The sequence below is a fragment of the Pseudomonas sp. P65(2024) genome, assembly GCF_057480955.1.
Genome location: NZ_JBLIYX010000010.1, coordinates 57,672 through 170,276 on the forward strand (window position 1 = coordinate 57,672; position 112,605 = coordinate 170,276).

Below are 112,605 nucleotides of genomic sequence, written 5' to 3' on the forward strand. Positions count from 1 at the left end.
GGCGCAGGTAGTCGTCACCGATGTTCCAGTAATCGATGGCGGTTTCCATATAGCTGATATGACGGAAGTTGCGGTAGAACCAGATGATCCGGGCAACGTCCTCAGGGTGGTTGCCGCCCTGTAGCACGCCCTGGCGCGCCGCCTCCAGGTCCGGCTCGGGTCGATCCAGGGCCAGGCGCAGGTTATGGTCGCCCTGGGGCACCAGGATGGCCCGGCGGTAGCGAGCATAGGTCAACGGATCGCGGTCGTCGGCGTAGAGGTTGAGGTAATAGATGGCGTCCTTCTGCGCCTTGGACCACAAACTCTCGCCTGCCACGTAGGCGCGCACGGCGGACAATGCATAAAGGCTCAGACTGCCCAGCAGTACCTGGAAAACCACAACGGCGACGAAAGGCCAGATGATACCCAGCAGCCTTGGCGCTTCGAGAGTCCGATTTACCTTCATGTAGTCCCTGTCATGGCGGCAGATAAGGCACGAATCGACCTAGACAAGCACAGCGTAGGCCATTTGCCATGAAGGAGCGACAAGCTACCAGCGCCAAGCAGCAAGAAAAAGTGTGCTGACTGCGACTTGCCGCTTGCAGCTCGAACCTTGAGGCTGTTTTCAGGTCTGCTGCAGATGGCCGTAGAGCTTGGCGTACAGGCCGCCCTCGGCGATCAGTTGCTGATGGCCGCCGTCCTCGGCGACATGGCCGCCGTCGAACACCAACACGCGGTCGGCCTGCTTCACCGCCGACAGGCGGTGGGCGATGATCAGCGTGGTGCGACCGCTGAGGAACCGCGCCAGGGCCTGGTGCAGGTTGTACTCGGTGGCGGCGTCCAGCGCCGAGGTGGCTTCGTCGAGAATGACCACCTTGGGCTCGGCCAGCACCATGCGAGCGATCGCCAGACGCTGGCGCTGGCCGCCGGACAGGCGCACGCCGGAACGCCCGACGATGCTGTCCAGGCCCTGGGGCAGCGCGGCGATGGTGGCGTCCAGCTGGGCGATGCGCAGCGCCTGCCAGCAGGCATCGTCACTGCAATCGCGGCCCATGGTCAGGTTGGCGCGCACACTGTCGTTGAACAGCGACGGGTGCTGCAGCACCACCGCGACGTGCTCGCGCAGGGTCTCCAGGCCGATCTCCTGCAGGCTGGCGCCGCCGAAACGGATGGTCCCGGCCTGGGCGCTGTACAGCCCCAGCAGCAGCTGCACCAGGGTGCTCTTGCCGCCGCCGCTGGCGCCAACGATAGCGACCTTCTCACCCGGGGCGATGGACAGGTTCAGCTGGTCCAGCACCGGCTCGTCGGCGTAGGCGAAGCGCAGGTCGCGCACCTCGATGCCGACCGTCTCGCGCCCGGCGAACGGGTCGCTGGCCGCCGGGTACTGCGGCTCATCGGCCCGCGCCAGCAGCTCATTGAGGCGACTGAGCGCGCCCCCAGCGGCGTAGTAGGCATATTGCAGGTTCAGCAACTGCTCCACCGGGCCGATCATGAACCACAGGTAGCTGAACACCGCCAGCATCTGACCGATCGACAGGTCGGAGAACAGCACGGTGAGCATCGCTGCGGCGCGGAAGATGTCGATGCCGAACTGGAACAACAGGCCGCTGGCCCGGCCACTGGCATCGCTCTTCCACTGCGAGGCCACGGCATAGTCGCGCACCTCGCGGGCGCGCAGGCCCAGGCGACCGAGGAAATACCCCTGACGGTTGCCGGCGCGGATCTCCTGGATCGCATCGAGGGTCTCGGTCAGCGCCTGGGTGAAGCGTGCGGTGCTGTCGTTCTCGAGCTTCTTCAAGTGCTTGACGCGCTTGCCCAACTGCACGGTGAAGTAAATCACCAGCGGGTTGAACAAAAGGATCAACAGCGCCAGCTGCCAGTGCATCCAGATCAGGATGGCGGCGGTGCCGGTCAGGGTGAGCACGGCCACCAGGAAGCGGCTGAGGGTTTCGCCGACGAACTTGTCGAGGGTGTCCAGGTCGGTGACCAGATGGGTGGTGACCGTACCGCTGCCCAGGCTTTCGTATTCCTTGAGCGAAATACGCTTGAGCCGCTCGATCAGGCGGATGCGCAGGCGGTAGACGATGTCCTTGGCCAGGCCAGCGAACAGTTTGGCCTGGACCACGTTGAACGCCAGCGCCGCCAGGCGCAGGCCCAAGGTGGCGCACAGCATCAGGCCGATATAGCCCGCGGCCACCTGCCAGCCTGCGGGCAGGAAGTTGTTCATCCACTTCAGTGCGGCGTCGCCATGCCCCAGCAGCACTTCATCCACCAGCAACGGCAGCAGCAAGGGGATGGGCACGCTGCACAGGGCAGCGAGCACGGCCACCAGGTTGGCGGTCCACAGGGCTCGCTTGTGGTGCAGGGCCAGGCGGCGGATCTCCGCCCAGCTCAGGTGATCGGGCACAGCGGGAGACTTCCCTGGCACAGGGTCTGGCGACCCTGGCAGGTCAAGCACAGGCGGCCTGCTGCAGCCAGCGGCCGAGCAGCGGCTGCAGGCTGTCCAGCGACTGGTAGCCGTTGGTCAGCAGGGCCAGCTGGCCATTGCGCTCGGCCAGCAGCGTCGGAAAGCCGGCGATGCCCAGGTCCTGCACCCAGCCGAAGTCGGCACTGGTGGCGGCACGGGTATCGGCGCTGGTGAAGCGCTGCGAGAACGCCTCGCGGTCGAAACCGGCCTGTTCGGCCAGCTCCACCAGTTGCGGGGCGCGGGTGACATCCAGCCCCTGCTCGTAGAACGACCGCTGGATCAGCTTGAGCAGCGCCCAGGCCCGCTCATCGTCCAGCTCGCGCGCCGCGACCAGCGCGCGGCACGCAGGCTCGGTGTCGTAGACGAAACCGTCAGGCATCGCGCCATCGAAACGAAACGGCTGCCCGGTGGCGTCATGCACCGCCTGCCAGTGCTCGAGGATGTACTTGCGGGTCGAGGCATCCAGGGCGCTGCCGCCGCTGCGCAGGCCACCGGGCATCAGGCGGGTGACGACGCCCGCCTCACGCGCCTGGGCGATCAGCGCCTCGGCCACCGGGGCAAAACCCCAGCACCAGGAGCACATCGGGTCCATCACATAGAGCAGGCGTGCGGACATGCATCAGGCCTCGGCTTTGTAGTTGAAGCCGATCGGGTGTGGCTGGTTGCGCGCCTTGGCCAGTTCAATCTGCTTCTGGCGGTCGATGGCGCTGCGCCGGGTCTTCTCGCTCAGGCTGTCCCAGCAATGCGGGCAGCTCACGCCTGGCGAATAGTGCTCCGACTCCCGGTCCTTCACGTCGATCGGATGGCGGCAGGCATGGCACTGGTCGTACTCGCCCTCGCTCAGGTCGTGACGCACGGTGACCCGGTTGTCGAAGACGAAACAGTCGCCGTCCCAGAGGCTTTCTTCCTGGGCTACTTCCTCGAAGTATTTCAGGATGCCGCCCTTAAGATGATAGACGGCTTCGAAGCCCTCACCGAGCATGTAGCTGGAGGCCTTTTCGCAACGGATGCCACCGGTGCAGAACATGGCGACCTTCTTGTGCTTGCTCGGGTCGAAGTTGGCCTTGATGTAGTCGGGGAACTCGCGGAAGGTCTCGGTCTTCGGGTCGATCGCGCCCTTGAAGGTGCCGATGGCCACTTCGTAGTCGTTGCGGGTGTCGATCAGCAGCACTTCAGGGTCGCTGATCAGCGCGTTCCAGTCTTTCGGATCGACGTAGGTGCCGACCGCCTTGTTCGGGTCCACGCCCGGCACGCCGAGGGTGACGATCTCTTTCTTGAGCTTGACCTTGGTGCGATAGAACGGCTGCTCGTCGCAGTACGACTCTTTATGGTCGACATCCACCAGGCGTGGGTCGCTGCGCAGCCAGGCCAGCAGCGCGTCGATGCCTTCACGGGTGGCCGAGACGGTGCCGTTGATGCCTTCGTTGGCCAGCAGCAGGGTGCCTTTGACGCCGTTGTCGACCATGGCCTTGAGCAGCGGCTCACGCAGTTCGACGTAGTCTTCCAGGGTGACGAACTTGTACAGCGCCGCCACGACGATCGGTTGGGTCATGAATCTGAAACTCCTGGTGGTTGCCCTCGTAAGGGGCGGACCGGGTTTGGCATGAAAAAGCATAGGGGCGCCTTACGCCCCTTTCGCGACACAAGGCCGCTTCCACAGGGGGATGCGTATTCCTGTGTGAGCGGCCTTGTATCGCGAAAGGGCCGCAAAGCGGCCCCCGGATTTTGCGAGATTGTACCAGAACGACGGAAAGGATTCAGTGCCCACCGCCGGCGCACACCGGCGAGGCAGGCGCCACGCCGACCGCCGCCCACTCCTCGGGCGTATAGGTGTGGATCGCCAGGGCGTGGATCTCGCCCATCAGATCACCCATGGTGGCGTAGACCTTCTGGTGGCGCTTGACGCTGTTCAGCCCGGCGAACTGATCGCTGACCAGCACCGCCTTATAGTGCGTTTCCTGGCCACGGCTGTGCATGTGGCTTTCGTTGCGCACTTCGAGGTGGTCTGTGCCCAGCGGCGCCAGCTGCTGCTCGATGCGTTGCTGCATGTTCATCGCGTCAGGCTCACTTCTTAGCCGGAGCGGCTGCCTTGCCAGCGCTCGGGTCGAGTTCCTTGGTCATGTCGTCGAGCAGCTTGTTGACCACCGGCACCGCCGGCTCCAGGCTCTGCTGGGTCAACTGGGCCGACTGTTGGGTGACCTTGGGCATCTCGCGCAGGACTTTCTTGCCCAGCGGCGACTCGTAGAACTTGACCAGGTCGTTCAGCTCGGCCTCGGTGAAGGTCGCGGTGTACAGGTCGACCATCTTCGGCTTGAGCTTCTTCCAGCCGATGGCGTTGTCCAGGGCGGCGTTGGCCTTGGCCTGGTAGCTGTCGAGCACCGTTTTCTTGGCAGCCGGCGCCTTGGTCTGTTCGAAACGCTGGGCGAACATCTGCTGGACCTGCATGTACACCGGGGTGCCCAGCTTGTCGGCATTGGCCAGGGTCAGGAATTTCTCGGCAGCGGCATTGTGGCTCGCGGTGGCGGCGAGTACCTGGCCGCTGGCGCAGGCCAGGGCAACGGCAGCACAGAGGACACGAAGACGGGTCATTGCATTTCCTTCAAGAAAGGGAGGCGGGTACCTCAGAGTAGAGCATTCTGCGCCGTGGTGGCGAAGTGCTCAAGTGGCACGACGAGCGACTGAACCGCTGCGACGAATCAGGGCCTAAACTGCGATTTCTGACTACAAAGGAGTGAGCGCAGCATGAGCCGTATCGAGACAGACAGCCTGGGCCCGGTCGAAGTTCCAGAGGACGCCTACTGGGGTGCGCAGACCCAGCGTTCGCTGATCAACTTCGCCATCGGCAAGGAGCGCATGCCGCTGGCGGTGCTGCACGCCCTGGCGCTGGTCAAGAAAGCCGCTGCCCGGGTCAATGACCGCAACGGCGACCTGCCCGCCGACATCGCCCGGCTGATCGAGCAGGCCGCCGACGAAGTGCTCGACGGCGATCACGACGACCAGTTCCCACTGGTGGTGTGGCAGACCGGCAGCGGCACCCAGAGCAACATGAACGTCAACGAGGTGATCGCCGGGCGCGCCAACGAACTGGCCGGCAAGGGCCGTGGCGGCAAGGTACCGGTGCACCCGAACGATCACGTCAACCGCTCGCAAAGCTCCAACGACTGCTTCCCCACCGCCATGCACATCGCCGCCGCCCAGGCCGTGCACGACAAGCTGCTGCCGGCGATCGCCGAACTGTCGGCGGGCCTGGCCGAGCTGTCGGCGCGCCACATGAACCTGGTCAAGACCGGGCGCACCCACATGATGGACGCCACGCCGATCACCTTCGGCCAGGAGGTGTCGGCCTTTATCGCCCAGCTCGACTACGCCCAGCGCGCTATCCGCGCAACGCTGCCGGCGGTCTGCGAACTGGCCCAGGGCGGCACCGCGGTGGGCACCGGCCTCAATGCCCCGCACGGTTTCGCCGAAGCCATCGCCGCGGAGTTGGCGGCCCTGTCAGGGCTGCCGTTTGTCACCGCGCCAAACAAGTTCGCCGCCCTCGCCGGTCACGAGCCGCTGACCAGCCTGGCGGGCGCGCTGAAAACCTTGGCCGTGGCGTTGATGAAGATTGCCAACGACTTGCGCCTGCTGGGTTCGGGCCCGCGCGCCGGGCTTGCCGAAGTACGCCTGCCGGCCAACGAACCCGGTAGTTCGATCATGCCCGGCAAGGTCAACCCGACCCAGTGCGAGGCCTTGTCGATGCTGGCCTGCCAGGTGCTTGGCAACGACGCGGCGATCGGCTTTGCCGCCAGCCAAGGCCACCTGCAGTTGAACGTGTTCAAACCCGTGATCATCCACAACCTGCTGCAGTCGATCGAGCTGCTGGCCGATGGCTGTCGCAACTTCCAGCAGCACTGTGTGGCCGGTATCGAGCCGGACGCCGGGCAGATGGCCGCGCACCTTGAGCGCGGCCTGATGCTGGTGACGGCGTTGAACCCGCATATCGGTTACGACAAGGCGGCGGAAATCGCCAAGAAGGCCTACAGCGAGGGCAAGACCCTGCGCGAGGCGGCGCTGGAACTGAAGTACCTGACCAACGAGCAGTTCGACCAGTGGGTAAGGCCGGAAAACATGCTGGCGCCTGGCGGCAAGGGCTGATCCGGTGGCCTCATCGCGGGGCAAGCCCGCTCCCACGCCAGCCACAAAACGCAGCGTGGGAGCGGGCTTGCCCCGCGATGAAATTATCAATCAACCCGCACCCGACGTACCTTCCACCCCGCGATCAGCGACGGCCCCAAGGCCACCAACGCCGACCCCAGCACCACCGTCACCGCCCCTACATAGCCCAGGCCATTGATCTGCTCGGCATGCACGTAATCTGGCCACAGCCAGGCCGCCAGCGCCACCGCAACAAAGGTCACCAGCGGTGTCAGGGCCAGGGTCGCGCTGACCCGCGAGGCCTCCCAATGCGCCAGCGCCTCGGCGAACGCGCCATAGGCCACCAGCGTGTTCAGGCAGCAGGCCAGCAGCAACCAGCCCTGCGACGGACTGAGCTGCAACGCCTCCAGCGGATGCACCCAGGGCGTGAGCAGCAGCGCGCAGCACAGGTAGATCACCATCATCACCTGCTGCGAATTCCACACCGTCAGCAGCTGCTTCTGGCTCAGGGCATAGAACACCCAGATGCTGGTCGCCAGGATGATGGTCAGCACACCGGTGGTGTAGGTGCCAAGCGAAGTGAGCAGCTCTTCCAGGCGCTGGTTGAAGAACAACCCGAACCCCACCAGCAACACCAGCAGCCCCAGGCCCTGCCCCAGGCTGAAGCGCTCCTTGAACACAAACACGCTGGCCACCAGCAACAGCACCGGCCCCAGCTGGACCACCAGTTGCGCGGTGCCGGGGCTAAGCAGGTTCAGGCCGACCAGGTACAGCACATAGTTGCCGACCAGTCCGGCCACCGCGACGGCCACCAGGCCCTTACCCTTGATTCCGAGGCGGCTGAACGATGGCAACCTCCGATTAGCCGCCAGCCAGGCGAACAACAGGCCGCCGGAAACACTCAGGCGGTACCAGGTGACGGTTACCGGGTCCATCACCTGCAGCACCTGCTTGAGCTTGATCGGCAGGATGCCCCAGAGAAACGCCGTCAACAGCGCCAACAGAAGGCCCTGGACCCAGCGTCCGGAAGAAATGTGCATGGTGTCCTCGAGTCGGACCTTGGTGGGGGAAGGTGCAGTCTAAAGGCTTGCCGGGGAGGATGTGGCGGGAAAAGATTTCATCAGGTCATTCCCTGGACGCATGCTCAATGCCCGGGCAGGCTATCGTGGAGCAGGCTTGCCCCGCTAAAAGCCAAGCCCCCCTGCACGATCCGCCTACTTCTTGTCCTTGGCGAACGCCGCCTCCAACGCCTGATTGATCGTGCGCAGCACCTTCACTCGCGCCCAGCGCTTGTCATTGGCCTCCACCAGGGACCACGGCGCGATCTCGGTGCTGGTGCGGTCGACCATGTCGCCCACCGCCTCGGAATAGACGTCCCACTTGTCGCGGTTGCGCCAGTCTTCCTCGGTGATCTTGTAGCGCTTGAACGGGATCTGCTCGCGCTCCTCGAAACGCTCCAGCTGGGTCTGCTGGTCGATGGCCAGCCAGAACTTGACCACCACCACCCCGGCGTTGCTCAGTTGCTCCTCGAAGTCGTTGATCTCGCCATAGGCACGCATCCAGTCCGCCGGGCTGCAGAAACCCTCGACCCGCTCCACCAGCACCCGGCCATACCAGGAGCGGTCGAAGATGGTGAACTTGCCCCGTGCCGGGATGTGCCGCCAGAACCGCCACAGGTAAGGCTGGGCACGCTCTTCCTCGGTGGGCGCGGCAATCGGCACGATGCGGTACTGGCGCGGATCCAGCGCCGCCGCCACGCGGCGGATCGCCCCGCCCTTGCCGGCCGCGTCATTGCCTTCGAACACCGCCACCAGGGCGTGGCGGCGCATGCGCTTGTCGCGCAGCAGGCCGGCCAGGCGTGCCTGTTCGGTGACCAGCTGTTCCTGGTAGTCGTGCTTGTCCAGGCGCAGGGTCATGTCCAAGGCGCCGAGCAGGCTCTTCTGGTCGATGCTGCGCCCCAGCGGCGCGACGTTGCCCTGATGCTTGCCTTTGGGGTTGTTGGCCAGGGCCGCCTGCAGGCTCTCCAGCAGGATGCGCCCCACTGCCAGGCTGCGGTAATGCGGGTCGACGCCCTCGACCACATGCCAGGGCGCGTAATCGCGGCTGGTGCGGCGCAGCACCCGCTCGCCGAAACGCACGAAGCGGTCGTAGGTTTCCGACTGCTGCCAGTCCAGCGGACTGATGCGCCAGTTGTGCAACGGGTCATCCTTGAGCGCCTTGAGCCGGGCTTTCATCTGTTTCTTGGACAGATGGAACCAGAACTTGATGATCAGCGCGCCTTCGTCGCAGAGCATCTGCTCCAGGCGCTCGGCCCCGGCGATGGCCTGGTCGAGCACGGCATCCTTGAACTGGCCATGCACGCGGCCCTCGAGCATCTGGCTGTACCAGTTGCCGAAGAACACGCCCATCCGCCCCTTCGGTGGCAGCGCCCGCCAATAGCGCCAGGCCGGTGGCCGGGCCAGTTCCTCGTCGGTCTGCTGGTCGAAGGTGCGCACTTCGATCAACCGCGGGTCCATCCACTCGTTGAGCAGCTTGACCGTCTCGCCCTTGCCGGCGCCCTCGATGCCGTTGATCAGCACGATCACCGGGAAGCGTGCCTGCTGCTTGAGATCATACTGGGCTTCGAGCAGCGCCTCGCGCAGGGCGGGGACTTCCGCTTCGTAGGTGTCCTTGTCGATGCTGTGACCGATTTCGGCGGATTCGAACATGGAGCGCTCCTTCAATGGATAAGCAAGATTAGCGGATTTGCGCCATGCATATCGATTCTGTCGCGCCTTGCGATAGGGCCGACACTCGCCACGCGAATCGCTTAAAATCCGTCATCCGCTGCAACCGAGCCAACCATGTCCGATACCACCCTCCCCCAGCACGCCCAGATCGACTGGGACGACCAGGGCCGCCCCCACTCTCGGCAATACGACGATGTCTATTTCGCCATCAACGAAGGCATCGACGAGACCCTGCACGTGTTCATCGAGCAGAACCACCTGCGCCAGCGCTTTGCCGAGCTGGCGCCGCGGGACTGCCTGGTGATCGGGGAAACGGGCTTCGGCACCGGCATGAACTTCTTCTGCGCCTGGCAGTTGTTCGACGAGCTGGCCCACGCCGAGGCGCGCCTGCACTTCGTCAGCGTGGAAAAATACCCCCTGAGCCGCGCCGACCTGGAGCGCGCCATGCAGTTGTGGCCGACGCTGGCGGCCTTCACCCGGCCCCTGCTCGATCAGTACGTGGCAATCCATCCGGGTTTCCAGCAACTGAGCCTCGATGACGGCCGCGTCACCCTGACGCTGATGATCGGCGATGCGCTGGAGCAACTGCCGCAACTGGACGCGCGCATCGACGCCTGGTTCCTGGACGGCTTTGCCCCGGCGAAGAACCCCGACATGTGGACGCCCGAGCTGTTCGCCCAGCTGGCGCGCCTGTCATACCCCGGCACCACCCTCGGCACCTTCACCACCACCGGCTGGGTGCGCCGCTCGCTGATCGAGGCCGGGTTCACCATGAAGAAGGTGCCCGGTATCGGCAAGAAGTGGGAGGTAATGCATGGCGTCTACAGCGGCGCGCCCGCCGCCCCTGCGGCGCCCTGGTACGCACGCCCAGCACCCTTGCCGGGGCCACGCAAGGCGCTGGTGATCGGTGCCGGCCTGGCGGGCAGTGCCACCGCGCGCAGCCTGGCGGCCCGGGGTTGGCAAGTCTGCGTGTTGGAGCGCCACGACGGGCCGGCCCAGGAGGCCTCGGGCAACCCCCAAGGCGTGCTGTACCTCAAACTGTCCGCCCACGGCACCGCCCTGTCGCAGATGATCCTTTCCGGCTTCGGCTACACCCGTCGCTGGCTCGAGCACCTGCAACGCGGCCAGGACTGGGACGCCTGCGGCGTGCTGCAACTGGCCTTTGACGACAAGGAAGGCGAACGTCAGGCCAAGCTGGCAAGTGCCTTCGACAACAGCCTGCTGCGCCAGCTCGACCGGGCACAAGCCGAAGCCGCGGCGGGCGTGGCGCTGGCCAGCGGCGGCCTGTTCTACCCCGAAGGTGGTTGGGTACACCCACCGGCGCTGTGCCAGGCCCAACTGGAGCATCCGCGCATCCGCCTGCTTGGCCATGCCAACGTCATCGCGCTGCGCAAGACCGACGGCCTGTGGCAGGCCTGGGACAGCGAGCGCCTGCTGGCCAGCGCGCCGCTGGTGGTGTTGGCCGGGGCTGCCGATGTCCGTCAGTTCCCGGCCTGCGCCGGGCTGCCGCTCAAGCGCATACGCGGGCAGATCACCCGCCTGCCGGCCACCGTGGCAAGCCGGGAGCTGCGCACGGTGGTTTGCGCCGACGGCTACGTGGCGCCATCTCGTGGCGATGAACATACCTTGGGCGCCAGCTTCGACTTTCACAGCGAGGACTTGGCGCCGACCGTGGCCGAGCACCGGGACAACCTGGCGCTGCTGGATGATATTTCCGCAGACGTGGCCACCCGCCTGCGCACCGCCGAACTGGACCCGGCACAACTGCAGGGCCGGGCGGCGTTCCGCTGCACCAGCCCGGACTATCTGCCCATCGTCGGGCCGCTGGCCGATGTCGAGGCGTTCAACCAGGCCTACGCCATGTTGGCCAAGGATGCACGACAGGTGCCGGATGTGGCCTGCCCGTGGCTGGAGGGGCTGTATGTGAACAGTGGGCATGGCTCGCGGGGATTGATCACCGCACCGTTGTCGGGTGAGCTGATCGCCGCCTGGGTCAGCGGCGAGCCCTTGCCGCTACCCAGGGCGGTGGCCGAGGCCTGTCATCCCAACCGTTTCTCGCTGCGCCGGCTGATTCGCGGCAAGTAGCACTATCGCAGGGGGGCGCCTTGCGCTCCCGGGACCACTCACCCCATATAACAGATCGATCTAAAACTCTCACAACCTACCTCGGTCCCTACCTAAGTGTCCCTTATTTCGGGCACCTTCCCCAACGGCAAAACCGGTAAGGACTTATGTGCGGATTAGCAGGAGAGTTACGTTTCACCCCCATCGACCAAGCCCCACGCCCGGCGGACCTCGCCGCGGTGGAGCGCATCACCCACCACCTGGCGCCCCGCGGCCCCGACGCCTGGGGCTTCCATAGCCAGGGCCCGATCGCCCTCGGCCACCGGCGCCTGAAGATCATGGACCTGTCCGACGGCTCGGCCCAGCCCATGGTCGACAACACCCTGGGCCTGGCACTGGCTTTCAACGGCGCCATCTACAACTTCCCGGAACTGCGCCAGGAGCTGCAGGCCCTGGGCTACAGCTTCTGGTCCGACGGTGACACCGAGGTGCTGCTCAAGGGCTATCACGCCTGGGGCGCGGCGTTGCTGCCCAAGCTCAACGGCATGTTCGCCCTGGCCATTTGGGAGCGCGACAGTCAGCGCCTGTTCCTGGCCCGCGACCGCCTGGGCGTCAAGCCTCTGTACCTGTCGCGCAACGGCGAGCGCCTGCGCTTCGCCTCAACCTTGCCGGCACTGCTCAAGGGCGGCGATATCGACCCGATGATCGACCCGGTGGCACTGAACCACTACCTGAACTTCCACGCCGTGGTGCCGGCGCCGCGCACGCTGCTGGCCAATGTGCAAAAGCTCGAGCCCGGCACCTGGATGCGTATCGACCGCCATGGCGAGGTCGAGCGCCAGACCTGGTGGCAACTGCACTACGGCCCGAACCCGGACGAGCGCGAGCTCGACTTGGAGGGCTGGACCAGCCGCGTGCTCGATGCCACCCGTGACGCCGTGGCGATCCGCCAGCGCGCCGCAGTGGACGTCGGCGTGCTGCTCTCCGGCGGCGTCGACTCCAGCCTGCTGGTCGGCCTGCTGCGCGAGGCCGGCGTGGACGACCTGTCGACCTTCTCCATCGGTTTCGAGGACGCCGGCGGCGAGCGCGGCGACGAGTTCCAGTATTCCGACCTGATCGCCAGCCATTACCACACCCGCCACCACAAGCTGCGCATCGCCGAGCACGAGATCATCGAGCAGTTGCCAGCGGCCTTCCGCGCCATGAGCGAACCGATGGTCAGCCATGACTGCATCGCCTTCTACCTGCTCTCGCGGGAGGTGGCCAAGCATTGCAAGGGCGTGCAGAGCGGACAGGGCGCCGACGAGCTGTTCGCCGGCTACCACTGGTACCCGCAGGTGAACGGTGCCGAGGACGCCTTCGGTGCCTATCGCGACGCGTTCTTCGACCGCAGCCACGCCGAATACCGCGACACCGTGCAGGCGCCGTGGCGCCTGGACAACGACGCGGCCGGCGACTTCGTTCGCGAGCACTTCGCCCGCCCCGGCGCGCCGGACGCGGTGGACAAGGCCTTGCGCCTGGACAGCACGGTGATGCTGGTGGACGACCCGGTCAAGCGGGTGGACAACATGACGATGGCCTGGGGCCTGGAAGCGCGCACGCCGTTCCTCGACTACCGCCTGGTGGAGCTGTCGGCGCGCATACCGGCGCGCTTCAAGCTGCCCGACGGTGGCAAACAGGTGCTCAAGCAGGCGGCGCGCCGAGTCATTCCACACGAAGTGATCGACCGCAAGAAGGGCTACTTCCCGGTGCCCGGCCTCAAGCATCTGCAAGGCGCCACCTTGGACTGGGTGCGCGAGCTGCTGACCGACCCCAGTCAGGATCGCGGGCTGTTCGATCCGGCCATGCTCGACCGCCTGCTGAGCAACCCCCACGGCCAGCTTACCCCGCTGCGCGGCTCCAAGCTGTGGCAGCTGGCGGCCTTGAACCTGTGGCTCAGCGAACAAGGAATCTGACCAATGAAAGCCCACGAGATCGCCTACGGCCAACGCCTGCTGCGCGGTCAGGCGCCGTCTTACGAGCGCCTGCAGGCACGCCTGGCCGGCGACGGCAGCGAGCCCCATGACCAGCCACGGGCCGTGCATTGTGGCTGGGGGCGGCTGCTGATCGGGCACACCTACCCCGATCCGCTCAGCCTGGCCGAAGCGCTGCTGCAAGAACAGGCCGGCGAGCGCGATATCGCCCTGTACGTCGCCGCGCCGCAGCAGGTGCTGGCCCAGGCGCCGCAACAGCTGTTCCTCGATCCTTCGGACACCTTGCGCCTGTGGTTCAGCGACTACCGGCCAGCGCAACGCGTGTTTCGCGGCTTTCGCATTCGGCGGGCGCAAGGTGCGGCGGACTGGCAGGCAATCAATGCGCTGTACCAGGCCCGCGGCATGCTGCCGGTCGATCCCGAGCTGCTGACCCCGCGCCACCTCGGCGGCCCGGTGTACTGGCTGGCCGAGGACGAAGACCGCCACACGGTAATCGGCAGCGTCATGGGCCTGGACCACGGCAAGGCCTTCGACGACCCCGAACACGGCTGTAGCCTGTGGTGCCTGGCGGTGGACCCACACTGCACCCGCCCGGGCGTCGGCGAAGTGCTGGTACGCCACCTGATCGAACACTTCATGAGCCGCGGCCTGGCCTGTCTCGACCTATCGGTGCTGCACGACAACCGCCAGGCCAAGCGGCTGTACAAGAAGCTTGGGTTCCGCACCCTGCCGACCTTCGCCATCAAGCGCAAGAACGGCATCAACCAGCCGTTGTTCCTCGGCCCAGGGCCCGAGGCCGGCCTCAACCCCTATGCACGGATCATCGTCGACGAGGCATTGCGCCGAGGCATCGAAGTTCAGGTCGATGATGCCGATGCCGGGCTGTTCACCCTGAGCCTGGGCGGACGGCGCATCCGCTGTCGCGAATCGTTGAGTGACCTGACCAGCGCCGTCACCATGACCCTCTGCCAGGACAAGCGCCTGACCCGCCAGGCCTTGCACAACGCTGGCCTGCAGGTACCGGCGCAGCAACTGGCGGGGAGCGTCGATGACAACCATGCGTTCCTCGACGAGCATGGCGCGGTAGTGGTCAAGCCGGTGGATGGCGAACAGGGTCAGGGAGTGGCGGTCAATATCACCACCCTCGAAGCGCTGAGCCATGCCGTGGAGCAAGCCCGCGCCTTCGACAGCCGCGTGCTGCTGGAGAGCTTCCATGCAGGCGTCGACCTGCGCATCGTGGTGATCGGCTACGAGGTGGTGGCGGCAGCAATCCGCCATCCGGCCCAGGTGATCGGCGACGGCAGGCACAGCCTGCGTGCCCTGATCGAGGCCCAGAGCAGACGCCGCCAGGTGGCCACCGGTGGCGAAAGCCGCATTCCACTGGACGAAGAGACCGCGCGCACGCTCAAGGACGCGGGGCTGGGCTACGACGACATCCTGCCCGCCGGGCAACGGCTGGCCGTGCGCCGTACCGCCAATCTGCACACCGGCGGCACCCTGGAGGATGTCACCGCGCGCCTGCACCCGGTGCTAGCCGATGCCGCCGTACGTGCCGCCCGCGCCCTGGAAATCCCGGTGGTGGGCCTGGATTTGATGGTCCGCGATGCCGAGCACCCGGACTACGTGATCATCGAGGCCAACGAGCGTGCGGGATTGGCCAATCATGAACCGCAGCCTACGGCCGAGCGCTTTGTCGACTTGTTGTTTCCCCACAGCCGCCCCTTGGCCTGACAGCTCCTCGGATCTTTGTGGGAGCGGCCTTGTGTCGCGAAAGGCCCGCAAAGCGGGCCCGGCAATAGATGCAGCGAAGCTGACATCCCGGGGGCGCTTCGCCCCCCCCTTTCGCGACCCAAGGCCGCTCCCACAAGACCTTGCCCACAGTTTGAAAATTTCACCCCGACCGGAGACCTGGACATGTCCGAACGACTTCCCGAACCCGATCTCGACTACCTCAAACGTGTACTGCTGGAGATGCTCGCCATCCCCAGCCCCACCGGCTTCACCGATACCATCGTGCGCTATGTCGCCGAGCGCCTGGACGAACTGGGCATCCCCTTCGAGCTGACCCGTCGCGGCACCATCCGCGCCACCCTCAAGGGCCGCCAGAGCTCGCCCGACCGCGCCGTCTCGGCGCACCTGGACACCATCGGCGCCAGCGTGCGCCAGTTGCAGGACAACGGTCGCCTGGCGCTGGCGCCGGTGGGGTGCTGGTCGAGCCGCTTTGCCGAGGGCAGCCGGGTCAGCGTGTTCACCGACACCGGCGTCTACCGCGGCAGCGTGCTGCCGCTGATGGCCAGCGGGCACGCGTTCAACACAGCCATCGACCAGATGCCGATCAGCTGGGAACATGTGGAGGTGCGCCTGGACGCCTACTGCGCTACCCGCGCCGACTGCGAGGCGCTGGGGATCGCCATCGGTGACTGCGTGGCCTTCGACCCGTTGCCGGAGTTCACCGAAAGCGGCCATATCAGCGCCCGCCACCTGGACGACAAGGCCGGCGTGGCGGCCTTGCTGGCGGCGCTCAAGGCCGTGGTGGAAAGCGGCCGCCAGCCCCTGATCGACTGCCATCCCTTGTTTACCATCACCGAGGAGACCGGCTCCGGCGCCGCCGCTGCCCTGCCCTGGGACGTCAGCGAGTTCGTCGGCATCGACATCGCCCCGGTGGCGCCGGGGCAGGCGTCCAGCGAACACGCGGTGAGCGTGGCCATGCAGGATTCCTCCGGGCCCTACGACTATCACCTGTCGCGTCACCTGCTCAAGCTGGCCGGCGATCAGGACCTGCCGGTACGCCGTGACCTGTTCCGCTACTACTTCAGCGACGCCCACTCGGCGGTGACCGCCGGGCACGATATCCGCACCGCCCTGGTGGCCTTCGGCTGCGATGCCACCCATGGCTACGAGCGCACCCATATCGACAGCCTGGCGGCGCTGAGCCGTCTGCTCGGTGCCTACCTGCTCAGTCCGCCGGTATTCGCCAGCGACTCGCAACCGGCCAATGCCTCACTGGAGCGCTTCAGCCACCAACTGGAACACGACACGCAGATGGAAAGCGACACCCGGGTGCCGGCGGTGGACAGTCTGGTGGGCAACAAAGGGTGATCGAGCGGGAATGGGGCGCACCAGGCCCCCAAATTCACGTAGCATGCCTCCATTCCCACAACCACCGCCCAGACCATGCTGATCCCCTACGAGCAACTTGAAGCCGAAACACTGACCCGCCTGATCGAGGACTTCGTCACCCGCGACGGTACCGACAACGGCGACGACACGCCGCTGGAAACCCGCGTGTTGCGGGTACGCCAGGCCTTGGCCAAAGGTCAGGCCTTCATCCTGTTCGACATGGACAGCCAGCAGTGCCAGTTGCTGGCCAAGCATGAAGTTGCGCGTGAGCTGTTCGAGTAGCGGGCCCTCAAGCCTGCTGCTTCTCGAGCTCAAGTGCCTTGATGCGCTTGTACACCTCGGTCCTGTGCACCTCCACGTCCCGCGGCGCGCAGATACCGAAGCGGACCTGGCCGTTCTCGACGGACATCACCTGGATCTTGATGTTTTCGGAAATGACGATGACTTCGCCCACTTCTCGTCCAATTACCAGCATGTTCCGATCCTCCAGCTCAAGGGAAAATCGGAGACTGCCCCGCCAGCTTTGGCCTACTCAATCCTTCTCAGGACAAATAGACGCAACCTACTGGCAAAGGTAAAAAAACCTACAGAAATCTCTCTCAATGCGCGGTTTTGCGCGCCTTCGCCCGCATTTTTACCGCCATGTCCGCCATTTCGTCGTAAAGCCGCTGAGGCGCCTGGCACTTGAGTTGCCAGGCGTGGCGCCCGGCCTCATGGGGCAGGATCAGGAACTCGCCAGCGGCGACCCGCTGGTGGATATGTTCGGCGATATCCGCAGCATTGATCGACGAACCTTCCAGCAGTTTGCCCACCTGCGCCTTCATCGCCGGATCTGGTCCGCGGAACGAGTCGAGCAGGTTGGTCTGGAAGAACGACGGGCACACCACATGCACCGCCACCTCGACCTGGCGCAACTCCACCAGCAGGCTCTCGGACAAGGCCAGCACCCCAGCCTTGGCCACGTTGTAGTTGCTCATGCCCGGCCCCTGCATCAGGGCGGCCATGGAGGCAATGTTGATGATCCGCCCACGGCTGCGCTCGAGCAGCGGCAGGAACGCCTTGCAGCCCTTGACCACGCCCATCAGGTTGACCGCGATCTGCCAGTCCCAGTCCTCCAGGGACAAATCGGCGAAGAATCCACCCGACGCAACCCCGGCATTGTTGACGATCACGTCGATGCCGCCGAGCTTTTCCTCGCAGGCCTGGGCCAGGGCGGTGAGCTGGCTGTAATCGCGCACGTCGCAGCGCTGGGAGAAGCCGTCACCACCGGCTTGGCGCACCAAGGCCAGGGTTTCGCGCAAGCCCGCCTCATTGACGTCTGCCAGAGCCAGCTGCCAGCCCTCGCGAGCCCAGCGCAGGGCAATCTCGCGGCCAAGGCCGGAGCCGGCGCCAGTGATCATCATTCGGTTGTGCATGGTGGAGCGCCTTGAACAGTGGGAATGGCTGGAGTCTAGCCACAACACCACGGCTGCCGGTACGGCATCAAACTGCTGAATACGGCGCCATTGGGCGGCAGGCCATTCAATCGTCAGGCAGGTGGATTGAATTTTTATACAAGGGCACCAGTCGGAAACATTAAGCGGCTACCGCTATGCCCCAGCCCTTCCATAACGCAAGGACTTCGCCATGACCACCATCCTCATTATCATCCTGATCTTACTGCTGATCGGCGGCTTACCGGTCTTCCCTCACTCCCGCGCATGGGGTTACGGCCCGTCCGGCATAATCGGGGTGGTACTGGTGGTCTTGTTGATCCTCTTGTTGCTGGGCAGGATATGAACCTGGCCTGGCATGACGCTCAGCCTTGAGTCCGGCTGCCCAGATAGTGCTCCAGGTCTTGCATCACCGCATGCAAGGCCTGAGCATCACGGCGAAGTCGTTCAAGATCCAAGGGGGCGCTGGCGCAACTGCCCTCCAGGCGCTCGCAGGCATTGATCAGATCGCCAGCGCGCAAGATGCGTGCGCCGCCCTTGACCCGGTGCGCCAAGGCAGCCAGAGCCTTTGGATCGTCGCCTGAATCTGCCAGGCGGGTGAGATCATCACGATTGCTGCGACGCAGATCGGCAAGCAACGCTTCCAGTGCGCCCTGATCGTTGTCCGCCAACTGTCGTAGATGATCGAAATCGAATATCGACGTGCGCGCGCCCTCATCCCCCAGACATTTGCCCTGCTGCGCAACACTGCCGCCCAGGGCACCGATCAGCGCCTGCAAACCGAGGGGTTTGAATAGGCAATCATCCATGCCTGCCGCTAGGCAGCGTCGGCGTTCGTCCGCCAGCGCGCTGGCGGTGAGACCGACTAGTCGACACGCCGTCCCTCCATTGCGACGCTCATGCAGACGAATCGCCCTGGCCAGACCATAGCCGTCGAGGCGCGGCATGCTGCAATCGCTGATGACGACATCGAAGTGCTCGTTCAACCACAGCCGTAGGGCCTGCGCTCCATCCTCGGCAACCCGGGCGTGATGCCCCAGGTAATCAAGTTGCTGAGCCAACAGCAATCGATTGGCCGGATAGTCGTCCGCCACCAGCACGCGCAGCGGTACTGCGTCCGACGGGACATCACTGCGTGGTGCCACCACGGGCTCTGACGGATCCAGCGGATGAATTGGCAGCTCCAGGTAGATTTGCGCCTGGGTGCCCTTGCCCAGCTCGCTGCTCAACTGCAAGTTGCCGCCCATCATCTGGCACAAGCTGCGGCAGATGCCCAATCCAAGCCCCGTGCTGCTGCGCGGCGACTGGAACTGATTGCTGGCTTGGCGAAAGGGCTGGCCCAGCTCGGCCAATTCGGCCTTGGCAATGCCGATACCGGTGTCCTCGACGATCAGGCGTACCACCAGGCAATCGCTGCGGGACTGAGCACAGACGCTCACCTGTACCCGCCCCTGCTGGGTGAACTTGATCGCATTGCTCAACAGATTTGCCAATACCTGCCGCAAGCGCACCGGGTCAAGCAATACCGGGCGGTCAACTTCGCCCTCAACGGTGAGATCGAGCCGCAATCCCTTGACACGAGCCTGATGGTCGAACAACTGGATAACCTGCGACACCTGTTCGCGCAGGCATGACACCGCTGGCGTCAACTGTAACTCGCCCGCCTCGATACGGGTGACATCGAGGATATCGCCGATCAGTTCCTGCAGTCCCCGGGCAGCGTCAGCGGCCACCTCGATGGCCAAGTGATCGAGCACGCCCCGTCCGGCCTTGCGTTGGGCGAGCTCCAGCATGCCCAAAAGGGCATGCAACGGCGTGCGGATCTCATGGCTCATGGCTGCCAGGAAATGAGTCTTGGCATGGCTTGCTGCCTCGGCCCCTTGCTTGGCCCGCCGCAGCTGCACCTGCAGACGGCGTAGGTAGCGGATCCACAGCAGCGCTACCAGCAGTGCGGCAAAAGCAGCGAGAAATCCCAGCAGCAGGGGAGTCCGGTACCGCTGCCAGGCACTGGCGGCAACGATCAGCGGACTGCGCCAGCGCCGGACCAGCACATCGATTTCGCGTGGTGCCAGATCGAGCAATGCCTTGTCGAGGATGCTCTGGAGATGAACCGCACCCGGACTGCTGGCGAACGCGAAATGCTCCGCTGGCAAGGCCAGGCTGCTGATCCGCAGCCGCCCCGGGTACCAGCGCGCAACCAGTAACCGGGCCTGGACGAGTGGCAGCACGGCTGCCGCGACTCTCCCGGCGGCCACCGCGTGCACCGCCTCCAACGCACCATTGACCGGTGACTGCACGACCCTCGGATATGCCTGGGCCAGCAACGCCTGTGCCACGCTGCCTTCCTCCAGTGCCAGCCGCCGCCCGTTCAGCTGGGCGAGATCACCTGGCCGCTCGGCGTGCCCCTGCATCACCAGCACATACGCAGAACTCAGAAAGCCACGAGTGAATCGCAGGCGCTCTCCACGCGCCGGGCTGTAGGGCAGGCCCGCGATCAATTGTGCCTTTCCCATGCGTACCTGCTCGACCATCTGTGCCGTAGTGCCACCTGCCTCGACGTCAAACTCCAAGCCCGTTCGCCGGCCAAGCAATTGCAACAGATCGAAGCTCAACCCTTGCAGTTGGCCTTTACCATCGCGATAGCTCAGCGGCATTGCCTGTTCATTCACCAGCACCTTGATGCGTGGGTTTTCAGCCAGCCAGTGCCGCTCGACATCGCTCAGCGGGATGCCTGGCGACCTGTGCACGGCAGCAGGTCGGGCATGCCAACGCTCGTGAATATCCGCATGTTGATCGCCAAGGCCGTCCAATACTCGATCAACCAGGCCGATCAACGCCTTGTTGTCGCGGGCCATGGCAAAACCGACAGCTTGGCTGGTCAGGGCCGCATGGCCAATTTCCTCGGCACCGTTCCATTGGTTGCGGCCCAGGAGATAACGGCTTCCGAGCGTGCTGCCCAGATAAAGGTCGGCGTCACCCAGCGCGAGTGCCGCCAAGGCGCTGAACGGCGAGGGATGAAGCTGGATCTCGGCCAAGGGGTATAACGCCTGTACCTGTTGGCGCGGACGATATCCGTCGACCAGCGCCAACCTGAAGCTGGCGCCGCTGCGGCCCCGTTCCCGCGCATGCTCCTGCGGGGCGATCAGCAAGGGGCGATCCTGGGCATAGGGCGCAGACAGATGCAGACCTGCCTCGAGCGCCTGCTGCGGGCTGACGGACCCGAGCAGGTCGATACGGCCTTGGCGCAGGGCAGCTGCCGTCTCGGCGAACGATGCAAACACCTGCAACTGCACTTCGAGGCGCAGTTGACTCGCCAGCAGCCCGACGTAATCGGCGGTGATGCCCTCGTAGGCCTGCCCCGTGGTAAGCATGTCGAACGGTGGGTTGTCACGGGCGATCACGCCCAGGCGTAACACGCGGTGCTCCCACAGCCAACGCAGTTCCTCGTGATCCAGAACCGGCGGTGGTGTCTGCGGGGCGGGGCGTGCATGCAATTGCACGGCCGCGCAAGTTGGCAGGTAGCCAAGCCCCCCCAGTATCCCTATCAGCAAGGCACGCAGGAACACGGGACTACAGCGCTCAGATGAGCGCGTTGCGACGGGCGAAATCCGCCAGGTCGATCAACGAGCTGAGTCGCAGCTTTTCCAGTAGGCGAATCTTGTAGGTACTGATGGTCTTGTTGCTCAACAACATGGCCTCGCCGATGGCTTTGTTACTATAGCCACGCGCCAAGTGCTGGAGGACCATCAACTCGCGATCAGTCAAACTGGCGATGCACTGTGCCTCGGTTGCCTGCAGGTCACGGCGGTTGACCGAGCTGAGCGCCACTTCGGGAAAGTAGCTATAGCCAGACAGCACAGCGCGCACCGCTTTGCCGAGTTCATCGAGATCATCGGTTTTAGACACATACCCAACGGCCCCAGCCTGCATGCAGCGCAATGAGTAGGACTCGGCCAGTTGCGAGGTCAGCACCACTATACGCGTGGGCGTCCCCAGGGCCTTGATCCGGGCGATCACTTCCAGCCCATCCAGGCCCGGCATGGCGATATCGAGAATTACCAGGTCCGGCGCATGCTCACGGGCCAGGCGCACCGCGTCGATGCCATTGTCGGCCTGGCCGATTATCTCCAGGCGTTGCTGGCGCAGCAGCATACAGACGGTGCTGCGGATGAAAGGGTGGTCGTCAACCACAAGTGCTCTGTGCATAGCGTTTACCTCGTGCGCTACCTCAGCCGGTTAAAGCTCGGCGTCGAAGACCACGGTGACCTGGCCGTCATAAGTACTGCCAGGGTGCTTGAGCATCGCTTGTACATCACTGCGTCCCACCTCGAAATGCAACTGGCCTGGTCGATTCAACGTTGGCATAGCCGCCTCGAACTGAAGCGCCGCGAAGCGGCCAGTAGGCAACTGCAGGCGTTCCACCGCCTGGCCCCGGTGCTGGATACCCGCAGGCAGACTCATGGCGACCTTCACAGCCACCTGTTCCCCTTCGTCACTGCGGATCGCGCAGTGCGCGCCCATGTCGTGCTGGCAAAGCTTATAGACCTTGAACGGGCCGGTGGACCACACCCTGAACGGCAGGTCGCGATAGATGCGCTGCGGCGCCTTGCCACCGGCCAACCAGGCCTGCCAGCCGTTCCTGGGCTCCAGCACAGCCCGGTCGGAACCAGGCGGAAACTCGAACATGAAGGCGTGCTGCACATCGAGTTCAAAATTGATGGTGAGGCTGTCACCACTCAGGTTGCTGACATCGTTGCCAAAGTCGAAATCACCACCCGGGCCGATGCGAAAGGTGGTCGAGCCCCGGTACTTGCCGGCCTTGAGCCGGTAAGGTGGCGGTATGTTCAGGTTGAAACCCACACTGAGTTCTTCAACGTCAGCCTGCATCACGGTGCCTGCGGGAGCATAGATGCTACGCGACCAGCAAGCGCCAGGCGTGAGCGAATCACTTAGACGCCAAAGCACCCGCGCCCTGCCATCTCCCCAACTGCCGGACGATCCACCACCGAAAACACATCCTCCGAGTATCCGGTTATAAGTTGGATTGCGATCGAGCCTTGCGCTCTTCGCAATCACGCTGAACAACGTCCACTCGAAGGCCATTCGTCGCGGCTCACCGGTTTCATCGTGGTAGACGTCCACCTCACGCCGCCCGGGAAGCTGCAGGAAGAACTCGTCGCGCGGATCCGCCGCCTCCTGTACCGCTTTTTTCGTGAAGGTAATCGGCAAGTCGACCGTCGTGGCCCCTCGGCACGTGGTGGGCCAGTACCTGCACCCCCCACCCGGAGGCGTTGTGTTTTCGAAGCGACCTGATCCGCCACCCCGGTACTCTGCGCTGATAGTCACGTCCAATGCGCTGGCCACTGGCATGACCCCGCACAGTACTATCGCGCAGCCCCAGCGTGCCCACCCTCGCTGTCTGATGGATGAAAAAAACACGATCATCCCTCCACCACCATTGCCTTGGTATTACCGCCCTCAATTAACTCGAGCTGATGCACCTTGCCGGTCTCCCCGTCGAACTGCCGGGTGCGACCCGGCAGGACGTGGTGTTTGGTGGCGGGCGCACATCCCTGCCCTGCGGCTTGGCACAGGCGAAAATGATCGAGCACAACCGTGGCGTTACCCTGGTTCACGACAGTCAGTTGCCCGCCTGCGCGCCGTACGTGGGTCTGGTAGCGTGTCTCGGCAGGCCGGACGAACAACAGCGAGCCATATCCGGCCAGCAGATTGACCCCGGCCTTGAGGCTGTCACGGTACTTTTCCGCCTCCTGGTCATCCACCATGAAACCATCGCCCGACTCCGGAAGCACCGGTACGAAGCGCAGACGGAAATAGCGCTCCTGCTCCCGTGAGCCACGATAAAGCAGGCGTACCGCCTGCATGCCTTGGGCGGGGATGATCAGCCGCGCCGGGCTGGCGATCAAGCCGCGCTGTTCCAGTGGCAGCCCATCGGTGGCAATTTCACGGGCAACACCAGTTGCGTCATACACCAGTTCAGCGACGCTGACCTTGACGAACGCAGTGGTGTCGCCGCTGTTGCGTACCCGCTTGAGCAAGGTGCTCTTGTCACCGTCGACGTAGTCATAAAGCGCGCCGACATTGAGCTCGGGAGCGGCACTGGCAACCAGAGGCAGCGCCAGCAGTGTCGAGGCCAGCAGGCGGAAAATATTCATGATGCGAACTCCGTGCGTCATTGACGGGAAAGTATTGATGGGGAGTGGCTGCGTGGCCATGGCCGAACCTGCGGGAACCTTCCCGCATGGCAATCTGAAACGCCCTAAACGGCAGTAGGCCTTTACCCTGAGCAGGGATCCTCCGAGCTGCACCTTACTGAACGGCTTAACCCTGCCCGTTGCGTACAACCGCCTCGACCTGCGCCACCCCAGGCACACAGCGTTGGTCGCCAGCCAGCAGCACATCGTCCTCCCGCGCCAACGTGCTCACGTCCAGACTCAGCAGGCATACCGCCTGCCCCTGCTGGCGAATCTCCAAGGTAGGGTTCAACTCGCTCATCTCGACCGCAAAGAAGCCATCGGTTTCGGTGACACTGCGGCTGGCGTGGTTGATCAACTGGGCGCCGCGCATCGGCTTGCCATGCTCGTCAAACAGGCGCCCAAGCACGGTAACAGTGCGCAACACCCGCAGTTCACGGTATTCGATGCCGCCACGGTTGAGGTGATAGTCCAGGCTCGCGGGCTGGATAACGGCTGCGGTGACCGCGCTGCCCTCAAAATCGAACTGCACATGCCCGGCCTTGTAGGCTGCAACCGGGATCAGGTTGCGCCCAGGCTGCAGGTTGGCGGAACCGCCATGGCGGTCGTCGGCGCGCAGCTTCAACCCCTCGATATCGGTCTCGACATCAACGATCAGCCCGGCCTGGTGCGGCAGGTACTGACCACTCATGGCCGCCTTGCCTGCTCCCACGGCCAACATGCTCTGCAGATTCAGGCCACCGGTGAAGTCGCCGCTGTAGGACGAACGCTGGACATAGGCATCGCCGTGCACGACCTGACTCTCGAACTGGGTATCGCCGCCAAGCCCTGCGCCGTAGCGGTCCGCACTGAGCGTTGCGCCGACGCTGCGCAGCGGGCCGATATCGACATCTTGCTGGTAGGCCAGCGAGGCGTTGAGATCGCGCCCGCCGTCGCGCGAGGTGCGGCTACCGACACTGGCGGACACACGCCGACCACTGCCGCCACCCAGACTCATGCTCAGGCTCAAGTTAACGCCGCGGCTGCGAGATTCGCCGGTGGCTGCCGTTCCTGGACGATCGAACAGCGACAACCGCCAGTTGGCATCGGAGCCCAGCAGCCGACCATAGTAAGCCCACCCCAGGTCGAGACCGGTGCCGGCATTGACGTCTTCAGACTGCGAAAGCCGCATGCTGACGGTATTGCGCGGATCGAGGCGATGGTTCAGCGACAGGGACGACTGTGTCTGGCGCGCCTGGAATGGCCGCCGCGCTCTATCATCGAGGCGGCGCCAGTCAGGGCGCGCCAGCCAGGTTCGGCTGTGGCTGGCAACCAACGAACCACTGTCATAGGCATGGATCAGCTGGATGTCGTAGCCGTTGCCCTGCCCTTGCGTCTGGAACAGGTTGGCGTACAGCTTGAAACGCTCACGCATATCCCAGTCCAGCGAGGTGCCATACTGCATGGCGTCATCAACCCGTTGCGCCGACATACCCAGGATCGCCCGCGGATGCAACATGTAGTTGGCCAGCACGCCAGCGGCGAGGCTGTCGTCGGTATCACGCTCCCAGTTGCTCAGCAATGTGCTCTGGCGCCCCAGGTAAAGGTTGTAGCGCCAGGGCGCATCGGTGCTGCGCCAGTTACTGGGTTTGTAGATGAACTCCTGACTGCGCGAGGTTTCCTGGCCGTCTTCGACCAGCCGTACCTCGACTTCGTAGATGCCCCCGGGCAGGACCTTGGTGTCGAGGGTCTGCAAACCAGGCTGCACCGGTTGACTGTTGATCAGCACGCCATTGCGATAGACCTCGGCGACGGCGGGACGATTAGGGGTAACGTAGATCGGCGTGGTGCTGGGTGCGCCAGTATCGATGGCCAGGCTGTCGCTGCTCCCCAGCATCAAGCCGAAGGTGGTATCGGCCGTGCTTCCCATCAACCGCGGCTGGCGGGTCAACCCCTGGGCGCTTGGGGTGAAGTAGCCCAGCCGATAAAACTGGTTTTCTACCAGGCGCTCGGCATACAGCTGGTCGACCCGGTGGCGCGTGCCCTGGCGGCTGTCGCTACCCCGGTCAAGCTGGCCATCGGCCAAGGTGGTCCAATTGCCGACGCTGCCCTGGCCCTGCAATGCATAACGACCACTGGTGGCATGGCCGTCATTGACCAGGTTGAGCTGGTTGCGTAGTAGCAGCCCATAGCTGCCCTGCTCCGGCTGGCGGTGAAAACGTTCACTGACCTCAGCGATCTCGGCCTGGTCGGTCAATAGTGACAGCTGCGAGTTCACTAGGCTGTAGTGCACCGCGCGCAGGCCGTCGGGGCAATCACCGCGGCAGTCCCCCAAAGGACGGCCGTCAAACAGGCGCTCGTGCCAGCGGCGGCGCAGGCTTTCCGGTTCACGGCTGTCGAGGGTATCGGTGAACTCCAGCAGCTGCACGCGCTGATCGCGACTGAGCACCACCATGGCATCACCCAGGTAGCGCCCATCAAGGTCGACCCGGACCGCCAGCGGCACATCAAAAAAATGCGCTTCGAACTCGCGCGGCAGGCCATCGACGGCACCAAGTGCATTGCCGGCGGCCTGGCTAGCGGGCGCGTGGACGGCCAGCCAGGCCGGCAACAGCAAGCAGCGGCCCATGGCCGCCAGGATGGAATGATTGGTCATGAGGTGTCGCTTGCAGGCAATACCCACCCGTCCCTCGGCGGGAGCCGAGGGTCAGGGGGAACAACGGATGAACGAAGAGAGAAGGCTCAGGGTGCGGCGGTTTCGAAGATCATGCTCACCAGGCCCTGGTAATTGCCAGGCACATAACCGCTCGCCGGCGCGGGCTGGGCCGCCACCTCGAAGCCGATGATCGCGCCCGGTGCCGCCTGGGTGGCGCTGACGACTTCGGCCGGGGTGGTCTGCAGCACGGTGTCGCCGACCTTGACGTCGAGGCCGATGTTTTCGGTGCCGCTGGCGATGACCGCCGGCGAAACCAGATAGGCGGTGATCGGGCCCACAGTGCTCTTGACCTGCAATTGCTTGCGGATCGGATCGAGCTTGGCCTGATACGAGTTCCAGGCCATTTCCTGCGGGTCGTTCATCCAGTTGCCGCCTACCGGCTCGACGAAGAAAGCGTCGGTCGGCACCTGGGCGGTCACCTGTACCTGCTTCTCGATCGGGTCCACCGCAAAAGCGGAGCCTGCGAAGAACATGGCCAGGGGAAGGGCGAGTAACGTGCGGTTCACGAATCTGATCTCCTTAAATTGGTCAATGCCTGCCGGCGCGCGGCCAGCGGGTGAGGAGAAGTATTGGCGAACACGTCACGGCGATGACTAAGACCGTTCCGAGCGGGCCTAAGAAATTTCCTAGCGGCAGGTAATGCGACAACTCTGAAAGCACAATGCCCCGGCATAGGCCGGGGCATTGTGTGTTCAGCTCAAGGTATCAGTGCGATACCGCGCCACTGGCTCCCAGGCCGGTCTGCGAGCGGACGAACTGTGGGAAGAACAGCGCGCGCTCGTTCTCGGCAGCCTTGGACTTGTCGGTAACCGAGAAGAACCAGATGCCGGCGAAAGCGATGATCATCGAGAACAGCGCCGGGTACTCGTACGGGTAGATGGCTTTCTCGTGACCGAGGATCTGCACCCAGATGGTCGGGCCGAGAATCATCAGGCCCACCGCGCTGATCAGGCCCATCCAGCCACCGATCATGGCGCCGCGGGTGGTCAGCTTCTTCCAATACATCGAGAGCAGCAGCACCGGGAAGTTGCAGCTGGCGGCGATGGAGAAGGCCAGGCCGACCATGAAGGCGATGTTCTGCTTCTCGAACAGGATGCCCAGACCAATCGCCAGCACGCCCAGGGCGATGGTGGTGATCTTCGACACGCGGATCTCGTCTTTGTCGTTGGCCTTGCCCTTGCGCCAGACACTGGCGTACAGGTCATGGGACACCGCCGAGGCACCGGCCAGGGTCAGGCCGGCGACCACCGCCAGGATGGTGGCGAAGGCCACTGCCGAGATGAAGCCGAGGAACACGCTGCCACCCACGGCATCGGCCAAGTGCACCGCCGCCATGTTGTTGCCGCCGATCAGGGCGCCGGCGGCGTCCTTGAAGTCGGGATTGGTGCTGACGAGCAGGATCGCGCCGAAGCCGATGATGAAGGTCAGGATGTAGAAGTAGCCGATGAAACCGGTGGCGTAGAGCACCGACTTGCGCGCTTCCTTGGCGTCGCTGACGGTGAAGAAGCGCATCAGGATGTGCGGCAGGCCCGCGGTGCCGAACATCAGCGCCAAGCCCAGCGAGAACGCCGAGATCGGATCCTTGACCAGGCCGCCCGGGCTCATGATCGCCTCGCCCTTGGCATGCACCTTGATCGCTTCGGAGAACAGGGTGTTGAAGTCGAAGCCCACGTGTTTCATCACCATCAGCGCCATGAAGCTGGCACCGGACAGCAGCAGCACCGCCTTGATGATCTGCACCCAGGTGGTGGCGAGCATGCCGCCGAACAGCACGTACAGGCACATCAGGATGCCCACCAGGATCACCGCCACGTGGTAGTCCAGGCCGAACAGCAGCTCGATGAGCTTGCCGGCACCGACCATCTGCGCGATCAGGTAGAACGCCACCACCACCAGCGAGCCCGAGGCCGACAGGGTGCGGATTTCCTTCTGCCCGAGACGATACGAGGCCACGTCGGCAAAGGTGTACTTGCCCAGGTTGCGCAGGCGCTCGGCGATCAGGAACAGGATGATCGGCCAGCCGACGAGGAAGCCGATGGAGTAGATCAGACCGTCGTAGCCCGAGGTGAACACCAGCGCGGAAATACCCAGGAACGAGGCCGCCGACATATAGTCGCCGGCGATCGCCAGGCCGTTCTGGAAGCCAGTGATCTTGCCGCCGGCGGCGTAATAGTCGGCCGCCGACTTGTTGCGTTTGGAGGCCCAGTAGGTAATGCCCAGGGTGAAGGCGACGAAAGCCACGAACATGGCGATCGCCGAGACGTTCAGCGGCTGTTTCTGCACCTCGCCGGTCAGGGCATCGGCGGCCCACACGGCGGGTGCGAAGGCACCGCAGGCCAGGACGGCCAGGGCTTTGGCGTGACGGATCATTGCTTGGCCTCCTCGAGAATGGCCTTGTTCAGTTCATCGAACTCGCCGTTGGCGCGACGCACGTAGAGCGCGGTGAGCACGAAGGCCGAGACAATCAGGCCGACGCCCAGGGGAATGCCCCAGGTGATGGACGAATCGGGGCTGAGCTTGGCGCCCAGCACGTGCGGGCCATAGGCGATGAGGAGGATGAAGGCGCAGTACAGGCCGAGCATGATCGCCGAGAGAATCCAGGCGAAGCGCTCACGCTTGGTGACCAGTTCCTTGAAGCGCGGACTGTTCTGTATCGATTGGTAAATGCTGTCGTTCATTGTTTTTGTCCTAGCAGCACAGAGTAGGGAGAACCCGACTCCAACTTTATGCTGCCGCTGGACGCCAACCAGACGACCTTAGTCTTAGATGCAACGGTGTTTTGCAAGATCGGTAACAAATCCTGGGGACGCTGCGCGCCCTTTTCGCCGGCAAGCCGGCTCCGACAGGTATCTGCGCCGACACTGCGGGAGCCGGCTTGCCGGCGAAAGGGCTGCACGGCAGCCCCATCTCAAGCCATCACTTGCCGGTCCACTCCTTGACCCGCTCCGGATGCTTGGCCAGCCAGTCCTTGGCCGCGGCCTCCGGCTTGGCGCCTTCCTGAATCGCCAACATCACTTCGCCGATCTCGTCCTTGGACTGCCACTGGAACCTCTCCAGGAACTCGGCCACTTCCGGCGCCTTGCTCGCCAGCTCCTTGCTGCCGATGCTGTTGACCGTCTCGGCGGCGCCGTACACGCCCTTGGGATCCTCGAGGAACTTGAGCTTCCACTTGGCGAACATCCAGTGCGGTACCCAGCCGGTCACGGCGATGGACTGCTGCTTGGCGTAGGAGCGGCCCAGCTCGGCGGTCATCGCCGCGCCGGAACTGGCCGTCAGTTTGTAGCCGGTCAGGTCGTAGTCCTTGATGGCCTGCTCGGTCTTGAGCATGACCCCGGAGCCGGCATCGATGCCGACGATCTTGTTCTTGAAGCTGGCATCGGTCTTGAGGTCGGCGATGCTGTTGGCCTTGACGTACTCGGGGACGATCAGGCCGATCTTGGCATCCTTGAAGTTCGGTCCGTAGTCGACGACGTTGTCCTTGTTCTTGGCCCAGTACTCGCCATGGGTCACCGGCAGCCAGGCCGAAAGCATGGCATCGAGCTTGCCGGTGGCCACGCCCTGCCACATGATCCCGGTGGCCACGGCCTGCAGCTTCACGTCATAGCCGAGTTTCTGCCTGATCACTTCGGCGGCCACGTTGGTCGTGGCCACGCTGTCCGACCAGCCATCCACGTAACCGATGCTCACTTCCTTGGCCATGGCCTGCGCAGTGCTCATGGTCAATACCAGGGCGGCGCCCACACTCAGGAAACGTCGTACTCTTGTAAAAGTCGCCATCAAAGCATCCCTCGTCAGGTCTTGGAGAGAGCATCATCGACCTGCCCCCGCGCACGACCTGCTCTGTCAGCGACCTCCAGCGAACGATCAGCGACAGCACTGTGCCATTAACGCCATGACACTCGATCGACCTGCGCGATCCTTGCATGCCAAAGGCTTGGCGCCGGTCATTTGCGGCTATCATCTAGCCCTTTGTGCTTGACGACGGACTGCCCGATGCCCAGTAACACCCGACTGCTCCTGCCTGCGTACCTGCTCGCCTGCCTGCTCGCCCTTGGCGGCCTGTGGGCGCTCTGGTACGGCCTCGGCAAGCCGGTGCACCTGCCTGATGCGGCGAGCCCGACGCACAAGCTGCAGTGCGCGTCCTACACCCCCTTCGACAAGGACCAGTCACCGTTCGACCAGCCGTTTCGCCTACGCCCGGCGCGCATGGACGCCGACCTGGCGTTGCTGAGCGAGCGATTCCAGTGCATCCGCACCTATTCGATGACCGGCCTTGAGGCAATCCCGGCGCTGGCCCGCAAGCATGGCCTGAAGGTGATGCTCGGCGCCTGGGTCAACGCCAACCCGGTGGACACCGACAAGGAAGTCGAACGGCTTATCGCCGCGGCCAATGCCAACCCCGACGTGGTCAGCGCGGTGATCGTCGGCAACGAGGCGCTGCTGCGCAAGGAAGTCACCGGCGAGCGCCTGGCCGGGCTGATCGAGAAAGTGAAAAGCCAGGTCAAGGTGCCGGTGACCTACGCCGACGTCTGGGAATTCTGGCTGCAACACCCGCAGATCGCACCGGCGGTGGACTTCCTCACCATCCACCTGTTGCCCTACTGGGAAGACGACCCGCGTGGCATCGATGCGGCGCTGGCCCATGTGGCCGAGGTGCGCCAGGTGTTCGGCAACCGCTTCGCGCCCAAGGACGTCCTGATCGGCGAGACCGGCTGGCCCAGCGAAGGACGCCAGCGCGAAACCGCCGAGCCGAGCCGGGTCAACGAGGCGCGTTTCATCCGCGGCTTCGTCGCCTTGGCCGAAGCCAACGGCTGGCGCTACAACCTGATCGAGGCATTCGACCAGCCCTGGAAACGTGCCAGCGAAGGCGCCGTGGGCGGCTACTGGGGGCTATACGATGCCGACCGCCAGGACAAGGGCGTGCTCGAAGGGCCGGTGAGCAACCTGGCGTTGTGGCCGCAGTGGTTGCTGGCCAGCGTGTTGCTGATGCTGGCGACCCTGACCCTGGCCGGGCGCCCGGCAAGCCGCCGTGCCGCCCTGCTGCTGCCGTTGCTGGCGGCCCTGGGTGCCGGCAGCCTGGGGCTGTGGGGGGAACTGATGCGCACCAATGCCCGCTTTGTCGGGGAGTGGCTGTGGGCGGGTGCCCTGGCTGGCTTGAACCTGTTGGTGCTGGCCCACGGCGCACTGGCCCTGGCTCGTCCAGACGGCTGGCGCCAGCGGCTGTTCACCTGGCTCGAGGCGCACGCGGGCACCTGGTTGCTGGCGGCGGGATTCGCCGCGGCAGTGAGCATGCTGGCGATGGTGTTCGACCCGCGTTATCGCAGCTTTCCCAGCGCGGCGTTGCTGTTGCCGGCGGTGGTCTATCTGCTGCGACCGGTGCCGGCGCGGCGGGCGGAGGTGGCGTTGCTGGCCTTTATCGTGGGCGCTGGAGTGGCACCGCAGTTGTTCCAGGAAGGGTTGGCGAATCGACAGGCATGGGGCTGGGCGGTGGTCAGCGTGTTGATGGCTGGCGCGTTATGGCGAAGCCTCAAACTGCGCTTGGCGTGAACCGATTGCGAGGACTTCGTCCTCGATTCGCCGGCATGCCGGCTCCCACAGGCCAGGCGTCATGCCCTGTGAGAGCCGGCTTGCCGGACCAGCCGCAATCCCGCCAATACCACGGCAAACACCGCGATGCTCGCGGTATAGAGCACCAGTGCCGGAATCCCGAACAGCAGCGCCAGCGCCGCCAGCCACCACCCGCCTCGGCCAGGCGTCAGTTGGCTGAGCAACGCCAACCCCAATGCCCCCCAGGCAATGGCTTGGAAATGTATCCCCAAGCCCAGCAGCGAACGCGCCTGGCATTGCCAGACCTCTCCCGACACGCTGCACAGCCCGACCCACCGGGCATCCTCCATCAGCCCATAACGCACGCCATAACTGGCGGCCAGCCACAAGGGCAGGAACAGCAACAGGGCAACGACTGGCCACCAACGCGCCATGCGGATCTCCAATAGCGGTAATCTAAGCATTGCATGATCGCCCACGGGCCGCGACAAGGCAAAATCATGGCCCTGCAGCTATGTTGCACAAGACAAATGTTGTCCGGCGCGGCAACATCTTGTGCGACGAACGACAGGGCAACGGGCAACTTTGTCCAACACGCCGTGGTCCTAGCCTGCGTATTGCACGACCTTGCGTTTTCCTTGGGGGACTACATGCTTCGATCTTTGCGCCTCGCCGCCCTGCTCGGCGGCCTGCTCCTGGCTGCGGCCGCATCGGCGCGGGATATCGACGCGGCGAGCTACGGCTATCCGTTGACCAACCCGTTCGAGGCGACCATCGCCACCACGCCGCCTGAACAGCGCCCGACGCTGCCCAGCGACGACGATATCGACCAGGCCGACTACAGCCTTACCCTGCGCCCGGAGCGCGAGTTCACCCTGCCCGACAACTTCTGGTCGGTGAAGAAACTGCGCTACCGCCTGGCCAAGCAGGACCACGAGGCGCCGTTGATCTTCTTGATCGCCGGTACCGGCGCGCCCTACTCCAGCAGCATCAACGAGTACCTGAAGAAACTGTTCTACCAGGCCGGCTACCACGTGGTGCAGCTGTCATCGCCGACCAGCTGGGACTTCATGAGCGCCGCTTCGCGCTTCGCCACTCCCGGGGTGACCAGCGAGGACGCCAAGGACCTGTACCGGGTCATGCAGGCGGTGCGCGCCCAGCAGGCACGCCTGCCGGTCAGCGAGTACTACCTCACCGGCTACAGCCTCGGGGCGCTGGACGCGGCGTTCGTCAGCAAGCTCGACGAAACCCGCCAGAGCTTCAACTTCAAGCGCGTGCTGCTGCTCAACCCGCCGGTCAACCTGTACACCTCGATCACCAACCTGGACAAGCTGGTGCAGACCCGGGTCAAGGGCATCGACCGCAGCACCACCTTCTATGAGTTGATGCTGGAGAAACTGACCCGCTACTTCCAGGACAAGGGCTACATCGACCTCAACGAAGCGCTGCTGTATGACTTCCAGAAGTCGCGCCAACACCTGTCCAATGAACAGATGGCCATGCTCATCGGCACTTCGTTCCGCTTCTCGGCCGCCGACATTGCCTTCACCTCCGACCTGATCAACCGCCGTGGCCTGATCATTCCGCCTAAGTTCCCGATTACCGAGGGCAGCAGCCTGGAGCCGTTCTTCAAACGGGCGCTGCAATGCGACTTCGACTGCTATCTGACCGAGCAGGTGATCCCCATGTGGCGGGCGCGCACCGACGGCAACAGCCTGCTGCAACTGGTCGACCAGGTGAGCCTGTACGCGCTGGAGGACTACCTGCGCGCCAGCCCCAAGATCGCCGTGATGCATAACGCCGACGACGTAATCCTCGGCCCCGGCGACATCGGTTTCCTGCGCCGGGTGTTCGGCGAACGGCTGACGCTCTACCCCCATGGCGGCCATTGCGGCAACCTCAACTACCGCGTCAACAGCGACGCCATGCTGGAGTTCTTCCGTGGTTAACAGACTGCTGCTCGTCACCGCCCTGCTCGCCAGCGGCTGCGCCCTGGCCGAGGAAGTCGCGCCGCGTGCCAGCGTGGTCGAGGCCGACAAGACCGAAACCCTGACCGTGGAGGCCGACGGCTTCGTCGATCCGCTGCGCGAACTCAAGTTCAACCCCGGCCTGGACCAGCGCGAGTTCGAACGCTCGACCCTGGCCGCGCTGAACATCTACGACCCGCTGGAGTCGCTGAACCGGCGCATCTACCACTTCAACTACCGCTTCGACCAGTGGGTGTTCCTGCCGGTGGTCGATGGCTACCGCTACGTCACCCCCAGCTTCGTGCGCACCGGGGTGAGCAACTTCTTCAACAACCTGGGCGACGTGCCCAACCTGTTCAACAGCGTGCTGCAGCTCAAGCCCAAGCGTTCAGCAGAAATCACCGCGCGGCTGATGTTCAACACCATCATCGGTGTCGGCGGCCTGTGGGACCCGGCGACCAAGATGGGGCTGCCCCGGCAGAGCGAGGACTTCGGCCAAACCCTGGGCTTCTACGGGGTACCGGACGGGCCATACCTGATGCTGCCGATCCTCGGGCCATCGAACCTGCGCGATACCACCGGACTGGTGGTCGACTACGTGGGGGAGAAGGAGATCAACTACCTGAACGTGCCCGACACCGCCAGCGACCACCCGGAGCTCACCGTGCTGCGGGCGGTGGACAAGCGCTACAGCACCAACTTCCGCTACGGGCAGACCAACTCGCCGTTCGAATACGAGAAGCTACGGTATGTGTATACCCAGGCGCGCAAGTTGCAGATCGCCGAATAAGCGCTGTGGGAGCGGCCTTGCCGAGGCGTCGGACCGGTCGGAAAGGGCCGCAAAGCGGCCCCGGCAATCTTGAACCGGGCACACATCCTGGGGCTGCATCGCAGCCCTATCGCGACGCAAGGCCGCTCCCACAGGAGTGTTCAGCCAGGCAGTCCGAGGAACTGACACAGCTCCCGTTTCTTGGCCAACGCATCCTTGCGCCCCAACTCGATCAGCTCGCTGCAATAGCTCGCCTCGAACAGCAGGTAGCTCAGCACCCCCGCCCCGCTGGTCTTGGTAGCGCCAGGCCCACGCAGGAAAAGCCTCAGCGCCGCTGGCAACTCGCGCCGATGACGGGCGGCGATCTCGTCCAGCGGCTGGCTGGGCGCCACCACCAGCACCTCGATCGGCGCCAGCCCCAGGCGCCGGGCGTCCAGGTGCGCCGGCATCAGGTGGCTGAGATGGTTGAGCCGCTGCAGCAACTCGATATCGTCCTCGAGACTGTCGATGAACGTGCTGTTGAGCATATGCCCGCCGATCTGCGCCAGGCTCGGCTGCTGGCCGCTGAACACGCGCTGGGTGGGCAAGGGCGGCGCCGGGCGCTGGGGGTTGCCACTGACGCCGACCACCAGCACGCGGCTGGCGCCCAGGTGCAGCGCCGGGCTGATCGGCGCCGACTGGCGCACCGCGCCATCTCCGAAGAACTCATCGCCCAGGCGCACCGGCGCGAACAACAGCGGGATCGCCGAGCTGGCCAGCAGGTGGTCGATGGTCAACGGCGTGGGCATGCCGATGCGCCGGTGGCGCAGCCAGGGCTCGATGGTGTCGCGCCCCTGGTAGAAGGTCACCGCCTGGCCGGACTCGTAGCCAAAGGCGGTCACGGCAATGGCGCGCAACTGATTGGCCGCCAGGGAGTGGGCGATGCCGTCCAGGTCCAGGTGCTCATGCAGCAGGCGGCGCAGCGGGCGACTGTCGAGCAGCGCCACCGGCACCTGGCCGCCGAGCCCCAGCAGGCTGTGGCCGACGAAGCGGCTGGCCTGGCGGATCACCCCGGGCCAGTCGCTGCGCAGCACCAGGTGGCTGCGAAAGTTCTGCCAGAAGGCGGTCAGGTGCTGCACCGATTCGGCGAAGCGGGTAGCCCCGCTGGCCAGCTTGACGGCATTGATCGCGCCAGCGGAGGTACCGACGATCACCGGGAAGGGATTGGCCGCCCCAGGGGGCAGCAGCTCGGCGATGCCGGCCAGCACGCCGACCTGGTAGGCCGCGCGGGCACCGCCGCCGGAGAGGATCAGGCCGGTGGTTGAGGTCATTGCTCCTCCCTGGAATCAGTGCTTGCCAGTGACCGCCCTATCGCGGGGCCAGCCCGCTACCACGCGGCCCCAGTGTCATTTTTTCTTCTTGTCGTACAGCCGTGGCTCGCCCTCGGGCCGCGACTTGAAGCGCCGGTGCGCCCAAAGGTACTGCTCCGGGCACTCGCGCAGCACGCCCTCTACCCACTGGTTGATGCGCAGGCAGTCGGCCTCCTCGGTTTCGCCGGGGAAGTCAGCGAGCGGCGGATGCACCACCAGACGATAGCCGCTGCCGTCCTCCAGGCGCCGCTGGGTGAACGGAATCACCCGGGCCTTGCCCAGCCGGGCGAACTTGGTGGTGGCGGTGACGGTGGCCGCGGGAATGCCGAACAGCGGCACGAAGATACTCTGCTTGATGCCATAGTCCTGGTCCGGCGCGTACCAGATCGCCCGGCCCTTGCGCAGCAGCTTGAGCATGCCGCGCACGTCGTCGCGCTCCACGGCCAGTGAATCGAGGTTGTGGCGCTCGCGACCGCGGCGCTGGATGAAGTCGAACACCGGGTTGCCGTGCTCGCGGTACATGCCGTCGATGGTGTGGGCCTGCCCCAGCAGCGCGGCGCCGATCTCCAGGGTGGTAAAGTGCACGGCCATGAGGATGGCGCCCTCGCCTTCGCGCTGGGCGGCCTGCAGGTGCTCGATGCCCTCGATGTGGGCCAGGCGCGCCAGCCGGGCCTTTGGCCACCACCAGCTCATGGCCATCTCGAAGAAGGCGATGCCGGTGGAGGCGAAGTTTTCCTTGAGCAGATATTGCCGTTCGTCGCCGGACAGTTCGGGGAAACACAGCTCGAGGTTGCGCGCGGCAATGCGCCGGCGCTCGCCGGCTACCCGGTACATCACCGCGCCCAGGGCGCGGCCCAGGCCCAGCAGGGCACGGTACGGCAGTTGGGCGACCAGCCACAGCAGGCCCAGGCCCAGCCACAGCCCCCAGAATCGCGGGTGGAGGAAAGAGGATCGAAAACGCGGGCGTTCCATTGAAGCTTCCGGCAAGACATGAGCCCGGCATTCTACATCGGTTGCGGGCAATCGGTCTTATCGCTATAAGTCAGGGCACTTTTTTCGCAACAAGCCGTCTATGCAGACCATGAGCCCCAACCAGACACCCGACAACGCCCCCGTGTTCCAGCTCAAGGGCAGCATGCTTGCCATCACCGTGCTGGAACTGGCGCGCAACGACCTCGAATCCCTCGACCGCCAGCTGGCGGCGAAGGTGGCGCAGGCGCCGAATTTCTTCAGCAACACCCCGCTGGTGCTGGCCCTGGACAAGCTGCCCCATGACTCGGGCGCCATCGACCTGCCCGGGCTGATGCGCGTGTGCCGTCACCATGGCCTGCGCACCCTGGCGATCCGCGCCAGCCGCATCGAGGACATCGCCGCGGCGATCGCCATCGACCTGCCGGTGCTGCCGCCGTCGGGTGCCCGTGAACGCCCGCTCGAGCCCGAACCGGAAGCGAAGAAGCCCGAACCCGCGCCAGCTCCGCCACCGGCGCCGGCCGAACCCGAGGTGCGCCCGACCCGCATCATCACCTCGCCGGTGCGCGGCGGCCAGCAGATCTACGCCCAGGGCGGCGACCTGGTGGTGACAGGCTCGGTCAGCCCCGGCGCGGAACTTCTCGCCGATGGCAACATCCATGTGTACGGCGCCATGCGCGGCCGCGCCCTGGCCGGTATCAAGGGCAACACCAAGGCGCGCATCTTCTGCCAGCAGATGACCGCGGAAATGGTCTCCATCGCCGGCCAGTACAAAGTGTGCGAAGACCTGCGCCGCGACCCGCTGTGGGGCTCGGGCGTGCAGGTCAGCCTGTCCGGCGACGTGTTGAACATCACCCGTCTTTAACGGATACTTGCCGGCATTTTTAGCGCAACTTTTTTCCCGTTGCCGTTTTTTGTATTTGCAGGGACACGCGTCCCGTTTATTTAGGGGTGAAACACCTTGGCCAAGATTCTCGTCGTCACTTCCGGCAAGGGGGGTGTGGGCAAGACCACCACCAGCGCCGCCATCGGTACCGGCCTCGCACTGCGCGGCTACAAGACTGTCATCGTCGACTTCGACGTCGGCCTGCGTAACCTCGACCTGATCATGGGCTGCGAGCGCCGCGTGGTGTACGACTTCGTCAACGTGGTCAACGGCGAGGCCAACCTGCAGCAGGCCCTGATCAAGGACAAGCGCCTGGAGAACCTGTTCGTGCTGGCCGCCAGCCAGACCCGCGACAAGGACGCCCTGACCCAGGAAGGCGTGGAAAAGGTCCTGATGGAGCTGAAGGAAACCTTCGACTACGTCATCTGCGACTCGCCGGCCGGTATCGAGAAAGGCGCGCACCTGGCAATGTACTTCGCCGACGAAGCCATCGTCGTGACCAACCCCGAGGTGTCCTCGGTACGCGACTCCGACCGCATGCTGGGCATCCTGTCGAGCAAGTCGCGCCGCTCCGAGAACGGCGAGGAGCCGATCAAGGAACACCTGCTGATCACCCGTTACCACCCCGAGCGCGTCGAGAAGGGCGAAATGCTCAGCATCGCCGACGTCGAAGAGATCCTGGCGATCAAGCTCAAGGGTGTGATTCCCGAGTCGCAAGCCGTTCTCAAGGCCTCCAACCAGGGCATCCCGGTCATCCTTGACGACCAGAGCGATGCCGGCCAGGCGTACAGTGACACCGTCGACCGTCTGCTGGGCAAAGAGAAGCCCCTGCGGTTCATCGACGTGCAGAAGCAAGGATTCTTCGCGCGTCTGTTTGGAGGCAAGTAAACCATGAACCTTTTTGACTTCTTTCGTGGCAGACAGAAACAGACCAGCGCGTCGGTAGCGAAAGAGCGTCTACAGATCATCGTGGCGCACGAGCGCGGCCAGCGCAGCACCCCGGACTACCTGCCCGCCCTGCAGAAGGAGCTGGTCGAGGTGATCCGCAAGTACGTCAACATCGGCAACGACGATGTGCAGGTGGCGCTGGAGAACCAGGGCAGCTGCTCGATCCTGGAGCTGAACATCACCCTGCCCGAGCGCTGATCTTTCAGTAGCTCAGGGTTACCTTGTGGGAGCGGGCTTGCCCCGCGATTGCCTCCAATGGCCGTCGCGGTGCAAGCCCGCTCCCACAATGCTTTGCAGAGAACACCTGAACATGCCGCTGTCGAACATCCAGATCCTTCACGAAGACGCCGCCATCCTGGTGATCAACAAGCCGACCCTGCTGTTGTCGGTGCCGGGTCGCGCCGAGGACAACAAGGACTGCCTGATCACCCGCCTGCAGGAAAACGGCTACCCGGATGCCCTGATCGTCCACCGCCTGGACTGGGAAACCTCGGGGATCATCCTGCTCGCCCGCGACGCCGACAGCCACCGCGAGCTGTCGCGCCAGTTCCACGACCGCGAGACCGAAAAGGCCTATACCGCGCTGTGCTGGGGCCAACCGACCCTGGACAGCGGCAGCATCGACCTGCCGCTGCGCTATGACCCGCCGACCAAGCCGCGCCATGTGGTCGACCATGAACAGGGCAAGCACGCCCTGACCTTCTGGCGCATCGTAGAACGCTGCGCCGATCATTGCCGGGTCGAGCTGACACCGATCACCGGGCGCTCGCACCAGTTGCGCGTGCACATGCTGTCGATCGGCCACCCGCTGCTGGGCGACCGGTTGTACGCCAACCCCGAGGCGCTGGCGGCCCATGAGCGGCTGTGCCTGCATGCGTCGATGCTGAGCTTCACCCACCCGGTATCTGGCGAACGCCTGAAGTTCGAGTGTCCGGCGCCGTTCTGATTACTCGAGCCGTATAGTGCCAGCAACAGGGCCGGCACAAATTTTCGAGCAGTTACGCTAAACTCGCGCCACTGCTGTCTGGAGTGACTTATGCGCGATGCCCTGAATGCCGGCCTGATCGAATTCCTCAAGGCCTCCCCGACGCCCTTCCATGCCACCGCCAGCCTCGCGCAGCGCCTCGAGGCCGCCGGCTACCAGCGTCTGGACGAACGCGACAGCTGGGCCACCGTGCCCGGTGGTCGCTACTACGTGACCCGCAACGATTCCTCGATCATCGCCATCAAGCTCGGCAAGCTCTCGCCGCTGCTGGGCGGCATCCGCATGGTCGGCGCCCACACCGACAGCCCGTGCCTGCGGGTCAAGCCGCAGCCCGAGCTGCAACGCCAGGGCTTCCTGCAACTGGGCGTGGAAGTGTACGGCGGCGCCCTGCTTGCCCCTTGGTTCGACCGCGACCTGTCGCTGGCCGGCCGGGTCACCTTCCGCCGTGATGGCAAGGTGGAGAGCCAGCTGATCGACTTCAAGCTGCCGATCGCCGTAATCCCCAACCTGGCGATCCACCTCAACCGCACCGCCAACGAAGGCTGGCAGATCAACCCGCAGACCGAGCTGCCGCCGATCCTGGCCCAGGTGGCCGGCGACGAGCGCGTCGACTTTCGCGCCCTGCTCACCGAGCAGTTGGCCCGCGAGCACGACCTCAACGCCGATGTGGTGCTCGACTACGAGCTGAGCTTCTACGACACCCAGGACGCCGCGTTGATTGGCCTGAACGGCGACTTCATCGCCGCCGCCCGCCTGGACAACCTGCTGTCGTGCTATGCCGGCCTGCAGGCCTTGCTGGGTGCCGATAGCGACGAGACCTGCGTGCTGGTGTGCAACGACCACGAGGAAGTCGGCTCCTGCTCGGCCTGCGGCGCCGACGGCCCCATGCTCGAGCAGACCCTGCAACGCCTGCTGCCCGAAGGCGACGACTACGTGCGCACCATCCAGCGCTCGCTGATGGTCTCGGCCGACAACGCCCACGGCGTGCACCCCAACTACGCCGACAAGCACGACGGCAACCACGGGCCCAAGCTCAACGCCGGCCCGGTGATCAAGGTCAACAACAACCAGCGCTACGCCACCAACAGCGAAACCGCTGGGTTCTTCCGCCACCTGTGCATGGCCGAGGAAGTGCCGGTGCAGAGCTTCGTGGTGCGCAGTGACATGGGCTGCGGCTCGACCATCGGCCCGATCACCGCCAGCCACCTGGGCGTGCGCACGGTCGACATCGGCCTGCCGACCTTCGCCATGCACTCGATTCGCGAACTGTGCGGCAGCCATGACCTGGCGCACCTGGTGAAGGTGCTCAGCGCCTTCTACCGCAGCCGCGAACTGCCCTGACGGCCAACCCGCTCCCACGCGGACCTGTGGGAGCGGCGGTGTGCCGATGCGACTTGCCCACCGCCTGCCCCCGGTCAATCCGCCTCGCTTGCAAAGCGCTATGCTTGATACATGGCCCCCAAAACAGAAGGATGCTGTTCATGTCATCGCCGTTCCTGTCCCTGTTCGTGCCGGTGTTCCTGTTCCTGATGCTGCTGACCATCGGCTTCAGCCTGCGCGAGCGCAATGTCGGCGTGTTGATGATGTGGATCGGCACCCTCGGCATTTTCGGCCTTACCTGCTGGAAGATCCTCGAGAAACTGCCGTCGTAAACCACTACACTCGGGCAAACGTTTGACCTGAGGTAGAGGTTCCGGTGCCAGCCCTCCTGCGTTGCATCACGCTGCTATTCCTGCTGTTCATCACCCCGGTGCACGCCGCCGGCCTGCCGGGCCTGCTCGGTTCCAGCACACCCGCCCAGCCCGAAGCCAGCGAACCGCTGGGCAAGTCGCTGGACGAGGTGATCAAGAGCCTGGAGAACGACCAGCAACGGGCCAAGCTGCTGGCCGATCTGAAGAAGCTGCGCGACGCCAGCAAACAAGCGCAACCCACGGTGGAACAGGGCGTGCTCGGCCTGATCGGTGGCGCCCTGCACGATTTCGAGCAGCAGTTCAGCGGCGATGCCAGTCCGTTCAAGCGCTGGTCGCTGGAAATCGACCAGGCGCAGGATGAGTTTGCCGCGCTGGTGGTGCCGGTGCACCAGTGGCCGGCGATCCTGTTCGGCTTTGCCGGGGTGATCCTGGTCTGGAGCCTGCTGGCCTACACCTTCAACTGGATCGGCCACCGCGTGCGCCTGCGCTTCGGCCTGACCGAGGAACTGCCCCAGCACCCGCGTACCTGGGACCTGGTGCGCTTCGCCCTGCGCAAGCTGGGACCGTGGCTGGTGGCGCTGGTGTTCACCGTGTACCTGAGCTTCGCCCTGCCCTCCTCGCTGGGCAAGTCGATGGCCATGGTGCTGGCCTACGCACTGGTGGTCGGCACACTGTTCTCGGCGATCTGCGTGATCGCTTTCTCGCTGCTCGACGGCCCGCATCGCCACCGCGCCCTGCATATCCTGCGGCACCAGGCGTTCCGCCCGCTGTGGCTGATCGGCAGCTTCGCCGCGTTCGGCGAGGCGATGAGCGACCCACGCCTGACCACTGCCCTGGGCAGCCACCTGGCCCACGCCCTGGCCACCCTGGCCAATGTCGTCGCGGCGCTGTGCACCGGGCTGTTCATCCTGCGCTTTCGCCGCCCGATCGCCCACCTGATCCGCAACCAGCCCCTGTCCCGACGCCTGACCCGGCGCACCCTGAGCGACACCATCGAGCTGCTCGGCAGTTTCTGGTACCTCCCGGCGCTGATCCTGGTGGCGATCTCGCTGTTCGCCACCTTCGTTTCTGCCGGCGACACCAGCACTGCCCTGCGCCAGTCGCTGATGTGCACGGTGCTGGTAGTGGTGTGCATGGTGCTCAACGGTCTGGTGCGGCGCCACGCCGCCAAACCCCGGCGCGCCAACAAGCGCCAGGCGGTCTACACCGAACGCCTGCGCAACTTCGGCTACGTGCTGGTGCACCTGTTCATCTGGCTGGTGTTCATCGAGCTGGGCCTGCGCGTCTGGGGCCGCTCGATGATCAGCTTCGCCGAGGGCGACGGCCATGAAGTGAGCCTGCGCCTGCTGGGCCTGGCCGGCACGCTGATCGTCGCCTGGCTGGTGTGGATCCTCGCCGACACCGCCGTGCACCATGCCCTGGTGCGCTCGCGCCGTGGCCTGGCCAACGCCCGGGCACAGACCATGATGCCCTTGATCCGCAACGTGATGTTCGTGGTGATCTTCATCATCGCGGTGATCGTCGCCCTGGCCAACATGGGCATGAACGTCACCCCGCTGCTGGCCGGTGCCGGCGTCATCGGCCTGGCCATCGGTTTCGGCGCCCAGTCGCTGGTGGCCGACCTGATCACCGGGCTGTTCATCATCATCGAGGACTCGCTGGCCATCGACGACTACGTCGACGTCGGCGGCCACCTGGGCACGGTCGAAGGCCTGACCATCCGTACCGTGCGCCTGCGGGACATCGACGGCATCGTGCACACCATCCCGTTCAGCGAGATCAAGAGCATCAAGAACTACTCGCGGGAGTTCGGCTACGCGATCTTCCGCGTGGCCATCCCGCACAGCATGAACATCGACCAGGCCATCACGCTGGTCCGCGAAGTGGGCCAGAAGCTGCGCAACGACCCGCTGATGCGCCGCAACATCTGGTCGCCGCTGGAGTTGCAGGGGGTGGAGAGCTTCGAGTCGGGCTCGGCGATCCTGCGGGCGCGGTTCAAGACCGCGCCGATCAAGCAGTGGGAGGTGTCGCGGGCGTTCAACCTGGCCTTGAAGCGGCAGCTCGATGAAGCCGGTCTGGACCTGGCGACGCCACGGCTGTCAGTGCAGGTGGTGACGGCTGGCGGTGGCGGCATGGCTGAGACCGGAGGCGCTAGCAGTTAGGGCCGCTTCGCGCCCCTAGCCCGCCTCGGCGCGGATGCGGATCGCATCGTGCCGCCAGTATTCCAGGTCACAGTCGATCAGATGCCCATGCTGGTCGCTGTTGACCCGGGTGATGTGCAAGCCCGGGCTGCCCGTCGAGACCTTCAGCGCCCCTGCCGCCGCCACTGGCAACGCGGTCGGCAGGATCTCGAAGCACACCTGCCCATAGTGAATGGCGTACTCCCGCGCATAGATCTCGGTCAGCGACCGGGCCAGGTCCAGCTCGAGGATCCCCGGGAAGTAGCGCGGGTTGAGATAGTGCTCGGCGTACAGCACCGCCCGCCCATCGATGCGCCGCAAACGGCAGATCCGCACCACGCTGGACAACGCCGGCAGGCGCAGGCGCGCGCAGATCGCCGCCGAGGCCGGTTGCAGGCGTGCCGACAGCAACTCGGTGCTCGGCACTCGCCCCTGGTCGCGCACCATCGCATGGAAGTGGCTGCGCTCGATCAGGTCGTAGGTCAGACGCTCGGGCGCGACGAACCAGCCACGGCGCTCCTCGCGGTAGATCAGCCCTTGGGCCTCCAGCTGCACCAGTGCCTCGCGCAGGGTGATGCGCGTGGTGTCGAACACTTCGCTGAGCCGACGCTCGGCCGGCAGCTTGCCGCCGGGGGCCAGCAGGCCGTGTTCGATCTGCTCCTGCAGGGCATGGCAGATGGCTGTTACCGCGCGCGGTGGCGTCGCTTGCATCAAAGGTTACCTATCTGGACTAGTCCAGCCCCATAAAGGGGCATGTGGCGATGGCTACAAGCCTAGGCAAGGCTGATGAACATCCTGTGACAAAGCCTCGCCCAGGGACTTGCCAGATCCGGGCCAGGCCACGCGATTCAAGGCTTTCGATGTGGTCTACGCTGTATCCCGAGAGCCATCGGCCTGCCACCCACTCCTTCTTCTTACATCAAACTGTCACGCAACAGGCCTACCTTGGCTCAAGGTTTGCTGACCTAGACCAGGGGTTCGCAAGCACCGCTTCTGTTCATAACAACGAATGCAAGGCACCCACCAAAGGAGCTTCGGATGAAAAAGTTGTTCATGGCGTCACTGCTCGGTTCGGCCATCGCTTTTTGCACCTCGGCCATGGCCCAGGACCTCAAGGCCCTTGAAGACGCCGCCCGCAAGGAAGGCACCGTCAACAGCGTGGGCATGCCCGATGCCTGGGCCAACTGGAAAGGCACCTGGGACGACCTGGCGAAAAAATACGGCCTCAAGCACAGCGACACCGACATGAGCTCAGCCCAGGAGATCGCCAAGTTCGACGCCGAGAAGGACAACGCCAGCGCCGACATCGGCGACGTCGGCGCCGCCTTCGGTCCGATCGCGGTCGCCAAGGGCGTCACCCAGCCCTACAAGCCGAGCACCTGGGACCAGGTGCCGGCGTGGGCCAAGGATCAGGACGGCCACTGGGCGCTGGCCTACACCGGCACCATCGCCTTCATCATCAACAAGGACCTGGTCAAGGAAGGCGAACGCCCGACCACCTGGCACAACCTGGAAAAGGGCAAGTACAAGGTCGCCATCGGTGACGTCGGCACCGCCGCCCAGGCCGCCAACGGCGTGCTCGCCGCCGCCATCGCCTACAAGGGCGACGAGAGCAACATCGAGCCGGGCCTGCAGCTGTTCACCAAGCTGGCCCAGCAGAAGCGCCTGTCGCTGGCCAACCCGACCATCCAGACCCTCGAGAAGGGCGAGGTGGAAGTCGGCGTGGTATGGGACTTCAACGGCCTGAGCTACCGCGACCAGATCGACCCGAAACGCTTCGAGGTGCTGATCCCATCGGACGGCTCGATCACCTCCGGCTACACCACCATCATCAACAAATACGCCAAGCACCCGAACGCGGCCAAGCTTGCCCGTGAGTACATCTTCAGCGATGCCGGGCAGACCAACCTGGCCATCGGTCACGCCCGGCCAATCCGCGCCGAGCACCTGAAGCTGCCAGCGGACGTGCAGGCCAAGCTGCTGCCCAACGAGCAGTACAAGGCCGCCCAGCCGATCAAGAACGCCGAAGCCTGGGAAGCGACCTCCAAGGCCCTGCCGCAGAAGTGGCAGGAGCAGGTGATCATCGAGATGGAGTAAGGCTGGGCCAACCCGGGGCAGCTGCGCAGCCCATCGCGACGCAAGGCCGCTCCCACAGGGCCCGCGTCGCCCCAGAGGTTTGCACTACCTCTGTGGGAGCGGCCTTGCGTCGCGAAAGGAGGGCAAAGCCCTCCCCGCTTTTTCGGAGTCATAAATGAACCACAACGTCATCCTGGTCCTGCTCGACGGCCTCAACCACCAGGTCGCGCACCATGCCATGGGCCATCTGCACGCCTACGTCGAGGCCGACCGCGCCGCGCTGTACCGGGTGGAGTGCGAGCTGCCGTCACTGTCGCGACCGCTGTACGAATGCATCCTCACCGGCGTGCCGCCGATCGACAGCGGCATCGTCCATAACAACGTCAACCGCCTGTCCAACCAGCGCAGCGTGTTCCACTACGCCCGCGAGGCCGGCCTGGGCACTGCCGCCGCGGCCTATCACTGGATGAGCGAGCTGTACAACCGCTCACCCTTCGACCCCCTGCGCGACCGCCATACCCACGCGCCGAAGCTGCCGATCCAGCACGGCCTGTTCTACTACGCAGACCACTACCCCGACTCGCACCTGCTGGCCGACGCCGAATACCTGCGCCGCCGCCATGCGCCGAACTTCCTGCTGGTGCACCCGATGAACATCGACGACGCCGGCCACCGCCACGGCCTGGACAGCAGCCAGTACCGCAACGCCGCCCGCAGCGCCGACATCCTGCTGGCCGACTACCTGCCGCGCTGGCTCGAAGAGGGCTACCAGGTGCTGGTCACCGCCGACCACGGCATGAACAACGACCGCTCGCACAACGGCCTGCTGGCCGAGGAACGCGAAGTGCCGCTGTTCGTGTTCGGCGAGGCGTTCAGCCTCGATCCCGCGGCCAAGCCGTTGCAGACCGAGCTGTGCGGCACGATCTGCGAGCTGCTCGGCGCCGCCCACGACAAACCGGTCTGCCGGGAGCTGCTCAAGTGAATGCAAGCCATCGCGGCCGCTACCTGGCCCTGCTCTGCCTGCTGCCGTTCGCCGTGTTCTTCATCATCTTCCAGGTCGCGCCGCTGGCCTGGGTCGCCCTCAACAGCCTGCAGGGCGAAAGCGGCTGGGGCCTGGCCAACTTCAGCAAGGTCTTCGCCTCGAAGTTCTACCTGCAGGCGTTGCAACGCAGCCTGGAGATCAGCTTCTGGTCGAGCCTGTTCGGCATCGTCATCGCCACCCTGGGCGCCTATTCACTGCGCCAGGTCGACTCGAAACTGCGCGACTTCGTCAGCGCCTTCGCCAACATGACCAGCAATTTCGCCGGCGTGCCCCTGGCGTTCGCCTTCATCATCCTGCTCGGTTTCAATGGCGCACTGACGCTGCTGCTCAAGCAGATGGGCCTGCTCGGCGACTTCAGCATCTACTCCAAGACCGGCCTGATCCTGGTGTACACCTACTTCCAGATCCCCCTGGGCGTGCTGCTGCTCTACCCGGCCTTCGACGCCCTGCGCGAGGACTGGCGCGAGTCCGCCGCACTGCTCGGCGCCAGCCACTGGCAGTTCTGGCGGCATATCGGCCTGCCGGTGCTGACCCCGGCGCTGCTCGGCACCTTCGTCATCCTGCTGGCCAACGCCCTCGGCGCCTACGCCACTGTCTACGCCCTGACCACCGGCAACTTCAACGTGCTGCCGATCCGCATCGCGGGCCTGGTGGCCGGCGACATCAGCCTCGACCCGAACCTGGCCAGCGCCCTGGCGATGGTGCTGGTGGGCCTGATGACCGTGGTCACGGTGGTCCATCAATGGCTGCTCAAGAGGAGCTACCATGCGCGCTGAAAACAACGCTGGCGGGCTCTACCACCGCGTGGTGGTGTACCTGCTGTTCCTGATCCTGCTGCTGCCGCTGGCCGGCACCCTGCTCTACTCGTTGGCCACCAGTTGGTCAGCGACCCTGCTGCCCAGCGGGCTGACCTTCAAGTGGTACGTCGCACTGTGGAGCGAGCCGCGCTTTCTCGCCGCCTTCGGCCAGTCGCTGCTGGTATGCGTCGGCGCGCTGCTGCTCTCGGTGCTGCTGATCCTGCCGTTGCTGTTCGTGGTGCACTACCACTTCCCCAAGCTCGACGCGCTGATGAACGTCCTCATCCTGCTGCCGTTCGCCGTGCCGCCGGTGGTGTCGTCGGTGGGTCTGCTGCAGTTGTACGGCAGCGGGCCGATGGCCATGGTCGGCACGCCGTGGATCCTGATCGGCTGCTACTTCACCATCGCCCTGCCGTTCATGTATCGAGCCATCACCAACAACCTGCAGGCCATCAACCTGCGCGACCTGATGGACGCCGCCCAGCTGCTCGGCGCCAGTACCTGGCAGGCGGCGTTCCTGGTGGTGCTGCCCAACCTGCGCAAGGGCCTGATGGTGGCGCTGCTGCTGTCGTTCTCGTTCCTGTTCGGCGAGTTCGTGTTCGCCAACCTGCTGGTGGGCACCCGCTACGAGACCCTGCAGGTGTACCTGAACAACATGCGCAACAGCAGCGGCCACTTCAACAGCGCGCTGGTCATCTCCTACTTCGCCTTCGTGCTGGTGCTGACCTGGGTCGCCAACCGCCTGAACAAGGACAAGACCTGACATGAGCTTCGTCAGCGTACAGAAACTGCAAAAGAGCTACGCCGGCAGCCCGGTGTTCGAGAACATCGACTGCCAGATCGAGCGCGGCGAGTTCGTCACCCTGCTCGGCCCCTCCGGCTGCGGCAAGTCCACCCTGCTGCGCTGCATCGCCGGGCTGACCCCGGTGGACAGCGGGCGGATCCTGCTCGACGGCCAGGACATCGTGCCGTTGAGCCCGCAGAAGCGTGGCATCGGCATGGTGTTCCAGAGCTACGCGCTGTTCCCCAACATGACCGTGGAACAGAACGTCGCCTTCGGCCTGCGCATGCAGAAGGTCAAGGCCGACGAGAGCCAGGCGCGGGTGCGCGAAGTACTCGACCTGGTGGAGCTGGGCAGCTTCGCCGGGCGCTACCCGCACCAGCTGTCCGGCGGCCAGTGCCAACGCGTGGCCCTGGCCCGCTCGCTGGTCACCCGCCCGCGCCTGCTGCTGCTCGACGAGCCGCTGTCGGCACTGGATGCGCGCATCCGCAAGCACCTGCGCGAGCAGATCCGCGCCATCCAGCGCGAGCTGGGGCTGACCACCATCTTCGTCACCCACGACCAGGAAGAGGCGCTGACCATGTCGGACCGCATCGTCCTGATGAACCAGGGCCGCATCGTCCAGAGCGGCGATGCCGAGACCCTCTACACCGCGCCCGTGGACCTGTTCGCCGCGGGCTTCATCGGCAACTACAACCTGCTCGACGCCGACAGCGCCAGCCGCCTGCTGCGACGCCCGGTCAACGGTCGCCTGGCGATCCGCCCGGAATCCATCACCCTGGGCCTGAACGGCGAACTGGACGGCGAGATCCTCAGCCACAGCCTGCTGGGCAACGTCATCCGTTATCGGGTGCGGGTGCGCGACGTCGAGCTGGTGGTCGACGTGCTCAACCGCTGCGCGGCCGACCTGCACGCGGACGGGCAGCGGGTATCCTTGTCGATCGACCCCACGGCGCTACGGGAAGTGGCCTAAGGAGCATCAACGCATGGCACTGGCAATCTTCGATCTTGACGAAACCCTGATCCACGGCGACTGCGCGTCGCTTTGGAGCGAGCAGATGGCCCGGCTGGGCTGGGTGGACGGCAAGGCTTTCCTCAAGCGCGACCACGAGCTGATGGAAGCCTACGGCAAGGGCCACCTGGCGATGGAGGACTACATGGCCTTCAGCCTGGAGCCCATCGCCGGGCGTACCCTGGAAGAGGTCGAGCACCTGGTCGAGCCCTGGGTGGAAGATGTGATCGAGCCGATCATCTACGGCGACGCCTGCCGTTGCATCGCCGAACACCGCAAGCGCGGCGACCGGATCCTGATCATTTCGGCCAGCGGCACCCACCTGGTCGGACCGATCGCGGCGCGCCTGGGCGTCGACGAGTACCTGGCCATCGAGCTGGAGGCGGTCAACGGCGTGTTCACCGGCAAGACCCACGGCGTGCTCACCTACCGCGAAGGCAAGATCACCCGCCTGCTGGAGTGGCTGGACCAGGAACAGGAAAACCTGGAGGGCGCGAGTTTCTACTCGGATTCACGCAACGACCTGCCGCTGCTGCTGAAGGTCGATCACCCGCACGTGGTGAACCCGGACCCGGTGCTGCGCGAGCATGCGCAGACCAATGGCTGGCCCATCCTGAGCTGGTCTTGACGTAGGTGTACATGCGTACCGGCCAGCCAGTGACGATGGCCGGTACAAGCACCATTGATCCGTCACGCTTGCCTCGCCCGCGGCAAATGTGCAGTATAGTGCGCACTGTGAGGACGGCCTCACGACGCTGTGCGTGAACATACCGGGGACGGCCCCATCATTGAATCGATGGAGACTTACCATGTCCTGGATCATCCTGTTCTTCGCCGGCCTGTTCGAAGTCGGCTGGGCTGTCGGCCTCAAGTACACCGACGGCTTCACCCGCCCCCTGCCGACCATTCTCACCGTCGGCGCCATGGTCATCAGCCTCGGCCTGCTGGGCCTGGCCATGAAGGAACTGCCGCTGGGCACCGCCTATGCCATCTGGACCGGTGTCGGCGCGGTCGGCACGGTGATCGCCGGGATCATCCTGTTTGGCGAATCCATGGCGCTCATCCGCCTGGCCAGTGTCGCCCTGATCATCACCGGCCTGGTCGGCCTGAAGGTCAGCGCCAGCTGACCTCCCTCCGTTTCCCTTAGCGAACGTCGCCGCGCAGCAGGCTCACCTGCTCGCGCAGCGCCTCGGGCTGCGCCGCCTCCACCGGGATGGCGGCGCCGGCCACCAGGGTCACCCGCGACCACAGGCGCTTGAAGAAACCCTTGTTCGGGTCGCGACTGAAGAAACTGCCCCACAGCCCCTGCAACGCCAGCGGAATCACCGGCACCGGCGTCTCCTGCAGGATGCGGTTCACCCCGCCCTTGAACACATCGATCTCACCGTCCGAACTCAGCTTGCCTTCGGGGAAGATACACACCAGCTCGCCGTCGGCCAGGTACTGGGCGATACGGGCGAAGGCACGCTCGTAGGTGGCCTCGTCCTCGCCACGCCCGGCGATGGGGATGGCGCCAGCGGTGCGGAACACGAAATTGAGCACCGGCAAATTGTAGATCTTGTAGTACATGACGAAACGGATCGGCCGGCGGATCGCCCCACCGATCAACAGCGCATCGACGAACGACACATGGTTGCACACCAGCAGCGCCGCGCCCTCATCGGGAATGCGCTGCAGCTCGCGGTGCTCGACCCGGTACATCGAGTGGCTGAGCAGCCAGATCAGGAAGCGCATGGTGAATTCCGGCACGATGCGGAAGATGTAGGCGTTGACCGCGATATTGAGCAAAGACACCACCAGGAACAGCTGCGGGATGCTCAGCTTGGCCAGGCTCAGCAGGACGATGGTGATGATCGCCGACACCACCATGAACAGCGCGTTGAGGATGTTGTTGGCGGCAATCACCCGGGCCCGCTGGTCTTCCGGCGTGCGTGCCTGGATCAGCGCGTACAGTGGCACGATGTAGAAGCCGCCGAAGATGCCCAGGCCAACGATCGACAGCATGATCCACCAGGCCTGGCCCATGCCCAGCAACGCCAGCCAGTCATGGGGCACGACGCCGACCGGCACATCCCCCGAATGCCACCACCAGAGCAGGCCGAACAGGGTCAGGCCGAACGAGCCGAACGGCACCAGGCCGATCTCCACCTTGCGTCCGCTCAGGCGCTCGCACAGCAGCGAACCGACGGCGATGCCCACCGAGAACAGGGTTAGCACCAGAGTCACCACGGTCTCGTCGCCGTGCAGCCAGTCCTTGGCGTAGGCCGGGATCTGCGTGAGGTAGATGGCACCGACGAACCAGAACCACGAGTTGCCGACAATCGAGCGCGACACCGCCGGGGTCTGGCCAAGGCCCAGGCGCAGGGTCAGCCAGGACTGCTTGAAGATGTTCCAGTCCAGCTTCATCTGCGGCGCGGCGGCGGCGGCGCGGGGGATCCAGCGACTGGCCAGGTAGCCCAGCACCGCAGTGCCCACCACCCCGGCGGCGGCCAGCACCGCGTACTGGCTGGAGGACATCAGCATCCCGGCGCCGATGGTCCCGGCCAGGATCGCCAGGAAAGTGCCCATCTCCACCAGGCCGTTGCCGCCCACCAGTTCCTCCTCGCGCAGGGCCTGGGGCAGGATCGAGTACTTCACCGGGCCGAACAGCGCCGAGTGGGTGCCCATGGCGAACAGCGCCACCAGCATCAACTCCAGATGATGGGTGACGAAACCGGTCGCGCCGATGGCCATGATGACGATCTCGGCCAGCTTGATCGCGCGGATCAACCGGTCCTTGGCGAACTTCTCGCCGAACTGCCCGGCCAGCGCGGAGAACAGGAAGAACGGCAGGATGAACAGCAAGGCGCAGAGGTTGACCCAGATCGAGCGGTCGCCTTCCAGGCTCAGCTTGTAGAGGATCGCCAGGATCAGCGACTGCTTGAACAGGTTGTCGTTGAAGGCGCCCAGCGACTGGGTAATGAAGAACGGCAGGAAGCGCCGTTTGCCGAGCAGGGTGAATTGCGAGGGGTGACTCATCGTCCTTGTACCTGGTTGGGCTTTGTCATTGGAGGCACGTACAGCGTGATAAGCCACAAATCTGCACGGGAATGTCCATAGGCACAAGGAACTTGTAGGAGCGGGCAAGCCGCCCCTACTGGATCACCCTCAAGACTGCGCGATGCATGGCGACACAAACAGCTCGCCGCGCCAGGCCCCGCGCAGGGTCCGGCTGGCCACCAGCAGCCAGAGCAGCGCCAGCGCCACCACCAGCACCTGGCCGAACACAGTGAAGAAGCCCAACTCCAGCCAGGCAGCCAGTTTCAACGTGGCCAGGCAGTACACCCCCAGCGGGAAGGTGAACCCCCACCAGCCCAGGTTGAACGGCATGCCCTGGCGCATGTAGCGCAAGGTGATCAGCACCGCTGTCAGCAACCACCACAACCCCGCGCCCCACAGCACGATGCCGGCCACCAGGCCCAACCCGTGTGCCACCTCGCCGAGGCCGCCAAGGCCATTGGCGGCGAACACTGCAGGGGCATCGCCGCCGAGCACCAGCATGCCCAAAGCACCGGTACCGATCGGGCCTAGCGCCAGCCAACTGGAAGCGGCCATGTTCGCCGGCGGCAGTTTATGCAGGGCCATGCGCAGCATCAGGATGGTGAGGATGCTGAACGCTACCGGCAACGACACCGCCCACATCACATAGCTGGTGATTACCACCAGGAAATGCCGGTGCATATCCACCAGGTGCGGCGCCAGCAGCCCGCCGCTGGCGGCGGCGACTTCAGCAGCCACCACCGGCAGCAACCACACCGCGGTCATCTGGTCGATGCTGTGCTCCTGACGGGTGAACATCAGGTAGGGAATGGCCACGCCGCACAGCAGCGCCAGGCCCACGTCCAGCCACCAAAGCATTTCAACCCACGGCACCACGGCCTCACCCCAGCGCGCCATGCCGAACACCAGGGCGCCGTTGAGGATGGTGGCCAGCCCCATGGGGATGGTGCCGAAGAACATCGACACGGTGGAGTGCGCGAAAATCCGCCGCGCCTCATCGAAGAACATTACCCAACGGGCGCCGTACAGGACGCAGAACAGGGTAAACAGGCCGATGGTCAGCCACCAAAGGCCCTCGGCCACGCTGTCCAACCCCGGCACCTGGACTTGATGAAAGGCCAGGGCCAGCACGCCGGTACCCATGGTCGCGGCGAACCAGTTGGGGGTGAACTGGCGGATCACTTCGCGGGGGTGGGCCAATTGGCTGAACGGGCGCCAGGAAGGCGCGCGGGTCTGGGTGCATGGCATAAGGTGTCTCCTGGCCTTGTGTAAGGTAGAGATATCTTATGCCTGCAAAGAATATCTATATAACGGGTAATTTCTCTATCTGTTATCGATTTTAAAGATATAGCAGCCAGGCCGGCACCTGGCATATGCTTGACCGCTGACAATGACAAGGATCGGTCGATGCTCCGCGCCCTTAAAGGCTACCCCGCTGCGGTTCGCCTGCTGTTGTTCACCACCTTCACCTTGACCATGGCCCGGGCGATCACCCTGCCCTATCTGGTGGTGTACCTGTCAACGCACCTGGGCCTGTCGGTCGGCCAGACCGGCCTGCTGGTCGGCGGCGCGATGCTCCTGGCATCAATGCTCAGCCTCTATGGCGGACACCTGGTCGACACCCTGCGCAGTCATACGCTGATCGTCGCCTGCACCTCGGTGTTCGCCCTGGCCTTCGTCGGCATCGTGGCCAGCACTTCGGCTGCGCTGTTCTTCTGCTTCCTGGTGGTGGCCTACCTGGCCCAGACCGTGGTCGACATTGCCGCCAAGGCCGGGTTCTGCGCCTTGCTGGCAGAGAACCGACGCGGCGAAGTATTCGCCATCAAGTACACCTTCAACAACATCGCCTGGGCCGCGGGGCCGATGCTTGGGGTGCTGCTGATCGAGGCGGACGACCACCTGCCGTTCGTGGTTTCGGCCCTGATCGGCCTCGGCCTGAGCCTGGTCTATTACCGCCTTGGCGAACGCAGCTTGCTGAGCCTGCGCGAGGACCGGCCGGCAGCGGGCTTCGCCCAGGTCGCCCTGGGCATGCTGCGCGACCGGCGCCTGGTGTGCTTCACCCTGGGCGGCGTGCTCAGTGCCGTGGTGTTCGGCCAGTTCACCGCCTACCTTTCGCAGTACCTGGTGGTGACCCTGAACGATCCCGCCGAGGTGGCGCGCCTGGCCGGCTACCTGGTAACCACCAATGCCCTGGGAGTGATCGGCCTGCAATACCTGATCGGCCGACGCATCACCCGTCAGCACCTGATGCCCTGGCTGATGGCTGGCATGGCCATGTTCGCTGCCGGGTTGCTGGGGTTCTCCGTGGCTGCTTCGGCGCCGGCGTGGTGCCTGGCCATGCTGGTGTTCACCCTGGGCGAGATCATCGTGATTCCGGCCGAGTTCATGTTCATCGACCTGATTGCGCCGGAACATCTGCGCGGGGTTTATTATGGCGCGCAGAACCTCTCCAACCTGGGCGCTGGGCTCGGGCCGATCCTGGTAGGCCTGGCACTGGGGCATGTGGTGCCGGTGACGGTGTTCTATCTGTTGATCGGGTCGGTGATGCTGGCGGCGGTGTTCTACTGGCTGGGAACACGCACCGCCCGCCAGCCTTAGTTGGCAATACCGGCCGATCGCGGGCCCTGCGACGTCCTGCCACTGCGACCATCGTCGGCGCTGACGAACCGCGCCCTGCGTGCCAGACTGATTGATCGGGACCGCGTTTTCTTTTTTGCTCCGGAGTTTGCATGTCGTTGTCCAGCGGGCTGATCGCCGTGGTCGCCCTGGCCTACATGGCCATCATGTTCGCCATCGCCTTCTATGGCGACCGCCGCAGCACGCCGTTGCCGCCGCGCCTGCGCGCCTGGGTGTACAGCCTGTCGCTGGCGGTGTACTGCACCAGTTGGACCTTCTTCGGCGCGGTCGGCCAGGCCGCCGAGCAGCTCTGGGCGTTCCTGCCCATCTACCTGGGGCCGGTGCTGTTGCTGATCTTCGCCCCCTGGGTACTGCAGAAGATGGTGCTGATCAGCAAGCAGCAGAACATCACCTCGATCGCCGACTTCATCGCCGCCCGCTATGGCAAGTCGCAGACCCTGGCGGTGGTGGTGGCACTGATCTGCCTGGTCGGGGTGCTGCCGTACATCGCCCTGCAGCTCAAGGGCATCGTGCTGGGGGTGAACCTGTTGATCGGCGCCAACGCCGATGCCACCGGCAGCCGGGTGCAGGACACCGCGCTGGTGGTATCGCTGGTGCTGGCGCTGTTCGCCATTGTCTTCGGCACCCGTAGCCTGGACGTCACCGAGCACCACCGCGGCATGGTCCTGGCGATTGCCTTCGAATCGCTCGTCAAGCTGCTGGCCTTCCTTGCCGTGGGCGTCTTCGTGGTGTTCAACCTGTATGACGGCTTCGACGACCTATTCACCCAGGCGCGGCAGTCGGTGCACCTGAGCGACTACTGGGAAGAGACCATCAACTGGCCGTCGATGGTGGTGCAGACCGCCGTGGCGATGATGGCGATCATCTGCCTGCCCCGGCAGTTCCACGTCACCGTGGTGGAAAACATCGAGCCCCAGGACATGCGCCTGGCCCGCTGGGTGTTCCCGCTGTACCTGGCCCTGGCCGCGCTGTTCGTGGTGCCCATCGCCCTGGCCGGGCAGATGCTACTGCCGGGCACGGTGATTTCCGATTCGTTCGTGATCAGCCTGCCGCTGGCCGAGGCCCACCCGAGCCTGGCTCTGCTGGCGTTCATCGGCGGCGCCTCGGCGGCCACCGGCATGGTCATCGTCGAGGCCGTGGCGCTGTCGACCATGGTCTCCAACGACATGCTGCTGCCCTGGCTGCTGCGGCGCAACAACGCCGAGCGGCCGTTCGAGGTGTTCCGCCACTGGATGCTCTCGGTGCGCCGGGTGACCATCGTCGTCATCCTGCTGCTGGCCTACGTCAGCTACCGGCTGCTTGGCTCCACCGCGAGCCTGGCGACCATCGGCCAGATCGCCTTCGCCGCGGTGACCCAGCTGACCCCGGCGATGCTCGGCGCGCTGTACTGGAAGCAGGCCAACCGCCGCGGCGTGTTCGCGGGTCTGGCCGCCGGCATCTTCCTGTGGTTCTACACCCTGGTGCTGCCGATCGCCGCCCACAGCCTGGGCTGGTCGCTGCAGCTGTTCCCGGGGCTGGCCTGGCTGCACGGCAACCCGCTCAACCTGCCGATCACCCCGCTCACCCAGGGCGTGGTGCTGTCGCTGGCGGGCAACTTCACCCTGTTCGCCTGGGTTTCGATCCTGTCCCGCACACGGGTTTCCGAGCACTGGCAGGCTGGGCGCTTCATCGGCCAGCAGACCAGCGCCCGCCCCTCCAGCAAACCCCTGCTGGCGGTGCAGATCGACGACCTGCTCAAGCTCGCCGCGCGCTTCGTCGGCGAGGAGCGCGCCCGGCAAAGCTTCATCCGCTTCGCCTACCGCCAGGGCAAGGGCTTCAACCCCAATCAGAACGCCGATGGTGACTGGATCGAGCACACCGAACGGCTGCTGGCCGGCGTGCTCGGCACCTCCTCGACCCGCGCCGTGGTCAAGGCCGCCATCGAAGGCCGCGACATGCAGCTTGAGGATGTGGTGCGCATCGCCGACGAAGCCAGCGAGGTGCTGCAGTTCAACCGCGCGCTGCTGCAGGGCGCCATCGAGAACATCAATCAGGGTATCAGCGTGGTCGACCAGAACCTGCGCCTGGTGGCCTGGAACCGCCGCTACCTGGAGCTGTTCAACTACCCCGACGGGTTGATCAGCGTCGGCCGGCCGATCGCCGACATCATCCGCTACAACGCCGAGCGCGGTCTGTGCGGGCCGGGCGAGGCCCAGGTGCATGTGGCGCGGCGCCTGCACTGGATGCGCCAGGGCCGGGCCCACTCCTCCGAGCGGCTGTTCCCCAATGGCCGGGTGATCGAGCTGATCGGCAACCCGATGCCTGGCGGCGGCTTCGTCATGAGCTTTACCGACATCACCCCGTTCCGCGAGGCCGAACAGGCCCTGCGCGACTCCAACGAGGGCCTGGAGCAACGCGTCGCCGAGCGCACCCACGAGCTGTCGCAGCTCAACCAGGCGTTGACCGAGGCCAAGAGCCGCGCCGAGGCGGTCAGCCAGTCCAAGACCCGCTTCCTCGCCGCCGTCAGCCACGACCTGATGCAGCCGCTCAACGCTGCCCGGCTGTTCTCCGCCGCTCTGTCGCAGCAAGCCGAGGCCATGAACGACGAGGCCCGGCAACTGGTGCAGCACATGGACAGCTCGCTGCGCTCGGCCGAGGAGCTGATCAGCGACCTGCTCGATATCTCGCGACTGGAGAACGGCAAGGTCACCCCCGACATCAAGCCCTTCGCCCTCAACGAGCTGTTTGACACCCTCGGCGCCGAGTTCAAGGTGCTGGCCGCCGAGAAGGGCCTGGAGTTCCGCCTGCGCGGCAGCCGCCTGCGGGTGGACAGCGACATGAAACTGCTGCGCCGGGTGCTGCAGAACTTCCTCACCAACGCCCTGCGCTACGGCAAGAGCCCGCTGCTGCTGGGTGCGCGGCGACAAAGTGGACGCCTGTGGCTGGAGGTGTGGGACCGTGGCCCGGGCATCGCCGACGACAAGCTGCAGGTGATCTTCCAGGAGTTCAAGCGCCTGGACAGCCACCAGACCCGCGCCGAGAAAGGCCTGGGCCTGGGCCTGGCGATCGCCGACGGCCTGTGCCGGGTGCTCGGGCATCCGCTGGAGGTACGCTCCTGGCCGGGCAAGGGCAGCGTGTTCCGCGTCAGCGTGCCCATCGCCCACAGCCCAGCGCCCGCGACGCCCGCCCCCGTGGAGCAGGCCGGGCAGCCGCTGGCCGGGCTGCAGGTATTGTGCGTGGACAACGAGGACAGCATCCTGATCGGCATGAACAGCCTGCTCAGCCGTTGGGGTTGTCAGGTGTGGACCGCGCGCAACCAGGCCGAATGCGAGGCCCTGCTCGGCAAGGGCCTGCGCCCGCACCTGGCGCTGGTGGACTACCACCTGGATGACGGCGAGACCGGTACCGGGCTGATGGGCTGGCTACGAACACGCCTGGGCGAGCCGGTGCCCGGGGTGGTGATCAGCGCCGACGGGCGCAACGAGACCATCGCCCTGGTGCATGCCGCAGGCCTCGACTACCTGGCCAAGCCGGTCAAGCCGGCAGCCCTGCGCGCCCTGCTCAATCGGCATCTGAGCCTGGTTCAGTAAGCGCCTCATCGTTTAGGGCGCGCTCAATCAACTCAGCCGGCAGGCTCTTGCTGGCCCGGGCGCCGAGCAGCTTGAGCTGCTCGCTGCGGCTGACCAGGTTGCCGCGCCCCTCGCACAGCTTGTTGCGTGCTGCGGCGTAGGCCTTGTCCACCTGGGCAAGGCGTGCGCCGAGCTCGTCCAGGTCCTGAATGAAGAGCACAAACTTGTCGTACAGCCAGCCGGCGCGCTCGGCGATCTCGCGGGCGTTCTGCCCCTGGCGTTCCTGCTTCCACAGGCTGTCGATCACCCGCAGGGTGGCGAGCAAGGTGGTCGGGCTGACGATCACGATCTGTCGGTCAAAGGCCTCCTGGAACAGGTTGGGCTCGGCCTGCAGCGCCGCCGAGAAAGCCGCCTCGATGGGCACGAACAGCAGCACGAAGTCGAGGCTGTGCAAGCCCTCAAGGCGGCTGTAATCCTTGCTGGACAAGCCCTTGACGTGATTGCGCAGCGACTGTACGTGCTGTTTGAGCGCGGCTTCGTCGTTGTTGCCGACGAACTGCTGGTAGGCCGTCAGGCTGACCTTGGCATCCACCACCACCTGCTTGTCGCCCGGCAGCATGATCAGCACATCGGGCTGGAAGCGCTCGCCATCGGCGCTGCGCAGGCTGACCTGGGTCTGGTATTCGCGGCCCTTTTCGAGGCCCGCGTGCTCCAGCACCCGCTCCAGGATCAGTTCGCCCCAGTTGCCCTGGGTCTTCTGGCCCTTGAGCGCCTGGGTAAGGTTGGTGGCCTCGTCGGACAGGCGCAGGTTGAGCTGCTGCAGGCGCTCGAGTTCCTTGCCCAGGGAGAAACGCTCGCGGGCCTCCTGCTGGTAGCTTTCCTCGACGCGCTTCTCGAACGCCTGGATACGCTCCTTGAGCGGGTCGAGCAACTGGCCCAGGTGCTGCTGGCTGGTCTGGGCGAAGCGTTGCTCGCGCTCGTCGAAGATCTTGGTGGCAAGGTCGGCGAACTGCGCGCGCAGGGTGTCGCGGGCTTCCTGCAGGTCTTCGAGGCGTTGCTGATGGCTCTCCTGCTGTTCACGCAGCTCGGCTTCCAGGCGTGCAGCCTGGGCCTCGAGACGGCGCAGCTCGGCCTCGCGGTTGGCGCGCTCCAGGTGCCAGGCATGGGCGGCATCACGGGCGTTGTCGCGGTCGATCTGCAGCAGCTCCAGTTCCCTGCCCTGGGCGGCCAGCTGGGTCTGCTTGATGGTGTTGGCCTCGCTGAGGTCGCTGATCTCGTCGCGACTGGCCTCCAGCTGGGCCAGCAGGCCGGCCTGGGTCAACTGGGCGGCATTCAGGCGCTCTTCGAGCAAGGCCTGCTCGGCCTTGCGCGCCCCCTGTCCGCGCTGAACCTGCATGACCCAGCCCAGGCAGGGCACGGCGCCCGCCACCAAGCCCAGCAAAATGCTGGTCAGATCCACTGTCATGCCTACCCCGATCGAACATTGACGAATGCTGCGCAGCTTATCAGCCTGGTGACAGGGTTGGGTGGTCAGTACCCAGCAAGAGAGCACCTCAGCCATGCGCCCCCCAACAAATGGTTTTACACAGCTGCTCCGGTTAACTACCGAACCACTGGCGCAACAACCGCCGCGCCTCCTGCGAGCCCTGCCCCGCCGCCAGCTCCAGCCAATAGCGGGACTGCTCCGGCTCCTGGGCCTGGCACAACCGGCCATACTCCAGTTGGGCCCGGCGATCACCGGCGCGGGCCGCCTGGCGCAGCAGTTCATGACCGATGCGCCGGTCGCGGGCATTGCCGCAGTCGCGGCAGAGCATCTGCCCCAGGCGGCTCTGGGCCACCACCACGCCCTGGCGCGCCGGCTGCTTGAGCATGCGCCCGGCCAGGTGCTTGACGCTGGGCTTATCCCCCAGGCGCGGGCTGTCGAGCAGCCACAGGGCCACTTTCAGGGAAAAACGCTTGGAGGAAGGCAGCGATGGCGAGGCATCAGGACTGGCGAGGTATTTACCGCGAAGCTTCATGACCTACAGCAAGGGTGATTCGAGAGGCGCGCCACTCTACTCCTTTTTTTGTGGACTGACCTGGGCGACTTTCGGCTGATCGCCATTTTTTTCCACGATTTTTTCTTGACGTTTTCCCAAGGAAAATGCCGATGCCACCACTACCCACCGATTGTCGGACAATGGATGAAACAGCTGGCACGCCCGTCCTAGAGCAAGCGCCCGGGACAATCCACAGAACCTGTGGATAACTCGGTGGACAACCCCTTGAGGTAGCTCGCAAACCCCTGTTAAATGGGGCTTTCAGTCAAACTGACGATTTTTTCACCAGCAAAAATTAGTGTTTTTTTTCATTGACTTAAGCCCCCAGTCAAGTCATTGGCGAGCCGTCCACAGGACGTTGCAAGAGGGTTACAACTGTTCAACCGAGTGTGTACAACCGCACCAACAAATGGCATCGCGGTGCACGGAATCAGTACAGGAGGGTGGTTGGCTGAACATTTCACCCTCTTCACACCAGGCGCGATTGACGACATAATTATCGGCTTACCGCTAGAAAAGCCAAAAACTTGCCAACCCCGAAAAGTTCGTGTAGGGTTGCGCCCCGTTAGTACCCAGCTGAAGTCATTCTGGCCACTCAGTCCCTGCAGCCCAAGTGCTCGGTAACGAGCAAGCACTGCCCCATCGGGACCGGCCCATTCGATGATTCACTCGGCAAACCTTGCCCAGCACGAATCACGTTTCAGATTGATCAGGATCTTCCCCGACGCCCAGAACCCTGGTGTCGGTGTGCTGCCTGCCTTCTGTCGTACCTACCAGTCAGCCCAGCGCCCACTTATTGCATGCGCCCCTCTGGCTGCCCTGTTCCAGTCAGGTTCTGCGTCTCCTTAATAAAGACGTCACTGGAACGTTTCTATTGTGCACGGATCAAACACCGTGTCTTACGCAGGAACATCCAACAATATGAGTAACCATCAACAAATCCAGGTTGCCTTCGGCACCCTTTCCCAGGCCTTCGCCCCATTGAAGTGCCTCATCGTTGCACCACGCAAGGGCAGCTTCAGCTTCACCCTGGTCGACGAGCATGGCATCGCCTGCCACAGCGAGCGCCTCTATCCGGAGCAGTACAACCGGGCAGAACCGCTGCAAGCGGTGATCGAGCGCACCCGCCAGTCGCTGACCGCATGAATGAATGGCGGGTAATTCACGCCATGAATACGCCATGCAAAACCCAGCCTGAAGGTAATTGGCCTAATCGCCAATGGGCATATGCCCTGCGCCTTCGGGCTGCAATCGATTTAAAAACAGCCTTTTACACCACTGTTATCACACTACACTTCAACTCGAGCGGCATCTGCCGCTTCCGGCGGGCCTGACCACTCACCAGCTGCCAAGCTCCAGCGCCCGTCGGCCCTTTTCAGCAGAGGGCATCATGGGCATCGCTGCGAACGAGTTGAGTCGATATGTGATTCGGCCGACCCTGATCTACCTGGGTCGCCACAGCGACAGCGCCGAAGCTTTGTTACTGGGCGTTGCCGCGAGCCAGTCTGCGCTGGGGGCCGCCCTGCATGACCGACGTGGCCATGGGCTTTACCGGATCGGTGGGAATCGTCACCGTTGCCTGTGGGACGAATACCTTGCCCGCGACCCCGAACTGGCCAGCCTGGTGCGCGGCCTGGCCAGCCAGCACGCCTTCCTCGGCGGCCCGCACCTCGAACTCACCGTCAACCTGCGCTACGCCACCGCCATCGCCTGGATGCTGATCGAAGAGCAAGCCCTGCCCTTGCCGGCGGCCGACGATCTGCTGGGCCTGGCACGGATTTGGCGGCAGACCTTCCAGCCCCAAGGGCGCCTGCGGGACTTCACCCACGCCTGGCACCACTGTATCGAGCCAATGCTCACCCCAGCCTCCTGAGCCAACGCGTCCTACACCCAAAAAAACGGAATTTTGGTCGGATTGTCCTACAAAACCGCTCTATCTCCTGCGTTTCAGCCTATGGCGCAGCGCGGCATTTGTTGGTAGCTTTTCGCCCCGGAGATCCCAAGGAGTTTTCTAATAATGAAAAAAGTTATGCTCAAAACCTCTCTCGGCATTGCCGTTGCCCTCGCTTCCAGCCAATTGTTCGCCAGCGGCTTTGCCCTTAACGAACAGAGCGTCAGCGGCATGGGGACAGGTTTCGCGGGTCGTTCTTCTTCTGCCGAAGATGCCAGCACCGTGTATGGCAACCCGGCGGGCATGTCCCGCCTGAAGCGCGACCAGATGACCGTTGGTGGTGCTGCGGTCATCGCCAAGTCCGATATTTCCGGACGCGGCAGTAACAAAGGGGGGGAAATGGACGGTGACATGGTGCCCGTGGTCGGCGTGCCGATGGGTTACTACGTCAAGTCCATCGATGACCACTGGAGCGTCGGTTTCGGCGTCTACGTACCGTTCGGCCTGGTCACCGACTATGGTAGCGACGATGCCGCGCGCTACTGGGGCAAGAAGAGCCATGTCGAGGTCGTGACCTTCCAGCCGACCGTGAGCTATGCGTTCAACGACAAGGTCTCGATCGGCTTCGGCCCGACCATCAACCGCATCAAGGGCGAACTGGGCTCGAACCTGGCCAGTATCTCGCCGCTGCGTCCGGCCGATGGCGAGGTGAAAATCAAGGGCGACGACACCGCCGTCGGCTACAACATCGGTATTCTGGTACAAGCCACCGACCGCACCCGTGTCGGCCTGACCTACCACTCGATGGTCGACTACAAGCTCGAAGGCAAGACCAAGGTCAGCTACCCGTTGCTCGGCCTGGACGGCAACAAGTTCGATGCCACCCTGAAGATCAAGACCCCCGAGTCGGTGGACTTCTCGGTAACCCACGAACTGGACGACAAGTGGACCCTGTACGCAGGCAGCACCTGGACCCGCTGGAGCCGCCTGGAGAACATCACAGTCAACAATGAAGTACCGGCAGGCCCTGCCGGGCAGTTCGCGACCATCACCGAGGAACAGAATTGGCACGACACCTGGGCTCACGCCATCGGCGCCTCCTACAAGGTGAACAAGGAGTGGGTCCTGCGTACTGGTTTCTCGGTTGACCAGTCGCCGACCAACAACACCAACCGCTCCCCGCGCATCCCGACTGGCGATCGCAAGATCTTCAGCATCGGTGCCGGCTGGAGCCCGACCGACGACATGACCATCGACGTGGCCTACTCGTACCTGTGGGAAGAAGACACCAAGGTCAACAACCAGCCGCATAGCCTGACCGAGGCTGGCCTCAAGGGCAGCTACCAGGCCAAGTACGAAAACAGCGCTCACGGCGTTGGTGCTTCGCTGACCTACCGCTTCTGAGTCACTGTCGCAGCATGAAGAACCGCCCTCGTGGCGGTTTTTTCATGCCTGTGCGCACCACTGCTGGCCCAGGCACTGCTGCAGGTATTCCATGAACACTCGCACCTTGGTCGTCATTGCAAAGCGGTCAGCCAGGCACAGGTATATATCCATCGGCTCGGTCTGGGCATAGGCCTGCCCGCTGTCGCCGAATTCAAACAGCGGCACCAGCCGGCCGGCATCCAGGTGCGGGCGCACGACGAACTCGGCCAGGCGGGTAATACCACCATCATTCAGCGCCATCTGGGTTAATGCGTCGATATCATCACTGATCAGCACCCGACCGAAGCGGGCCTCGAAGCGCATACCGTCACGCATGAATCCCCAGGGCAGGAATCGGCCATCCACCGGGTAGCGGAACACTAAACAACTGTGATCGTGCAAAGCCTCTGGTGTGGCCGGCAAACCGGCCCTGGCCAGGTAGCCGGGTGCTGCGCAGCAGATGAAAGGAATACGGGCTATATGCCTAGCCAACAAGTGGTCTTCCAGCTGCGGCGTGATGCGCAGGCTCACATCCACGTCTTCGCGGGCGTGATTGACCTTGCGATCAGCCATCACCAACTCTATCGAAAGCAGCGGATACCGGGCGCTAAATGCCGGGATGAGCGGCGCCAGCACGTGCCGTCCGAAGGCCGATGTCGAGGCAATGCACAAGCGCCCCTGAGGCTCGCTGTCCGGCGTGGTGACCGCAAGCTCGGCCTGGGCAAGATCACGCTCGATATGCCGTACGCGCTCGTAGTACAGGCTGCCGGGCGGCGTCAGGGCCATGCTGCGAGTGGTGCGGGTCAGCAAGCGCACCTGCAGATGCGTCTCCAGCCGCGCCAGGTTCTGGCTAACGGCTGCGGGGCTGAGACCCAGATTGCGAGCACCGCCGGCAATGCTGCCGGCTTCGACGACCTTGATGAAACTGCGGATGGCGTTGAGCAGGTCCATGGGATGCCTGGCTGATTCGTAAGTTTCTCTTTATAAAGAACTCAGTGAACAGCGTCTACAGCGTCGCGTACAGCCCTTGTTAACCTGCACGCTCATTCATTCGAACAGAGGCCCCCATGAACGAATTGTCCTCGATCCGGAATCGTCGCAAATTGCGCGCAGGCGCCACACCCTATGTGTTCGCGTTCTACATGTCAGCGATCATGGCATTGTTGATGTGCTTCGTGATTACCGCCGCCAATGGCGGGGTCGCTGCCGACTACCTGCACAACGTACTCAAGGCGTACCAGCTGGCGATGCCCGTAGCGTTCTTCTGTGTATTGATGGTGCGACCAGTAGTCATTCGACTGGTTGCGCTGACTGTGCACCCCGAGTAAGCGAGGCGCTTATCTACTAGCTAGACAATGTCACTTCGTAGCTGGGCAAAAATAATTGCAGCTTCACCAGTTGGCTAACCAGCAGGCGCGTATCCGGGCAATTACTGGCTCAGTGAAGCCATCAACATCCTCCTGCCGAAACTGGCCTATATACCAGTTCGGATAGGCCGCTCATGGTCCTCAAGGCTGCGAAGCAATCGCCTTGTCGATCGCCGCCCTGAACGCCGGATCATCAGGCTTGGTCAGGCTGGAAAAGTTGCCGATCACCTTGCCCTTGCGGTCCACCACATACTTGTAGAAGTTCCACTTCGGCGCGCTGCTCTGCCGGGCCAGCTCGACGAACAGCGGGATCGCGTCCTTGCCGCGCACCGGCTGGGCCTTGGTCATGGTGAAGGTCACGCCGTAGTTGGCATAGCAGACCTTGGCGGTCTTGTCGCTGTCGGCGTCTTCCTGCTTGAAGTCGTTGGACGGCACGCCGAGCATTTCCAGGCCCTGTTCGCGGTAGTCCTTATAGGTAGCTTCGAGGCCTTCGAACTGCGGGGCGAAGCCGCAGTAGCTGGCGGTGTTGATCACCACCAGCGGCTTGCCGGCGAAACGCTGGCACAGGTCGATCTGCTCCTTGCCGCGCAGCTCCGGCAGGCTGCCCTGGAGCAACGCCGGACAATCGGCTGCCCAGCTCGAAGTGGCTGCGGCCAGGGCCAGCAAAGGGAGGGTTAGCCAGCGGGCATGCATGATAGCGGTCTCCTGCACATGATTCCTTGATTGTGCAGGGTAGCGCTTAACACAGGCTCATGCCCAACTGCATCAACGCCAGCCCGCCCTTGTGCCAGCCCCACCACACCAGCGCCAGCACCAGTATCGCGGCGATCAGCAGCAAGCCACGCCCGAGCAGGCCGTTCACGCGGTCTGGGCCTGCAGGCGGGCGACCGGGCGCTCGCGCACCGGCCAGTTAAGGGCCGCGGCCAGCAGGCTGAGCAGGATCGAGATCTGCCACACCAGGTCATAGCTGCCGGTCTGGTCATAGACCACCCCACCCAGCCAGCCGCCGAGGAACGCGCCCAGCTGGTGGAACAGGAACACGATACCGCCGAGCATCGACAGGTTGCGCACGCCGAACAGCGTGGCAACGGTGCCGTTGGTCAGCGGCACCGTGGACAGCCACAGCAGGCCCATGGCAATACCGAACAGGTAGGCACTGAACTGGGTCACCGGCGCCCAGAGGAACAGCACGATGACCACGGCGCGCAGCAGGTACAAGCCGGTCAGCAGGCGCGGCTTGGACATGCGCCCGCCGAGCCAGCCGGCGGTATAGGTGCCGACGATATTGAACAGGCCGACCAGCGCCAGCACGGTGGTGCCGGTTATCGCCGGCAAGTGCTGGTCGACCAGGTAGGCCGGCAGGTGCACGCCGATGAACACCACCTGGAAGCCGCAGACGAAGAAGCCTAGCGCCAGCAACCAGAAGCCGGAGTGCGAGCAAGCTTCGCGCAGCGCCTGGCCAAGGCTCTGTTCGGCGCCATGGCTAGGCAGCGGGTTATCACGCAACAGGCCTACGAACGGCACGATCAACGCCACCATCAGGCCCAGCACCAGCAAGGCCGCCGACCAACCCAGCCACTGGATAAGGCCCAAGGTGCCGGGAAGCATGGCGAACTGGCCAAAGGAGCCGGCGGCGCTGGCGATACCCATGGCCATGCTGCGCTTTTCCGGCGGCACGGCGCGCCCGACCACCCCAAGGATCACCGAGAACGAGGTGCCGGACAGGCCGATGCCGATCAGCAGGCCGGCGCTCAGCGACAGCGACCAGGCCGAGTCGGCCATGCCCATCATCACCAGGCCAGCGGTGTAGAGGATGCCGCCGATCACCACCACCTTGGCCGCGCCCAGGCGGTCGGCCAGGGCGCCGGTAAACGGCTGGGCCAGGCCCCAGATCAGGTTCTGCAAGGCGATGGCGAAGGCGAACACCTCACGGCCCCAGCCGAACTCGGCGCTCATCGGCGCCAGGAACAGGCCGAAACCATGTCGCACCCCCAGCGACAGCGCCAGGATCAGCGCCGCCCCCAGAAGTACCCAACCGCTGCTCCGCCAAAGGGAAGTCATTGTCGTTGTCTCCAGCCCATCGCAAGGTTTATGCGGGTATATACCCGCTTTCTATCGTAGTCGTTCAGGCAAGCTGCTCCAGCAAGCGCACCAACTCGTCACGCTGGCTTTCGCCCAGCCGTTCCACCAACTGCCTCTGGGCCTGCTGCCAAGCCGGGTAGGCGGCGTCCAGGCACGCCCTGCCCGCTTCGCTCAGCAGCACCACGCGATTGCGCTGGTCGTCGCCGTCGGCAAGACGCACCAGGCCGTCGGCCTCGAGCACCTTGAGATTGCGGCCCAAGGTACTGCGCTCCAGGCCCATGGCCTCGGCCAGGCAGGTGATGCTGGGGCGGTCGAGGCGCTGCACCTGGCGCAGCAGGGAAAACTGGGCGACATTGATGCCGAAGCCGGCAAGGGCCTCGTCGTAATGTCGGCTCACCCCACGGGCGGCGCGACGCAAATGGGTACAGATGCATTCACTGGTCAGCATGGATACGTGTATATACCCGCATTATGGATGTTGCAAGAAATTTCACGGTGTCGGTTTGGGTAGCAGGCGCTGGCGGATCGGCTCGAACTCAGCCGTGGCCTTGCGCGGCAAGGGGTCCGGCGCGGCGTTCTCGATGGCTTGCCAATAGCGCCACGGCACCTTGGCCGAACCCAGCTCGTAATCCATGCCATCCCAACTGTCCTCACGGAAGCTGTAGAAGGCCCAATGCAGTTGCTGGTGGCCAGCAGACTGGCGAGCATCCAGGGGTGCATGGCAGGGGCTCCTGGTGGTTTTGAGGAGCGAACGAGGATAAGCGCAATACGTGGAATTGGTTTCCGAGATCCATGCAGGGCACATCCTGCCCCCTGTGGAAGCGACACAAACCCAAGGGCTGCTAGACTAACAGCGCCAGGGTAACCACCACCGTCAGCTCCAGCAGTTCCAGCAACGCCCCAGCCGTATCCCCTGTGGTTCCCCCCAACCGACGGCACATCAGCAGACGCAGCCACACGAATACGAGCAACGCCGCCAGCAGCGGCCACACCACCGCCCAGCCTCCCAGCGCCAGGCCGACCAGCGTACAGCCCAGCAATACCCAGCCCGCACCGCGCCGGGGCAGGTGTTCGGCCAAGGCCGCGCCCAGCCCGCCCGCGCGCACGTAGGGCGTGCCGAGAAACAACCCGAGCATCGCCGCCCGCCCCACCACCGGAGCCAACACCAACAGGCCGTCAGCGCCCCGCTCGACCAGCACCCAGAGGGCGCAGAACTTCAGCAGCAATACCAGCACCAGCGTGACCACGGCAATCGGCCCGCTACGCGGGTCCTTCATGATCTGCAAGGTGCGCTCGCGATCACCGAAGCCCCCCAGCCACGCATCAGCGCTGTCGGCCAGGCCGTCCAGGTGCAGCCCGCCGCTGAGCAGCACCCACAGCGCCAGCAACAAGGCCGCGTGCAAGGGCGCCGCAGTGCCTTGCAGCAGATGGCTGGCCAGCGACAGCAACAGGCCAAACAGCAGCCCCACCAGCGGATAGCACAGCAGCGAGCGCCCCATCTCGCGGGGCTCCGGCATGCCCGGCAAGCGGACCGGCAAGCTACTGAGGAACTGCAGGGCGATCCAGAACGGCAGCATCTCAACCCACCTCGCGCATTTGCCCGTCGTGATCCAGCATCAGTCGCACCAGCGCGCCGTGCCCGACCTCGACCTGCAGCAATTGCTCACGCGGCAAGCCACGTGCCCGTGCCAGGAGAAGACGCATCACCCCACCATGGGTGACCAGCAGCACGCGCTTGCCTGCATGCACACGGCGCAAACCCTCGACCGCCGCCAGCACCCGTTCGGCAAAGGCCAGCACCGGTTCGCCGCCCGGCGGGGTGAAGGTATACGGATCATTCCAGAACTGCCCCAGGGCATCGGCGTCGACCTGCATGATCTGCGCAGCGCTTTGCCCTTCCCACTCACCGAAGTGCAGCTCGCGCACACCAGCCTCGCGCAGCACCGGCAGGTTCAGGCGCGCGCCCAGCTCATCGGCGAACGCCGCGCAGCGCTGCAGCGGCGAACTGACCAGCACGTCCCAGGGGCCGACGTCGGTGACGGCCTGGCGCATCTGCGCCCAGCCAGTCTCGGTCAAGGCGTCGTCGAGGCTGCCGCGCAAGCCACCCCCTTTTTCCGTCTCGCCGTGGCGCAGCAGGTCGAGGATCATGCCGGGCGATCCGCCACCGCCGCCTCGGCGAAGGTCGCCATTTGCCCATGCAGCGCGCAGGCCAGGCGGATCAGCGGCACCGCCAGCGCCGCACCGCTGCCCTCGCCCAGGCGCAAGCCCAGGGTCAGCAGCGGCTCGGCTTCCAGGGCCGCCAGCAAGGCCTTGTGCCCCGGCTCGGCGCCCTGGTGGGCGAACAGCAGCCAGGGGCGGCACTGTGGATTGAGGCGTACCGCCACCAGGGCGGCGACACTGCAGATGAAACCATCGACCAGTACCGCCACGCCATGCTGGGCGCACGCCAAGTAGGCGCCGGCCAGCGCGGCGATCTCGAAGCCGCCGACACAGGCCAGCGCCTGCAACGGCTGGTCGGCGCGCAGACCGTGCAGCACCAGGGCGCGCTCGATCACTTCGGCCTTGTGCCGCACGCCGGCGCTGTCCAGGCCGGTGCCCGGGCCGCTCAGCTCACGCGCCGGGCAGCCCAGCAACGTGCTGGCCAGCGCCGCCGCCGCGGTGGTGTTGCCGATGCCCATTTCCCCGCCGATGAACAGCTGAGCGCCGTTGTCGAGTGCGCGCAGGGCGCTGTCGCGTCCGGCCTGCAGCGCCGCAGCCAGTTGCGCATCGCTCATCGCCGGCTGACAGGCGAAGTTGGCCGTGCCAGGCCCAAGACTCAGGTGATGGACACCGGGCAGTTGCAGCGTCGGGTCGATGGTACCGAGGTCGACCACCTCAAGGTCTGCGTCCAGCTGGCGCGCCAGCACGCTGATCGCCGCGCCACCGCCGACGAAATTGCGCAGCATCTGTCCGGTCACCGCCTGCGGGTAGGCAGAGATGCCCTCCTCCACCACGCCATGGTCGCCGGCGAAGATCGTGATGGCGATCCGCTCCAGGCTGGGACGCTCGCGCCCTTGCAGGCCGGCCAGGCGTATCGCCAGGCCTTCGAGTTGGCCGAGGGAGCCGGCCGGTTTGGTCAGCTGCTGCTGACGAGCGCGGGCCTGGTCCATGGCGGCGGTGTCGAGGGGTTGGCAGGCGTCACGCCACCACATCTGGGTCATAGGGCAGGTCCTTTGAGCATGAGAGGGAGACCAGCGACAGTCAGCACCACGCGTTGGCAGCGCTCGGCCACGGCCTGGTGCAGCGTGCCCGCCAGGTCGACGTAGCGACGGGTCAGTTCGCCCATGGGCACCACGCCCAGGCCGGTTTCGTTGCTGACCAGGACAAGGGTGCCCGGCAGCTGTTCCAGGCAATCGAGCAGCGCATCGCGCTCCTGCGCCAGGCGCAGGTCATCCTCGAGCATCAGCAGATTGGTCAGCCACAGGGTCAGGCAGTCCACCAGCAGGCAGCGCCCTTCGGCGGCTTCGGCGTACAGCACATCAGCCAGCGCCAGGGGTTCCTCCACCAGCCCCCAATGGGCCGGACGGCGCTCGCGGTGCAGACGCACCCGTTCATTCATCTCGCCATCCAGCGGCTGGCTGGTGGCGATATAGGTCACCGGCAGGCCGCTGGTCTCGGCCAGTTGCTCGGCCAGGCGGCTCTTGCCCGAACGGGCGCCGCCGAGGATCAGGCTGCGCATGTCAGACGACTCCACACAGTTGGCGCAGGCGCGCGGTGTCCAGGTGCTGCTCGACCAGGTCGGCCAGGCGTTCGATATCGCGTTCGCGCAGGGCCTCGTAGTCGATGGCCTGCACATCGGCCAGACCCGCCCAGCGCAGCAGCGCGGCGCACGACTGGCTGCCCTCGAACAGGCCATGCAGGTAGGTGGCGAGGATCTGCCCGTCGGCGCTGATGGCCCCGTCGGCGCGGCCATCGGCCAGTAGCACCGCCGGACGCTCCAGCGCCGGACCGTGGGTAACCCCGGCATGGATCTCGTAACCCGACACCGGAACCTGCTCGAGATCGAGCGTGCCGGCCACGTTGCGCAGCTGCTTCTCGGCCTCCAGCACGGTGCTGTAGGCCAGCAGGCCGAGGCCCGCACTGGAGCCGGCGGGCCCTTCCAGGCCCAGTGGATCATGCACCTGCTCGCCGAGCATCTGCAGGCCACCGCAGATGCCGATGAGCTTGCCGCCGTAGCGCAGGTGCCGGGCGATGGCGGTATCCCAGCCACGCTCGCGCAGTTGCGCCAGGTCGCCGCGCACGCTCTTGGAGCCGGGCAGGATGATCAGGTCGGCGGCTGGGATCGGCTGGCCCGGGCCGATGAACTGCAGGTCCACCTGCGGATGCAGGCGTAGCGGGTCGAAGTCGGTGTGGTTGCTGATTCGCGGCAGCACCGGGACGATCACCTTGAGCACGCGCTCGCCCTTCGCCCCCTGGCGGGTATCGATCCCGTCCTCGGCCTCCAGGTGCAGGTCGGTGACATAGGGCAACACGCCCAGCACCGGCTTGCCGGTGCGCTGCTCCAGCCAGTCCAGGCCCGGTTGCAGCAAGGCAATGTCGCCACGGAAACGGTTGATGACAAAGCCCTTGACCCGCGCCTGCTCGCTCGCCGACAGCAGTTCCAGGGTGCCGACCAGGTGGGCGAACACGCCGCCGCGGTTGATGTCGGCCACCAGGATCACCGGGCAGTCGACCGCCTCGGCGAAGCCCATGTTGGCGATGTCGCCGGCACGCAGGTTGATCTCCGCCGGGGAGCCGGCGCCTTCGACCATCACCACCGGGTAGGCTTCGCTCAGGCGCTCGTGGGACGCCAGCACCGCCTGCATGGCGATGGCCTTGTAGTCGTGGTAGGCGACGGCGTTCATGCTGGTCACCGCGCGGCCATGGACGATCACCTGGGCGCCGGTGTCGCTGTTGGGCTTGAGCAGCACCGGGTTCATGTCGGTGTGCGGCGCCAGCCGGCAGGCCTGGGCCTGCACCGCCTGGGCGCGGCCGATCTCGCCACCGTCGGCGGTCACGGCGCTGTTGAGCGCCATGTTCTGCGGCTTGAACGGCACCACGGCGATGCCCTGGCGCAGCAGCCAGCGGCACAGGGCGGTCACCAGCGTGCTCTTGCCGGCATCGGAGGTGGTGCCTTGCACCATGAGGGTGGTCATGCCGATTCCTTCTGATAGTCCGCCAGGGCCTGGGCCAGGCGTTGTTCGTCAGCGGCCGTGGCGGGCAGGCCGAAACGCAGCGCGGGCGGCTGATCGAACAGGCGCACCAGAATGCCGCGGCGGGCGAGAAAGTCATGCAGGTGCGCGGCGCGCTCATCACGCACGTACTGGAACAGGTCGCAGCCGCCACTGGGTGGCAGGCCCGCGCCGTCGAGCAACGAGGCCAGGCGCTGGCTGGCCTGGGCGCAACGGGCAATCTGCGCCAGGTGCGCCGCGTCGTCGGCGAAACAGGCCTGCCCCAGCACTCGGGTCGGGCCGCTGACGGCCCAGGGCCCGAGTGCCTCGGCCAGACGTCGCAGCACATCCGCCTGGGCGACGACGAAGCCCAACCGCACACCGGCCAGGCCGAAGAACTTGCCGAACGAGCGCAACACGATCAGGCCAGGTTGCCCGGCCTGCTCGACCACGCTGTGTTCGGGCGTATTGTCCATGAAGGCTTCGTCCACCAGCAGCCAGCCACCGCGCTCGGCCAGACGCGCATGCCAGGCCAGCAGGCGTTCGCGGGTTACCCGACGGCCGGTGGGATTGTTGGGGTTGACCAGCACCAGGACGTCAAGACTGTCGAGCACGTCCTCGACCTCGGTCTCGTCCAGTTCGACCAACGTGTGCCCTGCCCGTGCCCAGGCATGCGGATGCTCGGCATAGCACGGCGACAGGACCCCGACCCGCCCGCTCGGGCGCAGGTGCGGCAAGGCCTGGATCGCCGCCTGGGAGCCGGCCACCGCCAGCAACGGCTGCGCGCCATAGTACTTTCGCGCCGCCGTCTCCAGGCCGTCTTCGGTCTCCGGCAGACGGGCCCAGGCCTCCAGCGGAATCGGCGGTATCGGATAGGACCATGGCGCGATACCGCTGGACAGGTCGAGCCACTGCTCCCGTGGAATGGCGTACTGTTTCACCGCCCGCAGCAGGCGGCCACCGTGTTCAAGCATTCAGATAGGCTCCCACGCAGATCAACAGCACCCACAACCACACGCCGCGCTGCACCAGGCTCCAGCCGCGCTCGATGGCCTGGGCGTCGGCCATCGGCCCTTCACCCAGGCGCGGTCGTTCATGCAGCTCGCCGTGATACACCGCCGGGCCGCCCAGCTCCACGCCCAGCGCGCCGGCACCCGCGGCCATCACCGGGCCGGCGTTGGGGCTATCCCACAGCGGCGCCTGGTTGCGCCAGCAGGCCAGGGCCAGGCGGGTCTTGCCCAGCAGCGCATAGGTCAGCGCCACCAGCCTGGCGGGAATATAGTTCAGCCCATCGTCGATGCGCGCCGCGCACCAGCCAAAGCGTTCGAAGCGCTCGTTGCGATAGCCCCACATGGCATCCAGGGTATTGCTCAGGCGGTACAGCACCACCCCCGGCGCACCGGCCACGACAAACCAGAACAGCGCGGCAAACACCGCGTCGCTGCCGTTTTCCAACACCGACTCGGTGGCCGCCCGGGCCACGGCGGGCTCGTCCAGCTCGCGGGTTTCGCGGCTGACCAGGTAACCGACACGCCGCCGCGCCTCGGCCAGGTCCCCCTGGCGCAAGGCCTGGGCCACCGGCAGCACATGCTCGCCCAGGCTGCGCAGGCCCAGGGCGCAGTACAGCGCCAGCACATCCACCAGCCAGCCGATGTACGGCAGCCAGGACAGGATCAGCGCCAGCAGGGTCAGCGGCACCACCGCCAGGAACCACGCGGTGACGCCATGGCTGCGCCAGCCGCGCCCACCGGCGTTGAAACGTTGCTCCAGGCGCGAGGCGAAGTTGCCGAAGCCCACCAGCGGATGACGCCGGCGCGGCTCGCCCAGCAGCGCATCCAGGGCCACGCCCGCCACGGTCAGCAAGGCCACGCTCATGGACGCTCTCCCCAATGGTTCTCGTACAGCATCTCGCTCAAGGGCCGCTGTTCGGCCCAGTCTTCCAGCACCAGCATCGGCGCCGGATAGAACTCTGTCACCGGCCCCAGGCACAGCACCGCCATGGGCTTGGCGCCCGCGGGCATGCCCAGCAGTTCGGCCAGGGCCTCGGGGTCGAACAGCGATACCCAGCCCATGCCCAACCCTTCGGCGCGTGCCGCCAGCCACAGGTTCTGGATGGCGCAGGCCAGCGAGGCCAAGTCCATCTCGGGCAGGGTGCGGCGGCCGAAGACATGCGCCTCGCGCTTGTCCATCAACGCGGCCACCAGCACTTCGGCGCAGTCGTTGATGCCTTCGACCTTGAGCTTCATGAATTCATCGGAGCGCTCGCCCAGGGCCTCGGCGGTGCGCACCCGCTCCTGCTCCACCAGCGCCTGGATCCGCTCGCGCAAGGCACGCTGGCTGATACGGATGAACCGCCACGGCTGCATCAGGCCTACGCTGGGCGCCTGGTGGGCGGCGGCGAGCAGGCGTCCGAGCAACTCGGGGGCCACCTCGCCCCCGGCAAAATGGCGCATGTCGCGGCGTTCGCCAATGGCCCGGTAGATGGCCTGGCGTTCGGCTTCGCTGTAGGCGTGTCGGCTCATGGTCGCAGCAGCGCCGCCGCCGCGTCGGGGTTGGAGGGGAAGTAGAAGTGCACGTAGGAGGCGGTCAGACGCCCCAGACGATAGACCGCCTCGTTGCCCCGACCGCCGTTGGGGCTCTGGCCGCGGGCGATCGGCGCAAGCTCCGTGCTGGTCAGCGAGTGGTGGTAGGTGTGGCCTCGCAGGGTGCCTTCGGGTAGTTCGACCGCCTGCAGGGCCAGGGCCGCCAGGCGCTTCTGCATGGTCGCCTCGCCCGGCAGCAAGCCCAGCAGCGTGGCGCGCTCGCCCGCCACGTCGGTCAGCGCGTCGAGCAGGTAGAGCATGCCGCCGCACTCGGCCAGCAACGGCTTGCCGGCGGCATGATGGGCGCGGATCGCTTCCAGCATCGGCGCGTTGGCGGCCAGCGCCTGGTGATGCAGTTCGGGGTAGCCGCCGGGCAGGTAGAGACTGTCCACCACGGGTAGCTCGCGGTCATGCACCGGCGAGAAGAATTCCAGGTGCGCACCGAGGCCACGCAGCAGGTCAAGATTGGCGCCATAGGTGAAGGCGAAGGCCTCATCACGGGCCACACCGATGCGCGCCCCGGCCAGCGACGCAGTCACATTCACAGGCTCAGGCTCGGCAAAACGGACCGGTGGCGGCAGCGCGGCATCGCAACTGGCGCCCAGGGCTTCGGCGGCGGCATCCAGGCGTGCATCCAGGTCGTTCAACTCGCTGGCCTGGACCAGGCCAAGGTGACGGCTGGGCAGCTCGATGCCGCGCTCGCGGGACAACCCGCCGTACCAGCGCAGGCCTTCGGTCAGGCTGCCTTCGAGCAGTTGCGCATGACGCAGGCTGCCGACCCGGTTGGCCAGCACCCCGGCGAACGGCAGGTCGGGCTGGTAGCGCGCCAGGCCTAGAGCCAAGGCACCAAAGGTCTGGGCCATGGCCGTGCCGTCGATCACCGCCAACACCGGCACGCCGAAGTGGCGCGCCAGGTCGGCGCTCGACGGCGTGCCGTCGAACAGGCCCATCACGCCCTCGATCAGGATCAGGTCGGCCTCGCCCGCCGCTTCCCACAACAGGCGGCGACTCTCCTCGGCGCCGATCATCCACAGGTCGAGCTGGTAGACCGGCGCACCGCTGGCGCGCTCGAGGATCATCGGGTCGAGAAAGTCAGGCCCGCACTTGAACACCCGCACCGTGCGCCCGAGGTTGCGGTGCAGGCGGGCCAGGGCGGCAGTGACCGTGGTCTTGCCCTGGCCCGAGGCCGGGGCCGCGATCAGCACGGCGGGACACTGGCGCGACTCACTCACAGTTCAACGCCCTTCTGCGCGCGGATACCGGCCTGGAAGGCGTGCTTGAGCATGCCCATCTCGGTGACGGTGTCGGCCAGTTCGATCATCTCCGGCTTGGCAGCGCGCCCCGTGACGATCACATGCTGCATCGGCGGACGCGCCTGGATATCCGATAGCACCTGGTCGAGGTCCAGGTAGCCGTGCTTGAGGGCGATGTTCAGCTCATCGAGCACGACGAACTGGATAGAGGGGTCCTGCAGCAACTGCCGCGACACCGCCCAGGCGGCCTCGGCAGCGGCGATGTCGCGCTGGCGGTCCTGGGTTTCCCAGGTAAAACCCTCGCCCATCACGTGATAACGCACCTGCTCGGGAAATCGGCGGAAAAACAGCTCCTCGCCGGTGCTGTTGCGGCCTTTGATGAACTGCACCACGCCGCACTGCATGCCATGGCCAAGGGCGCGGGCAAGCATGCCGAAGGCCGAGCTGCTCTTGCCCTTGCCGTTGCCGGTCAGCACCAGCAGCAGGCCGCATTCATTGGGGGAATTGGCGATGCGCTCGTCGATGATCGCCTTCTTGCGCTGCATGCGCGCCAGGTGACGTTCGTCGCGTTCGATGGATTCGCTCATCAGGGGTCTCCGCAGGCTGTCGCAGCGGCGGCGACAGGTAAAAGGCAGGCAGACGAGGAGCGCGCAGGAGGCATGGCAAGGGCCACATCGCACCGCGCATCACCCTCCGTGATGCCGTTTGGCAGTGACAGGCCGGTCTCCGGGCTCATGAGCGGGCGCAGGCCCTGGCTACGCGCCTTCCCGGACATGGACATCCAGTGGCCTTGCGTAGCCGTCGACTCATCTACCGTTGCGGGGGCAGCGCCGGACTCGCGCCTACTGGCGCCCACCGGCTTCCCAGTTTCACCCTGCCGAACCGCAGCTCGCGGGGCACCTGAAGCACGCCGCGAAGGTTAGAGGGTTGCACCGGGAGCGTCAATCGAGCGAGGGCCGATCTGGCCTGGATCAATGGCCGATTCACCAGCTTGTGCCACACTCAGAGCAGTGATATCACATAGCCATCACCCGGCCAACCCGGATCACAATGACAAGGAGAGCGCAGCATGCAAGGCCTGATGATCAACAACCCGCGCCTGGAGTTCCTGCGCCCGGCCCTCGAGCGCTGGGTCGACTGCATCGACCGCTTCAACCAGTTGCAGGGCGACAACGAGGCGCCCTACTGGCACGGCACAGCCAGCAACGTCGGCCTGCTCGCCGCTGCAGCCTGGCAGGGTGAGTTGGTGGCGCTGGAACGGCACATGAGCAAGAAACAGCGCGACGAGGGCGAGCGCGACGGGCGCTGCGACCTGTCGATCAGCAGCGCCGAGGAGTCGCTGTACCTGCACGCTGGCCAGCGCTGGCCGCGCATCGCTCGCCTCGACCTGACAGCGGCCCTGCAGGAAACCGCCGCCCTGGCCAAGCCGATCGCCTATGGCAGCCAACTCAAGGCTGGGGCACTGTTCGTCACACCGTGGAAGGCCGGCCAGCATGCCAGCCCCGAGGAACTGCAGGACCTGGTGGACGATCTGCAGAAGCACACGGCCTGTGCGCTTGCCTGGTACTTCCCGTATGCCTACCGCAAGCTGCACAACGAACTGGGGCAGTACTATCCCGGAGTGGCGCTTCTGCTCAAACAGGCTTGATGCCAGCCAGGCAATACTGGACCAAGTTCATACCCTGCCCGCGCCGGTAGGTATCAGGGATTCTGCGCCAGATGCCCCGGCGGCAGCACCCGTTTGGCCTGGAGGTAGGCCTTGGCCCAGTAGCTGTTGGACAGGTAGTCCAGGCGCACGGTGCCGCCCGTCGACGGTGCATGCACGAAGCGCCCTTCACCGACGTAGATGCCGGCATGGCTGACCTGCGACCCGCCGCTGGTGGCAAAGAACACCAGATCACCCGACTGCAGCGAATTGATATCCACATTTGGCGCGCGCATGACGATCATCTCGCGAGTCGAGCGTGGCAGACTGATACCCGCCGCATCACGGTAGACATAGCCGATCAGGCCGCTGCAATCGAACCCGGCATCCGGTGTATTGCCACCCCAGCGATACGGTGTGCCCACCAGGCCGATGGCGCGAAACAATACATCGTCGGCCGCAGGCGACGAAGGCGCCTGATTGAACACCATCGGCTGTTTGGGCGTGGGCGCCGGCGCAGGTGCACGGCTGGAGCAGGCCGCAAGCAGGGCCACCAGGGAAAAGAATGCGAAGCGCGCCAACATCGCCATGATGCGAACGTCCTGTCGAAAATCCGACGGCCACGGCCGAAGGTAAAAAGAGTTGAGAATTTAGATTAGACGCTTTCTGTAAATGCGCACGGCGGCGAGCTTTTCAGCTACGCCGCCGTGCGAGGTTACAGCATTTTGATATCAAATCAATTGCGCGAGATCGTGGTCGGCGCCATGGCGAGCGCGCGTTTGGCCTCGATGAAGGTCTTGCTCCAATAGCGATCGCCCAGGCTGTCGATACGCACACCACCGCTGCGGCGGCTGCTGGAGTGGATGAACTGGTTGTCACCCAGGTAGATGCCGGCATGGCTCACGCGGCCACGGCCGTTGGTGCTGAAGAACAGCAGGTCGCCGGGCTTGAGCTTGTTACGGGCGACCTTGGGCGCGTCGACGTTGATCATCTCGCGGGTCGAGCGCGGCAGGTTCATGCCCGCCTCTTCGCGGAACAGGTAGCCGATGAAACCGCTGCAGTCGAAGCCGGACTTCTCGGAGGTGCCGCCGAAGCGGTAGCGGGTGCCGATCAGGGCCATGCCGCGTTCGAGAATGCTGTCGGCCAGCACAGGCAGCTGGTATGGCTTGCCGTTGCTGGAGAAGGCGTCGAGGTCGTCTTCGCTGGCCAGCTCTTCCTCGGTGAATACGGAAGAGGCGGAAGCCTTGGCCTTGACCGATTGCTCGGCGGCCACGCGGTGGTCCTGCGAGGGTGCGACCGGGCCGGTGGAGGCACAGCCGTAAAGAAGGGTGACAAGTGCAAGTGGCACGAGGGGTGCGAAGCGCTTCAGCATGGGCACGACCGTGTCTGTAGTCCTTTAGAAGGGGGAAACTATGCCTTCTATCGGACCCATTTGCAAATTTTATCGAAAAAGATGTGACTTTTCCGTTTTGATGCTCTGGCACCGTGTTCTCAGGGCTACCAGCCGAGGGTTTCCTTGAGGAACGGGATGGTCAGCTTGCGCTGGGCCTGCAGGGAGGCCTGGTCGAGGCGTTCGAGGAGGTCGAACAACGCGCTCATGCTGCGCGTACCGCGGGTGAGGATGAAGTGGCCGACCTCGTCGGTCAAGTGCAGGCCACGGCGCGAGGCACGCAGTTGCAGGGCGCGCAGCTTGTCCTCATCGGACATCCCACGCATCTGGAAGATCAGCGCCAGGGTCAGCCGCGACTTGAGGTCGGCCAGTTTGATCGGCAGTTCCCGTGGCGAACTGGACGCCGCCAGCAGCAGGCGCCGGCCGCTGTCGCGCAGGCGGTTGAACAGGTGAAACATCGCCTCTTCCCAGTCCGCCTTGCCGGCAATCACATGCAGGTCGTCGATGCACACCAGCTCGTACTGTTCGAGGTAGTCGAGCAGTTCGACGCCGCGATCAAGCAGTTGCGCCAGGGGCAGGTAGACAGCGGGTTGGCCCAACTGCTGGAAACGCTGGGTGGCGGCCTGCAACAGGTGGGTGCGGCCCACGCCCTGCTTGCCCCACAGGTAGATGAGGCTTTCGGTCCAGCCGGCGTCGGCTTCGCACAGCCGCTCGACATAGCCCAGTGCCGCGGCATTGGCGCCGGGGTAGTAGTTGATGAAGGTGGCGTCGTCGCGCAGACGCACACCCAGGGGCAACTGGATCGGTTTCATGCTCGCGGGCGGTCGCGGGGACCACAGGGGGCCTTTGATGAACAGTGTGCAAAGTCTATACCCGCAGCGCGGACGGCACAATCGGCGAGGGGAATAGCGCAAGTAAAATCAAGTAGTTGCACTGTTTCACAAGCATCGCGGGGCAAGCCCGCCCCCACGTTATAGCCTCTGCCAGGGTAGCGTGGGAGCGGGCTTGCCCCGCGATTGATCATAGGTCGGGGTCGATCTCCCCGGCATACATGTCCGATTCCTTGTACAGGTCATGCACATGCCGCAGCAGCACCATGATCACCGCCGCCACCGGCAACGCCAGCAACACGCCGGTAAAGCCGAACAGCTCGCCGCCGGCCAGGATCGCGAAGATCACCGCCACCGGGTGCAGGCCGATGCGGTCGCCCACCAGCAGCGGTGTCAGCACCATGCCTTCAAGCGCCTGCCCAACCATGAACACCGCGACGATGCCCAGCATCGGGTAGAGCTCGCCGCCGAACTGGAACAACCCGGCGACCAGCGCCGCACCGATGCCGATGATGAAGCCCATGTACGGCACGATCGCCGCCAACCCCGCGAGCATGCCGATCAGCAGGCCCAGCTCCAGGCCCACCAGCATCAGGCCGGTGGAATAGATGACGCCCAGCGCCAGCATCACCAGCAACTGCCCGCGCACGAACGCCCCCAGCACCTCGTGGCACTCGCCGGCCAGTCCCACTACCTGCGGTTCGCGTTGACGTGGCAGCAGGCTGCGCAGCTTGGCTATCATCAGGTCCCAGTCGCGCAGCAGGTAGAAGCCCACCACCGGGATCAGCACCAGGTTGGCCAGCCAGCCAATCAACGCCAGGCTCGAAGCAGTGGCCTGGGACAGCAGCACCCCGACGATGTCGGTGGTCTGGCCCATGTGCTCGCCGATGGCGGCCTTGATCTTGTCGAATTTCCAGAACCCATCGGCCAGGCCCAGGCGGCTCTGCACCCAGGGCAGCGCCACATGCTGCAGCCAGTCGAGCATCTGCGGCGCCAGTTCGTACAGGCGTAGCAACTGCTTGGCCAGCATCGGCACCAGCACCAGCAGCAGGGCCAGGAATATCAGGGTGAACAGGCTGAACACCACCACCACGCCCCAGGTGCGCGACAGGCCGAACCGTTCCAGGCGGTCGACCAGCGGGTCGGCCAGGTAGGCCAGCAGGATGCCCACCAGGAACGGCGAGAGAATGTTGTGCAGGAAGTACAGCAGCACGGCAATCACAAAAGCCGCGCCCAGCCAGATCCAGCGACGCAGGTCAGTCATTCAGCCACTCCTTACCAGCGAAAACGCAAGCCGTCGAACGGCTTGGCGGCGGTGGCCGGCGGCGTGGCGCCGGCCGGGTCCTGCGTGTTTGGCGCAGGTGTCGCGGGCACGGGCTCGGCAGGCAGTTCCTGGAGCTTGGCCAGACTTAACTGCGCGCGCAGTTGCTCACGATTGCCGCTGACGCGGTAGGTCAGGGTGCCGCCATCGGCCATCTGCAGGCGCGCGCCATAGGGCTCCAGGACTCGGCTGAGCTCGGCGTAGCGTTGCAGGTTCATGCCCTGGACCTGCACCTCTAGCTCGCTGCTGGCGCCGGGACGGGTGACGTAACGCGGCGCCAGGCGGTTGCTCACCGCCAGCAGCACGGCATCGGCCAGGGCCGCCTGGTCGGCGCCCTCGGCGCTGCCCTGCTCGCGCTGGTCGCCCAGCCACAACTGCCACTTGCCCTGCCACTTGCCGTCGGCTTCATGGGCGTGCACCGCCAGCAGCGCATCGGCGCCATAGCGCTCGGAGGCCTCGCGCAGCGGCGCCGGGTCGTTGCCTTCGAGCAGCTTGGCATTGGCCACCAGTTGTTCCTGCAGGTCGGCCAACGGCAGGCGCAACGGCAGGCCGCGGTGCTGGGCGGCCCGGCGCAGGGGTTCGGCGACAGCTTGGCCATCGCCGACCAGGCTACTGCCCTCGACGCTGTCATTCAGCCACCAGCCAAGAATCGACGGCCGGTTGCTGCCCCACAGCGCCAGGCCAGCTTGGCGCAGGGCGCGCTCGGTGCTGCCGGGGTCGAATTCGACCAGCACCGACTCCGGCGGCCCGGCTTCGGTGCCGACCTGGTTGATGATCTGCTGCGGGTCCTTGCGCAGCGCGGCCAATGCCGGGTTCTGCACCGCCTTGGGATCGCCGGTCAGGCGCAGCACCAGGGTATCCAGGGCCTTGCCGGTCGCCTGGGCGCGGGCTTCGCTGCCCTGCCCTTCGACAGGCTCGCGCACCTGATACAAGCCAGAGATGGTTTCGGCCTGGGCGACGGTGCCGGCCACAACCAGGCAGGCGCCAGCGAGGAAATTGAGAAGACGCATTGAGGATTCCTGTCCAGATGACCTTGGGGCGACACGCCCTTGCCTGTCGGCTGTGACCGCGCAACCACGGCAAATACTCCGCGTTGCCGGCCCGTTGCGTGGGTCGCCATGCCTATACCTTATACAGGCACCGGCGCGCCAACCAGTCACAGGGGGTGAAACACGGTTTTTTGCCCAGATTTCCCGCCTGCCCGTCGGCCTGAGGATGGCCGCCTTGGGGCAACCCTGATAAAATCGCGCGCCTTCGCAGACCAGTGACGTACAGGCAGCCGCCGTTTCTGAAACCGGCCTTGGCCGTCCCGGTCGTTTTTCTGAATCCCTCCCTCCTAAAGGCCTGGATCAATGAGCAAGCAACCCTCCCTGAGCTACAAAGACGCCGGTGTAGACATCGACGCCGGCGAAGCACTGGTCGAACGCATCAAGGGCGTCGCCAAGCGCACCGCACGTCCTGAAGTCATGGGTGGCCTGGGCGGCTTCGGCGCCCTCTGCGAGATCCCGGCCGGCTACAAGCAGCCGGTGCTGGTCTCCGGCACCGACGGCGTCGGCACCAAGCTGCGCCTGGCGCTGAACCTGAACAAGCACGACAGCATCGGCCAGGACCTGGTCGCCATGTGCGTCAACGACCTGGTTGTATGCGGCGCCGAGCCGCTGTTCTTCCTCGACTACTACGCCACCGGCAAGCTCAACGTCGACGTGGCCGCCACCGTGGTCACCGGCATCGGCGCCGGTTGCGAACTGGCCGGCTGCTCGCTGGTCGGTGGTGAAACCGCCGAGATGCCTGGCATGTACGAAGGCGAAGACTACGACCTGGCCGGCTTCTGCGTCGGCGTGGTGGAAAAGTCCGAGATCATCGACGGCTCGAAAGTGGTCACCGGCGACGCCCTGATCGCGCTGCCATCCTCCGGCCCGCACTCCAATGGCTACTCGCTGATCCGCAAGATCCTCGAGGTTTCCGGCACCGACATCGACAACACCCAGCTCGACGGCAAGCCGCTGGCCGACCTGCTGATGGCGCCTACCCGCATCTACGTCAAGCCGCTGCTGCAACTGATCAAGCAGACCGGCGCTGTCAAGGCAATGGCCCACATCACCGGTGGCGGCCTGCTGGACAACATCCCGCGCGTACTGCCAAAGGGTGCCCAGGCCGTGGTCGACGTGGCCAGCTGGCAACGTCCGGCGGTGTTCGACTTCCTGCAGGAAAAAGGCAACGTCGACGAGCATGAAATGCACCGCGTGCTGAACTGCGGCGTGGGCATGGTCATCTGCGTGGCTCAGGACCAGGTCGACAATGCCCTCAACGTGCTGCGCGCCGAAGGCGAGCAACCGTGGGTGATTGGCCGTATCGACGTGGCCGCCGAAGGCGCCGCCCAGGTCGAGCTGCAGAACCTCAAGGCACACTGATGCCCTGCAATGTAGTCGTGTTGCTGTCGGGCTCCGGCAGCAACCTGCAGGCACTGATCGACAGCAACAACGCCAGCGACAGCCCGGCACGCATCCGCGCGGTCATCTCGAACCGTGCCGATGCTTACGGCCTGGAACGTGCCAAGGCCGCCGGCATCGAAACCGCCGTGTTGTCGCACACCGGGTTCGACGGGCGCGAAGCCTTCGACGCGGCGCTGATGGCGCTGATCGACGGCTTCCAGCCCGACCTGGTGGTGCTGGCCGGTTTCATGCGCATCCTCAGTGGCGATTTCGTGCGCCACTACCAGGGCCGCCTGCTGAACATCCACCCGTCACTGTTGCCCAGGTACAAAGGCCTGCACACCCACCAGCGCGCGCTGGAGGCGGGCGACGTCGAGCATGGCTGCAGCGTGCACTTCGTCACCGAGGAACTCGATGGCGGGCCTCTGGTCGTACAGGCTGTGGTGCCCGTGGCAACGGATGACACCGCGCAGACGCTCGCCCAGCGCGTGCACCTGCAGGAACACCAGATCTACCCGCTGGCGGTGCGCTGGTTCGCCGAAGGACGCTTGCGTCTGGGCGGACAGGGTGCATTACTGGATGGCCAGCCGCTGGCGGCCAGCGGTCACTTGATTCGATCCTAGGAGAATTTATGCGTCGCGCCCTGCTCTTGGCTCTCGCCGTGCTCGCCCTGCCCCTCCAGGCAGCTGATCTGAAGCCTTTCGCGGCCAGCTACACCGCCGACTGGAAACAGCTGCCGATGAGCGGCACCGCCGCGCGCAGCCTGGAAAAGAACGCCAACGGCACCTGGAGCCTGAACTTCAAGGCTTCGATGATGATCGCCAGCCTGACGGAGCAAAGCACCCTCAAGTTCGACAACGACACCCTGCTGCCGCAGCAGTATCACTTCGAACGTGGCGGCCTGGGCAAGGCAAAGAAGGTCGACCTGAACTTCGACTGGGCCAGCAAGAAGATCACCGGCAGCGACCGTGGCGATGCCATCAACCTGCCGCTCAACCGCGGCGTGCTGGACAAGTCGTCCTACCAGCTGGCCCTGCAGCATGACGTGGCCGCCGGCAAGAAGAGCATGACCTACCAGGTGGTCGACGGTGACGAGATCGACACCTACGACTTCCGCGTGCTGGGCACCGAGAAAGTGACCACCAAGACTGGCCAGGTCGACGCGATCAAGGTCGAACGCGTGCGCGACCCGAGCCAGAGCAAGCGCATCACCGAGCTGTGGTTCGCCAAGGACTGGGACTACCTGCTGGTGCAGCTGCGACAGGTTGAGACCGACGGCAAGGAGTACGTGATCGTGCTGCAGGATGGCACGGTCGATGGCAAGGCGGTCAAGGGTAACTGATACCGCTGCCTGCAACGCCCGAAGCCCCGCCTTGTGCGGGGTTTCTTTTTTGCCGCACACCGCTCCCACAGGGATGCGTTGCCCTTGATGAAACTTGTTTCATCGCTGTTTTATTTACTTAGCCTGCTAACAAATTCTATAAAGGAGTCCTGCGACACAGTGCCGCAGCCAACCCAAGCAGTGGAGTTTGACGATGACAGTCCAGGTAACCGAACGCGACGAATCGAAAATGTCCCACGAAGGCCAAGCCGCTGGCCTGCGGATCTGGGACGTGCATCAGCAAGGCCAATTGGTCGGCATGTTCCATGACGAGCAACAGGCTCACCAGTACCGCATGGAGCTTGAATACCTCGAGCGCCAACGCCCGGCGCAGTGACCCGGCCCTGCAACGAAAAACCCCGCCAAGGCGGGGTTTTTCGTGCTTACCACATCAGATCGTCTGGGATCTTGTAGGCTGCGTACGGATCGTCCTCGTCCGCTTCCTCGACATGGGTGTTGAGCAGCAGGATACGGTTGGGGTCACGCTCCTGGATCTTCACCGCCGCCTCGCGCGGGATCACTTCGTAGCCACCACCATGGGCGACGATGGCCAACGCGCCATTGCTCAGCTTGCTGCGCATCAGGGCGTTGACGGCGATGCGCTTGACCTTCTTGTCATCGACGAAGTTGTAGTAGTCCTCGGTGGTCAGCTTGGGCAGACGGGTCGCCTCGATCAGTTGCTTGATCTGCGCGGCACAGGCCTTCTGCTCGGCCTTCTCCTGGACCTGACGGTTCAGCTCCTGGTCCTTCTTGGCCTTCTCGGCCATGGCTTCCTTGGCCAGGCGTTTCTGGCTGTCGTCCACCTCCACCTGGCCCTTGTGTTCCAGGCGTTTCTGTTTCTTCTCGGCTTTGTTGGTCTGCGAGACCTGTTTCTGGTTGACCAGGCCGGCTTTGAGCAATTGGTCGCGAAGGGAAAGGCTCATGGGTGTTCTACTCACTTATGCATCGGCTCAGCCGCAGCTGGGCAGGTTCTTTTCCTGACGCTTGGCCTCGCCCCACAGGGCGTCCAGCTCGTCGAGGGTACGATCTTGGATGTTCAGGCCCTGCGCGCGCAATGCCTGTTCGATGAATCGGAAGCGCCGCTCGAACTTGCGGTTGGCGCGGCGCAAGGCATTTTCCGGGTCGTGCTTGAGGTGCCGGGCCAGGTTGACGGTGGCGAACAGCAGGTCGCCCAGCTCGTCCTCCAGCGCGTCGCTGTCGCCATCGGCCATGGCCTGCAGCACTTCGTCGAGCTCCTCGCGGACCTTGTCCAGCACCGGCAGCGCCTCGGGCCAGTCGAAGCCGACCGTGGCGGCGCGCTTCTGCAGTTTGGCGGCGCGGGACAGCGCGGGCAAGGCCGCGGGCACATCGTCGAGCAGCGACAACTGCTCGGGCTCGCTTTTTTCGGCGCGCTCCTCGGCCTTGATCTCCTCCCAGCGCGACTTGATCTGCGCCTCGCTCAACGCCGGGGTCTCCAGCGGCGCGTACAGCTCGCCGGTGGGGAACACATGGGGGTGGCGACGGATCAGCTTGCGGGTGATCGAATCGACGACGCCGTCGAACTCGAAGCGCCCTTCTTCACGGGCCAGCTGGCTGTAATAGACCACTTGGAACAGCAGATCGCCGAGCTCGCCCTGCAGGTGCTCGAAGTCGCCGCGTTCGATAGTGTCGGCGACTTCGTAGGCTTCCTCGAGGGTGTGCGGGACGATACTGGCGTAGTCCTGCTTGAGGTCCCAGGGGCAGCCATATTGCGGGTCACGCAGGCGGGCCATGAGGTGCAGCAGGTCTTCAAGGGTGTAGGTCATATCAAGTCTGTTCCTAGGCGAGGGCTTCGCCCTCGATCACCGGCAAGCCGGCTCCCACAGGGTACAGCTCGATCCTGTGGGAGCCGGCTTGCCGGCGATGGGCCGCACAGCGGCCCCGTTTCTCAAGGGGTGCGATTACGCCGCGTCTCGATGATGTTGGGCAACTGCGAGATCCGCCCCAGCAGACGTCCGAGGGCATCCAGGCCGGGGATCTCGATGGTCAGTGACATCAGCGCGGTGTTGTCTTCCTTGTTCGAGCGGGTGTTGACCGCCAATACGTTGATCTTCTCGTTGAGCAGCACCTGCGACACGTCGCGCAACAGCCCCGGGCGGTCGTAGGCACGGATGACGATGTCGACCGGGTAGGTCTGCACCGGGATCGGCCCCCAGCTGACCTGGATCATACGCTCCGGCTCCTTGCCCGCCAGCTGCAGCACCGAGGCACAATCCTGGCGGTGGATGCTCACGCCACGGCCCTGGGTGATATAGCCGACAATGGCATCGCCCGGTAGCGGCTGGCAGCACCCGGCCATCTGCGTGAGCAGGTTGCCGACGCCCTGGATCTGGATGTCGCTGCGCTTGCCCGCGCGTATGCCCCGGGCCTGGCGCGGAATCAGCTCGACCGGTTCCAGGCGCTCGGGTTCGAGCAGTTGCTGGGCGGCGTTGACCATGTGCGCCAGGCGCAGGTCGCCGGCGCCAAGGGCGGCGAACATGTCCTCGGCAGTCTTGACGTTGGCCTTTTCCGCCAGGCGTTCGAAGTCCACCTGGGGCAGGCCCAATCGGCTCAGTTCGCGCTCGATCAGGGTCTTGCCGGCGGCCACGTTCTGGTCGCGGGCCTGCAGCTTGAACCAGTGGACGATCTTGGCCCGGGCCCGCGAGGTGGTCACGTAGCCCAGGTTGGAGTTCAGCCAGTCGCGGCTCGGGCTGCCGTGCTTGCTGGTGATGATCTCCACCTGCTCGCCGGTCTGCAGGCTGTAGTTCAACGGCACGATGCGGCCGTTGATCTTGGCGCCCCGGCAGTTGTGGCCGATCTCGGTGTGCACCCGGTAGGCGAAGTCCAGCGGCGTGGCGCCCTTGGGCAGGTCGATGGCGTGACCGTCAGGGGTGAACACGTAGACCCGGTCCGGCTCGATATCGACACGCAGCTGTTCGGCCAGGCCGCCGATGTCGCCCAGTTCCTCGTGCCACTCCAGCACCTGGCGCAGCCAGGAGATCTTCTCTTCGTAGTGGTTGGAGCTGGGCTTGACGTCGGTGCCCTTATAGCGCCAGTGCGCGCACACGCCCAGCTCGGCTTCCTCGTGCATGGCGTGGGTGCGGATCTGCACCTCCAGCACCTTGCCCTCGGGGCCAATCACTGCGGTGTGCAGGGAGCGGTAGCCGTTTTCCTTGGGGTTGGCGATGTAGTCGTCGAACTCCTTGGGGATGTGCCGCCACAGGGTGTGCACGATGCCCAGCGCGGTGTAGCAGTCGCGCACTTCCGGCACCAACACGCGCACTGCGCGCACGTCGTAGATCTGGCTGAATTCCAGGCCCTTGCGCTGCATCTTGCGCCAGATCGAATAGATGTGTTTCGCCCGGCCACTGATGTCGGCGTTGACGCCGGTGGCCAGCAGCTCGTTCTGAAGCTGGTTCATCACGTCGCTGATGAAGCGCTCGCGGTCCAGCCGGCGCTCGTGCAGCAGCTTGGCGATCTGCTTGTACTGGTCGGGCTCAAGGTAGCGGAACGACAGGTCCTCGAGTTCCCACTTGATATGACCGATGCCCAGCCGGTGCGCCAGCGGCGCATAGATGTCGAACACCTCACGTGCCACGCGCAGGCGCTTCTCGTCGTCGGCGCCCTTGACCGCACGAATGGCACAGGTACGTTCGGCGAGCTTGATCAGCGCCACGCGCACGTCGTCGACCATGGCCACCAGCATCTTGCGCAGGTTTTCGACCTGCGCCTGGGAACCAAGTACCAACGACTGGCGCGGGCTGAGGCTGGCACTGATGGCCGCCATACGCAGCACGCCGTCGATCAGCTTGGACACCACCGGGCCAAAGCGCTGACCGACTTCAGCCAGGGTCACCTTGCCTTCGCGCACCGAGCGGTAGATCACCGCGGCGACCAGCGAATCCTGGTCGAGCTTGAGGTCGGCGAGGATTTCGGCGATCTCCAACCCAGCCTGGAAACTGGAGGTGCCGTCGGCCCAGGAATGCTTGGCTGGATTGCCTTTTTTCTCGACCTCATGGGCGAACTCGCAGGCCTCTTTCAGCCCCGGGCGATCGAGCTGCGAATCGACGCTCACCACATGATCGAGCCATGCTTCGAGATTGATACTGCCGTCGTGGTTGACCGGCTGGTGCACTCTCACCTGTACCATCTTTGTTTTACCTTTCCATACAGCGCACCACGCGGGTGCACTGGCTATCACCTGTGCGCCCCTCACTCCTTGAAGGCCGCACCAAGAGGGCCAGCCCGGCTAGCCCACTTCGAATAACGCCATGGCCTCGACATGCGCCGTCTGAGGAAACATGTCGAGAATCCCGGCCCTTTTTAACCGGTACCCCTGCCCGACCAGCACCTGCGCGTCTCGCGCCAGCGTGGCCGGGTTGCACGATACATAGACCAGCCGCTTCGCACCGAGCCGGGCGATGCCTTGCACCACCTCGAATGCCCCGTCGCGCGGTGGATCCAAGAGTACCGCAGAAAAGCCCTCGGCGACCCATCCGGCGCCCGCCAAAGGCTGCGATAAATCGGCCTGAAAAAACCGAGCGTTATGCACATTGTTGCCGTCGGCGTTGGCGGCGGCGCGCTCGACCATGGCCTGCACGCCCTCCACCGCCACCACTTCGCGCGCCTGGCGGGCCAGGGGCAGGGCGAAGTTGCCCAAGCCGCAGAACAGGTCCAGGACCCGCTCGTGCGCCTCGGGCGCCAGCCAGGCCAAGGCCTGCTGAATCATCAAGGTGTTGACCTGGGCGTTGACCTGGACGAAGTCACCCGGCCGCCAGGCCAGTTCCATGCCCCAAGGCTCCAGCGCAAAGCCCAGTTGCGCCGCGGCATCGACCGGTGCCGGCTCGCCCTCGCCCTGCAGCCACAGCTGGGCGCCGGCCTCGCGGCAGAACGCCTCGAGCCGCGCCAGGTCTTCACTGGACAAGGGCGCCACATGCCGTACCAGCACCGCCTCGGCGGTGCCGCTGAACAGCTCCACGTGCCCCAGCGCCTGCGGCTTGGCCAGGCTGCGCAGCACGGTCGGCAGGTGGCGCATGATCGACTGCAAGGGTTGTACCAGCACCGCGCATTCGTCGATGCCGACGATGTCCTGGCTGGCCTCGGCGCGGAACCCCACGTCCAGTTGGCGCGCCTTGGTGTCCCAGCGTACCGCGACCCGCGCCCGGCGGCGGTAGCCGAATTCCGGTCCGCTCAGGGGAACAGCCCACTCCTCGGGCTGCTTGCCGGCCACCCGTTGCAGCTGCTCGGCAAGCAGGCGTTGCTTGAGCACCAGTTGCCCGTCATGAGGCAGGTGCTGGAGGTTGCAGCCACCGCAGCGGGCATAGTGCCGGCAAGGCGCTTCACGGCGCTCGGGGCTGGCCTGGAACACGCGCTCCAGGCGCGCCTCGACCACCTTGCCACGCGCCGCGAGCACCCGCGCCTCGACATCTTCGCCAGCCAGCGCGCCGCTGACGAACCAGGTACGTCCTTCGATGAAGGCGATGCCGCGACCGTCACCGGCCACGCGCTCGATCGTCAGGCGCTGCTTCTTGCCCACGGGTACCTGTGCGGCACGGTTGCCGCCGGCCGGCTGGAAACGCAGGCCGGTATTGTTTTTCTTTCTGGACATCAGGTTGGATCGAACAGGCCGGTGGAGAGGTAACGGTCGCCGCGGTCGCAGATGATGGCGACCATCACCGCGTTCTCGACTTCGCGGGACAGGCGCAGCATCGCCGCCACCGCACCGCCGGAGGATACGCCACAGAAAATGCCCTCTTCGCGGGCCAGGCGACGGGTGGTCTGCTCGGCCTCCTGCTGGGACATGTCGACCACGCGATCGACCCGGGTGGCGTCGAAGATCTTCGGCAGGTACTCGTGGGGCCAGCGGCGGATGCCGGGGATGGCCGAGCCTTCCATCGGCTGCAGGCCGACGACCTGTACCGCCGGGTTCTGCTCCTTGAGGTACTGCGAGCAGCCCATGATGGTGCCGGTGGTGCCCATGGAGCTGATGAAATGGGTGATGGTGCCCTGGGTCTGCTGCCAGATTTCCGGGCCGGTGCTGTTGTAGTGGGCGATCGGATTATCGCCATTGGCGAACTGGTCGAGGACCAGGCCGCGGCCTTCGGCCTGCATCTTCTCGGCGAGGTCGCGCGCGCCCTCCATGCCCTCTTCCTTGGTCACCAGGATAAGCTCGGCGCCATAGGCAGTCATCGCCGCCTTGCGTTCGGCGGTGGAGTTGTCCGGCATGATCAGGATCATCTTGTAGCCCTTGATCGCCGCGGCCATGGCCAAGGCGATGCCGGTGTTGCCGGAGGTGGCTTCGATGAGGGTGTCGCCGGGCTTGATCTGGCCACGGAGCTCGGCGCGGGTGATCATCGACAGCGCCGGGCGGTCCTTGACCGAACCTGCCGGATTGTTGCCTTCGAGCTTGAGCAGCAAGGTGTTGCTGGTGTCCCCGGCGATGCGCTGCAGGCGAACCAGTGGCGTATGGCCGATGCACTCGGCGATGGTTGGGTACTGCAGGGTCATGGGCGTTTTCGCAATCCGGACGGCAGGGGCACCTATCATACCGGCAAACCCAGCGCGGCCATATCACGCAATTGCTGGATGTTATAACGGGTGGCTATAAGTGCCTGGAGCGGGCTTGTCCCGCGATGGGCTCGACTCCCCCGCAGCCAGGCGCAGGCACAAGCGCAGGCCGCGCTCGCCATTGACCGCCCACACGCGCCCACCCTGGCGGCGGATCGCATTGCGGGCGATGCTCAAGCCCAAGCCGAAACCACCGTCCCCTGGCCGCGAACCCTCCAGCCGGGAAAACGGCGCGAAGATCCGCTCCAGGTCTTCCTCGGCCACGCCACCGCCCTCGTCCTCCAGGTCGATACGCCAATACCCGCCCTCCCGCCAACCGCTCAGGCGCACCACACCCGCCTCGGGTGAATGACGGATGGCATTGCGCAACATGTTCTCCAGCGCCTGGGCCAGGTCATTGAGGCTGCCTTGCACCCAGCAGTCAGCCGGCAGCTCGCAGCGCAGCTGTCGCGGCGCCCAGCCGCTTTCATAGCAGGCGTTCTCGCTGAGCAGATCCCACAGCGCCGCCACCTGGATCGGCTCGAGGTTTACCGGCGCGCGCTCGGCGTCCTGCCAGGCCAGTTGCAAGGTGTCCTCGACCAGTTGCTGCATGCCATCCACCTCACGGTGCAGGCGTTCGCGCAGGCGCTGCAGGTCGGTCTCGCCATCGCAGGCCACGCGCAGGCGGCTGAGCGGCGTGCGCAGCTCGTGGGACAGGTCGCGCAGCAACTGCTGCTGCAGGGCCACGGTACCCTGCAGGCGTTCGGCCATCTGGTCGAAGGCGCGGGCCAGTTCGCCCAGTTCGTCCTTGCGCCGAGTGGTGCGCGAGTCCAGGCGCGCCGCCAACTGGTCGGCACGCCAGGCATTGGCCTGCTCACGCAGTTGGTTGAGCGGCACGATCAGCATGCGGTACAGGCCGACGCACAGCAGCAAGGTGAACAGCCCGGGGATGATGCCGTTGGTGACGATGCGCCAGAACAACCGGTATTGGCCGGGGTTGAAGCGCTCCGGCAGCTCGATCACCAACATGCCCTGCTCCGGCGCGCCGGGGAACGGCAGGCGCAACCAGGGCTGGCCGATGGTACGCCGACTCATGGGCCAGTCGACGCCACGCAGGCGGGTCAGGCGCTGGGCCTGGCCTGCGCTCAGGTCGGCGCTGCCCAGCGGCTGCAGATCGCCATCGAGCACGCCCACCCAGCCCTGTTCGCGCTCGCGCATCGTGGCCAGCCAGGCATCCACGCCCTCGCGGTCGCCGCCGCGCCAGGCTTGCTCGGCCTCGGCCGCGTAACCGCGCAGGACCTGCCGCGCCGGCTCGGACAGGAAGGCATCCTGGGTTTCCATGTGCCGGCCCCAACTGTAGCTCAGGCCGATCATCAACAGGCAGAAGCCCACCAGCAGGACGGTGAGTTTCCAGAACAACGAGTGACGGTCGAGCATGGTTCAGTCGGCCTCGCCCACGCCGAACACATAGCCTTTGCCCCACACGGTACGCACCTGCCGCTCGTGGTAGCCGATGGCCTTGAGCTTGCGGCGGATCTGGCTGACGTGCATGTCCAGGCTGCGGTCATGCCGCGAGTAACCGCGCTGCAGGACGTGCTGGTAGAGGAAGGGCTTGCTCAGCACCTCATCCTGGCTGCGGTGCAGGGTGTCGAGCAGGCGGTATTCACTGGGAGTCAGACCGGCACAGGCTCCGGCGAAGCTGACATCGGTGGTCTGCTCGTCGAAATGCAGCTGCCCGGTGTCCGCCTCCCGCGGCGCCCGAGCGCGTCGCTCGAAGGCCACCCGACGCAGGATCGCCTCGATGCGCACGCGCAGCTCGGCAAAGCTGAACGGCTTGGGCAGGTAGTCGTCCGCGCCGCGCTCGAAGCCGCTGATGCGGTCGGCCTCGGCGCCCAGCGCCGACATCAGGATCACCGGCGTGGCGCTGCACCGACGCAGGCTGACCAGGGCGTCCAGGCCGTTGAGGCCGGGCAGCAGGATGTCCATCAGCACCAAGTCGAACACCTGCCGGCCCGCCGCCTCCAGGCCTTCGAGGGCATCGCGGCACCAGGTCACCTGGAAGCCGCCGCGCTGCAGCTCGTCGTGCAGGTAGGCGCCCAGCACGGGGTCGTCCTCGATGGCGAGGATGTTGGTCGCGCGAATAGCTTCAGGATGCATTGGCAACTGCCATCAATTCTCAATTGCGCGATTATTGGACAAGCGGTCCGAACAAGGCAACCGTCGCCCGACTGGCGCGAGGTCAGAGCGGTCGCACCGGCACTGCCATCTGAGAAAAGCAAAAACCATTACAAATCCTGTGCATTCCCCCTCAGCGCAGAGTAACGTTCCCGCTGATGCGCGAACTGCGCCTTTAACAGCACATGACAGGAGACAGGTGTGCTCGACCGTTTGGGAATCCGCAGCCGCGTCCTGCTGCTGGCCTTGCTGCCCGCCAGCCTGATGGCCCTGGTGCTGGGCAGTTACTTCACCTGGCTGCAACAGAACGACCTGCGTACGCAACTGCTGCAGCGCGGCAAGATGATCGCCGAGCAACTGGCACCCCTGGCGGCACCGGCCCTCGCCCGCCAGGCCCCGGCGCAACTGGAGCGTATCGCCACCCAGGCGTTGGAGCAGGCCGATGTGCGCGCCGTGGCGTTCCTCGCCGCCGACCGCACGCGCCTGGCCCACGCAGGTCCGAGCATGCTCAACCAGCCGCCCAGCGGCGGCACCGGCACGCAACTGCTGCAACGCACCGGCAACGACGCCACCCGCTACCTGATGCCGGTGTTCGGCCATCACCGCGACCTGGCCACCGACGCCGTTCCCGCCGAGGCCGAGCGCCTGCTCGGCTGGGTGGAGATCGAACTGTCCCACGACGGCACCTTGCTGCGCGGCTACCGCAACCTGTTCACCAGCCTGCTGCTGATCCTCGCCTGCCTGAGCCTTACCGCGCTGCTGGCCCTGCGCATGAGCCGTACCATCAACAACCCGATCAACCGCATCAAGCACGCGGTCAACCAGCTCAAGGACGGGCACCTGGACGAACGCCTGCCGGCCATGGGCAGCCATGAACTCGACGAGCTGGCCGCCGGCATCAACCGCATGGCCGAGACCCTGCACAGCGCCCACGAAGAACTGCAGCACAGCATCGACCAAGCCACCGAGGACGTGCGCCAGAATCTGGAGACCATCGAGATCCAGAACATCGAGCTGGACATGGCGCGCAAGGAGGCCCTGGAGGCCAGCCGGATCAAGTCCGAGTTCCTCGCCAACATGAGCCATGAGATCCGTACCCCGCTCAACGGCATCCTCGGCTTCACCCACCTGTTGCAGAAGAGCGAGCTGACCCCGCGCCAGCTTGACTACCTCGGCACCATCGAGAAGTCCGCCGACAACCTGCTGGGGATCATCAACGAGATCCTAGACTTCTCCAAGATCGAGGCCGGCAAGCTGGTGCTCGATAGCATCCCGCTGAACCTGCGCGACCTGATTCAGGACACCCTGACCATCCTTGCCCCGGCCGCCCACGCCAAGCAGCTGGAGCTGCTCAGCCTGGTCTACCGCGACACGCCGCTGTCGCTGGTGGGCGACCCGCTGCGGCTCAAGCAGATCCTCACCAACCTGGTGAGTAACGCCATCAAGTTTACCCGCGAAGGCACCATCGTCGTACGCGCCATGCTTGAGGACGAGCAGGAAGACAGCGTGCAACTGCGCATTAGCGTTCAGGACACCGGCATCGGCCTCTCGCCCCAGGATGTGCGCACCCTGTTCCAGGCCTTCAGCCAGGCCGACAACTCGTTGTCGCGCCAGCCCGGCGGTACCGGCCTGGGGCTGGTGATCTCCAAGCGCCTGATCGAGCAGATGGGTGGCGAGATCGGTGTCGACAGCACGCCCGGCGAAGGCTCGCAGTTCTGGATCAGCCTCAACCTGCCCAAGGCTCACGACGACGCCGAGGAGCAGCCCGCCCAGGCCCTGCTCGGCCGCCGCGTGGCCATCGTCGACAGCCACGACTTGGCACGACAGGCGCTGGAACACCAACTGGAGGACTGCGGCCTGGCGGTCAGCGTGTTCGCGTCCTGCGACCAACTGCTGCAAGGCGCGCAGGCCGCCAGCCAGGCCGGACAACCCTTCGAGTTCGCCGTGCTCGGGGTCAACCTGGGCAGCCTGTCGCCGGAACAGCTGGGCCATTACCACCAGCAGCTTGAGCGCCTAGGCTGCCAGTGCGTGGTGCTCTGCCCGACCACCGAACAGCCGCTCTACCACCCCTACCTGCCCAACGCCCACGGCCAATTGCTGGCCAAGCCGACCTGCACCCGCAAGCTGCGCCGCCTGCTGCTAGAACTGGAGCAACCGCGCCGCCCGGTGTGCGAGCAACGCAACCACTCGGGCCAGCGCATGCCGAAAATCCTCTGCGTCGACGACAACCCGGCCAACCTGCTGCTGGTGCAGACCCTGCTCGAAGGCATGGGCGCCGAGGTGCTGGCGGTGGACAATGGCTACGGCGCGGTACAGGCCGTGCAGGACGAACCGTTCGACCTGGTGCTGATGGATGTGCAGATGCCCGGCATGGATGGCCGCGCCTGCACCGAGCAGATCCGCCAGTGGGAAAGCAGCCAGAGCGGCCCGCCCCTGCCGATCGTGGCCCTCACCGCCCACGCCATGGCCAACGAAAAGCGCGCCCTGCTGCACAGCGGCATGGACGACTACCTGACCAAGCCGATCAGCGAGCGCCAGCTGGCCCAGGTGGTGATGAAGTGGACCGGCCTGAGCCTGGGCGCGCCGCCACCGGAACGCGCCAGCGAACGCCTGGCCGACAGCAGCGAGCTGAAGGTGCTCGACCCGGAGGAAGGCCTGCGTCTGGCTGCCGGCAAGGCGGACTTGGCGGCGGACATGCTGGCCATGCTGCTGGCCTCGCTGGAATCCGACCGCGAAGCCATCCGGGCCGCGCGCAAAGCCGCCGACCGCACAGCGATGATCGAGCGCGTGCACCGGCTAAACGGTGCCTCGCGCTATTGCGGCGTGCCGCAGTTGCGGGCGGCCTGCCAGCGCAGCGAGACCTTGCTCAAGCAGGATAGCCCCCAGGCATTGCAGGCCTTGGACGAACTGGACCAGGCCATCAACCGCTTGGCCGAACAGGCGCGCCAGAGCGCGTAGGCGACACAGGTCAACGCCCAGGCCAACCATTTGGCTAGACTGGTGGCATTTCAGACAGGCCCCCAACCATGCGCGCTCTGTTGTTCAGCAGCCAGCACTACGATCAGGAAAGCTTCACCCGCGCCGCCAGCGCGGGGCCCCTGGAGCTGCACTACCAGCCCGCCCGCCTGACTCTCGACACCGCGCCGCTGGCCCAGGGTTTCGAGGTGGTCTGCGCCTTCATCAACGACGAGCTCGACGCCCCGGTGCTGGAACGCCTGGCCGCCGGCGGCACGCGCCTGATCGCCCTGCGCTCGGCCGGCTTCAACCATGTCGACCTGGCTGCGGCACAGCGCCTTGGCCTGACCGTGGTCCGCGTCCCGGCCTATTCGCCCCACGCCGTCGCCGAGCACGCCGTGGCCCTGATCCTGGCCCTCAACCGCCGTTTGCACCGGGCCTACAACCGCACTCGCGAGGGCGATTTCACCCTCCACGGACTGACCGGCTTCGACCTGCACGGCAAGACCGTCGGCGTGGTTGGCACCGGCCAGATCGGCGCCGCCTTCGCCCGCATCATGGCCGGCTTCGGCTGCCAGTTGCTGGCCTACGACCCTTATCCCAACCCCGAGCTGGTCGCCCTCGGCGCGCGCTACCTTGAGCTGCCCGAGCTGCTGCGCCAGGCACGCATCATCAGCCTGCACTGCCCGCTGACCGAGCACACCCGCCACCTGATCAACGCCCGGAGCCTGGCCCAGCTGCAGCCCGGCGCCATGCTGATCAACACCGGCCGCGGCGCGCTGGTCGATACTCCGGCGCTGATCGACGCGCTCAAGAGCGGCCAGCTCGGCTACTTGGGGCTGGATGTGTATGAAGAGGAGGCACAGCTGTTCTTCGAGGACCGCTCCGACCTGCCGCTGCAGGACGACGTGCTGGCACGCCTGCTGACCTTCCCCAACGTGATCGTCACCGCCCACCAGGCCTTCCTTACCCGCGAGGCCCTGGACGCCATCGCCGCGACCACCCTGGACAACATCAACCGCTGGGCGGCAGGCAATCCGCACAATCTTGTAAACGGTTGATGCTAGGATACGCGGCAATTTTGGAGGACCCATGGTCGAACACGATTTCCGCTACACCCTTTTCAACCCGCAACACACCCTGATCGAGTGCCGCGCACTGGTGCCGGGCCGCTACCAGGTCACCGGCAACGGCGGCTCGATCCAAAAAGGCGACGTCCTGCTGGTCACCCTCAAGGGCAGCAAGGACCTGTCCATGCGACTGACCGTCGAGACCGTGCGCCACCTGATCAACCCGCACGGCCAGTGGGTCGCCGTGGCCCAGGGCCCGGCGTTCAACGAGCTTGAGATCCTCAACTGGCAGGTCAAGTGCGACAGCTGCGACGCGGTGCTGGACTTCGAGTTCGCCAACGACGCCAAGCTAGGCAAGAAGGGCCAGGCCCCGGCCGCCAGCGCGCGCATCCAGGAACTGGGCTGGGCGAGCAAGGGCGACAAGCACCTGTGCCCACAGTGCCGGGAGCGTGGTTGAGTGAAACAGCTGCTGACCGGCGCGCTGATCGCCTGCGGCCTGATGGGCTGCGCCGCACAACCCTCGAAGCTGCAGCAGGAGCAGAGCTACGTGCTGGAGTGGATTGGTGAGCGCCCGCTGATCGACTACAGCCACCTGACGCTGACCCTGGCCAGCGATGGTCGCGCCTACGGCAACGGCGGCTGCAACCACTGGTTCGCGCCCTACACGCTGGAGGGCGAGCGCATCAGTTTCGGCAAGGTTGGCAAGACCCGCAAGCTGTGCGCGCCGGCGCTGATGGAGCAGGAAAAACGCTTCCTGCAGGCGCTGGAAACGGTGCAACGCTGGGATGTGTCGCCGATCGAGCAGATCCGTTTCTGGCCGGTTGAAGGCAAGCCACTGCGGTTCTGGCCAGAGGAAGGCTGAAGTATCTGAAGCCGCTGCGCGGCCCCAAGATCGATCAGGCGCCGCCTTTCAAAGCCCTGATCTTCGCCTGCAGCCCTTCGAGCGTCTGCTCGCCCATCAGTTGCTCACGCACCTTGCCCTTGTCGTCGATGATGTAGGTCACCGGCAGCGCCTCGCTGCGCGGCAGCTCGTAACGCTCGGCCGGGTCCTGGGCCAGCACGGTGAAACCGATGCCCAAAGTATCGGCGGCGGCTTTCAGGTCCGGCCCTTGCAGCCCATCGAAGTTCACCCCCACCACGCGAATGCCCTGGGCCTCCCACTGCTTGGCAGCGGCATTGAGTTCAGGGATTTCCGTGCGGCACGGGCCGCACCATTCGGCCCAGTAGTTGAGCACCAGCCAGTGCCCGTCGATCTGTTCGGCCTTTACCGTGTTGCCGTGCTGGTCCACGCCGTAGTCCGCACCGCAGCCGCCGAGCAACAGGCTCGCGGTGATGGCCAGTGCAGCTGCCAAACGCCTTGCCATGGGTCAATCCTTCTCGAAGTTTTCAAGCATTGAAGTCGGTCGCTGCGGTTAGAATAGCCGCCACACCCAGCTGGATGCGACCCGTCATGACCGATCTGACCCTCTATCATAACCCGCGCTGCTCGAAATCCCGCGGCGCCCTGGAACTGCTCGAGGCACGCGGCCTGACGCCGAACGTCGTGCGCTACCTCGAAACCCCGCCAGACGCCGCCACCCTCGAACAGCTGCTTGGCAAGCTGGGCATCAACGCGCGCCAGCTGCTGCGCACCGGCGAAGACGAATACAAGGCCCTGGAGCTGGCCAACCCAGCCCTGAGCGACGACCAACTGATCAAGGCGATGGTCGAGCATCCCAAGCTGATCGAGCGGCCGATCCTGGTGGCCGGTGACAAGGCCGTGGTCGGCCGCCCACCGGAGAAGGTCCTGGAGATCCTGCCGTGAGCGAACCCTACATCCTGGTGCTGTACTACAGCCGCCACGGCTCGACCAGCGAGATGGCCCGGCATATTGCCCGCGGCGTCGAGATGGCCGGCCTGGAGGCGCGCCTGCGCACCGTGCCGGCGATCTCCACCGAGTGCGAAGCCGTGGCCCCGGACATCCCCGCCAGCGGCGCGCTGTACGCCACCCTCGACGACCTGCGCCACTGCGCGGGCCTGGCCATGGGCAGCCCGACCCGCTTCGGCAACATGGCCGCGCCGCTCAAGTACTTCCTCGACGGCACCAGCAGCCTGTGGCTGGGTGGCGAGCTGGTGGGCAAGCCGGCGGCGGTGTTCACCTCCACCGCCAGCCTGCATGGCGGCCAGGAGACCACCCTGCTGTCGATGCTGCTGCCGCTGATGCACCACGGCATGCTGGTCACCGGCCTGCCCTACAGCGAATCGGCGCTGCTGGAGACCCGTGGCGGCGGCACGCCGTACGGCGCCAGCCACCATGCCGGCGCCGACGGCAAGCGCGAGCTGGACCAACACGAGATCGCCCTGTGCCGCGCGCTCGGACAGCGCCTGGCGAAGACGGCCAAGGCCCTGGGTGGCGAACGTGGCTAGAAAGCCCAAGGTCTTGCCGCCACTGGACTGGCTGGCCCCACGGGTGCGCTTGACCCGCGCCCTGAGCCTGGCCTGCTTCTTCGGCCTGATCGCCCTGCTGGTGGTGAACAACCTGTGGTTCGCCGACCTGCACGGGGCGCGGGTCGAGGTGATCATGGCCATCGAGCTGATCCCCCTGCTGCTGCTGCTGCCGGGCATGCTGACGGGCAGCGCCCGGGCACATGCCTGGACCTGCTTCGTGGTGAACATCTACTTCATCAAGGGCGTGCTGGCCGCGTTCGATCCGGCGCGGGCGCTGTTCGGCTGGGTCGAGGTGCTGGTGAGCCTGGGGTTGTTCGTGGCCGGGCTACTGTATGTGCGCTGGAAGTTTCAGTTCGAGCGGCGCATGGCCGGCGAAGGAAGCTGATTCCGGGGCTGCTTTGCAGCCCCAGCGATCTCAGTGGTTGACGGTATGCGCCAGCATCACCGACAACTGGCACAACGGCCGCCCGCTCTCGGCATGCCACTGGTTGAACGCCTGCTGCACCAGCGCCAGGTCACGCTGACTGGTCGGCGGCTTGTCGATGATCTTCTGCGCGATCAGCGCCGCCGCCATATCGTCGGTGGGAATGAAGGTATCCTTGCCGACCATCCGCAGGAACCGCGGCGCCGACAGCCCGCCCAGCTGGTTGCCATGCTTGGCCAGGTACTTCCACAGCCCGACGATATCGGTCGCTGGCCAGTCGGCGATGAACGCGCCGAAACTGCCCTTCTCCTTGACCACGTCCAGCACCATCTGCGCATTGCGCGGCACGCTCTTGAGCTTGCCCAGGTGGCGGATGATGCGCTCGTCGTGCATCAACCGCTCCAGGTGCTCGGCGCCCATCAGCACCACCTTTTCCGGATCGAAACCGAAGAACACCTGCTCGAACGCCGGCCACTTGGCGTCCACCAGGCTGTGCTTGAGCCCGGCGCGGAATACGCGCAGGGCCAGGGTCGACAGGTAGCGGTCGTCAGGGATGTCGCGCAACTGCGCGGGCGTGCGCGGCTGCGGCAGGAAGGCTTCCAGCGCCTGGGCCGAACCGAAGCGGTTCAGGCAGTACTCATGCAACCACTGATAGTCGCGCATGGGCTCAAATGTTCAGCACGTCGAGGAAACGCGGGGTGGCGCTTTCGTCGATCTTCAGGCTGGTGAAGTCGAACAGGTTGCGGTCGGCCAGCTGCGACGGCGCAACGTTCTGCAAGGCGCGGAAGATGCTCTCGGTACGGCCCGGGTGCTTGCGCTCCCACTCCACCAGCATGTCCTTGACCACCTGGCGCTGCAGGTTTTCCTGCGAGCCGCACAGGTTGCATGGGATGATCGGGAATTCCTTCATGTCCGAATAGGCCTGGATGTCCTTCTCGCTGCAGTAGGCCAGCGGGCGGATCACCACGTTGCGGCCGTCGTCGGCGCGCAGCTTCGGCGGCATGCCCTTGAGCGCGCCGTTGAAGAACATGTTGAGGAAGAAGGTCTCGACGATGTCGTCGCGGTGGTGACCCAGGGCCATCTTGGTCGCGCCGATCTCGTCGGCGAAGGTGTACAGGGTGCCGCGACGCAGGCGCGAGCACAGCGAGCAGGTGGTCTTGCCCTCGGGCACCAGCTCCTTGACCACCGAGTAGGTATCCTTCTCGACGATGTGGTACTCGACGCCCAGTTCCTTGAGGTAGGCCGGCAGCACGTGCTCGGGAAAGCCCGGCTGCTTCTGGTCCATGTTCACCGCGACGATGTCGAACTTGATCGGCGCCACCTTCTGCAGGTGCAACAGAACGTCGAGCATGGTGTAGCTGTCCTTGCCGCCGGACAGGCAGACCATGACCTTGTCGCCATCCTCGATCATGTTGTAGTCGGTGATGGCTTCGCCGGCGAGACGACGCAGGCGTTTTTGCAGTTTGTTCTGGTTGACCGAGAGGGTGCCCATAGCGCTTGGATCCGCGAGGTGTGACAAAAGCCGGCTATTTTACGCACAAACCGCACGGCGCAGTAGGTGAATCCGATAAAGACTTCAAGGGAATCAGCACCGCGCCTGACAGCGCGATTTGCTCTAAAAACGCGGTTTTATGCGGGGAACGGCTTCCTATACTGCGACATAAGGCCACATTGGCGCAGCACTTGGTGTCCTGGCCTCGGGCCATAGGCGCTCCATCCGGGGGGCGTTTGGCAACGACGATAGGAGTGACCCGTATGATTCATCACGTTGTTGGGCTGTTCACCCACCCTGACCAGGAGTGGCGGGAGATCCGTGGCGAGGAAGAAAGCATCAGCCACATGTACCTGACGCATACCCTGATCCTGGCGGCGATCCCCGCCGTCTCGGCGTTCATCGGCACCACCCAGGTCGGCTGGGTGATCGGCGAACGGCCGGCGGTGATGCTGACCATGGAAAGCGCGCTGTGGATGAGCATCATGTCGTACCTGGCGATGCTCGCCGGGGTCGCGGTGATGGGCGCCTTCATCCACTGGATGGCGCGCACCTACGACGCCAACCCGAGCATGGCGCAGTGCATCGCCTTCGCCACCTACACCGCCACCCCGCTGTTCATCGGCGGACTCGCGGCGCTGTACCCGCACTTGTGGCTGGGCATGCTGATCGGCACGGCGGCCATCTGCTACACCGTGTACCTGTTGTATGTCGGCTTGCCGACGTTCATGAACATACCGTCGGATGAAGGCTTCCTGTTCTCCAGCTCGGTGCTGGCGGTGGGCCTGGTGGTACTGGTGGCGATCATGGCCGCGACCGTGATCATCTGGGGACTGGGCGTGGGGCCCGTCTACACCAACTGACGCATACCTATCAGATCCAACCAGCACTGGGGCATCACCCGAGGCCGCCGCAAGGCGGCTTCGTTTCATATGCCTGACCGGCGGCTCGGCAACCGGCCCGTGCCTGCGGCATAATGCCGGGTCAGGAGAACCATCCCGCCATGCCCGAGCTGCTCAGACAACGCGTCGAAACCTGTTACCAGCAAGCCGAAACCTTCTTCAAACGCCCTTTTCCGCGCCCGCAGGTCAGTTTCAAGCTGCGCGGCCAGAAAGCCGGTGTCGCCCACCTGCACGAGAACCTGCTTCGCTTCAACCTGCAGCTGTACCGCGAGAACCAGGAAGACTTCCTGCGCCAGACCGTGGCCCACGAGGTCGCCCATCTGGTGGCCCACCAGCTGTTCGGTGACCGCATCCAGGCCCATGGCGAGGAGTGGCAGTTGATCATGCGCGGGGTGTACGAGCTGCCGCCGAACCGTTGCCACAACTACGAGGTGCAGCGGCGGGTAGCGACGCGCTACATCTACCGCTGTCCGTGCCCGGAGAGCGACTTTCCGTTCACCGCCCAGCGGCACAAGCTGGTGCGCCAGGGGCGCAGGTACCTGTGCCGGCGGTGTCGGGGGATCCTGGTGTACAGCGGCGAGACCCGGGTCGAGTAGATGCCGGGCCGAACGCCCCCCACAGGGGTAGGCGTACTATCCCGGGCATTCCGCCAGTTGGCACAAAAAAGCGACCCGAAGGTCGCCTTTTTGCATTTCACACGTCGATCAACGCGCCGGACCTTCGGCCACGCCCAGGTCGTCGGTCGGACGGGTGTCGACCAGGGGCGAGCCACCGGACGCCAGTTCCGCCTGCAGGGTGTCGGTGTCCAGCTCCTTGACCCACTTGGCCACGACCACGGTGGCCACGGCGTTGCCGATCAGGTTGGTCAGGGCGCGGGCCTCGGACATGAAGCGGTCGATACCCAGGATCAGCGCCAGGCCCGCCACCGGCAGGTGGCCGACGGCCGACAGGGTCGCGGCCAGCACGATGAAGCCGGAACCGGTGACGCCCGCGGCACCTTTGGAGGCCACCAGCAGCACCAGCAGCAGGGTGATCTGGTGGGTGATGTCCATGGTGGTGTCGGTGGCCTGGGCGATGAACACCGCAGCCATGGTCAGGTAGATCGAGGTGCCGTCCAGGTTGAACGAATAGCCGGTCGGGATCACCAGGCCAACCACGGATTTCTTCGCGCCCAGGCGCTCCATCTTGGCCAGCATGCGCGGCAGGGCCGATTCGGACGACGAGGTGCCCAGCACGATCAGCAGTTCTTCACGGATGTAGCGGATCAGCTTGATCACGCTGAAACCGTGGGCGCGGCAGATACCGCCCAGCACCACCAGAATGAACAGCACGCAGGTGATGTAGAAGCAGGCCATCAGGTAGCCCAGCTGCACCAGCGAGCCCACGCCGTATTGGCCGATGGTGAAGGCCATGGCACCGAAGGCGCCGATCGGGGCCAGCTTCATGATCATGTTGATGATGTTGAACATCACATGGGCAAAGCGATCGATCAGGTCGAGCACAGGCTTGCCGTAGCTGCCCAGGCGGTGCAGGGCGAAGCCGAACAGCACCGAGAACATCAGCACTTGCAGGATGTCGCCGTTGGCGAAGGCGCCGACCACGGTGTTGGGGATGACGTTGAGCAGGAAGCCCACGGTGGTCTGCTGCGCGCCGGCGGCGGCGTAGGCGGCCACGCTGCTGGCGTTCAGGGTGCTGACGTCGACGTGCATGCCGGCGCCCGGCTGGACCACGTTGACCACGACCAGGCCGATGATCAGGGCGATGGTGGAGACGATCTCGAAGTACAGCAGCGCGTAACCGCCGGTCTTGCCGACCGACTTCATGCTCTGCATGCCGGCGATGCCACTGACCACGGTGCAGAAGATGATCGGGGCAATGACCATCTTGATCAGCTTGACGAAGCCGTCACCCAAGGGTTTGAGGGCTACACCGGTTTCCGGGTAGTAGTGGCCGAGCAGAATACCGATGGTGATGGCGACGATCACCTGGACATACAGCGATTTGTACAGCGGCTGACGAGTCGTCATGGCTAGTTTTTCCTCAAGTGGGCCGGCGCATCCTTCCCAGGATGTCGGGGCACCTGAATCGCGAACCCTCCTGTACCCGGAGGGATTTGTCGTTGTGGGCGAGTGCCTGGGCAGGCCTCTGCCAGCTGAATAGCAAGGGCGATGCCAAAGTGCCCGCTTGAGGTGCACAGCCAATGATTACAGGGTGTGAATGCCCCGGGACGGGGCGCAAAAGCCGGTAGGAAATGGCGGATTTCCGCCCGATGGCGGAAATCGTACAGGGTAGGTTGGCGGGAATCCGCCTCGGAGGTATCCAGTGGGACTTCCCGGTGGGAGCGGGCTTGCCCCGCGATCAGGACCGCGCCGGATGGCACCGGCTTCACCGGTATCGCGGGGCTAGCCCGCTCTCACGCACCGCCCCCTGCACTGGAAAGGCAGAATCAATCGAGCCGGAAAGCGATGCGGAACGCAGCCCCGCCCAACGCCGAATCGCCCAGGCTTAGCTCGGCGTCATAGCTGTCGATGATGTCCTTGACCACCGCCAGCCCGATCCCCTGCCCCGGGTGCTGGCGGTCCAGCCGCTCGCCGCGCTCGAGAATCCGCTCGCGTTGATCCGGTGGCACGCCCGGCCCGTCGTCCTCGACGCACAGCTCCAGCAGCCCCGGCGACTGACGCAGGCTCACCCGCACCTGCCCCAGGCACAACCGGTAGGCGTTTTCCAGCAAGTTACCCAAGAGCTCAAGCAAGGCGCCCTGCTCCATCGGTACCCGCGCCAGGGCCGGGATGTCGAGACTGACCTCGACGCGCTTGTCGCGATAGACCTTGGCCAAAGTGCTGCACAGGCTGTCGAGCAATGGTTTGAGCTCGACCTGGTACTTCACCAGGCCGCTCTTGCGCAGACTGGCGCGCTGCAACTGGTAGTCGATCTGCTGGCTCATGCGCTCGATCTGGCTTTGCAACACCCGCGCCTGTTCGCGGTCGCCCTGCTCCATGCTCTCGCCAACGCCCTGCAGCACCGCCAGCGGGGTCTTGAGGCTGTGGGCCAGGTCGTCGAGCGAGTCGCGGTAGCGCTGGCGCTGCTCGCGCTCGCTGCGCAGCAGGCGGTTGAGCGAACCGGTCAGGCGCAGCAGCTCGCGTGGGTGCTCGCGGCTGAGGCCATCCCGCGCTCCGCTCTCCACGTCGTCCAGCTCGGAGCTGAGCCGGCGCAATGAACGCAGGCCCCAGGTCAGGCCAGCCCAGAGCAGCACCATCAGCGCCAGCAGCGCCGCGCCGAAGCCCAGGTAGAGTTTCTCGCGCAGGCCATTGAGGGTGTCCTGGTATTCGCGTACCGGCTGCAGGGCGACGATGCTGAACGCCGCGCTCTTGCCGCCGAGCAGCTTGACCTCGACGTCATAGACGAAGAACTCGTCGCCGTCGTCCTGGTGAATGCGGGCGAACTCGTTGCCGCGCCCGTCATAGCGGGGGTGGTAGTTGATATTGCGGTTGCGGGTGGCCCGCGACTGCCACACCAGCGTGCCCTGGCGGTCGAAGATATAGCCGAGCAAGCCGGTGTAGGGCAGGTTGTAGCGCTCGTCAGGCAGCAGTGCCGGCATCTGCAACTGGCCGCGCTCGATGCGCGCGGCCGAGATCAGAGTGGTCACATCCGAGGCCAGGCGCTGCTCGATCGATTCCTGCAACGCCAGGCTGAAGGCCTTCTGCAATGCCGGCAGCAGCGCCAGCATGAACAGCAGCGCCAGCAAGGCCGCCGCCAGCATCAGGCGCACCCGCAGCGAACGAATCATCGGCAGCGCTCAGTGAACAGGTAGCCCAGGCCACGCACGGTGTCGATCGGCTTGAAGCCGTTGTCGCCCTCGAGTTTGCGGCGCAGGCGGCCGACCAGCACCTCGATGACGTTCGGGTCGCGCTCCTCGTCGTCCGGGTACAGCTGCTCCATCAGCCGGTCCTTGGCCACCACCTGCTGGTGATGGCGCATGAGGTACTCGAGGATGCGGTATTCGTAGGCGGTCAGCGCCAAGGGCTGCTCGTCCAGGGTCGCCTGCTTGCGGTTGAGGTCGAGCACCAAGGGCCCGGCGGCAATGGTCGACTGGGTGAAGCCGCTGGAGCGGCGCAGCAAGGCGTTCAGGCGGGCTTCCAGCTCTTCGAACTGGAACGGTTTGACCACATAGTCGTCGGCGCCGGCGGCCAGGCCTTCGACCTTGTCCTGCCAGTTGCCGCGGGCGGTGAGGATGAGGATCGGGAAGGTCTGGCCGAGGCTGCGCAGCTGGCGGATCAGGTCCAGCCCGCTCATGCCCGGCAGGCCCAGGTCGATCACCGCCAGATCATGGTTGTACTGCTCGGCCTGGTACAAGGCTTCCTCCGCGTTGGCCACCGCCTGCACCACATGGCCGCCTTCGCCCAGGCGGGTGAACAGGTGATGACGCAGCAGCGCCTCGTCCTCGACCACCAGCAATTTCATGCGGATCTCCTTCTATGGGAATGCCCTGTGCAGGCCTTTTCGCGGGTTTACCCGCGAAAAGGCCTGCACAGGATAACAGCGACCTCAGAACTTGTAGGTAGCCGCCAGGTAGGTCTGCGCGCTGCTGGTCAGGCGCAGGGTACCGTCCTTCGGCCCGCCGTGGGCGCCGATCTCGGTGGCGGCGTTGCTGCGCAGGTAACGGTAGCCCAGCTCCACCGAGGTGTTGTCGGTCACTTCCTGGATCACACCGGCCTGCAGGCCGACGGCGTAACCGTAGTCGGTGTCGCGGCGGGCGCCCGGCGAATCCTGGGTCAGCTTGGTCATGCCCAGGCTGCCGCCGCCGAACAGCTTGGTGGTATCGCCCACCGGCAGGAACAGGTCGTAACTGCCCAGCAGGTTCTCCTGGCGCAGCTTGACGCCGCTGTGGTCGCCCGAGACGTTGTCGTAGGTCACGTAGTAGCGGCCCTGGTCGTTGATCTTGCCCAGGCGCGCGCCCCAGGTGCTGTCCTTGCCGATGATGCCGTCGGCGTTCAGGCCGTCGGTGTTGCGTTGCAGCAGGCCGGACTTGCGCACTTTGTCACTGGTCTGACCGTAGGTCAGGCTGGCGAAGTTGTCATCGGCCTGGGCAACGCTGGTGAGGCCGGCTGCGCAAACCGCCATGGCGGCAATCAGGGTGTTGAGGGTTTTCATGGTTCAGTTACTCCGGGTTGGATGCGTTGTTGCTGTCTGGGGGCTAGAGTAGGGAGGGCGCCCTGAACCCCTGCTGAACCCGGCCTGAACCTTGGCTGAACGAACCGAACAAGGAGCTCGACCATGCGTACCCTGCTTGCCCTGGCCTTGTTGTGCAGCGCCAGCCTTGCCCAGGCGGCGGTGCAGACCCGCGAGATTCCCTACCAGGATGCCGACGGCAACCGCCTGATCGGCTACTACGCCTACGACGACGCCCTCGAGGGCAAGCGCCCGGGCGTGGTGGTGGTGCACGAATGGTGGGGGCTGAACGACTACGCCAAACGCCGCGCCCGCGACCTCGCGGCGCTGGGCTACAACGCCCTGGCCATCGATATGTATGGCGACGGCAAGAACACCGAGCACCCGGCCGACGCCCAGGCGTTCATGGCGGCGGCGATGAAGGATCCGAAAGCCGCTGCCCGGCGCTTCGACGCCGGGCTTGAGCTATTGAAGATCCAGCCCAACACCAACAAGCACCAATTGGCGGCCATCGGTTACTGCTTTGGCGGCAAGGTGGTGCTGGATGCGGCGCGCCGGGGCGAGAAGCTCGATGGCGTGGTGAGCTTCCATGGCGCGCTGGTGACCCAGACGCCGGCCAAGCCGGGGGTGATCCGGGCGAAGATCCTGGTGGAGCACGGCGAGGCCGACAGCATGGTCACCCCGGAGCAGGTGGCGGCGTTCAAGGCAGAGATGGATGCGGCCAAGGCCGACTACCAGTTCGTCGGGATTCCAGGGGCCAAGCATGGGTTTACCAACCCGGATGCGGATCGGTTGGGGCATGGCGAGCATGGCGGACCGGATATCGGCTATGACAAGGCGGCTGACGAGAGCTCTTGGAAGGATATGCAGGCGTTCTTGAAGAGCGCGTTTGACTGAAGGGCCCATCGCGGGGCAAGCCCGCTCCCACGCCGGAAAACAACGCCATTCGTGGGAGCGGGCTTGCCCCGCGATGACGTCCCGGTGATTTGCGCCAGCTATCGCGACTGGCACAATACCGACCATGAACAGACTCCCCACCTGCTGCGCCCCGCTCCAGCACCACTGGCCCCTGCCCCGCCCGGTCCCCGGCGCGGTGCTGGTCAGCTGCGCCTTCGACCCGGCCCGCCTGGCCGCCGACGACTTCCAGCGCGCCGGCATCGAGCAGACCGCCAGCCTGCAACGCTCGGTGGCCAAGCGCCAGGCCGAGTACCTGGCCGGTCGGGTCTGCGCCCGCGAGGCACTGCAACGCCTGGATGGCCGCGATTATGTACCGGCCACCCACGAGGACCGCTCACCGATCTGGCCCGCCGACATCCGTGGCTCGATCACCCACGGCCAAGGCTGGGCCGCCGCGGTTGTCGCCGCCGACGGCCACTGTCGTGGCCTGGGCCTGGACCAGGAAACCCTGCTCAGCGAAGAGCGCGCCGAACGCCTGGCCGGGGAAATCCTCACCCCCGCCGAACTGGAGCGCCTGGACCGCAGCCAGCAGGCCCTGGCCGTGACCCTGACCTTCTCGCTCAAGGAAAGTCTGTTCAAGACCCTCTACCCGCTCACCAAACAGCGCTTCTATTTCGAACACGCCGAACTGCTGGCCTGGTCCGCCGACGGGCATGCCCGCCTGCGCCTGCTCACCGACCTGTCGGCCGAGTGGCACCACGGCGTCGAGCTCGATGGCCAGTTCCGCCTGCAGGACGGCCATCTGCTCAGCCTGATCAGCGTCTAGTCGCGCGGCTGCTCACGCGGCCAGCTCAGGCTGAAACACGCTCCGCCCAGCTGCTCGCTGTGCCCGACCAGGGCACGGCCGCCGTGCCAGTAGATGATCCGCCGCACGATCGACAGCCCCAGCCCATGCCCGCCCGAAGCCCGGGTACGGCTATCGTCGAGGCGGGTGAACGGGGTGAAGATGCGGTGCCACACCCCTTCGGGAATCCCGGGGCCGTCATCCTCCACATCGATGCGGCAACGCTGCTGGCCGATCTGATAGCTCAGGCGCACTTGCGATTCGGCATGGCGCATGGCATTGCGCACCAGGTTCTGCAAGGCCCGGTGCAGGTAGCGCGGTTCGGCCTCGACGCGGGCGTCGCCACCGTCGAGCCCGTGGCACACTCCGCGTACCACCCGCACTTCGGCCCGCAGCGGCGCCAGCTCCTCGATCACCCGCGCCAGCAGTTCGTCCAAGTCCACCACCTGGAAATGCAGGGCCGGCGCGCCCTGCTCCAGGCGGGCGTAGGTCAGCATCTCGTCGACCAGCTTGTCCAGGTCCTGGATATCGCCGTCCATGCCCGCCAGGTGCTTGGCCCGGGCCTCGTCGCTGCCGGCGCTCTCGATCATCTCCAGGCCGAAGCGCAGCCGCGCCACCGGCGTGCGCAATTCGTGGGACACCGCCCGCACCAGCTCGCGCTGCATGGTCAATGAACGCTGCAGGTGTTCGGCCATGCCGTTGAAGGCCTCGGCCAGACGCCCCACCGAGTCGGCATCGCCCGCCGGCACGCGGGTGTCGAGACTGCCCTGGGCGATGCGCGTGGCCGCCACCTCCAGGCCCGACACGCGCCGCTCCAGCTGACGCACCAGCAGGTAAACCACCAGCCCGATCAGGCACAGGCCGAGGAAGGCGATCAGGATCAGCAACTGCGGCGGATAGGGGTTGAGCTGGTACAGCGGGCCGATCTCCAGGACCCAGGGCGAGCCGGACAGCCCCGAGAACACGCGGATCGAATCTCCGTCCCGGCCCAGGGCCATCACCGTGTCGCCCTCCTCCACCCGGCGGCGCTGGTCGTCGTCCAGGGCGGCGCGCTCGATACGCTGCAGGGCGATGTCGAAGCCGAAGCCCTTGCTCTGGCGCAGCTGCGCCAGGCGCGCCTGCTGCTCGGTCACCGGATAGCGCACCAGTTCGTCGGCCAACAGGTAAAGCGTGGCGCGGGCCAACTGCTCGCTGATCTGCTTGACCTCGGCCACCAGCAGCAGGTCCTCGTGACCAACCCGGCGCAACACCCGGGCGGCATGCGGGCCGGTCTTCTCCACCACCACCAGGTCGCGGTACAGCCGCGCCCGCTGCCCACCGTCGAGGGTGAACGCCGACAGCGGCTGCAGGTCCAGCGGCACGCCGAGCAGGCGCTCCCAGATCACCAGCGAACGGGTGCGCTCCACTGCGTTCTGCTGCGCCAGGTTGTCGGCCATCAGGCTAAAGGTGCCCTGGGCCAGACGCTCGCGGTGCTGGCCAGCACGGATCTCGTTGACCAGGTGCAGGCTCAGCACGCCGAGCACGGCTACCAGTACCAGCACCGCGAGCATGCCGCCATAGATGCGCAGGAAGATCGAGTTCATGGCGCCTCGCCGACGAACAGGTAGCCCTTGCTGCGCAGGGTCTTGATCAGCCGCGGGGTGATGGGGTCGTCGCCGATCTTGGGGCGGATCTTGGAAATGCGCACATCGATGGAGCGGTCCTGGCCGTCGTAGCCGACGCCGCGCAGCGAGGTGAAGATCTCCTCGCGGGACAGCACCCGCCCGGCGTTGCTGGCCAGCAGCCAGAGCAGGTCGAACTCGGCGCCGGTCAGCTCGATCAGTTGGCCGCTCAGACGCGCCTCGC

At 65.3% G+C, this 112,605-nt stretch carries 109 protein-coding genes, 1 pseudogene and 1 riboswitch (2 of these 111 running past the window's edge); of the genes and pseudogenes, 46 read left to right on the forward strand and 64 right to left on the reverse strand.

Features of this window, described 5'->3' with window-relative positions; all coding sequences use genetic code 11:
- From AC25MA_RS15160 to AC25MA_RS15185, 6 genes are all read right to left on the reverse strand, one after another.
- Positions 1-445, reverse strand: partial view of an EAL domain-containing protein gene (locus AC25MA_RS15160; RefSeq protein WP_028690834.1) — the beginning only. The gene continues 2,012 nt to the left of window position 1, outside the view; 445 of the gene's 2,457 nt are visible here — the first part of the coding sequence; it begins with the start codon at positions 443-445; its stop codon lies beyond the left edge, outside the window.
- Positions 446-604: 159 nt separating this feature from the next.
- Positions 605-2,437 (reverse strand): ABC transporter ATP-binding protein, encoded by a 1,833-nt coding sequence (locus tag AC25MA_RS15165; protein ID WP_372454742.1) that lies wholly within the window; start codon positions 2,435-2,437, stop codon positions 605-607.
- The gene (locus AC25MA_RS15170) at positions 2,430-3,062 is read right to left on the reverse strand and encodes a DsbA family protein (RefSeq protein WP_486972185.1); all 633 of its coding nucleotides are present in this window, start codon (positions 3,060-3,062) and stop codon (positions 2,430-2,432) included. Before AC25MA_RS15170 ends, AC25MA_RS15165 begins: the two co-directional genes overlap by 8 nt.
- Positions 3,063-3,065: 3 nt before the next feature.
- Positions 3,066-3,998 (reverse strand): oxygen-dependent tRNA uridine(34) hydroxylase TrhO, encoded by a 933-nt coding sequence (trhO, locus tag AC25MA_RS15175; RefSeq protein WP_232854007.1) that lies wholly within the window; start codon positions 3,996-3,998, stop codon positions 3,066-3,068.
- A gap of 205 nt (positions 3,999-4,203) precedes the next feature.
- Positions 4,204-4,500, reverse strand: coding sequence for a BolA family protein (locus AC25MA_RS15180; protein ID WP_486972186.1), 297 nt, complete (start codon positions 4,498-4,500; stop codon positions 4,204-4,206).
- A 10-nt stretch (positions 4,501-4,510) separates the two neighbouring features.
- Positions 4,511-5,035, reverse strand: a complete 525-nt coding sequence (locus tag AC25MA_RS15185) for a DUF2059 domain-containing protein (RefSeq protein ID WP_028690839.1) — start codon at positions 5,033-5,035, stop codon at positions 4,511-4,513.
- Positions 5,036-5,188: 153 nt separating this feature from the next.
- On the opposite strand from AC25MA_RS15185, the gene AC25MA_RS15190 reads away from it, so the two are divergent.
- The gene (locus AC25MA_RS15190; RefSeq protein ID WP_062361501.1) at positions 5,189-6,583 is read left to right on the forward strand and encodes a class II fumarate hydratase; all 1,395 of its coding nucleotides are present in this window, start codon (positions 5,189-5,191) and stop codon (positions 6,581-6,583) included.
- A gap of 86 nt (positions 6,584-6,669) precedes the next feature.
- Here the strand turns inward: AC25MA_RS15190 and AC25MA_RS15195 are convergent, their stop codons facing one another.
- The gene (locus tag AC25MA_RS15195; protein ID WP_028690841.1) at positions 6,670-7,623 is read right to left on the reverse strand and encodes a DMT family transporter; all 954 of its coding nucleotides are present in this window, start codon (positions 7,621-7,623) and stop codon (positions 6,670-6,672) included.
- A 174-nt stretch (positions 7,624-7,797) separates the two neighbouring features.
- Positions 7,798-9,291, reverse strand: a complete 1,494-nt coding sequence (pap, locus tag AC25MA_RS15200) for a polyphosphate:AMP phosphotransferase (RefSeq protein WP_486972187.1) — start codon at positions 9,289-9,291, stop codon at positions 7,798-7,800.
- Positions 9,292-9,426: 135 nt separating this feature from the next.
- Between pap and mnmC the strand changes: the two genes are divergently transcribed.
- The 5 genes from mnmC to AC25MA_RS15225 all read left to right on the forward strand — a co-directional run bounded on the left by mnmC (position 9,427) and on the right by AC25MA_RS15225 (position 16,751).
- On the forward strand, positions 9,427-11,397 hold the full coding sequence (gene mnmC / locus AC25MA_RS15205) for a bifunctional tRNA (5-methylaminomethyl-2-thiouridine)(34)-methyltransferase MnmC2/FAD-dependent 5-carboxymethylaminomethyl-2-thiouridine(34) oxidoreductase MnmC1 (protein ID WP_486972188.1): 1,971 nt from the start codon (positions 9,427-9,429) through the stop codon (positions 11,395-11,397).
- A gap of 146 nt (positions 11,398-11,543) precedes the next feature.
- Complete coding sequence (locus tag AC25MA_RS15210; protein WP_028690844.1) at positions 11,544-13,331, forward strand: N-acetylglutaminylglutamine amidotransferase; 1,788 nt, start codon at positions 11,544-11,546, stop codon at positions 13,329-13,331.
- A gap of 3 nt (positions 13,332-13,334) precedes the next feature.
- The gene (gene ngg, locus AC25MA_RS15215) at positions 13,335-15,080 is read left to right on the forward strand and encodes an N-acetylglutaminylglutamine synthetase (protein WP_062361491.1); all 1,746 of its coding nucleotides are present in this window, start codon (positions 13,335-13,337) and stop codon (positions 15,078-15,080) included.
- A gap of 183 nt (positions 15,081-15,263) precedes the next feature.
- Positions 15,264-16,448, forward strand: a complete 1,185-nt coding sequence (locus AC25MA_RS15220) for an osmoprotectant NAGGN system M42 family peptidase (RefSeq protein ID WP_028690846.1) — start codon at positions 15,264-15,266, stop codon at positions 16,446-16,448.
- Between the two features lie 75 nt (positions 16,449-16,523).
- Complete coding sequence (locus AC25MA_RS15225) at positions 16,524-16,751, forward strand: YheU family protein (RefSeq protein WP_028690847.1); 228 nt, start codon at positions 16,524-16,526, stop codon at positions 16,749-16,751.
- A 7-nt stretch (positions 16,752-16,758) separates the two neighbouring features.
- Here the strand turns inward: AC25MA_RS15225 and csrA are convergent, their stop codons facing one another.
- Complete coding sequence (gene csrA / locus AC25MA_RS15230) at positions 16,759-16,944, reverse strand: carbon storage regulator CsrA (RefSeq protein ID WP_028690848.1); 186 nt, start codon at positions 16,942-16,944, stop codon at positions 16,759-16,761.
- A gap of 124 nt (positions 16,945-17,068) precedes the next feature.
- On the reverse strand, positions 17,069-17,884 hold the full coding sequence (locus tag AC25MA_RS15235) for an SDR family oxidoreductase (protein WP_062361488.1): 816 nt from the start codon (positions 17,882-17,884) through the stop codon (positions 17,069-17,071).
- A gap of 211 nt (positions 17,885-18,095) precedes the next feature.
- Between AC25MA_RS15235 and AC25MA_RS15240 the strand changes: the two genes are divergently transcribed.
- On the forward strand, positions 18,096-18,248 hold the full coding sequence (locus tag AC25MA_RS15240; protein ID WP_023630061.1) for a DUF3309 family protein: 153 nt from the start codon (positions 18,096-18,098) through the stop codon (positions 18,246-18,248).
- 19 nt (positions 18,249-18,267) lie between these two features.
- On the opposite strand, the gene AC25MA_RS15245 is transcribed toward AC25MA_RS15240, so the two are convergent.
- From AC25MA_RS15245 to AC25MA_RS15285, 9 genes are all read right to left on the reverse strand, one after another.
- Positions 18,268-21,318 (reverse strand): ATP-binding protein, encoded by a 3,051-nt coding sequence (locus tag AC25MA_RS15245; RefSeq protein WP_486972189.1) that lies wholly within the window; start codon positions 21,316-21,318, stop codon positions 18,268-18,270.
- Positions 21,319-21,481: 163 nt separating this feature from the next.
- Entirely contained in the window at positions 21,482-22,108 is a 627-nt protein-coding gene (locus AC25MA_RS15250) for a response regulator transcription factor (protein WP_028690850.1), read from the reverse strand.
- Between the two features lie 30 nt (positions 22,109-22,138).
- Positions 22,139-23,131: a hypothetical protein gene (locus tag AC25MA_RS15255; RefSeq protein ID WP_349738226.1), complete on the reverse strand. Its 993-nt coding sequence runs from the start codon at positions 23,129-23,131 to the stop codon at positions 22,139-22,141.
- Positions 23,132-23,343: 212 nt separating this feature from the next.
- Positions 23,344-24,078: a fimbrial biogenesis chaperone gene (locus tag AC25MA_RS15260; RefSeq protein WP_028690852.1), complete on the reverse strand. Its 735-nt coding sequence runs from the start codon at positions 24,076-24,078 to the stop codon at positions 23,344-23,346.
- Between the two features lie 166 nt (positions 24,079-24,244).
- Positions 24,245-26,752 (reverse strand): TcfC E-set like domain-containing protein, encoded by a 2,508-nt coding sequence (locus tag AC25MA_RS15265; RefSeq protein ID WP_069017454.1) that lies wholly within the window; start codon positions 26,750-26,752, stop codon positions 24,245-24,247.
- 86 nt (positions 26,753-26,838) lie between these two features.
- Entirely contained in the window at positions 26,839-27,318 is a 480-nt protein-coding gene (locus AC25MA_RS15270) for a CS1 type fimbrial major subunit (protein WP_028690854.1), read from the reverse strand.
- Between the two features lie 199 nt (positions 27,319-27,517).
- Positions 27,518-29,182: a cation acetate symporter gene (locus AC25MA_RS15275; protein WP_028690855.1), complete on the reverse strand. Its 1,665-nt coding sequence runs from the start codon at positions 29,180-29,182 to the stop codon at positions 27,518-27,520.
- A complete protein-coding gene (locus tag AC25MA_RS15280; protein WP_028690856.1) occupies positions 29,179-29,490 on the reverse strand; it encodes a DUF485 domain-containing protein in 312 nt (103 codons plus the stop codon). Before AC25MA_RS15280 ends, AC25MA_RS15275 begins: the two co-directional genes overlap by 4 nt.
- Positions 29,491-29,728: 238 nt before the next feature.
- A complete protein-coding gene (locus AC25MA_RS15285) occupies positions 29,729-30,589 on the reverse strand; it encodes a glycine betaine ABC transporter substrate-binding protein (protein WP_349738224.1) in 861 nt (286 codons plus the stop codon).
- Between the two features lie 216 nt (positions 30,590-30,805).
- Between AC25MA_RS15285 and AC25MA_RS15290 the strand changes: the two genes are divergently transcribed.
- Positions 30,806-32,359: a glycoside hydrolase family 17 protein gene (locus AC25MA_RS15290; RefSeq protein ID WP_069017453.1), complete on the forward strand. Its 1,554-nt coding sequence runs from the start codon at positions 30,806-30,808 to the stop codon at positions 32,357-32,359.
- 59 nt (positions 32,360-32,418) lie between these two features.
- On the opposite strand, the gene AC25MA_RS15295 is transcribed toward AC25MA_RS15290, so the two are convergent.
- A complete protein-coding gene (locus tag AC25MA_RS15295) occupies positions 32,419-32,793 on the reverse strand; it encodes a hypothetical protein (RefSeq protein WP_486972190.1) in 375 nt (124 codons plus the stop codon).
- Between the two features lie 216 nt (positions 32,794-33,009).
- Between AC25MA_RS15295 and AC25MA_RS15300 the strand changes: the two genes are divergently transcribed.
- Positions 33,010-34,308 (forward strand): alpha/beta fold hydrolase family protein, encoded by a 1,299-nt coding sequence (locus AC25MA_RS15300; protein ID WP_028690861.1) that lies wholly within the window; start codon positions 33,010-33,012, stop codon positions 34,306-34,308.
- Positions 34,301-35,116, forward strand: coding sequence for an MlaA family lipoprotein (locus AC25MA_RS15305; RefSeq protein WP_028690862.1), 816 nt, complete (start codon positions 34,301-34,303; stop codon positions 35,114-35,116). The genes AC25MA_RS15300 and AC25MA_RS15305 overlap by 8 nt, the downstream gene beginning before the upstream one ends.
- A gap of 140 nt (positions 35,117-35,256) precedes the next feature.
- On the opposite strand, the gene AC25MA_RS15310 is transcribed toward AC25MA_RS15305, so the two are convergent.
- Together AC25MA_RS15310 and AC25MA_RS15315 are read right to left on the reverse strand one after the other, a co-directional pair.
- The gene (locus tag AC25MA_RS15310; protein ID WP_028690863.1) at positions 35,257-36,405 is read right to left on the reverse strand and encodes a patatin-like phospholipase family protein; all 1,149 of its coding nucleotides are present in this window, start codon (positions 36,403-36,405) and stop codon (positions 35,257-35,259) included.
- 75 nt (positions 36,406-36,480) lie between these two features.
- Positions 36,481-37,416, reverse strand: coding sequence for a lipid A biosynthesis lauroyl acyltransferase (locus AC25MA_RS15315; protein ID WP_062361464.1), 936 nt, complete (start codon positions 37,414-37,416; stop codon positions 36,481-36,483).
- A 100-nt stretch (positions 37,417-37,516) separates the two neighbouring features.
- Between AC25MA_RS15315 and minC the strand changes: the two genes are divergently transcribed.
- The 7 genes from minC (at position 37,517) to AC25MA_RS15350 (ending at position 44,085) form a co-directional block, all read left to right on the forward strand.
- Positions 37,517-38,278 carry a septum site-determining protein MinC gene (gene minC / locus AC25MA_RS15320; RefSeq protein ID WP_028690865.1) on the forward strand — a complete coding sequence of 254 codons (762 nt, stop codon included), beginning with the start codon at positions 37,517-37,519 and terminating at the stop codon, positions 38,276-38,278.
- A gap of 96 nt (positions 38,279-38,374) precedes the next feature.
- Positions 38,375-39,187, forward strand: coding sequence for a septum site-determining protein MinD (minD, locus tag AC25MA_RS15325; protein WP_028690866.1), 813 nt, complete (start codon positions 38,375-38,377; stop codon positions 39,185-39,187).
- Positions 39,188-39,190: 3 nt separating this feature from the next.
- On the forward strand, positions 39,191-39,445 hold the full coding sequence (gene minE, locus AC25MA_RS15330) for a cell division topological specificity factor MinE (RefSeq protein ID WP_011532731.1): 255 nt from the start codon (positions 39,191-39,193) through the stop codon (positions 39,443-39,445).
- 112 nt (positions 39,446-39,557) lie between these two features.
- Positions 39,558-40,193: an RluA family pseudouridine synthase gene (locus AC25MA_RS15335; protein WP_028690867.1), complete on the forward strand. Its 636-nt coding sequence runs from the start codon at positions 39,558-39,560 to the stop codon at positions 40,191-40,193.
- Positions 40,194-40,283: 90 nt separating this feature from the next.
- Complete coding sequence (locus AC25MA_RS15340) at positions 40,284-41,573, forward strand: M18 family aminopeptidase (RefSeq protein ID WP_028690868.1); 1,290 nt, start codon at positions 40,284-40,286, stop codon at positions 41,571-41,573.
- 140 nt (positions 41,574-41,713) lie between these two features.
- A complete protein-coding gene (locus AC25MA_RS15345) occupies positions 41,714-41,884 on the forward strand; it encodes a hypothetical protein (RefSeq protein ID WP_167388396.1) in 171 nt (56 codons plus the stop codon).
- 44 nt (positions 41,885-41,928) lie between these two features.
- A complete protein-coding gene (locus tag AC25MA_RS15350) occupies positions 41,929-44,085 on the forward strand; it encodes a mechanosensitive ion channel domain-containing protein (RefSeq protein WP_486972191.1) in 2,157 nt (718 codons plus the stop codon).
- A gap of 15 nt (positions 44,086-44,100) precedes the next feature.
- Here AC25MA_RS15350 and AC25MA_RS15355 read toward each other — a convergent pair whose 3' ends face one another.
- On the reverse strand, positions 44,101-44,814 hold the full coding sequence (locus AC25MA_RS15355; RefSeq protein WP_069017451.1) for a UTRA domain-containing protein: 714 nt from the start codon (positions 44,812-44,814) through the stop codon (positions 44,101-44,103).
- A 327-nt stretch (positions 44,815-45,141) separates the two neighbouring features.
- Here AC25MA_RS15355 and AC25MA_RS15360 point away from each other — a divergent pair, with 327 nt between their 5' ends.
- The 7 genes from AC25MA_RS15360 to sugE all read left to right on the forward strand — a co-directional run bounded on the left by AC25MA_RS15360 (position 45,142) and on the right by sugE (position 50,938).
- On the forward strand, positions 45,142-46,200 hold the full coding sequence (locus tag AC25MA_RS15360) for an ABC transporter substrate-binding protein (protein ID WP_486972192.1): 1,059 nt from the start codon (positions 45,142-45,144) through the stop codon (positions 46,198-46,200).
- Positions 46,201-46,354: 154 nt separating this feature from the next.
- Positions 46,355-47,161, forward strand: coding sequence for an alkaline phosphatase family protein (locus tag AC25MA_RS15365; protein WP_028690873.1), 807 nt, complete (start codon positions 46,355-46,357; stop codon positions 47,159-47,161).
- On the forward strand, positions 47,158-47,997 hold the full coding sequence (locus tag AC25MA_RS15370; protein WP_062573165.1) for an ABC transporter permease: 840 nt from the start codon (positions 47,158-47,160) through the stop codon (positions 47,995-47,997). Before AC25MA_RS15365 ends, AC25MA_RS15370 begins: the two co-directional genes overlap by 4 nt.
- Entirely contained in the window at positions 47,987-48,781 is a 795-nt protein-coding gene (locus tag AC25MA_RS15375; protein WP_062361447.1) for an ABC transporter permease, read from the forward strand. Before AC25MA_RS15370 ends, AC25MA_RS15375 begins: the two co-directional genes overlap by 11 nt.
- Before the next feature lies 1 nt (position 48,782).
- Positions 48,783-49,772, forward strand: coding sequence for an ABC transporter ATP-binding protein (locus AC25MA_RS15380; protein ID WP_069017450.1), 990 nt, complete (start codon positions 48,783-48,785; stop codon positions 49,770-49,772).
- A gap of 13 nt (positions 49,773-49,785) precedes the next feature.
- A complete protein-coding gene (locus AC25MA_RS15385; RefSeq protein ID WP_028690877.1) occupies positions 49,786-50,439 on the forward strand; it encodes an HAD family hydrolase in 654 nt (217 codons plus the stop codon).
- A gap of 181 nt (positions 50,440-50,620) precedes the next feature.
- A complete protein-coding gene (gene sugE / locus AC25MA_RS15390; RefSeq protein WP_028690878.1) occupies positions 50,621-50,938 on the forward strand; it encodes a quaternary ammonium compound efflux SMR transporter SugE in 318 nt (105 codons plus the stop codon).
- 16 nt (positions 50,939-50,954) lie between these two features.
- On the opposite strand, the gene AC25MA_RS15395 is transcribed toward sugE, so the two are convergent.
- Positions 50,955-52,829, reverse strand: coding sequence for an MFS transporter (locus AC25MA_RS15395; protein WP_207851660.1), 1,875 nt, complete (start codon positions 52,827-52,829; stop codon positions 50,955-50,957).
- A 129-nt stretch (positions 52,830-52,958) separates the two neighbouring features.
- The gene (locus AC25MA_RS15400) at positions 52,959-54,098 is read right to left on the reverse strand and encodes a TDT family transporter (RefSeq protein WP_486972193.1); all 1,140 of its coding nucleotides are present in this window, start codon (positions 54,096-54,098) and stop codon (positions 52,959-52,961) included.
- Positions 54,099-54,257: 159 nt separating this feature from the next.
- On the opposite strand from AC25MA_RS15400, the gene AC25MA_RS15405 reads away from it, so the two are divergent.
- Positions 54,258-55,448, forward strand: coding sequence for an MFS transporter (locus tag AC25MA_RS15405; protein ID WP_062361436.1), 1,191 nt, complete (start codon positions 54,258-54,260; stop codon positions 55,446-55,448).
- 131 nt (positions 55,449-55,579) lie between these two features.
- Positions 55,580-59,056, forward strand: coding sequence for a hybrid sensor histidine kinase/response regulator (locus tag AC25MA_RS15410; protein WP_028690882.1), 3,477 nt, complete (start codon positions 55,580-55,582; stop codon positions 59,054-59,056).
- Here the strand turns inward: AC25MA_RS15410 and AC25MA_RS15415 are convergent.
- A complete protein-coding gene (locus tag AC25MA_RS15415; protein WP_175406197.1) occupies positions 59,028-60,386 on the reverse strand; it encodes a DNA recombination protein RmuC in 1,359 nt (452 codons plus the stop codon). The two genes, AC25MA_RS15410 and AC25MA_RS15415, sit on opposite strands and share 29 nt — an antisense overlap.
- A gap of 247 nt (positions 60,387-60,633) precedes the next feature.
- Positions 60,634-61,053, reverse strand: coding sequence for a tetratricopeptide repeat protein (locus AC25MA_RS15420; RefSeq protein ID WP_486972194.1), 420 nt, complete (start codon positions 61,051-61,053; stop codon positions 60,634-60,636).
- A gap of 942 nt (positions 61,054-61,995) precedes the next feature.
- Between AC25MA_RS15420 and AC25MA_RS15425 the strand changes: the two genes are divergently transcribed.
- The 3 genes from AC25MA_RS15425 to AC25MA_RS15435 all read left to right on the forward strand — a co-directional run bounded on the left by AC25MA_RS15425 (position 61,996) and on the right by AC25MA_RS15435 (position 64,369).
- Positions 61,996-62,220, forward strand: a complete 225-nt coding sequence (locus AC25MA_RS15425) for a hypothetical protein (RefSeq protein ID WP_028690885.1) — start codon at positions 61,996-61,998, stop codon at positions 62,218-62,220.
- A 244-nt stretch (positions 62,221-62,464) separates the two neighbouring features.
- Positions 62,465-62,947: a hypothetical protein gene (locus tag AC25MA_RS15430; RefSeq protein ID WP_069017445.1), complete on the forward strand. Its 483-nt coding sequence runs from the start codon at positions 62,465-62,467 to the stop codon at positions 62,945-62,947.
- Between the two features lie 144 nt (positions 62,948-63,091).
- Positions 63,092-64,369, forward strand: a complete 1,278-nt coding sequence (locus tag AC25MA_RS15435) for an OmpP1/FadL family transporter (RefSeq protein WP_062361428.1) — start codon at positions 63,092-63,094, stop codon at positions 64,367-64,369.
- Positions 64,370-64,411: 42 nt separating this feature from the next.
- Here the strand turns inward: AC25MA_RS15435 and AC25MA_RS15440 are convergent, their stop codons facing one another.
- Positions 64,412-65,341 (reverse strand): LysR family transcriptional regulator, encoded by a 930-nt coding sequence (locus tag AC25MA_RS15440; RefSeq protein WP_213883228.1) that lies wholly within the window; start codon positions 65,339-65,341, stop codon positions 64,412-64,414.
- A gap of 116 nt (positions 65,342-65,457) precedes the next feature.
- On the opposite strand from AC25MA_RS15440, the gene AC25MA_RS15445 reads away from it, so the two are divergent.
- Positions 65,458-65,718: a DUF2798 domain-containing protein gene (locus tag AC25MA_RS15445; protein WP_028690889.1), complete on the forward strand. Its 261-nt coding sequence runs from the start codon at positions 65,458-65,460 to the stop codon at positions 65,716-65,718.
- A 180-nt stretch (positions 65,719-65,898) separates the two neighbouring features.
- Here AC25MA_RS15445 and AC25MA_RS15450 read toward each other — a convergent pair whose 3' ends face one another.
- The 15 genes and pseudogenes from AC25MA_RS15450 to cobO form a co-directional block, all read right to left on the reverse strand.
- On the reverse strand, positions 65,899-66,450 hold the full coding sequence (locus tag AC25MA_RS15450; protein ID WP_028690890.1) for a glutathione peroxidase: 552 nt from the start codon (positions 66,448-66,450) through the stop codon (positions 65,899-65,901).
- A 46-nt stretch (positions 66,451-66,496) separates the two neighbouring features.
- Entirely contained in the window at positions 66,497-66,619 is a 123-nt protein-coding gene (locus AC25MA_RS15455; protein WP_256582037.1) for a hypothetical protein, read from the reverse strand.
- Positions 66,616-67,818 (reverse strand): MFS transporter, encoded by a 1,203-nt coding sequence (locus tag AC25MA_RS15460; RefSeq protein ID WP_213883229.1) that lies wholly within the window; start codon positions 67,816-67,818, stop codon positions 66,616-66,618. Before AC25MA_RS15460 ends, AC25MA_RS15455 begins: the two co-directional genes overlap by 4 nt.
- 64 nt (positions 67,819-67,882) lie before the next feature.
- Entirely contained in the window at positions 67,883-68,287 is a 405-nt protein-coding gene (locus AC25MA_RS15465) for a MarR family winged helix-turn-helix transcriptional regulator (RefSeq protein WP_069017443.1), read from the reverse strand.
- 42 nt (positions 68,288-68,329) lie between these two features.
- Positions 68,330-68,521, reverse strand: a pseudogene (locus AC25MA_RS15470) (glycosyl hydrolase); the annotation flags it as partial.
- Between the two features lie 160 nt (positions 68,522-68,681).
- On the reverse strand, positions 68,682-69,416 hold the full coding sequence (locus AC25MA_RS15475) for an adenosylcobinamide-GDP ribazoletransferase (RefSeq protein WP_213883230.1): 735 nt from the start codon (positions 69,414-69,416) through the stop codon (positions 68,682-68,684).
- 1 nt (position 69,417) lies between these two features.
- Positions 69,418-69,987, reverse strand: coding sequence for an alpha-ribazole phosphatase family protein (gene cobC / locus AC25MA_RS15480; protein WP_069017441.1), 570 nt, complete (start codon positions 69,985-69,987; stop codon positions 69,418-69,420).
- A complete protein-coding gene (cobT, locus tag AC25MA_RS15485) occupies positions 69,984-71,039 on the reverse strand; it encodes a nicotinate-nucleotide--dimethylbenzimidazole phosphoribosyltransferase (protein WP_028690896.1) in 1,056 nt (351 codons plus the stop codon). The genes cobC and cobT overlap by 4 nt, the downstream gene beginning before the upstream one ends.
- Positions 71,036-71,557, reverse strand: coding sequence for a bifunctional adenosylcobinamide kinase/adenosylcobinamide-phosphate guanylyltransferase (gene cobU / locus AC25MA_RS15490; RefSeq protein ID WP_028690897.1), 522 nt, complete (start codon positions 71,555-71,557; stop codon positions 71,036-71,038). The genes cobT and cobU overlap by 4 nt, the downstream gene beginning before the upstream one ends.
- Position 71,558: 1 nt before the next feature.
- On the reverse strand, positions 71,559-73,013 hold the full coding sequence (locus AC25MA_RS15495; RefSeq protein ID WP_213883231.1) for a cobyric acid synthase: 1,455 nt from the start codon (positions 73,011-73,013) through the stop codon (positions 71,559-71,561).
- On the reverse strand, positions 73,010-74,002 hold the full coding sequence (gene cobD / locus AC25MA_RS15500) for a threonine-phosphate decarboxylase CobD (protein ID WP_088851798.1): 993 nt from the start codon (positions 74,000-74,002) through the stop codon (positions 73,010-73,012). The genes AC25MA_RS15495 and cobD overlap by 4 nt, the downstream gene beginning before the upstream one ends.
- On the reverse strand, positions 73,995-74,903 hold the full coding sequence (gene cbiB / locus AC25MA_RS15505; RefSeq protein WP_062363768.1) for an adenosylcobinamide-phosphate synthase CbiB: 909 nt from the start codon (positions 74,901-74,903) through the stop codon (positions 73,995-73,997). Before cbiB ends, cobD begins: the two co-directional genes overlap by 8 nt.
- The gene (bluB, locus tag AC25MA_RS15510; protein WP_028690901.1) at positions 74,900-75,550 is read right to left on the reverse strand and encodes a 5,6-dimethylbenzimidazole synthase; all 651 of its coding nucleotides are present in this window, start codon (positions 75,548-75,550) and stop codon (positions 74,900-74,902) included. Before bluB ends, cbiB begins: the two co-directional genes overlap by 4 nt.
- Positions 75,547-76,842, reverse strand: a complete 1,296-nt coding sequence (locus tag AC25MA_RS15515; protein WP_028690902.1) for a cobyrinic acid a,c-diamide synthase CobB — start codon at positions 76,840-76,842, stop codon at positions 75,547-75,549. Before AC25MA_RS15515 ends, bluB begins: the two co-directional genes overlap by 4 nt.
- Positions 76,839-77,450: a cob(I)yrinic acid a,c-diamide adenosyltransferase gene (gene cobO, locus AC25MA_RS15520; protein ID WP_028690903.1), complete on the reverse strand. Its 612-nt coding sequence runs from the start codon at positions 77,448-77,450 to the stop codon at positions 76,839-76,841. The genes AC25MA_RS15515 and cobO overlap by 4 nt, the downstream gene beginning before the upstream one ends.
- A gap of 113 nt (positions 77,451-77,563) precedes the next feature.
- A riboswitch (cobalamin riboswitch) is annotated at positions 77,564-77,782 on the reverse strand.
- Positions 77,783-77,932: 150 nt separating this feature from the next.
- Here cobO and AC25MA_RS15525 point away from each other — a divergent pair.
- Entirely contained in the window at positions 77,933-78,511 is a 579-nt protein-coding gene (locus tag AC25MA_RS15525; RefSeq protein ID WP_028690904.1) for a hypothetical protein, read from the forward strand.
- A gap of 53 nt (positions 78,512-78,564) precedes the next feature.
- Here the strand turns inward: AC25MA_RS15525 and AC25MA_RS15530 are convergent, their stop codons facing one another.
- The 5 genes from AC25MA_RS15530 to AC25MA_RS15550 all read right to left on the reverse strand — a co-directional run bounded on the left by AC25MA_RS15530 (position 78,565) and on the right by AC25MA_RS15550 (position 83,059).
- On the reverse strand, positions 78,565-79,098 hold the full coding sequence (locus AC25MA_RS15530; RefSeq protein WP_028690905.1) for a C40 family peptidase: 534 nt from the start codon (positions 79,096-79,098) through the stop codon (positions 78,565-78,567).
- 146 nt (positions 79,099-79,244) lie between these two features.
- Complete coding sequence (locus AC25MA_RS15535; RefSeq protein WP_028690906.1) at positions 79,245-79,880, reverse strand: C40 family peptidase; 636 nt, start codon at positions 79,878-79,880, stop codon at positions 79,245-79,247.
- 125 nt (positions 79,881-80,005) lie between these two features.
- Complete coding sequence (gene hda / locus AC25MA_RS15540; RefSeq protein WP_028690907.1) at positions 80,006-80,710, reverse strand: DnaA regulatory inactivator Hda; 705 nt, start codon at positions 80,708-80,710, stop codon at positions 80,006-80,008.
- A 208-nt stretch (positions 80,711-80,918) separates the two neighbouring features.
- Positions 80,919-81,992 (reverse strand): AI-2E family transporter, encoded by a 1,074-nt coding sequence (locus AC25MA_RS15545; protein ID WP_213883232.1) that lies wholly within the window; start codon positions 81,990-81,992, stop codon positions 80,919-80,921.
- A gap of 11 nt (positions 81,993-82,003) precedes the next feature.
- Positions 82,004-83,059, reverse strand: coding sequence for a DUF2066 domain-containing protein (locus tag AC25MA_RS15550; RefSeq protein WP_186596719.1), 1,056 nt, complete (start codon positions 83,057-83,059; stop codon positions 82,004-82,006).
- Between the two features lie 342 nt (positions 83,060-83,401).
- Here AC25MA_RS15550 and purM point away from each other — a divergent pair, with 342 nt between their 5' ends.
- The 4 genes from purM to AC25MA_RS15570 all read left to right on the forward strand — a co-directional run bounded on the left by purM (position 83,402) and on the right by AC25MA_RS15570 (position 86,199).
- Positions 83,402-84,460 (forward strand): phosphoribosylformylglycinamidine cyclo-ligase, encoded by a 1,059-nt coding sequence (gene purM, locus AC25MA_RS15555; protein ID WP_028690910.1) that lies wholly within the window; start codon positions 83,402-83,404, stop codon positions 84,458-84,460.
- Positions 84,460-85,104: a phosphoribosylglycinamide formyltransferase gene (purN, locus tag AC25MA_RS15560; RefSeq protein WP_186596721.1), complete on the forward strand. Its 645-nt coding sequence runs from the start codon at positions 84,460-84,462 to the stop codon at positions 85,102-85,104. Before purM ends, purN begins: the two co-directional genes overlap by 1 nt.
- Before the next feature lie 8 nt (positions 85,105-85,112).
- The gene (locus AC25MA_RS15565; protein ID WP_069017438.1) at positions 85,113-85,823 is read left to right on the forward strand and encodes a DUF3108 domain-containing protein; all 711 of its coding nucleotides are present in this window, start codon (positions 85,113-85,115) and stop codon (positions 85,821-85,823) included.
- A gap of 193 nt (positions 85,824-86,016) precedes the next feature.
- Positions 86,017-86,199, forward strand: a complete 183-nt coding sequence (locus tag AC25MA_RS15570) for a hypothetical protein (protein ID WP_028690913.1) — start codon at positions 86,017-86,019, stop codon at positions 86,197-86,199.
- A 46-nt stretch (positions 86,200-86,245) separates the two neighbouring features.
- On the opposite strand, the gene AC25MA_RS15575 is transcribed toward AC25MA_RS15570, so the two are convergent.
- The 7 genes from AC25MA_RS15575 to AC25MA_RS15605 all read right to left on the reverse strand — a co-directional run bounded on the left by AC25MA_RS15575 (position 86,246) and on the right by AC25MA_RS15605 (position 94,562).
- Complete coding sequence (locus tag AC25MA_RS15575) at positions 86,246-86,785, reverse strand: DUF2058 domain-containing protein (protein WP_486972195.1); 540 nt, start codon at positions 86,783-86,785, stop codon at positions 86,246-86,248.
- Positions 86,786-86,812: 27 nt separating this feature from the next.
- Positions 86,813-87,646, reverse strand: a complete 834-nt coding sequence (mazG, locus tag AC25MA_RS15580) for a nucleoside triphosphate pyrophosphohydrolase (protein WP_028690915.1) — start codon at positions 87,644-87,646, stop codon at positions 86,813-86,815.
- Between the two features lie 122 nt (positions 87,647-87,768).
- Complete coding sequence (gene relA, locus AC25MA_RS15585) at positions 87,769-90,009, reverse strand: GTP diphosphokinase (RefSeq protein WP_028690916.1); 2,241 nt, start codon at positions 90,007-90,009, stop codon at positions 87,769-87,771.
- A 99-nt stretch (positions 90,010-90,108) separates the two neighbouring features.
- On the reverse strand, positions 90,109-91,467 hold the full coding sequence (gene rlmD, locus AC25MA_RS15590; RefSeq protein WP_213883233.1) for a 23S rRNA (uracil(1939)-C(5))-methyltransferase RlmD: 1,359 nt from the start codon (positions 91,465-91,467) through the stop codon (positions 90,109-90,111).
- Positions 91,467-92,366, reverse strand: coding sequence for a cysteine synthase CysM (gene cysM, locus AC25MA_RS15595; protein ID WP_028690918.1), 900 nt, complete (start codon positions 92,364-92,366; stop codon positions 91,467-91,469). The genes rlmD and cysM overlap by 1 nt, the downstream gene beginning before the upstream one ends.
- 81 nt (positions 92,367-92,447) lie before the next feature.
- Positions 92,448-93,842: a histidine kinase sensor domain-containing protein gene (locus AC25MA_RS15600; RefSeq protein ID WP_486972196.1), complete on the reverse strand. Its 1,395-nt coding sequence runs from the start codon at positions 93,840-93,842 to the stop codon at positions 92,448-92,450.
- A 3-nt stretch (positions 93,843-93,845) separates the two neighbouring features.
- Positions 93,846-94,562 carry a response regulator transcription factor gene (locus AC25MA_RS15605; RefSeq protein WP_213883235.1) on the reverse strand — a complete coding sequence of 239 codons (717 nt, stop codon included), beginning with the start codon at positions 94,560-94,562 and terminating at the stop codon, positions 93,846-93,848.
- 219 nt (positions 94,563-94,781) lie between these two features.
- On the opposite strand from AC25MA_RS15605, the gene AC25MA_RS15610 reads away from it, so the two are divergent.
- The 4 genes from AC25MA_RS15610 (at position 94,782) to AC25MA_RS15625 (ending at position 99,467) form a co-directional block, all read left to right on the forward strand.
- Positions 94,782-97,538: a response regulator gene (locus tag AC25MA_RS15610; protein WP_486972197.1), complete on the forward strand. Its 2,757-nt coding sequence runs from the start codon at positions 94,782-94,784 to the stop codon at positions 97,536-97,538.
- A gap of 68 nt (positions 97,539-97,606) precedes the next feature.
- Positions 97,607-98,596 (forward strand): 2-hydroxyacid dehydrogenase, encoded by a 990-nt coding sequence (locus AC25MA_RS15615; RefSeq protein WP_028690921.1) that lies wholly within the window; start codon positions 97,607-97,609, stop codon positions 98,594-98,596.
- Positions 98,597-98,627: 31 nt separating this feature from the next.
- Positions 98,628-99,062, forward strand: a complete 435-nt coding sequence (locus AC25MA_RS15620) for a hypothetical protein (protein WP_028690922.1) — start codon at positions 98,628-98,630, stop codon at positions 99,060-99,062.
- Positions 99,063-99,467 (forward strand): META domain-containing protein, encoded by a 405-nt coding sequence (locus tag AC25MA_RS15625; RefSeq protein WP_088852502.1) that lies wholly within the window; start codon positions 99,063-99,065, stop codon positions 99,465-99,467. It begins immediately after the preceding gene.
- Between the two features lie 34 nt (positions 99,468-99,501).
- On the opposite strand, the gene AC25MA_RS15630 is transcribed toward AC25MA_RS15625, so the two are convergent.
- Positions 99,502-99,969 carry a TlpA disulfide reductase family protein gene (locus tag AC25MA_RS15630; RefSeq protein ID WP_028690924.1) on the reverse strand — a complete coding sequence of 156 codons (468 nt, stop codon included), beginning with the start codon at positions 99,967-99,969 and terminating at the stop codon, positions 99,502-99,504.
- 86 nt (positions 99,970-100,055) lie between these two features.
- Between AC25MA_RS15630 and arsC the strand changes: the two genes are divergently transcribed.
- The 3 genes from arsC to AC25MA_RS15645 are packed head-to-tail and all read left to right on the forward strand — an operon-like array spanning position 100,056 to position 101,417.
- Positions 100,056-100,409 carry an arsenate reductase (glutaredoxin) gene (gene arsC, locus AC25MA_RS15635; protein ID WP_028690925.1) on the forward strand — a complete coding sequence of 118 codons (354 nt, stop codon included), beginning with the start codon at positions 100,056-100,058 and terminating at the stop codon, positions 100,407-100,409.
- A complete protein-coding gene (gene wrbA / locus AC25MA_RS15640) occupies positions 100,406-101,011 on the forward strand; it encodes an NAD(P)H:quinone oxidoreductase (RefSeq protein WP_028690926.1) in 606 nt (201 codons plus the stop codon). Before arsC ends, wrbA begins: the two co-directional genes overlap by 4 nt.
- The gene (locus AC25MA_RS15645; protein WP_213883237.1) at positions 101,004-101,417 is read left to right on the forward strand and encodes a DUF2069 domain-containing protein; all 414 of its coding nucleotides are present in this window, start codon (positions 101,004-101,006) and stop codon (positions 101,415-101,417) included. The genes wrbA and AC25MA_RS15645 overlap by 8 nt, the downstream gene beginning before the upstream one ends.
- A 30-nt stretch (positions 101,418-101,447) precedes the next feature.
- Here AC25MA_RS15645 and AC25MA_RS15650 read toward each other — a convergent pair whose 3' ends face one another.
- Together AC25MA_RS15650 and ttcA are read right to left on the reverse strand one after the other, a co-directional pair.
- The gene (locus tag AC25MA_RS15650; RefSeq protein ID WP_213883238.1) at positions 101,448-102,119 is read right to left on the reverse strand and encodes a DNA-3-methyladenine glycosylase I; all 672 of its coding nucleotides are present in this window, start codon (positions 102,117-102,119) and stop codon (positions 101,448-101,450) included.
- A 4-nt stretch (positions 102,120-102,123) separates the two neighbouring features.
- Positions 102,124-102,948, reverse strand: coding sequence for a tRNA 2-thiocytidine(32) synthetase TtcA (ttcA, locus tag AC25MA_RS15655; protein WP_011532643.1), 825 nt, complete (start codon positions 102,946-102,948; stop codon positions 102,124-102,126).
- Positions 102,949-103,211: 263 nt separating this feature from the next.
- Here ttcA and AC25MA_RS15660 point away from each other — a divergent pair, with 263 nt between their 5' ends.
- Positions 103,212-103,811: a Yip1 family protein gene (locus AC25MA_RS15660; protein WP_028690929.1), complete on the forward strand. Its 600-nt coding sequence runs from the start codon at positions 103,212-103,214 to the stop codon at positions 103,809-103,811.
- A gap of 140 nt (positions 103,812-103,951) precedes the next feature.
- Positions 103,952-104,446, forward strand: a complete 495-nt coding sequence (locus AC25MA_RS15665) for a SprT family zinc-dependent metalloprotease (RefSeq protein ID WP_028690930.1) — start codon at positions 103,952-103,954, stop codon at positions 104,444-104,446.
- 108 nt (positions 104,447-104,554) lie between these two features.
- Here the strand turns inward: AC25MA_RS15665 and AC25MA_RS15670 are convergent, their stop codons facing one another.
- From AC25MA_RS15670 to AC25MA_RS15685, 4 genes are all read right to left on the reverse strand, one after another.
- On the reverse strand, positions 104,555-105,877 hold the full coding sequence (locus AC25MA_RS15670) for a dicarboxylate/amino acid:cation symporter (protein ID WP_028690931.1): 1,323 nt from the start codon (positions 105,875-105,877) through the stop codon (positions 104,555-104,557).
- A 419-nt stretch (positions 105,878-106,296) separates the two neighbouring features.
- The gene (locus tag AC25MA_RS15675; protein ID WP_028690932.1) at positions 106,297-107,637 is read right to left on the reverse strand and encodes an ATP-binding protein; all 1,341 of its coding nucleotides are present in this window, start codon (positions 107,635-107,637) and stop codon (positions 106,297-106,299) included.
- Positions 107,634-108,311, reverse strand: a complete 678-nt coding sequence (locus AC25MA_RS15680; protein ID WP_028690933.1) for a response regulator — start codon at positions 108,309-108,311, stop codon at positions 107,634-107,636. The genes AC25MA_RS15675 and AC25MA_RS15680 overlap by 4 nt, the downstream gene beginning before the upstream one ends.
- An 84-nt stretch (positions 108,312-108,395) precedes the next feature.
- The gene (locus tag AC25MA_RS15685) at positions 108,396-109,001 is read right to left on the reverse strand and encodes an outer membrane protein (RefSeq protein WP_028690934.1); all 606 of its coding nucleotides are present in this window, start codon (positions 108,999-109,001) and stop codon (positions 108,396-108,398) included.
- Positions 109,002-109,124: 123 nt separating this feature from the next.
- On the opposite strand from AC25MA_RS15685, the gene AC25MA_RS15690 reads away from it, so the two are divergent.
- Together AC25MA_RS15690 and AC25MA_RS15695 are read left to right on the forward strand one after the other, a co-directional pair.
- Entirely contained in the window at positions 109,125-109,916 is a 792-nt protein-coding gene (locus tag AC25MA_RS15690; RefSeq protein WP_486972198.1) for a dienelactone hydrolase family protein, read from the forward strand.
- 124 nt (positions 109,917-110,040) lie between these two features.
- Positions 110,041-110,742 carry a 4'-phosphopantetheinyl transferase family protein gene (locus tag AC25MA_RS15695; RefSeq protein WP_263156930.1) on the forward strand — a complete coding sequence of 234 codons (702 nt, stop codon included), beginning with the start codon at positions 110,041-110,043 and terminating at the stop codon, positions 110,740-110,742.
- Here the strand turns inward: AC25MA_RS15695 and AC25MA_RS15700 are convergent.
- Both AC25MA_RS15700 and AC25MA_RS15705 read right to left on the reverse strand, forming a co-directional pair.
- A complete protein-coding gene (locus AC25MA_RS15700; RefSeq protein ID WP_062573114.1) occupies positions 110,739-112,343 on the reverse strand; it encodes an ATP-binding protein in 1,605 nt (534 codons plus the stop codon). The genes AC25MA_RS15695 and AC25MA_RS15700 overlap by 4 nt on opposite strands.
- A protein-coding gene (locus AC25MA_RS15705; RefSeq protein ID WP_028690938.1) for a response regulator crosses the window boundary here: on the reverse strand, positions 112,340-112,605 show its 3' end. It continues 430 nt past the right edge of the window; only the last 266 of its 696 coding nucleotides appear in the window; its start codon lies beyond the right edge, outside the window — the gene reads right to left on this strand; its stop codon occupies positions 112,340-112,342. Before AC25MA_RS15705 ends, AC25MA_RS15700 begins: the two co-directional genes overlap by 4 nt.

Excerpts from the sequence above, each read along its gene's own strand:
- AC25MA_RS15695 (WP_263156930.1), top strand. The coding sequence starts at position 110,041 with ATGAACAGACTCCCCACCTGCTGCGCCCCGCTCCAGCACCACTGGCCC.
- trhO (WP_232854007.1), bottom strand. The coding sequence starts at position 3,998 with ATGACCCAACCGATCGTCGTGGCGGCGCTGTACAAGTTCGTCACCCTG.
- AC25MA_RS15180 (WP_486972186.1), bottom strand. The coding sequence starts at position 4,500 with ATGAACATGCAGCAACGCATCGAGCAGCAGCTGGCGCCGCTGGGCACA.
- AC25MA_RS15310 (WP_028690863.1), bottom strand. The coding sequence starts at position 36,405 with ATGACCTCAACCACCGGCCTGATCCTCTCCGGCGGCGGTGCCCGCGCG.
- ngg (WP_062361491.1), top strand. The coding sequence starts at position 13,335 with ATGAAAGCCCACGAGATCGCCTACGGCCAACGCCTGCTGCGCGGTCAG.
- AC25MA_RS15665 (WP_028690930.1), top strand. The coding sequence starts at position 103,952 with ATGCCCGAGCTGCTCAGACAACGCGTCGAAACCTGTTACCAGCAAGCC.
- AC25MA_RS15600 (WP_486972196.1), bottom strand. The coding sequence starts at position 93,842 with ATGCTCGACCGTCACTCGTTGTTCTGGAAACTCACCGTCCTGCTGGTG.
- AC25MA_RS15690 (WP_486972198.1), top strand. The coding sequence starts at position 109,125 with ATGCGTACCCTGCTTGCCCTGGCCTTGTTGTGCAGCGCCAGCCTTGCC.
- hda (WP_028690907.1), bottom strand. The coding sequence starts at position 80,710 with ATGAAACCGATCCAGTTGCCCCTGGGTGTGCGTCTGCGCGACGACGCC.
- cobO (WP_028690903.1), bottom strand. The coding sequence starts at position 77,450 with ATGAGCGAATCCATCGAACGCGACGAACGTCACCTGGCGCGCATGCAG.
- purM (WP_028690910.1), top strand. The coding sequence starts at position 83,402 with ATGAGCAAGCAACCCTCCCTGAGCTACAAAGACGCCGGTGTAGACATC.
- cobU (WP_028690897.1), bottom strand. The coding sequence starts at position 71,557 with ATGCGCAGCCTGATCCTCGGCGGCGCCCGTTCGGGCAAGAGCCGCCTG.
- AC25MA_RS15195 (WP_028690841.1), bottom strand. The coding sequence starts at position 7,623 with ATGCACATTTCTTCCGGACGCTGGGTCCAGGGCCTTCTGTTGGCGCTG.
- cbiB (WP_062363768.1), bottom strand. The coding sequence starts at position 74,903 with ATGAGCGTGGCCTTGCTGACCGTGGCGGGCGTGGCCCTGGATGCGCTG.
- arsC (WP_028690925.1), top strand. The coding sequence starts at position 100,056 with ATGACCGATCTGACCCTCTATCATAACCCGCGCTGCTCGAAATCCCGC.
- AC25MA_RS15280 (WP_028690856.1), bottom strand. The coding sequence starts at position 29,490 with ATGAACGACAGCATTTACCAATCGATACAGAACAGTCCGCGCTTCAAG.
- AC25MA_RS15495 (WP_213883231.1), bottom strand. The coding sequence starts at position 73,013 with ATGACCACCCTCATGGTGCAAGGCACCACCTCCGATGCCGGCAAGAGC.
- cobC (WP_069017441.1), bottom strand. The coding sequence starts at position 69,987 with ATGATCCTCGACCTGCTGCGCCACGGCGAGACGGAAAAAGGGGGTGGC.
- relA (WP_028690916.1), bottom strand. The coding sequence starts at position 90,009 with ATGGTACAGGTGAGAGTGCACCAGCCGGTCAACCACGACGGCAGTATC.
- AC25MA_RS15365 (WP_028690873.1), top strand. The coding sequence starts at position 46,355 with ATGAACCACAACGTCATCCTGGTCCTGCTCGACGGCCTCAACCACCAG.
- AC25MA_RS15295 (WP_486972190.1), bottom strand. The coding sequence starts at position 32,793 with ATGGCGCGTTGGTGGCCAGTCGTTGCCCTGTTGCTGTTCCTGCCCTTG.
- AC25MA_RS15425 (WP_028690885.1), top strand. The coding sequence starts at position 61,996 with ATGAGTAACCATCAACAAATCCAGGTTGCCTTCGGCACCCTTTCCCAG.
- AC25MA_RS15680 (WP_028690933.1), bottom strand. The coding sequence starts at position 108,311 with ATGAAATTGCTGGTGGTCGAGGACGAGGCGCTGCTGCGTCATCACCTG.
- AC25MA_RS15575 (WP_486972195.1), bottom strand. The coding sequence starts at position 86,785 with ATGAGCCTTTCCCTTCGCGACCAATTGCTCAAAGCCGGCCTGGTCAAC.
- pap (WP_486972187.1), bottom strand. The coding sequence starts at position 9,291 with ATGTTCGAATCCGCCGAAATCGGTCACAGCATCGACAAGGACACCTAC.
- AC25MA_RS15660 (WP_028690929.1), top strand. The coding sequence starts at position 103,212 with ATGATTCATCACGTTGTTGGGCTGTTCACCCACCCTGACCAGGAGTGG.
- AC25MA_RS15420 (WP_486972194.1), bottom strand. The coding sequence starts at position 61,053 with ATGAAGCTTCGCGGTAAATACCTCGCCAGTCCTGATGCCTCGCCATCG.
- AC25MA_RS15570 (WP_028690913.1), top strand. The coding sequence starts at position 86,017 with ATGACAGTCCAGGTAACCGAACGCGACGAATCGAAAATGTCCCACGAA.
- AC25MA_RS15210 (WP_028690844.1), top strand. The coding sequence starts at position 11,544 with ATGTGCGGATTAGCAGGAGAGTTACGTTTCACCCCCATCGACCAAGCC.
- cysM (WP_028690918.1), bottom strand. The coding sequence starts at position 92,366 with ATGACCCTGCAGTACCCAACCATCGCCGAGTGCATCGGCCATACGCCA.
- AC25MA_RS15235 (WP_062361488.1), bottom strand. The coding sequence starts at position 17,884 with ATGCACAACCGAATGATGATCACTGGCGCCGGCTCCGGCCTTGGCCGC.
- AC25MA_RS15530 (WP_028690905.1), bottom strand. The coding sequence starts at position 79,098 with ATGGCGATGTTGGCGCGCTTCGCATTCTTTTCCCTGGTGGCCCTGCTT.
- AC25MA_RS15275 (WP_028690855.1), bottom strand. The coding sequence starts at position 29,182 with ATGATCCGTCACGCCAAAGCCCTGGCCGTCCTGGCCTGCGGTGCCTTC.
- AC25MA_RS15360 (WP_486972192.1), top strand. The coding sequence starts at position 45,142 with ATGAAAAAGTTGTTCATGGCGTCACTGCTCGGTTCGGCCATCGCTTTT.
- AC25MA_RS15525 (WP_028690904.1), top strand. The coding sequence starts at position 77,933 with ATGCAAGGCCTGATGATCAACAACCCGCGCCTGGAGTTCCTGCGCCCG.
- minC (WP_028690865.1), top strand. The coding sequence starts at position 37,517 with ATGCAGACCATGAGCCCCAACCAGACACCCGACAACGCCCCCGTGTTC.
- AC25MA_RS15615 (WP_028690921.1), top strand. The coding sequence starts at position 97,607 with ATGCGCGCTCTGTTGTTCAGCAGCCAGCACTACGATCAGGAAAGCTTC.
- AC25MA_RS15220 (WP_028690846.1), top strand. The coding sequence starts at position 15,264 with ATGTCCGAACGACTTCCCGAACCCGATCTCGACTACCTCAAACGTGTA.
- bluB (WP_028690901.1), bottom strand. The coding sequence starts at position 75,550 with ATGAGCCGACACGCCTACAGCGAAGCCGAACGCCAGGCCATCTACCGG.
- AC25MA_RS15475 (WP_213883230.1), bottom strand. The coding sequence starts at position 69,416 with ATGCTGCCGTTCTGGATCGCCCTGCAGTTCCTCAGTAGCTTGCCGGTC.
- AC25MA_RS15535 (WP_028690906.1), bottom strand. The coding sequence starts at position 79,880 with ATGCTGAAGCGCTTCGCACCCCTCGTGCCACTTGCACTTGTCACCCTT.
- AC25MA_RS15700 (WP_062573114.1), bottom strand. The coding sequence starts at position 112,343 with ATGAACTCGATCTTCCTGCGCATCTATGGCGGCATGCTCGCGGTGCTG.
- AC25MA_RS15465 (WP_069017443.1), bottom strand. The coding sequence starts at position 68,287 with ATGCTGACCAGTGAATGCATCTGTACCCATTTGCGTCGCGCCGCCCGT.
- AC25MA_RS15225 (WP_028690847.1), top strand. The coding sequence starts at position 16,524 with ATGCTGATCCCCTACGAGCAACTTGAAGCCGAAACACTGACCCGCCTG.
- AC25MA_RS15620 (WP_028690922.1), top strand. The coding sequence starts at position 98,628 with ATGGTCGAACACGATTTCCGCTACACCCTTTTCAACCCGCAACACACC.
- AC25MA_RS15265 (WP_069017454.1), bottom strand. The coding sequence starts at position 26,752 with ATGACCAATCATTCCATCCTGGCGGCCATGGGCCGCTGCTTGCTGTTG.
- AC25MA_RS15375 (WP_062361447.1), top strand. The coding sequence starts at position 47,987 with ATGCGCGCTGAAAACAACGCTGGCGGGCTCTACCACCGCGTGGTGGTG.
- mazG (WP_028690915.1), bottom strand. The coding sequence starts at position 87,646 with ATGACCTACACCCTTGAAGACCTGCTGCACCTCATGGCCCGCCTGCGT.
- AC25MA_RS15385 (WP_028690877.1), top strand. The coding sequence starts at position 49,786 with ATGGCACTGGCAATCTTCGATCTTGACGAAACCCTGATCCACGGCGAC.
- AC25MA_RS15685 (WP_028690934.1), bottom strand. The coding sequence starts at position 109,001 with ATGAAAACCCTCAACACCCTGATTGCCGCCATGGCGGTTTGCGCAGCC.
- cobT (WP_028690896.1), bottom strand. The coding sequence starts at position 71,039 with ATGACCCAGATGTGGTGGCGTGACGCCTGCCAACCCCTCGACACCGCC.
- AC25MA_RS15440 (WP_213883228.1), bottom strand. The coding sequence starts at position 65,341 with ATGGACCTGCTCAACGCCATCCGCAGTTTCATCAAGGTCGTCGAAGCC.
- rlmD (WP_213883233.1), bottom strand. The coding sequence starts at position 91,467 with ATGTCCAGAAAGAAAAACAATACCGGCCTGCGTTTCCAGCCGGCCGGC.
- AC25MA_RS15670 (WP_028690931.1), bottom strand. The coding sequence starts at position 105,877 with ATGACGACTCGTCAGCCGCTGTACAAATCGCTGTATGTCCAGGTGATC.
- AC25MA_RS15345 (WP_167388396.1), top strand. The coding sequence starts at position 41,714 with ATGTCATCGCCGTTCCTGTCCCTGTTCGTGCCGGTGTTCCTGTTCCTG.
- AC25MA_RS15185 (WP_028690839.1), bottom strand. The coding sequence starts at position 5,035 with ATGACCCGTCTTCGTGTCCTCTGTGCTGCCGTTGCCCTGGCCTGCGCC.
- AC25MA_RS15565 (WP_069017438.1), top strand. The coding sequence starts at position 85,113 with ATGCGTCGCGCCCTGCTCTTGGCTCTCGCCGTGCTCGCCCTGCCCCTC.
- sugE (WP_028690878.1), top strand. The coding sequence starts at position 50,621 with ATGTCCTGGATCATCCTGTTCTTCGCCGGCCTGTTCGAAGTCGGCTGG.
- AC25MA_RS15250 (WP_028690850.1), bottom strand. The coding sequence starts at position 22,108 with ATGCACAGAGCACTTGTGGTTGACGACCACCCTTTCATCCGCAGCACC.
- ttcA (WP_011532643.1), bottom strand. The coding sequence starts at position 102,948 with ATGGGCACCCTCTCGGTCAACCAGAACAAACTGCAAAAACGCCTGCGT.
- AC25MA_RS15260 (WP_028690852.1), bottom strand. The coding sequence starts at position 24,078 with ATGAATATTTTCCGCCTGCTGGCCTCGACACTGCTGGCGCTGCCTCTG.
- AC25MA_RS15300 (WP_028690861.1), top strand. The coding sequence starts at position 33,010 with ATGCTTCGATCTTTGCGCCTCGCCGCCCTGCTCGGCGGCCTGCTCCTG.
- AC25MA_RS15545 (WP_213883232.1), bottom strand. The coding sequence starts at position 81,992 with ATGACTGACCTGCGTCGCTGGATCTGGCTGGGCGCGGCTTTTGTGATT.
- AC25MA_RS15340 (WP_028690868.1), top strand. The coding sequence starts at position 40,284 with ATGCGCGATGCCCTGAATGCCGGCCTGATCGAATTCCTCAAGGCCTCC.
- AC25MA_RS15445 (WP_028690889.1), top strand. The coding sequence starts at position 65,458 with ATGAACGAATTGTCCTCGATCCGGAATCGTCGCAAATTGCGCGCAGGC.
- AC25MA_RS15430 (WP_069017445.1), top strand. The coding sequence starts at position 62,465 with ATGGGCATCGCTGCGAACGAGTTGAGTCGATATGTGATTCGGCCGACC.
- mnmC (WP_486972188.1), top strand. The coding sequence starts at position 9,427 with ATGTCCGATACCACCCTCCCCCAGCACGCCCAGATCGACTGGGACGAC.
- minE (WP_011532731.1), top strand. The coding sequence starts at position 39,191 with ATGAACCTTTTTGACTTCTTTCGTGGCAGACAGAAACAGACCAGCGCG.
- AC25MA_RS15550 (WP_186596719.1), bottom strand. The coding sequence starts at position 83,059 with ATGCGTCTTCTCAATTTCCTCGCTGGCGCCTGCCTGGTTGTGGCCGGC.
- AC25MA_RS15605 (WP_213883235.1), bottom strand. The coding sequence starts at position 94,562 with ATGCATCCTGAAGCTATTCGCGCGACCAACATCCTCGCCATCGAGGAC.
- AC25MA_RS15335 (WP_028690867.1), top strand. The coding sequence starts at position 39,558 with ATGCCGCTGTCGAACATCCAGATCCTTCACGAAGACGCCGCCATCCTG.
- AC25MA_RS15240 (WP_023630061.1), top strand. The coding sequence starts at position 18,096 with ATGACCACCATCCTCATTATCATCCTGATCTTACTGCTGATCGGCGGC.
- AC25MA_RS15355 (WP_069017451.1), bottom strand. The coding sequence starts at position 44,814 with ATGCAAGCGACGCCACCGCGCGCGGTAACAGCCATCTGCCATGCCCTG.
- AC25MA_RS15435 (WP_062361428.1), top strand. The coding sequence starts at position 63,092 with ATGAAAAAAGTTATGCTCAAAACCTCTCTCGGCATTGCCGTTGCCCTC.
- AC25MA_RS15170 (WP_486972185.1), bottom strand. The coding sequence starts at position 3,062 with ATGTCCGCACGCCTGCTCTATGTGATGGACCCGATGTGCTCCTGGTGC.
- AC25MA_RS15285 (WP_349738224.1), bottom strand. The coding sequence starts at position 30,589 with ATGGCGACTTTTACAAGAGTACGACGTTTCCTGAGTGTGGGCGCCGCC.
- AC25MA_RS15380 (WP_069017450.1), top strand. The coding sequence starts at position 48,783 with ATGAGCTTCGTCAGCGTACAGAAACTGCAAAAGAGCTACGCCGGCAGC.
- AC25MA_RS15405 (WP_062361436.1), top strand. The coding sequence starts at position 54,258 with ATGCTCCGCGCCCTTAAAGGCTACCCCGCTGCGGTTCGCCTGCTGTTG.
- AC25MA_RS15190 (WP_062361501.1), top strand. The coding sequence starts at position 5,189 with ATGAGCCGTATCGAGACAGACAGCCTGGGCCCGGTCGAAGTTCCAGAG.
- purN (WP_186596721.1), top strand. The coding sequence starts at position 84,460 with ATGCCCTGCAATGTAGTCGTGTTGCTGTCGGGCTCCGGCAGCAACCTG.
- csrA (WP_028690848.1), bottom strand. The coding sequence starts at position 16,944 with ATGCTGGTAATTGGACGAGAAGTGGGCGAAGTCATCGTCATTTCCGAA.
- AC25MA_RS15460 (WP_213883229.1), bottom strand. The coding sequence starts at position 67,818 with ATGACTTCCCTTTGGCGGAGCAGCGGTTGGGTACTTCTGGGGGCGGCG.
- AC25MA_RS15630 (WP_028690924.1), bottom strand. The coding sequence starts at position 99,969 with ATGGCAAGGCGTTTGGCAGCTGCACTGGCCATCACCGCGAGCCTGTTG.
- AC25MA_RS15395 (WP_207851660.1), bottom strand. The coding sequence starts at position 52,829 with ATGAGTCACCCCTCGCAATTCACCCTGCTCGGCAAACGGCGCTTCCTG.
- AC25MA_RS15315 (WP_062361464.1), bottom strand. The coding sequence starts at position 37,416 with ATGGAACGCCCGCGTTTTCGATCCTCTTTCCTCCACCCGCGATTCTGG.
- AC25MA_RS15400 (WP_486972193.1), bottom strand. The coding sequence starts at position 54,098 with ATGCCATGCACCCAGACCCGCGCGCCTTCCTGGCGCCCGTTCAGCCAA.
- AC25MA_RS15675 (WP_028690932.1), bottom strand. The coding sequence starts at position 107,637 with ATGATTCGTTCGCTGCGGGTGCGCCTGATGCTGGCGGCGGCCTTGCTG.
- AC25MA_RS15450 (WP_028690890.1), bottom strand. The coding sequence starts at position 66,450 with ATGCATGCCCGCTGGCTAACCCTCCCTTTGCTGGCCCTGGCCGCAGCC.
- AC25MA_RS15290 (WP_069017453.1), top strand. The coding sequence starts at position 30,806 with ATGCCCAGTAACACCCGACTGCTCCTGCCTGCGTACCTGCTCGCCTGC.
- AC25MA_RS15410 (WP_028690882.1), top strand. The coding sequence starts at position 55,580 with ATGTCGTTGTCCAGCGGGCTGATCGCCGTGGTCGCCCTGGCCTACATG.
- AC25MA_RS15650 (WP_213883238.1), bottom strand. The coding sequence starts at position 102,119 with ATGCGCGACTATCAGTGGTTGCATGAGTACTGCCTGAACCGCTTCGGT.
- cobD (WP_088851798.1), bottom strand. The coding sequence starts at position 74,002 with ATGCTTGAACACGGTGGCCGCCTGCTGCGGGCGGTGAAACAGTACGCC.